Annotated in this window: 103 protein-coding genes, 1 tRNA gene, 10 pseudogenes and 2 riboswitches (2 of these 116 running past the window's edge); of the genes and pseudogenes, 75 read left to right on the top strand and 39 right to left on the bottom strand. The window is 65.1% G+C overall.

The features are described from left to right. Both groL and DL544_RS18740 read left to right on the top strand, forming a co-directional pair. A protein-coding gene (gene groL, locus DL544_RS18745; RefSeq protein ID WP_005411226.1) for a chaperonin GroEL crosses the window boundary here: on the top strand, positions 1-1,561 show its 3' portion. The gene continues 89 nt to the left of window position 1, outside the view; the window shows 1,561 of its 1,650 coding nt (coding positions 90-1,650); its start codon lies off the left edge, out of view; its stop codon occupies positions 1,559-1,561. 138 nt (positions 1,562-1,699) lie between these two features. Further along, positions 1,700-2,311 (top strand): DUF6445 family protein, encoded by a 612-nt coding sequence (locus DL544_RS18740; protein ID WP_053497029.1) that lies wholly within the window; start codon positions 1,700-1,702, stop codon positions 2,309-2,311. 69 nt (positions 2,312-2,380) lie between these two features. Here DL544_RS18740 and DL544_RS18735 read toward each other — a convergent pair whose 3' ends face one another. Together DL544_RS18735 and DL544_RS18730 are read right to left on the bottom strand one after the other, a co-directional pair. Beyond that, on the bottom strand, positions 2,381-3,541 hold the full coding sequence (locus tag DL544_RS18735; RefSeq protein ID WP_139727800.1) for a serine hydrolase domain-containing protein: 1,161 nt from the start codon (positions 3,539-3,541) through the stop codon (positions 2,381-2,383). A gap of 68 nt (positions 3,542-3,609) precedes the next feature. Then, positions 3,610-4,533, bottom strand: coding sequence for an aspartyl protease family protein (locus DL544_RS18730; RefSeq protein ID WP_005419669.1), 924 nt, complete (start codon positions 4,531-4,533; stop codon positions 3,610-3,612). Positions 4,534-4,639: 106 nt separating this feature from the next. Here DL544_RS18730 and DL544_RS18725 point away from each other — a divergent pair, with 106 nt between their 5' ends. The 6 genes and pseudogenes from DL544_RS18725 (at position 4,640) to DL544_RS18700 (ending at position 9,798) form a co-directional block, all read left to right on the top strand. Continuing rightward, positions 4,640-5,347, top strand: a complete 708-nt coding sequence (locus tag DL544_RS18725) for a response regulator (RefSeq protein WP_139727797.1) — start codon at positions 4,640-4,642, stop codon at positions 5,345-5,347. 32 nt (positions 5,348-5,379) lie between these two features. Continuing rightward, a pseudogene (locus DL544_RS18720) lies at positions 5,380-6,677 on the top strand (sensor histidine kinase). Between the two features lie 71 nt (positions 6,678-6,748). Beyond that, positions 6,749-7,249, top strand: coding sequence for a MarR family winged helix-turn-helix transcriptional regulator (locus DL544_RS18715; protein WP_139727794.1), 501 nt, complete (start codon positions 6,749-6,751; stop codon positions 7,247-7,249). Then, a complete protein-coding gene (locus DL544_RS18710; protein ID WP_065178809.1) occupies positions 7,246-7,986 on the top strand; it encodes a DNA alkylation repair protein in 741 nt (246 codons plus the stop codon). Before DL544_RS18715 ends, DL544_RS18710 begins: the two co-directional genes overlap by 4 nt. Positions 7,987-8,171: 185 nt before the next feature. After that, complete coding sequence (locus DL544_RS18705) at positions 8,172-8,429, top strand: hypothetical protein (protein WP_139727793.1); 258 nt, start codon at positions 8,172-8,174, stop codon at positions 8,427-8,429. 295 nt (positions 8,430-8,724) lie between these two features. Then, positions 8,725-9,798 (top strand): 3-deoxy-7-phosphoheptulonate synthase, encoded by a 1,074-nt coding sequence (locus DL544_RS18700; RefSeq protein ID WP_065186318.1) that lies wholly within the window; start codon positions 8,725-8,727, stop codon positions 9,796-9,798. Positions 9,799-10,046: 248 nt separating this feature from the next. Here DL544_RS18700 and DL544_RS18695 read toward each other — a convergent pair whose 3' ends face one another. Beyond that, on the bottom strand, positions 10,047-10,664 hold the full coding sequence (locus DL544_RS18695) for a trimeric intracellular cation channel family protein (RefSeq protein ID WP_005419661.1): 618 nt from the start codon (positions 10,662-10,664) through the stop codon (positions 10,047-10,049). Positions 10,665-10,748: 84 nt separating this feature from the next. Next, a riboswitch (glycine riboswitch) is annotated at positions 10,749-10,852 on the bottom strand. A 13-nt stretch (positions 10,853-10,865) separates the two neighbouring features. Further along, positions 10,866-10,955: riboswitch (glycine riboswitch) on the bottom strand. A gap of 40 nt (positions 10,956-10,995) precedes the next feature. Between DL544_RS18695 and DL544_RS18690 the strand changes: the two are divergent. The 3 genes and pseudogenes from DL544_RS18690 to DL544_RS18680 all read left to right on the top strand — a co-directional run bounded on the left by DL544_RS18690 (position 10,996) and on the right by DL544_RS18680 (position 12,220). Beyond that, positions 10,996-11,261, top strand: a pseudogene (locus tag DL544_RS18690) (GIY-YIG nuclease family protein). 71 nt (positions 11,262-11,332) lie between these two features. Then, positions 11,333-11,764: a nuclear transport factor 2 family protein gene (locus tag DL544_RS18685; protein ID WP_032954574.1), complete on the top strand. Its 432-nt coding sequence runs from the start codon at positions 11,333-11,335 to the stop codon at positions 11,762-11,764. A 3-nt stretch (positions 11,765-11,767) separates the two neighbouring features. After that, a complete protein-coding gene (locus DL544_RS18680; protein WP_065178806.1) occupies positions 11,768-12,220 on the top strand; it encodes a hypothetical protein in 453 nt (150 codons plus the stop codon). Between the two features lie 80 nt (positions 12,221-12,300). On the opposite strand, the gene DL544_RS18675 is transcribed toward DL544_RS18680, so the two are convergent. Beyond that, complete coding sequence (locus tag DL544_RS18675) at positions 12,301-13,581, bottom strand: NAD(P)/FAD-dependent oxidoreductase (RefSeq protein WP_065178805.1); 1,281 nt, start codon at positions 13,579-13,581, stop codon at positions 12,301-12,303. A 123-nt stretch (positions 13,582-13,704) separates the two neighbouring features. Here DL544_RS18675 and DL544_RS18670 point away from each other — a divergent pair, with 123 nt between their 5' ends. Together DL544_RS18670 and DL544_RS18665 are read left to right on the top strand one after the other, a co-directional pair. Next, positions 13,705-14,484, top strand: coding sequence for an NYN domain-containing protein (locus tag DL544_RS18670; RefSeq protein WP_049470953.1), 780 nt, complete (start codon positions 13,705-13,707; stop codon positions 14,482-14,484). Between the two features lie 111 nt (positions 14,485-14,595). Next, positions 14,596-15,216: a glutathione S-transferase family protein gene (locus tag DL544_RS18665; protein WP_139727791.1), complete on the top strand. Its 621-nt coding sequence runs from the start codon at positions 14,596-14,598 to the stop codon at positions 15,214-15,216. Between the two features lie 96 nt (positions 15,217-15,312). Here the strand turns inward: DL544_RS18665 and DL544_RS18660 are convergent, their stop codons facing one another. Further along, on the bottom strand, positions 15,313-17,490 hold the full coding sequence (locus DL544_RS18660) for a primosomal protein N' (protein ID WP_139728157.1): 2,178 nt from the start codon (positions 17,488-17,490) through the stop codon (positions 15,313-15,315). Between the two features lie 407 nt (positions 17,491-17,897). Here DL544_RS18660 and DL544_RS18655 point away from each other — a divergent pair, with 407 nt between their 5' ends. The 4 genes from DL544_RS18655 (at position 17,898) to sppA (ending at position 23,085) form a co-directional block, all read left to right on the top strand. Then, complete coding sequence (locus tag DL544_RS18655; RefSeq protein WP_139727789.1) at positions 17,898-18,902, top strand: hypothetical protein; 1,005 nt, start codon at positions 17,898-17,900, stop codon at positions 18,900-18,902. Further along, positions 18,895-19,476, top strand: coding sequence for a DUF3106 domain-containing protein (locus DL544_RS18650; RefSeq protein WP_139727787.1), 582 nt, complete (start codon positions 18,895-18,897; stop codon positions 19,474-19,476). Before DL544_RS18655 ends, DL544_RS18650 begins: the two co-directional genes overlap by 8 nt. A 206-nt stretch (positions 19,477-19,682) precedes the next feature. Further along, the gene (locus tag DL544_RS18645) at positions 19,683-21,047 is read left to right on the top strand and encodes an MATE family efflux transporter (protein ID WP_005419642.1); all 1,365 of its coding nucleotides are present in this window, start codon (positions 19,683-19,685) and stop codon (positions 21,045-21,047) included. A gap of 115 nt (positions 21,048-21,162) precedes the next feature. Continuing rightward, entirely contained in the window at positions 21,163-23,085 is a 1,923-nt protein-coding gene (gene sppA, locus DL544_RS18640) for a signal peptide peptidase SppA (protein WP_139727785.1), read from the top strand. A 98-nt stretch (positions 23,086-23,183) separates the two neighbouring features. Here sppA and DL544_RS18635 read toward each other — a convergent pair whose 3' ends face one another. Further along, positions 23,184-23,396, bottom strand: a complete 213-nt coding sequence (locus DL544_RS18635; RefSeq protein ID WP_065178801.1) for a hypothetical protein — start codon at positions 23,394-23,396, stop codon at positions 23,184-23,186. Positions 23,397-23,508: 112 nt separating this feature from the next. On the opposite strand from DL544_RS18635, the gene DL544_RS18630 reads away from it, so the two are divergent. Continuing rightward, on the top strand, positions 23,509-24,285 hold the full coding sequence (locus tag DL544_RS18630) for an SDR family oxidoreductase (RefSeq protein ID WP_005419635.1): 777 nt from the start codon (positions 23,509-23,511) through the stop codon (positions 24,283-24,285). 93 nt (positions 24,286-24,378) lie between these two features. Here the strand turns inward: DL544_RS18630 and DL544_RS18625 are convergent, their stop codons facing one another. From DL544_RS18625 to DL544_RS18585, 9 genes and pseudogenes are all read right to left on the bottom strand, one after another. Next, positions 24,379-25,089 carry a hypothetical protein gene (locus DL544_RS18625; protein ID WP_065196880.1) on the bottom strand — a complete coding sequence of 237 codons (711 nt, stop codon included), beginning with the start codon at positions 25,087-25,089 and terminating at the stop codon, positions 24,379-24,381. A gap of 34 nt (positions 25,090-25,123) precedes the next feature. Continuing rightward, positions 25,124-25,812: pseudogene (locus DL544_RS18620) on the bottom strand (DUF4124 domain-containing protein). 43 nt (positions 25,813-25,855) lie between these two features. Next, positions 25,856-26,446: an L-threonylcarbamoyladenylate synthase type 1 TsaC gene (gene tsaC, locus DL544_RS18615; protein ID WP_081275815.1), complete on the bottom strand. Its 591-nt coding sequence runs from the start codon at positions 26,444-26,446 to the stop codon at positions 25,856-25,858. Between the two features lie 130 nt (positions 26,447-26,576). Further along, positions 26,577-29,060 carry a DNA topoisomerase I gene (locus DL544_RS18610; RefSeq protein WP_005419627.1) on the bottom strand — a complete coding sequence of 828 codons (2,484 nt, stop codon included), beginning with the start codon at positions 29,058-29,060 and terminating at the stop codon, positions 26,577-26,579. A 193-nt stretch (positions 29,061-29,253) separates the two neighbouring features. After that, positions 29,254-30,183: an RDD family protein gene (locus DL544_RS18605; protein WP_065178799.1), complete on the bottom strand. Its 930-nt coding sequence runs from the start codon at positions 30,181-30,183 to the stop codon at positions 29,254-29,256. 49 nt (positions 30,184-30,232) lie between these two features. Beyond that, positions 30,233-30,990, bottom strand: a pseudogene (locus DL544_RS18600) (pilin). 39 nt (positions 30,991-31,029) lie between these two features. Next, complete coding sequence (locus tag DL544_RS18595; RefSeq protein ID WP_005419622.1) at positions 31,030-31,503, bottom strand: DUF494 family protein; 474 nt, start codon at positions 31,501-31,503, stop codon at positions 31,030-31,032. A gap of 43 nt (positions 31,504-31,546) precedes the next feature. After that, positions 31,547-32,673: pseudogene (gene dprA, locus DL544_RS18590) on the bottom strand (DNA-processing protein DprA). Between the two features lie 110 nt (positions 32,674-32,783). Then, positions 32,784-33,914, bottom strand: coding sequence for a LysM peptidoglycan-binding domain-containing protein (locus tag DL544_RS18585; RefSeq protein WP_072167258.1), 1,131 nt, complete (start codon positions 33,912-33,914; stop codon positions 32,784-32,786). 126 nt (positions 33,915-34,040) lie between these two features. Here DL544_RS18585 and def point away from each other — a divergent pair, with 126 nt between their 5' ends. The 5 genes from def (at position 34,041) to DL544_RS18560 (ending at position 40,072) form a co-directional block, all read left to right on the top strand. Then, positions 34,041-34,553 (top strand): peptide deformylase, encoded by a 513-nt coding sequence (gene def / locus DL544_RS18580; protein ID WP_005419619.1) that lies wholly within the window; start codon positions 34,041-34,043, stop codon positions 34,551-34,553. A 120-nt stretch (positions 34,554-34,673) separates the two neighbouring features. Continuing rightward, positions 34,674-35,597 carry a methionyl-tRNA formyltransferase gene (gene fmt, locus DL544_RS18575; protein ID WP_053496981.1) on the top strand — a complete coding sequence of 308 codons (924 nt, stop codon included), beginning with the start codon at positions 34,674-34,676 and terminating at the stop codon, positions 35,595-35,597. A 3-nt stretch (positions 35,598-35,600) separates the two neighbouring features. Then, a complete protein-coding gene (gene rsmB, locus DL544_RS18570; RefSeq protein ID WP_065196856.1) occupies positions 35,601-36,932 on the top strand; it encodes a 16S rRNA (cytosine(967)-C(5))-methyltransferase RsmB in 1,332 nt (443 codons plus the stop codon). Between the two features lie 22 nt (positions 36,933-36,954). Then, entirely contained in the window at positions 36,955-38,664 is a 1,710-nt protein-coding gene (locus tag DL544_RS18565) for an ArnT family glycosyltransferase (RefSeq protein ID WP_065186324.1), read from the top strand. A gap of 208 nt (positions 38,665-38,872) precedes the next feature. Then, on the top strand, positions 38,873-40,072 hold the full coding sequence (locus DL544_RS18560; RefSeq protein WP_479692451.1) for an O-antigen ligase family protein: 1,200 nt from the start codon (positions 38,873-38,875) through the stop codon (positions 40,070-40,072). 30 nt (positions 40,073-40,102) lie between these two features. On the opposite strand, the gene DL544_RS18555 is transcribed toward DL544_RS18560, so the two are convergent. After that, positions 40,103-40,909: a glycosyltransferase family 2 protein gene (locus DL544_RS18555; RefSeq protein WP_061478126.1), complete on the bottom strand. Its 807-nt coding sequence runs from the start codon at positions 40,907-40,909 to the stop codon at positions 40,103-40,105. Between DL544_RS18555 and DL544_RS18550 the strand changes: the two are divergent. After that, positions 40,908-41,964, top strand: a pseudogene (locus DL544_RS18550) (CDP-glycerol glycerophosphotransferase family protein). The gene DL544_RS18555 and the pseudogene DL544_RS18550 overlap by 2 nt on opposite strands. A gap of 92 nt (positions 41,965-42,056) precedes the next feature. Here the strand turns inward: DL544_RS18550 and DL544_RS18545 are convergent. From DL544_RS18545 to DL544_RS18530, 4 genes are all read right to left on the bottom strand, one after another. Then, positions 42,057-43,595: a PH domain-containing protein gene (locus DL544_RS18545; protein ID WP_139727783.1), complete on the bottom strand. Its 1,539-nt coding sequence runs from the start codon at positions 43,593-43,595 to the stop codon at positions 42,057-42,059. Then, a complete protein-coding gene (locus DL544_RS18540; RefSeq protein ID WP_005419594.1) occupies positions 43,592-44,092 on the bottom strand; it encodes a PH domain-containing protein in 501 nt (166 codons plus the stop codon). Before DL544_RS18540 ends, DL544_RS18545 begins: the two co-directional genes overlap by 4 nt. Positions 44,093-44,164: 72 nt before the next feature. After that, the gene (gene ribA, locus DL544_RS18535) at positions 44,165-45,301 is read right to left on the bottom strand and encodes a GTP cyclohydrolase II RibA (RefSeq protein ID WP_053496995.1); all 1,137 of its coding nucleotides are present in this window, start codon (positions 45,299-45,301) and stop codon (positions 44,165-44,167) included. A gap of 87 nt (positions 45,302-45,388) precedes the next feature. Beyond that, complete coding sequence (locus DL544_RS18530) at positions 45,389-46,309, bottom strand: lauroyl acyltransferase (RefSeq protein ID WP_095378158.1); 921 nt, start codon at positions 46,307-46,309, stop codon at positions 45,389-45,391. Positions 46,310-46,370: 61 nt separating this feature from the next. Here DL544_RS18530 and dtd point away from each other — a divergent pair, with 61 nt between their 5' ends. From dtd to DL544_RS18450, 18 genes are all read left to right on the top strand, one after another. After that, entirely contained in the window at positions 46,371-46,811 is a 441-nt protein-coding gene (dtd, locus tag DL544_RS18525; RefSeq protein ID WP_005419588.1) for a D-aminoacyl-tRNA deacylase, read from the top strand. A gap of 90 nt (positions 46,812-46,901) precedes the next feature. Next, entirely contained in the window at positions 46,902-48,755 is a 1,854-nt protein-coding gene (rpoD, locus tag DL544_RS18520) for an RNA polymerase sigma factor RpoD (RefSeq protein ID WP_005419586.1), read from the top strand. Positions 48,756-49,019: 264 nt separating this feature from the next. Further along, positions 49,020-49,331 (top strand): hypothetical protein, encoded by a 312-nt coding sequence (locus DL544_RS18515; RefSeq protein WP_139727781.1) that lies wholly within the window; start codon positions 49,020-49,022, stop codon positions 49,329-49,331. Between the two features lie 40 nt (positions 49,332-49,371). After that, a tRNA-Ile gene (locus DL544_RS18510) sits at positions 49,372-49,447 on the top strand. Between the two features lie 176 nt (positions 49,448-49,623). Continuing rightward, entirely contained in the window at positions 49,624-50,838 is a 1,215-nt protein-coding gene (locus tag DL544_RS18505; RefSeq protein ID WP_139727779.1) for a tyrosine-type recombinase/integrase, read from the top strand. A 352-nt stretch (positions 50,839-51,190) separates the two neighbouring features. Next, a complete protein-coding gene (locus tag DL544_RS18500) occupies positions 51,191-51,448 on the top strand; it encodes a hypothetical protein (RefSeq protein WP_139727777.1) in 258 nt (85 codons plus the stop codon). Positions 51,449-51,462: 14 nt separating this feature from the next. Beyond that, positions 51,463-51,663 carry a hypothetical protein gene (locus DL544_RS18495; protein ID WP_139727774.1) on the top strand — a complete coding sequence of 67 codons (201 nt, stop codon included), beginning with the start codon at positions 51,463-51,465 and terminating at the stop codon, positions 51,661-51,663. A 65-nt stretch (positions 51,664-51,728) separates the two neighbouring features. Further along, a complete protein-coding gene (locus DL544_RS18490) occupies positions 51,729-52,061 on the top strand; it encodes a S24 family peptidase (RefSeq protein WP_139727772.1) in 333 nt (110 codons plus the stop codon). Between the two features lie 570 nt (positions 52,062-52,631). Then, positions 52,632-53,480 (top strand): DUF6387 family protein, encoded by an 849-nt coding sequence (locus DL544_RS18485; protein WP_139727770.1) that lies wholly within the window; start codon positions 52,632-52,634, stop codon positions 53,478-53,480. A 225-nt stretch (positions 53,481-53,705) separates the two neighbouring features. Further along, on the top strand, positions 53,706-53,906 hold the full coding sequence (locus DL544_RS22605) for a helix-turn-helix transcriptional regulator (RefSeq protein WP_019338908.1): 201 nt from the start codon (positions 53,706-53,708) through the stop codon (positions 53,904-53,906). Then, positions 53,903-54,157 (top strand): hypothetical protein, encoded by a 255-nt coding sequence (locus tag DL544_RS21355; protein ID WP_019338907.1) that lies wholly within the window; start codon positions 53,903-53,905, stop codon positions 54,155-54,157. Before DL544_RS22605 ends, DL544_RS21355 begins: the two co-directional genes overlap by 4 nt. Next, positions 54,154-54,384 (top strand): helix-turn-helix transcriptional regulator, encoded by a 231-nt coding sequence (locus DL544_RS22600; protein WP_139727768.1) that lies wholly within the window; start codon positions 54,154-54,156, stop codon positions 54,382-54,384. The genes DL544_RS21355 and DL544_RS22600 overlap by 4 nt, the downstream gene beginning before the upstream one ends. After that, the gene (locus DL544_RS18470; RefSeq protein WP_139727766.1) at positions 54,384-55,079 is read left to right on the top strand and encodes a phage antirepressor N-terminal domain-containing protein; all 696 of its coding nucleotides are present in this window, start codon (positions 54,384-54,386) and stop codon (positions 55,077-55,079) included. The genes DL544_RS22600 and DL544_RS18470 overlap by 1 nt, the downstream gene beginning before the upstream one ends. Next, positions 55,021-55,602 carry an HNH endonuclease signature motif containing protein gene (locus DL544_RS22595; RefSeq protein ID WP_479692424.1) on the top strand — a complete coding sequence of 194 codons (582 nt, stop codon included), beginning with the start codon at positions 55,021-55,023 and terminating at the stop codon, positions 55,600-55,602. Before DL544_RS18470 ends, DL544_RS22595 begins: the two co-directional genes overlap by 59 nt. A gap of 162 nt (positions 55,603-55,764) precedes the next feature. Next, positions 55,765-56,106: a hypothetical protein gene (locus DL544_RS18460; RefSeq protein ID WP_065428276.1), complete on the top strand. Its 342-nt coding sequence runs from the start codon at positions 55,765-55,767 to the stop codon at positions 56,104-56,106. Between the two features lie 326 nt (positions 56,107-56,432). Beyond that, on the top strand, positions 56,433-57,149 hold the full coding sequence (locus DL544_RS21345; RefSeq protein WP_176556934.1) for a hypothetical protein: 717 nt from the start codon (positions 56,433-56,435) through the stop codon (positions 57,147-57,149). 358 nt (positions 57,150-57,507) lie between these two features. Beyond that, positions 57,508-58,932: a hypothetical protein gene (locus tag DL544_RS22120; RefSeq protein ID WP_255312998.1), complete on the top strand. Its 1,425-nt coding sequence runs from the start codon at positions 57,508-57,510 to the stop codon at positions 58,930-58,932. 156 nt (positions 58,933-59,088) lie between these two features. Further along, positions 59,089-61,290 (top strand): hypothetical protein, encoded by a 2,202-nt coding sequence (locus DL544_RS18450; protein ID WP_176556933.1) that lies wholly within the window; start codon positions 59,089-59,091, stop codon positions 61,288-61,290. On the opposite strand, the gene DL544_RS18445 is transcribed toward DL544_RS18450, so the two are convergent. Then, positions 61,287-61,478 (bottom strand): hypothetical protein, encoded by a 192-nt coding sequence (locus tag DL544_RS18445; RefSeq protein ID WP_139727760.1) that lies wholly within the window; start codon positions 61,476-61,478, stop codon positions 61,287-61,289. The genes DL544_RS18450 and DL544_RS18445 overlap by 4 nt on opposite strands. A 571-nt stretch (positions 61,479-62,049) precedes the next feature. Between DL544_RS18445 and DL544_RS18440 the strand changes: the two genes are divergently transcribed. The 5 genes from DL544_RS18440 (at position 62,050) to DL544_RS18420 (ending at position 65,973) form a co-directional block, all read left to right on the top strand. After that, the gene (locus tag DL544_RS18440; protein WP_139727758.1) at positions 62,050-62,727 is read left to right on the top strand and encodes a hypothetical protein; all 678 of its coding nucleotides are present in this window, start codon (positions 62,050-62,052) and stop codon (positions 62,725-62,727) included. A 173-nt stretch (positions 62,728-62,900) separates the two neighbouring features. Beyond that, the gene (locus tag DL544_RS18435; protein ID WP_176556932.1) at positions 62,901-63,710 is read left to right on the top strand and encodes a hypothetical protein; all 810 of its coding nucleotides are present in this window, start codon (positions 62,901-62,903) and stop codon (positions 63,708-63,710) included. Positions 63,711-64,034: 324 nt separating this feature from the next. Beyond that, positions 64,035-64,244 carry a hypothetical protein gene (locus DL544_RS18430; RefSeq protein ID WP_139727754.1) on the top strand — a complete coding sequence of 70 codons (210 nt, stop codon included), beginning with the start codon at positions 64,035-64,037 and terminating at the stop codon, positions 64,242-64,244. 57 nt (positions 64,245-64,301) lie between these two features. Further along, complete coding sequence (locus DL544_RS18425) at positions 64,302-64,811, top strand: hypothetical protein (protein WP_139727752.1); 510 nt, start codon at positions 64,302-64,304, stop codon at positions 64,809-64,811. 241 nt (positions 64,812-65,052) lie between these two features. Further along, positions 65,053-65,973 (top strand): LAPAL motif-containing putative phage structural protein, encoded by a 921-nt coding sequence (locus tag DL544_RS18420; RefSeq protein ID WP_139727750.1) that lies wholly within the window; start codon positions 65,053-65,055, stop codon positions 65,971-65,973. Between the two features lie 720 nt (positions 65,974-66,693). Here DL544_RS18420 and DL544_RS18415 read toward each other — a convergent pair. Beyond that, positions 66,694-66,978, bottom strand: coding sequence for a hypothetical protein (locus DL544_RS18415; RefSeq protein WP_139728155.1), 285 nt, complete (start codon positions 66,976-66,978; stop codon positions 66,694-66,696). A gap of 63 nt (positions 66,979-67,041) precedes the next feature. Here DL544_RS18415 and DL544_RS18410 point away from each other — a divergent pair, with 63 nt between their 5' ends. The 4 genes from DL544_RS18410 to DL544_RS18380 all read left to right on the top strand — a co-directional run bounded on the left by DL544_RS18410 (position 67,042) and on the right by DL544_RS18380 (position 71,891). After that, complete coding sequence (locus DL544_RS18410) at positions 67,042-67,656, top strand: hypothetical protein (protein ID WP_139727748.1); 615 nt, start codon at positions 67,042-67,044, stop codon at positions 67,654-67,656. Positions 67,657-69,467: 1,811 nt separating this feature from the next. Next, complete coding sequence (locus DL544_RS18395; protein WP_139727742.1) at positions 69,468-69,953, top strand: hypothetical protein; 486 nt, start codon at positions 69,468-69,470, stop codon at positions 69,951-69,953. Positions 69,954-70,082: 129 nt separating this feature from the next. Beyond that, positions 70,083-70,406: a hypothetical protein gene (locus DL544_RS18390; protein ID WP_139727740.1), complete on the top strand. Its 324-nt coding sequence runs from the start codon at positions 70,083-70,085 to the stop codon at positions 70,404-70,406. Between the two features lie 1,059 nt (positions 70,407-71,465). Continuing rightward, positions 71,466-71,891 carry a hypothetical protein gene (locus tag DL544_RS18380; RefSeq protein ID WP_139727738.1) on the top strand — a complete coding sequence of 142 codons (426 nt, stop codon included), beginning with the start codon at positions 71,466-71,468 and terminating at the stop codon, positions 71,889-71,891. Positions 71,892-71,931: 40 nt separating this feature from the next. On the opposite strand, the gene DL544_RS18375 is transcribed toward DL544_RS18380, so the two are convergent. From DL544_RS18375 to DL544_RS18365, 4 genes and pseudogenes are all read right to left on the bottom strand, one after another. After that, a complete protein-coding gene (locus DL544_RS18375; protein WP_255312997.1) occupies positions 71,932-72,549 on the bottom strand; it encodes a site-specific integrase in 618 nt (205 codons plus the stop codon). Beyond that, on the bottom strand, positions 72,546-72,860 hold the full coding sequence (locus DL544_RS22115; RefSeq protein ID WP_255312996.1) for a hypothetical protein: 315 nt from the start codon (positions 72,858-72,860) through the stop codon (positions 72,546-72,548). The genes DL544_RS18375 and DL544_RS22115 overlap by 4 nt, the downstream gene beginning before the upstream one ends. A gap of 23 nt (positions 72,861-72,883) precedes the next feature. Beyond that, positions 72,884-73,030: pseudogene (locus tag DL544_RS22590) on the bottom strand (helix-turn-helix domain-containing protein); the annotation flags it as partial. A gap of 20 nt (positions 73,031-73,050) precedes the next feature. Then, entirely contained in the window at positions 73,051-73,413 is a 363-nt protein-coding gene (locus DL544_RS18365) for a hypothetical protein (RefSeq protein WP_139727736.1), read from the bottom strand. A gap of 493 nt (positions 73,414-73,906) precedes the next feature. Here DL544_RS18365 and DL544_RS18360 point away from each other — a divergent pair, with 493 nt between their 5' ends. Both DL544_RS18360 and DL544_RS18355 read left to right on the top strand, forming a co-directional pair. Next, positions 73,907-74,134, top strand: coding sequence for a helix-turn-helix transcriptional regulator (locus tag DL544_RS18360; protein WP_139727734.1), 228 nt, complete (start codon positions 73,907-73,909; stop codon positions 74,132-74,134). Between the two features lie 213 nt (positions 74,135-74,347). Continuing rightward, entirely contained in the window at positions 74,348-75,382 is a 1,035-nt protein-coding gene (locus DL544_RS18355) for a YagK/YfjJ domain-containing protein (RefSeq protein WP_176556931.1), read from the top strand. 43 nt (positions 75,383-75,425) lie between these two features. On the opposite strand, the gene DL544_RS18350 is transcribed toward DL544_RS18355, so the two are convergent. Next, positions 75,426-76,022 (bottom strand): hypothetical protein, encoded by a 597-nt coding sequence (locus tag DL544_RS18350; protein WP_139727731.1) that lies wholly within the window; start codon positions 76,020-76,022, stop codon positions 75,426-75,428. Positions 76,023-76,506: 484 nt separating this feature from the next. Between DL544_RS18350 and DL544_RS18345 the strand changes: the two genes are divergently transcribed. Further along, positions 76,507-77,304, top strand: a complete 798-nt coding sequence (locus DL544_RS18345; protein WP_255312995.1) for a phage terminase large subunit family protein — start codon at positions 76,507-76,509, stop codon at positions 77,302-77,304. Beyond that, positions 77,304-78,314 (top strand): phage portal protein, encoded by a 1,011-nt coding sequence (locus DL544_RS18340; protein ID WP_139727727.1) that lies wholly within the window; start codon positions 77,304-77,306, stop codon positions 78,312-78,314. Before DL544_RS18345 ends, DL544_RS18340 begins: the two co-directional genes overlap by 1 nt. 88 nt (positions 78,315-78,402) lie before the next feature. Here DL544_RS18340 and DL544_RS18335 read toward each other — a convergent pair whose 3' ends face one another. The 3 genes from DL544_RS18335 to DL544_RS18325 all read right to left on the bottom strand — a co-directional run bounded on the left by DL544_RS18335 (position 78,403) and on the right by DL544_RS18325 (position 81,205). Continuing rightward, positions 78,403-79,539 (bottom strand): XVIPCD domain-containing protein, encoded by a 1,137-nt coding sequence (locus DL544_RS18335; RefSeq protein WP_139727725.1) that lies wholly within the window; start codon positions 79,537-79,539, stop codon positions 78,403-78,405. Positions 79,540-79,566: 27 nt separating this feature from the next. Further along, complete coding sequence (locus tag DL544_RS18330; RefSeq protein WP_005419578.1) at positions 79,567-79,971, bottom strand: hypothetical protein; 405 nt, start codon at positions 79,969-79,971, stop codon at positions 79,567-79,569. A 451-nt stretch (positions 79,972-80,422) separates the two neighbouring features. After that, positions 80,423-81,205, bottom strand: a complete 783-nt coding sequence (locus DL544_RS18325; RefSeq protein WP_139727723.1) for a hypothetical protein — start codon at positions 81,203-81,205, stop codon at positions 80,423-80,425. A gap of 898 nt (positions 81,206-82,103) precedes the next feature. Here DL544_RS18325 and DL544_RS18320 point away from each other — a divergent pair. Together DL544_RS18320 and DL544_RS18315 are read left to right on the top strand one after the other, a co-directional pair. Further along, positions 82,104-82,745 (top strand): hypothetical protein, encoded by a 642-nt coding sequence (locus tag DL544_RS18320; protein ID WP_139727720.1) that lies wholly within the window; start codon positions 82,104-82,106, stop codon positions 82,743-82,745. 61 nt (positions 82,746-82,806) lie between these two features. Further along, positions 82,807-84,582: a serine hydrolase domain-containing protein gene (locus DL544_RS18315; RefSeq protein ID WP_255312994.1), complete on the top strand. Its 1,776-nt coding sequence runs from the start codon at positions 82,807-82,809 to the stop codon at positions 84,580-84,582. Between the two features lie 18 nt (positions 84,583-84,600). On the opposite strand, the gene DL544_RS18310 is transcribed toward DL544_RS18315, so the two are convergent. Beyond that, positions 84,601-84,993: a DoxX family protein gene (locus tag DL544_RS18310; protein ID WP_069139686.1), complete on the bottom strand. Its 393-nt coding sequence runs from the start codon at positions 84,991-84,993 to the stop codon at positions 84,601-84,603. Between the two features lie 118 nt (positions 84,994-85,111). Between DL544_RS18310 and DL544_RS18305 the strand changes: the two genes are divergently transcribed. Both DL544_RS18305 and DL544_RS18300 read left to right on the top strand, forming a co-directional pair. Then, positions 85,112-85,531 carry an H-NS histone family protein gene (locus DL544_RS18305; RefSeq protein ID WP_139728151.1) on the top strand — a complete coding sequence of 140 codons (420 nt, stop codon included), beginning with the start codon at positions 85,112-85,114 and terminating at the stop codon, positions 85,529-85,531. Between the two features lie 49 nt (positions 85,532-85,580). Further along, a complete protein-coding gene (locus DL544_RS18300) occupies positions 85,581-85,988 on the top strand; it encodes a hypothetical protein (RefSeq protein ID WP_139727718.1) in 408 nt (135 codons plus the stop codon). A 23-nt stretch (positions 85,989-86,011) separates the two neighbouring features. On the opposite strand, the gene DL544_RS18295 is transcribed toward DL544_RS18300, so the two are convergent. Next, positions 86,012-86,653, bottom strand: coding sequence for a glutathione S-transferase family protein (locus tag DL544_RS18295; RefSeq protein WP_065196871.1), 642 nt, complete (start codon positions 86,651-86,653; stop codon positions 86,012-86,014). A gap of 463 nt (positions 86,654-87,116) precedes the next feature. Here DL544_RS18295 and DL544_RS18285 point away from each other — a divergent pair, with 463 nt between their 5' ends. Continuing rightward, entirely contained in the window at positions 87,117-87,569 is a 453-nt protein-coding gene (locus tag DL544_RS18285) for a PA2169 family four-helix-bundle protein (protein ID WP_005419568.1), read from the top strand. A 252-nt stretch (positions 87,570-87,821) separates the two neighbouring features. Then, positions 87,822-89,009: a CmlA/FloR family chloramphenicol efflux MFS transporter gene (cml, locus tag DL544_RS18280; RefSeq protein ID WP_139727714.1), complete on the top strand. Its 1,188-nt coding sequence runs from the start codon at positions 87,822-87,824 to the stop codon at positions 89,007-89,009. Between the two features lie 70 nt (positions 89,010-89,079). On the opposite strand, the gene DL544_RS18275 is transcribed toward cml, so the two are convergent. Then, entirely contained in the window at positions 89,080-92,430 is a 3,351-nt protein-coding gene (locus DL544_RS18275; protein ID WP_139727711.1) for an autotransporter domain-containing protein, read from the bottom strand. Between the two features lie 174 nt (positions 92,431-92,604). On the opposite strand from DL544_RS18275, the gene DL544_RS18270 reads away from it, so the two are divergent. The 3 genes from DL544_RS18270 (at position 92,605) to DL544_RS18260 (ending at position 93,870) form a co-directional block, all read left to right on the top strand. Further along, positions 92,605-93,123 (top strand): SLOG cluster 4 domain-containing protein, encoded by a 519-nt coding sequence (locus DL544_RS18270; RefSeq protein WP_139727709.1) that lies wholly within the window; start codon positions 92,605-92,607, stop codon positions 93,121-93,123. Between the two features lie 91 nt (positions 93,124-93,214). After that, the gene (locus DL544_RS22585; RefSeq protein WP_005419561.1) at positions 93,215-93,415 is read left to right on the top strand and encodes a hypothetical protein; all 201 of its coding nucleotides are present in this window, start codon (positions 93,215-93,217) and stop codon (positions 93,413-93,415) included. 104 nt (positions 93,416-93,519) lie between these two features. Next, positions 93,520-93,870: a VOC family protein gene (locus DL544_RS18260; RefSeq protein ID WP_005419560.1), complete on the top strand. Its 351-nt coding sequence runs from the start codon at positions 93,520-93,522 to the stop codon at positions 93,868-93,870. A gap of 125 nt (positions 93,871-93,995) precedes the next feature. Here DL544_RS18260 and DL544_RS18255 read toward each other — a convergent pair whose 3' ends face one another. Continuing rightward, on the bottom strand, positions 93,996-94,298 hold the full coding sequence (locus DL544_RS18255) for a KGG domain-containing protein (RefSeq protein ID WP_065177995.1): 303 nt from the start codon (positions 94,296-94,298) through the stop codon (positions 93,996-93,998). 274 nt (positions 94,299-94,572) lie between these two features. Continuing rightward, entirely contained in the window at positions 94,573-95,037 is a 465-nt protein-coding gene (locus tag DL544_RS18250; protein WP_065177996.1) for a MarR family winged helix-turn-helix transcriptional regulator, read from the bottom strand. Positions 95,038-95,087: 50 nt separating this feature from the next. On the opposite strand from DL544_RS18250, the pseudogene DL544_RS22580 reads away from it, so the two are divergent. The 3 genes and pseudogenes from DL544_RS22580 (at position 95,088) to DL544_RS18235 (ending at position 99,492) form a co-directional block, all read left to right on the top strand. Next, positions 95,088-95,758: pseudogene (locus DL544_RS22580) on the top strand (S41 family peptidase). A gap of 98 nt (positions 95,759-95,856) precedes the next feature. Beyond that, complete coding sequence (locus tag DL544_RS18240; protein ID WP_065177998.1) at positions 95,857-96,750, top strand: NAD-dependent epimerase/dehydratase family protein; 894 nt, start codon at positions 95,857-95,859, stop codon at positions 96,748-96,750. 210 nt (positions 96,751-96,960) lie between these two features. Beyond that, positions 96,961-99,492 (top strand): methyl-accepting chemotaxis protein, encoded by a 2,532-nt coding sequence (locus tag DL544_RS18235; RefSeq protein WP_065177999.1) that lies wholly within the window; start codon positions 96,961-96,963, stop codon positions 99,490-99,492. A 77-nt stretch (positions 99,493-99,569) separates the two neighbouring features. Here the strand turns inward: DL544_RS18235 and DL544_RS18230 are convergent. Beyond that, a pseudogene (locus DL544_RS18230) lies at positions 99,570-99,955 on the bottom strand (DUF2628 domain-containing protein). A 214-nt stretch (positions 99,956-100,169) separates the two neighbouring features. Between DL544_RS18230 and DL544_RS21340 the strand changes: the two are divergent. After that, a complete protein-coding gene (locus tag DL544_RS21340) occupies positions 100,170-100,340 on the top strand; it encodes a hypothetical protein (protein WP_005419553.1) in 171 nt (56 codons plus the stop codon). Between the two features lie 60 nt (positions 100,341-100,400). Here the strand turns inward: DL544_RS21340 and DL544_RS18225 are convergent, their stop codons facing one another. Next, complete coding sequence (locus DL544_RS18225) at positions 100,401-102,467, bottom strand: TonB-dependent receptor domain-containing protein (RefSeq protein ID WP_139727707.1); 2,067 nt, start codon at positions 102,465-102,467, stop codon at positions 100,401-100,403. 497 nt (positions 102,468-102,964) lie between these two features. On the opposite strand from DL544_RS18225, the gene mdoH reads away from it, so the two are divergent. The 5 genes from mdoH (at position 102,965) to hemC (ending at position 108,869) form a co-directional block, all read left to right on the top strand. Beyond that, entirely contained in the window at positions 102,965-104,890 is a 1,926-nt protein-coding gene (gene mdoH / locus DL544_RS18215; protein ID WP_005419550.1) for a glucans biosynthesis glucosyltransferase MdoH, read from the top strand. Positions 104,891-104,940: 50 nt separating this feature from the next. After that, positions 104,941-105,600 carry an alpha/beta hydrolase gene (locus DL544_RS18210; RefSeq protein ID WP_005419549.1) on the top strand — a complete coding sequence of 220 codons (660 nt, stop codon included), beginning with the start codon at positions 104,941-104,943 and terminating at the stop codon, positions 105,598-105,600. 3 nt (positions 105,601-105,603) lie between these two features. Beyond that, positions 105,604-106,647: a sensor histidine kinase gene (locus DL544_RS18205; RefSeq protein ID WP_005419547.1), complete on the top strand. Its 1,044-nt coding sequence runs from the start codon at positions 105,604-105,606 to the stop codon at positions 106,645-106,647. Positions 106,648-106,657: 10 nt separating this feature from the next. Beyond that, complete coding sequence (locus tag DL544_RS18200; RefSeq protein WP_053497027.1) at positions 106,658-107,389, top strand: LytR/AlgR family response regulator transcription factor; 732 nt, start codon at positions 106,658-106,660, stop codon at positions 107,387-107,389. Between the two features lie 568 nt (positions 107,390-107,957). Then, positions 107,958-108,869, top strand: a complete 912-nt coding sequence (hemC, locus tag DL544_RS18195) for a hydroxymethylbilane synthase (protein ID WP_065196509.1) — start codon at positions 107,958-107,960, stop codon at positions 108,867-108,869. Positions 108,870-108,985: 116 nt separating this feature from the next. On the opposite strand, the pseudogene DL544_RS18190 reads toward hemC, so the two are convergent. Both DL544_RS18190 and DL544_RS18185 read right to left on the bottom strand, forming a co-directional pair. Further along, positions 108,986-109,761: pseudogene (locus DL544_RS18190) on the bottom strand (DUF481 domain-containing protein). A 106-nt stretch (positions 109,762-109,867) separates the two neighbouring features. Beyond that, positions 109,868-110,470, bottom strand: a complete 603-nt coding sequence (locus tag DL544_RS18185; protein WP_065178004.1) for a LolA-like protein — start codon at positions 110,468-110,470, stop codon at positions 109,868-109,870. Between the two features lie 80 nt (positions 110,471-110,550). Here DL544_RS18185 and DL544_RS18180 point away from each other — a divergent pair, with 80 nt between their 5' ends. Both DL544_RS18180 and DL544_RS18175 read left to right on the top strand, forming a co-directional pair. Further along, entirely contained in the window at positions 110,551-111,522 is a 972-nt protein-coding gene (locus DL544_RS18180) for a helix-turn-helix transcriptional regulator (protein ID WP_005419539.1), read from the top strand. 25 nt (positions 111,523-111,547) lie between these two features. Further along, positions 111,548-111,758, top strand: the 5' portion of a protein-coding gene (locus DL544_RS18175) for a MetQ/NlpA family ABC transporter substrate-binding protein (protein WP_065196508.1). Its footprint extends 584 nt past the window's final position; the window shows 211 of its 795 coding nt (coding positions 1-211); it begins with the start codon at positions 111,548-111,550; the stop codon falls past the right edge of the window.

Raw genomic sequence — 111,758 nt, 5'->3', positions numbered from 1 at the left:
CCTGGGCCCGAAGGGCCGCAACGTCGTGCTGGAAAAGAGCTTCGGCGCCCCGACCATCACCAAGGACGGCGTCTCCGTCGCCAAGGAAATCGAACTGGCTGACAAGTTCGAGAACATGGGCGCGCAGATGGTGAAGGAAGTTGCGTCGCGCACCAACGACGATGCCGGCGACGGCACCACCACCGCCACCGTGCTGGCCCAGGCCCTGATCCGCGAAGGCGCCAAGGCCGTTGCCGCCGGCATGAATCCGATGGACCTCAAGCGCGGTATCGACAAGGCCGTTTCGGCTGCCGTCGCCGAGCTGAAGAACATCTCCAAGCCGACCGCCGACGACAAGGCGATTGCCCAGGTCGGTACCATCTCGGCCAACTCGGACGAGTCGATCGGCCAGATCATCGCTGACGCGATGAAGGAAGTCGGCAAGGAAGGCGTCATCACCGTTGAAGAAGGCTCGGGCCTGGACAACGAGCTGGACGTGGTCAAGGGCATGCAGTTCGACCGCGGCTACCTGTCGCCGTACTTCATCAACAACCAGCAGTCGCAGACCGCTGACCTGGATGATCCGTTCATCCTGCTGCACGACAAGAAGATCTCCAACGTCCGTGACCTGCTGCCGGTACTGGAAGGCGTCGCCAAGGCCGGCAAGCCGCTGCTGATCGTCGCTGAAGAAGTCGAAGGCGAAGCGCTGGCGACCCTGGTGGTCAACACCATCCGTGGCATCGTCAAGGTCGTGGCCGTCAAGGCCCCGGGCTTCGGCGACCGCCGCAAGGCGATGCTGGAAGACATGGCCGTGCTGACCGGCGGCACCGTGATCTCCGAAGAAGTCGGCCTGTCGCTGGAAAAGGCCACCATCAAGGACCTGGGCCGCGCCAAGAAGGTGCAGGTCTCCAAGGAGAACACCACCATCATCGACGGCGTCGGCGACAAGGCCAACGTTGATGCACGCGTGGCGCAGATCAAGACCCAGATCCAGGACACCTCCTCGGATTACGATCGCGAGAAGCTGCAGGAACGCGTGGCCAAGCTGGCCGGCGGCGTTGCGGTGATCAAGGTCGGCGCCTCGACCGAAATCGAAATGAAGGAAAAGAAGGATCGCGTCGACGACGCCCTGCACGCCACCCGTGCAGCCGTTGAAGAAGGCGTGGTCCCGGGCGGCGGCGTTGCCCTGGTCCGCGCGATCACCGCGCTGGCCGGCCTGAAGGGTGCCAACGAAGACCAGAACCACGGCATCCAGATTGCCCTGCGTGCGATGGAAGCCCCGCTGCGCGAGATCGTGGCCAACGCCGGCGACGAGCCGTCGGTCATCATCAACAAGGTCAAGGAAGGCACCGGCAGCTTCGGCTACAACGCGGCCACCGGCGAGTTCGGCGACATGCTGCAGTTCGGCATCCTGGACCCGACCAAGGTGACCCGTTCGGCCCTGCAGAACGCGGCCTCGATCGCCGGCCTGATGATCACCACCGAAGCCATGGTTGCCGAAGCTCCGAAGAAGGACGAGCCGGCCATGGGCGGCGCTGGTGGCATGGGTGGCATGGGCGGCATGGGCGGCATGGACTTCTAAGTCCACGCCTCCGGCGGTCGTTGCCGGCCTCGGTCGGCACGCCTTCCCGATGTGATGTTAAAGAAGAACCCCGCCGCAAGGCGGGGTTTTTTGTTGCCCGGTTGCCGTCGCCGCAGTGCATCGCTACGCTCGGTGACCATGCCTACCTCGTTCATCGTCGTTGACGACTTCCTTTCTCCCGCCGATGCGCAGGGGTTGCGCCAGGCGGCACTGGGCCTGGACTATCCCGTCCAGGAGGGCGCATTCCCCGGCCGCAATTCACAGCAGCGGCTGGAGCTGGATGGCCTGTCCGGCGCGGTCTCGCGACTGGTCAACGAACCGCTGCGGCCGGTCAACCCGCTGCAGTCGCACGGCAAGTTCCGCCTTACCCTTGCCGGCGACATCGGCCGCGCCAAGGTACACGCCGACCACTCGCACTGGTCGGGCATTCTCTACCTGAGTGCACCGGAGCACTGCGAGGGCGGCACCGAGTTCTTCCGCCATCGCCGTACCGGCACCGAGCGCATGGCCCTGGACGCGGCGGAGCTGGCCGCATTGGGCTACGCCAACGGCGGCGACATGCATCGCGACATCATCGAGCGCGACAGCAACGACGACAGCCAGTGGGAAATGACCATGCGCATTCCGATGCGCTTCAACCGGCTGGTGCTGCTGCGGCCCTGGTTCTGGCACACCGCCGGGCCAGCGTTCGGTGATCGACCGGAGAATGGCCGGCTGGTGTACCTGATGTTCTTCGAGCAGGCGCGCTGAGGAGTGCCATCCACGCATGGCGTGGATGCTCCCCCTGGCCGCGTTCGCCATGCAGGCGTCATCGCACCCTCATTCGACGAATACCTTCGCCGCGCCATACTCCCACTGCCACGGCACGCCGGTATCGCCCAGTACGAATGCCACCAGTGCCGGGAACGCAGCTTCCGCCCGTACATCGTTGCCCAGGATCACCACGCAGCGTCTGTACCGTTCGATGCACACCAGCGTGTTGCCGACCGCATCGTCGTGGCCACCCTTGTAGAAGCCTGCGCCCTGCGGGCCGCGGAACGTCACCACGCCCAGGCCTGAGGCCAGATCCTTGCGTTGCTGCGCCACGGGCAGCTCCGGCTGCAACGTGGGGAACTGGCTGGCGGTGGTGATCGGCAGCTGCGGCCGCACCAGTTCCCTGCGCATTGCAGGCGACAGCCCATCGCCGCGGACATAGCCGGCAGCGAAGCGCGCCATGTCGGCGATGGTGGTATCCATCGAACCGGCCGCACGCACGCGGCTGCGTTCATCGTGCGGCTCGGCCGTGCCTTCCGCCGTCCAGCCATCGGCCAGGTTGGCGGCGAAATCCTCACGCCACATCATGCTGGTGCGGACCATGCCGAAGCGGTCGAATACCTGCCGCTGCATCAATGCACCCACGTCCTGGCCAAGCCGTCCACGCTCGATCACGAACTGCAACAGGATCAGCCCTTCGCCGGAATACCCATAACGACTGCCCGGATCGAAGTGGAACTTCAGGCGGCCATCGGGTTCCAGGAACCCGAAGTTGGCAAAGCCACTGGAATGGTTGAGCAGCAGGCGCGGAGTGAGCTGGCGCCAGCGCGCATCATCGGTCAGTACGCTGTAGTCGGCGTACTTCTTCGGCTCTGGCGGGTAGTCCGGCAGCGGCTTGTCCAGCGCCGTGGCGATGCTGGCGTCCAGCTCGATCCGTGCGTCCTGGGCAAGCTGTGCGACCAGGTGGCCGAACGCCATCTTGGTCAGCGAGGCGGCGTACATCACGGTATCGGTGCGCAGCGGCTCGCCTGCGGCGTTGCGTTCGCCGTAGGCGGCCACGTGTACCACCTTGCCGCCATCGATCACCGCCAGCGCCATCCCGCGCGCATGGGCCGCCTGCATCAGCCGCTGTGCTTCGGCATCGATGCGCGCGGGCGAGGGTAGCGGCGGCGCGGCCAGCACGGCCGGCGGGAGCAGCGTCAGCAACAGCAGGACAGCACGGCGCATGCGTGGAACTCCTGGCGGGACGTGGCGCGATGCTACGCCTGCCAGCTCCCGCCGTCATGCGCCAGACGTCAGCCGGGTCGGCGCAGGCAGATCCGCGCGGCACCCGCACCGATGTCCACCTGGCCACCGCGCATCGCGTCGGCACCGAGGATCAAGGCCGGTCGCGCCTCCAGGCCGATCGCCCTGAACACCGGCAGTTCGCTGATCCGGACCTCCATCGGCGGGTGCTGCCAGTTGCCGCCGGTCATGCCGGGCAGGGTGTACAGCCAGGTTGCCTGTGCACCGCCACCCAGCCCCTCGGTGCCCTCTTCACGTGCACGCACCCGAGCATCGCTGCCGTCGGTGCGCAGGCCCAGTGCGCGGGCTGCTTCGGCGTTGAGGACGGTCTGCGCGGCACCGGTGTCGACCACGGCGATGGCGTCCACGCCGGGCGTACCCAAGGCAAGCGTGATGAAGCCGAACTGGCGCAGGCCGTCATCGCGGCCGGGCAGCGCATTGGGTTGGCAACCCGGTCCTTCCAGGTCCAAGCCGCCGGGTGTCCACAGCGCCAGTTGATTGCGGCCGAAGTCCCAACGGGTGTCCCAGCGCCCGGTCAGGTCGTTGCCGATCAAGCCGTCAATGGCCGGATCATCGCCCTTCGCCAGCGATGACAGGTCGACCTGCATGCCGCTGGCCTTCAATTGCCAGCTGCCCAGCTGCCACGCTGTGCTGCGCATGCGCTGCAACCGCGCCGCCTTCGCGCTCGCGCCCTGGGCCTGCGACACTGCCGCTTCCGCATCCTGCAAACCGTAGCGCCGCACTACGCGTGCATCGACCAGGGTTGCCCCGGCGGCACTGTCGACCACGAAGCGCAGTGGCTCTGAACGCCCGTCCAGCGAGACGGCCACTGCCGGATGACCGCCCTGCATCCACATCGGCAGGACGTGCTCGGCGGCATCGGAGGCGAGCGCCGGCAAGGGGATGGCGAACAGGGGCAGCAGGAACAGGCGCAAGGGGAGACTCCGCAGTGATCGTGGGCGACCATTGGCGCGCAGCGGCGTATCACCGCGATATCGGCGTTGATACCGTCCTGATACACAGGTGCGGGATACTGGGCGAATGAACACTCCCATCCGCGTCATCGTCGTCGATGACGATGCCAGCATTCGTGACGCCATCGCCGACCACCTGCTGCTGCACGGCTACCAGGTGCGTGTGGCGGCGGATGCAACAGCGCTGGACGTGTTGCTGCAGGTTGAACGTCCTGACCTGATCATCCTCGACTGGATGATGCCCGGTGAGGACGGCCTGTCGGTATGCCGCCGGCTGCAGGCGCGGGCGATCCCGATCCTGATGCTGTCGGCGATGGGGGCCGCGCCGGATCGCGTGATCGGCCTGGAGATGGGCGCGGACGACTACCTGGCCAAGCCGTTTGACCCGTGCGAGCTGTTGGCGCGGGTTCGCGCGCTGATGCGCAGGCAGGACAAGCTGCGCGCACAGGTGGCCAGCGAGCTGCGGTTTGATGGCTGGCGATTGCTGCCTGACCAGCGTCGCCTGTTCGCGCCGGATGGCGCCGAACTGGTGCTGAGCCGCGGTGAATTCTCCCTGCTGCTGGCACTGGCTGAACGTCCCGGGCGGGTGCTGGCGCGCGAACAGCTGCTGCAGTTGAGTCGCGGAGAAGCCAGTGACAGCGTGGACCGTGCCGTCGACCTTGCGATCAGCCGCCTGCGCCGCAAGCTCGGGCAGGCCGCGTCCGGCGCTGAAGCCCTTGTGCAGACACTGCGTGGCGAAGGGTACCGCTTCAACGCGGAGGTAGGGGTGTTGTGAGCAGCCGGTGGTCAACCACCCGCTGGATCGCGATGCTGGCCTTGGCCAGCCTGCTGCTGGCAACCCTGGTCAGCGTGGCGGTAGTGGGGTGGATGCCCCGGCCCGCGCCGCCACCGATGCGGCTGGACCATGCGATGCAGGTGCTGCGTGGGGAACAGGCGCCGGCGCCACTGGGATTGCATATGTCGACGCAGGACGCGCCACCCCGGGGCAGCGCCAGTGACTGGCTCACCCAGTTGGCGGCGCTGCAGATGGACCTGCCGGCCAGGAATGTACGCCTGGTGTGGACGGGGCAGGGCAGGGCGCCCGATGTGCAGGTCATCGAGGGTGGCGCGGTACTGGACGCCTCCGCTCGTGCTGGCGTGCTGAAATCGCAGGCCGCGTTGCTGACCGCCATGCAGTGGCCGCCGTTCGAACTGGGGATGCGGCAAGCCGATGGCCGATGGCGGGTGGTCGGCAGCGACCACAGTGAACTGGCGGCCTGGCGCCGCCAGGTGATGCTCGCCCTGCTGGGCGGTGCGATCCTGCTGGCCCTCTGGCGGCGTGGGCGTCGATCCGGTTGGGGCGCCCGCTGCGACGCCTGGCTGAAGCCAGCGCACGGGTCGACCTGCAGGCCGAAACGCCATTGCCTGATGACGGTCCACGCGAAGTGCAGGTACTGGCCACAGCGATCAGCACCGGTCGCGAACGTCTGCGCGCCCAGGCACGGGACATGACCCATATGCTGGCGGCCGTGGCGCATGACCTGCGCACGCCCCTGACCGGCCTGCGCCTGCGCGCGGAGTTCGCTCCCGCGCCACAGGCCGCCAGGATGGTGGCAGACATCGAGCGCATGGATACGATGATCGAGCAGGTGCTCGACTACGCACGCGGTGAGCTGCAGCCGTTGCAGATGCGGATGCTGGATCTTTCAGCGCTGCTGGAGGACTGCGTGCAGGCGGCGCTGCTGCGCGGGGTCGACATTTCCCTTCAGGGCCCGGATACGTTGCCGTGGCATGGCGATGCGCTGCTGCTCCGGCGCGCGGTCGACAATCTCATCGACAACGCCGAGCGCTACGCGGGCGCCGTGGAGCTGTGGGTCGCCATGGCGGGGGATGGAGTGCAGCTGGACGTGATGGACCGCGGCCCTGGCATCGCCGAGATCGATCGCGCACGCCTGCTGCAACCGTTCCAGCGCAGCGAGGGCTCGCGTAGCCGCGCCACCGGGGGCGCCGGACTTGGACTGGCCGTGGCTGCCAACGTGGCGAAGCGCCACGCGGGCGAACTTCAGCTGTTGCACCGCGAGGGCGGGGGGCTGATCGCGCGGCTGCTGCTGGGACGCACTTCCTGAGTCAACTCCGATTTGCTTCCACTGGCCACTCCTCCATATGATTAGGTGCCTAATCATTCAGTGAGGAAAGGATGATCGAAGCCAAGCATCAGGCGTTGCTGGAGGAAGCGCAGCGGCGCGGCCACGCCAACATCGCGCAGCTGCGCCTGTGCTTCCAGCTGCTCTCGTTGTCCTCGTCGATCGATCGCGACTGCGCTGCACGGTTGGCACCGCACGGGCTCAGCGAGGGTCGCTTCATCTTGCTGTTCCTGCTGCACGGGGCCGGCGGCGCACTGGCGCCGCACGCGCTGGCCGAGCGCGCTGGCGTGACCCGGGCCACCATCAGCGGCCTGCTCGATGGCCTGCAGCGCGAAGGCCTGCTGCAGCGTCGCAGCGATGACGAGGATGGCCGTCGTCTGCAGATCGTGTTGACCGCACCGGGCAAGCGTTTGGCCGAGTCGCTGTTCGAGCGGCACACACAATGGATCAGCGGCCTGTTCAACGGCCTGGATGCTGATGAACGGCAGCAGCTGTCACAACTGCTGCACAAGGTCTGGCAGCACACGGACACCGGGCGGGAAGCCTCCGCATGAGCACGCCCATTCCCGCGGAACGGCTGCGTGCACTCAACAGCGGTGGTGCCGCTGCCACGCATCTGGCCGAATGCCTGGCAGTGGATTTCGCCGCGCTGTTGCAGGGGGTGGCACCTGTGCTCGAGCCGGAAGCGCTGCAATGTATGCGCGACGCCTCCGGCAAGGGCATCACCCAGCGCATGGCGCTGGCGGCGCGGTTGCTGCACGAATCCGGGCAGGGTGATCCCGCGCACTGGCAGGCACACGCATCAGACACCGTGCGTGGCTGGGCCTGCTACCTGATTGGCAGCGATGCCGGCGCGGCGCTGCCGGCCAAGCTGCGGGCGATGCGTCCGCTGGCTGACGACCCGCACTTCGGCGTGCGCGAATGGGCATGGCTGGCGCTGCGCAGCGACATCGTTGCCGCACCGTTGCAGGCGCTTGAGTACCTGCAGGTGTGGACGCAGGAAGCATCGCCTTACCTGCGCCGCTTCGCCTGCGAAGCGCTGCGCCCACGAGGCGTGTGGTCCACGCATATCGCGCTGTTCAAGCAGCATCCAGAACTCGCGTTGCCGATGCTGGAAGCAATGGCCAACGACCCGGAGCGCTACGTGCAGGACTCGGTCGGGAACTGGCTCAACGATGCCGGCAAGACTCGCCCGCAGTGGCTGCGTGAGCTGTGCGCACGATGGCAACAGCAGCACCCTGGCGATGCCAATGCCTACATCCGCAAACGCGCCATGCGCTCGTTGCGGTAGTGCCGGCCGCTGGCCGGCAACCTCATCAACCTCAAGGAAGGCCTTCCATGTCCTACACCCTCATCGAGCTCTACACCGCTCTGGCCACCTTGTAACAGCGCCTCCGGAGGCGCATGGCACATGCGTCTGTCACCCGGACGCGGTAAACAGGACATTGCCCATGTCCATCCGCAGGGAAGTTGATCATGCAGAGCACGCTCCAGGTAACGCTGTACGGCCCGCAGGGCGATACGCCGGCACTGCAGCTGCCGCAGATGGAAGGGCCCTCGGTGGCCATCCCGGAAGCGGTACTGCGCCGGCTGGTGTCCGATCTCTACACCACCCGTTCCCTGCTCAATCCCGAGCAGCTGGACGAGGCCCGGCAGGAGCTGGACCGCGTGCTGGAGCGCTTGGCCGACATCCACGAAGGCCTGCTGCTGGACGTGGAAGTGCATGGCAGATGAGCGACGTTGCACAGCGGCCACCACGTGCGCTGCGCAGTCAGGCGCATCACTGAACCGCGCCCCCAGTTGCGGATGAAACATTTTGCACTGCGCAAAAGCTGTGCTATCAATAGATCCCATGAACGCAGCCGCTACCCGCTTTTACTGGTATTACTTTCCGAAGCCACTGGCGGAGGAAGGACTGCGCTCACCCTGAAGAAAGCTTCAGACGCATTCCCGAAAGCCGCCAGCGAACCTGGCGGCTTTTTTCATGCCGCCACGCTGGGGACCCCCAACGTTCCGGAGATCTCCTGCAATGCCCCCGCACACCGACGACCTGCGTATCCGCACCATCGAACCGCTGACACCGCCCGCCCAGCTGCTGGCGATGCTGCCCTGTGACGATGAGGCTTCCGACACCGTCAGCGCCTCGCGCGCGGCCCTGCACCAGATCCTGCACGGCCGTGACGACCGCCTGGCGGTGGTGGTGGGCCCGTGCTCGATCCACGACCCGAAGGCCGCCATCGAGTACGCCCAGCGCCTGAAGCCGCTGCGCGACGCGCTGGCTGGCGAGCTGGAAATCGTCATGCGCGTGTACTTCGAGAAGCCGCGCACCACGGTGGGCTGGAAGGGCCTGATCAACGACCCGGACCTGGACGGCAGCTTCAGGATCGACAAGGGCCTGCGCATCGCCCGTGGCCTCCTGCGCGACATCAACAAGCTCGGCCTGCCGGCCGGTGTTGAATTCCTCGATGTGATCTCGCCGCAGTACATCGCCGACCTGGTGGCATGGGGCGCGATCGGCGCACGCACCACCGAAAGCCAGGTGCATCGCGAGCTGGCTTCGGGGCTGTCGTGCCCCGTCGGCTTCAAGAACGGCACCGATGGCAACGTGAAGATCGCCGCCGACGCGGTGGGTGCGGCATCCAACCCGCATCATTTCCTGTCGGTCACCAAGCAGGGTGGCACTGCCATCGTGTCGACCACCGGCAACCCGGATTGCCATGTGATCCTGCGCGGTGGCAAGCAACCGAACTACGACGCTGGCAGCGTGGCTGAGGCCTGCCAGGTGCTGGCCAAGGCCAAGCTGCCGGCGCGCCTGATGATCGATGCCAGCCATGCCAACAGCCTGAAGAACCCCGAGAACCAGCCGAAGGTGATCGACGACATCGCCGCTCAGATGGAAGACGGCGAACAGCGCATCGTGGGCGTGATGATCGAGAGCCATCTGGTCGGGGGCCGCCAGGAACTGGTGGAAGGCCAGCCGCTGGTCTACGGGCAGAGCATCACCGATGGCTGCATCGACTGGGACACCACCGTGACGGTGCTGGAGCGACTGGCTGCGGCCGTGCGCGCCCGTCGCGACGTGAAGGTGTCCGAAGCCGCCTGAGTGCGGCACGTGTGTGGATGGCGGCCAGCGCCTGCGGGGGTGCGGCCGCGATCAGGGCCGGCCGGAGTTGGAGACCGGCCCATCTGCACCGGCGATGCGCCTGGCGCTGCGCATGAGCGACAGCGCCAGGTACATCGCCGGGGTGGTGATGCCGATATTTGTAGCGTCGAGCCATGCTCGACGTGCGCGCGACGCGCGTTGGCGTCCTGCAAAGCGCAGTCGAGCATGGCTCGACGCTACGAAGAGGCTCAATGCACTTCGTCGTGGTACACGAACTTCGGCATTTCCCAGCGATAGTGGATCGCCAGCAGGCGCAGCGCGAAGCCGCCGCCCAGGCAGCACAGGATCGCGGTGGCGTCGGCCACGCCCCAGTGCAGCAGCAACAGATACGCCGCGCCGGTCAGCAGCGCGATGATCGCGTACAGCTCCTTCTGGAAGATCAGCGGCACCTCGTTGCAGAGGATGTCGCGCAGCACGCCGCCGAACGCGCCGGTCAGCATGCCGGCGATCAGCACGATCGGCATCGCATGGCCGGCCTCGCGCGCGATCGAGCAGCCGATCAGGGTGAAGGCGATCAGGCCCAGGCCATCGAGCACCAGGAAGGTGCGCCGGAAGTGGTGCATCCAGCGCGCCACCCAGGTGGCGATCAGCGCCGCGCACACGGTGAAACCCAGGTACTCGGGATGCTTCACCCAGCCCAGCGGATAGTGGCCGAGCAGGATGTCGCGCAGCGAGCCGCCCCCGAGGGCGGTGACGCAGGCGATCATGACCACACCGAACAGGTCCATGCGGCGGCGGCCGGCAGACAGTGCACCGGTCATGGCTTCGGCGGAAATGGCAACCAGGTAGATGATGGACAGCAGCATGGAACAGGCTCCGGGCGCGGTGGGGCCGGCCATGCGCAACTGCCACCACTGCCTGCGCAATGACGGGATGACGATGACCGGTGCCGCTCCCGCTGTCCTTTTGCCTGAGAGTTCAGCGGCGTTGGCCGCGTGCCCCTTCGGCGGATCGTCCCGGGCGTGCCCGGTGACCTCTCTCCAGCTCGGCGAGTCGAATGCATGGTTGGTGGGATTCCAGCCCACCGGCCTGAGCGATCATGGGAGCCTGCGCCTTCGGCGGGCGCCAGCGCGGCGCCACTCTCCTGCATTCGGGCGCCAGTATATCCGCTGCAGTGCAGCACGGCATAATCCGGGCATGGCCCCGTCCCTCCGCCCGTGGTTCCTGTACCTGCTCGAATGCCGCGATGGCAGCTATTACGCCGGCATCAGCACCGACGTGGATGCGCGTTTCGCCGCCCACCAGGCCGGCAAGGGCGCGCGCTACACCCGGGCCGGCCACCGCTGCGCGTGCTGGCCGTGCGCGAATACCCGGACCGGGCCGCCGCCTCGCGGGCCGAGTGGCAACTCAAGCAGCAGCCGCGCGAACGCAAGCTGGCCTGGCTGCAGGCGCCGGTCCTGTAGATCCACGCCACGCGTGGATGGGCTACCCGGCCCATGCGATGATCGCCCCGCGCCCAGAGCTGGAGACCCGGATGTCCACGATCGCCCTGCTGTTTGCTCTTTCCGCAGCAACGAGCCCTGCCCCCGACCCGGCCACGATCGCGGCCATCGAAGCCACCTGCCATGACTACGTCGATGGCCAGCTGGAGGCGGACCCACAGCGCGTCGCCCGCTCCCTGCATCCGGACCTGGCCAAGCGCGCTGTGCTCGGCGATACACCCGACGAACGCCTGGGCCTGCGCCGGATGTCGAAGGAAGAACTGGTCTCGCTGACGAAGCAGGGCGCGTTGAAGACCCCGAAGGATCAATGGGATCGTCGCTGCACGGTGCTGGACGTGACCGGCAACGCGGCCTCGGTGCGGCTGGAGACCCCGTGGTTCGTCGATTACTTCCACATGGGGCGCTTCGACCAGCGCTGGGTCATCGTCAACGCGTTGTGGTATCCAAAGCCGAAGGCACAGTGAGCGATGCGTGCCGCCGGCAAAGCATGGATCTCCGTCGTCGTGCTGGTCGCCGGCATCGCGCTGCTGCCTGGCCTGCTGTACCTGCTCGGGCTGGCATTGGCAGGCGGTCGGCCGACGCCGGCCGACCGTGCGCCCAGTGGTGTGGCTGCGTGTAGCAGCGAGCCACGGGCGGGATACCAGCCGATGAACCCCTGGCGCTTTACCGCCCAGTTCTTCGACAAGGACGCGATGAAGAAGGTGCCTGAAGTGGAGCGGGAGGCCTTCTGGATTGCCCGGCGCTACCTGTGGCGGCAACCGCAGCGCGGCATGCTGCGCTGGCATCTCAGCAGTACCGCACTGACGATCTGGATCACCCGGCATTGGAGTGCCGCGCAGATTGCCGACACCGCGAGGAAGGAGGACTTCTGCCGGACCTGGTCGAAACGGCGGGTGCCCGGTGGCCCGATGAACCAGTAGATCCACGCCATGCGTGGAGGGTGTTGACCGGGTCAGAGCCCTTTCCTGTGGAAAGGGATCCGACCCCGTTGCGTGCAGCCCTACCGCCTCGGCCGCCGGTCATCCTGGTCATCACCGAAGATGATCCGCGCACTGCGCTGGTAGCTCCAGTACGCGACTGCCCAGTTCAGCAGCACCACGATGCGGTTGCGGAAGCCGATCAGGAAGAACACGTGCGCGGCCAGCCAGAACCACCAGGCCAGCACGCCGGAAAGCTGCAGCCGGCCCAGGTGCACGATCGCGGCCATGCGGCCGATGGTGGCCAGGTTGCCGTAGTCGGCGTACTTGAACGGGCCGGGCTCGGGCTTGCCGTGCAGGCGCGCGCGGATCACCTCGGCCACGTACTTGCCCATCTGCTTGGCGGCCGGTGCCACCCCGGGTACCGGCTTGCCGTCGGCCTGGCTCAGTGCGGCCAGGTCGCCGGCCACGAACAGCTCCGGGTGACCGGGCAGGGTCAGGTCCGGTTGCACCGGCACGCGTCCGGCGCGGTCCAGTGGCACGTCCAGCGTGCGCGCCAGCGGTGAAGCGGCCACGCCGGCGGCCCAGACCACGGTGCGCGCCGGTACGAACTGTTCGCCGAGCTTGAAGCCCTGGCTGTCGATGTCGCTCACCGGGGTACCGGTCAGCACTTCCACGCCCAGCTTTTCCAGTTGGCGGCGCGCCTTCAGCGAAAGCACATCCGGGAACGAGGACAGCACGCGGGGCCCAGCCTCGACCAGCCGCACCCTGGCGCTGGCCGGGTCGATGTGGCGGAATTCGTTGCGCAGCGTGTGGCGCGCGATCTCGGCCAGGGTGCCGGCCAGTTCGACGCCGGTGGGACCACCGCCGACGATGGCGAAACTCAGCCACGCCGCCTTCTTCGCCGGGTCCGGTTCGGCCTCGGCGCGTTCGAACGCCAGCAGCAGCTTGCGGCGCAGCGCGATGGCATCGTCCAGCGTCTTCAGGCCGGGCGCATCATCGGCCCACTGATCGTTGCCGAAGTAGGCGTGGGTGGCGCCGGTGGCCAGCAGCAGGCTGTCGTAGTCCAGCGTGCTGCCATCGGCCATGCGGATCTGCCGCGCCCGCTTGTCGATGGCCACCACTTCGCCGAGGCGGACTTCCACATTGCGCTGGTGGCCGAGGATGTGGCGCAGCGGTGCGGCGATATCCGGCGCGGACAGGCCGGCGGTGGCCACCTGGTACAGCAGCGGCTGGAACAGGTGATGGTTGCGGCGATCGACCAGGGTGATGCGTATGCGCTCGCGGGCCAGGGCACGGGTGGCCCAGAGACCGGCAAAACCGCCGCCGACAACGACCAGGTGGGGAACGCGCTCGCGACTCATCGACTCACTCCAGTGGGGGCATCGGGGGAAGCGCCTGGCATCTTCGCACGGCGGCCACCTGTCACGTCAGCGCCTGCCCGGATCGGCGATACTCGGGTTCAGGCAACGGCCCGTGAGGAGCCCATGAGCGAACCGGAAAAGCGCATCGCCCTGTTGATCGACGCCGACAATGCGCCGGCCTCGAAGATCGACGAGGTCCTGGCGGAAGTCGCCCGCTACGGCGTGGCCAACGTGCGCCGTGCCTACGGCAACTGGAAGAGCCCGCGACTGAAAGGGTGGGAAGCGGTGCTGCATGAGTATGCGATCCGACCGATCCAGCAGTTCGCCTACAGCAAGGGCAAGAACGCTTCGGACATGGCGATGGTGATCGATGCCATGGACCTGCTGTACGCGCGCAACCTTGATGGCTTCGCCATCGTCTCCAGCGATGCGGACTTCACCCCGATGGTGATGCGCCTGCTGACCGATGGCGTGAAGGTATATGGCTTCGGCGAGAAGAAGACGCCCGAGCCATTCGTCAATGCGTGCTCGAAGTTCACCTACCTGGAGGCACTGGGGCAGACCCATGCCAGCGTGCCCGATGCCGAACAGGCGTCCAGCGAGCAGGCCTCGAACGAGCCGGTGGCCAACGACGATGCGCGTCCACGCAAGAGCGGTGCGGAAATGCGCAGTGACACCCGGCTGGTGAAGATGCTGCGCCGTGCGGTGTCCGCGGCCGAGGGTGAGGATGGCTGGTCGCACCTCGGCCCGGTCGGCAGCCAGATCGGCAACCAGGCCTCGTTCGATCCGCGCAACTATGGCTACGGCAAGCTCAGCGACCTGCTGGCGGCGATCGGCCTGTTCGAGCTGAAGAAGGACGGCAAGTCGTCCTACGTGCGCGCGCTGCCAAAAAAGAACAGGTAGTGCCTGCTGCTGGCCGGCAATGCCCGGATGCCAGATCCCGCATCCGGCACGCACATCTCCACCCGATCAGGCGTATCGTTGCCGCTCGCATTGCCAGCAAGGAAAACCCGCATGTTGAAGATCTGGGGCCGCCGCAATTCCAGCAACGTCCGCAAGGTACTGTGGTGCGCCGAGGAAATCAGCCTGCCGTACGAATCCATCGAAGTCGGTGGCAGCCATGGTGGTACGCAGACCCCGGAGTACCAGGCGATGAATCCCAACGGCCTGGTGCCGGTGATCGAAGACCACGGCTTGCCGCTGTGGGAATCGAACACCATCGTGCGCTACCTGAGCGCCCGCTATGCACTGGGCACCCTGTACGCTGAGGACCCGATGGAACGCGCCCAGGCCGAGAAGTGGATGGACTGGAGCACGTCGCGGATGGCGCCGCTGTACAGCGACCTGGTCTGGGGCATCATGCGCACCGCGCCGGCCGACCGCGATGAAGCGCGGATCAATGCCGCCATCGTGCGCGCCGGTGACTACCTGGCGATGGCCGACGCTACCCTGGCCAGGCAGCCGTGGCTGTCGGGCGAGAAGTTCGCGATGGGCGACATCCCGCTGGGCTCGCTGGTCTACGCCTGGTACGAGCTGCCGATCCAGCGACCGGAGCTGCCGCATCTGGCTGACTGGTATGCGCGGCTGCGTGAGCGCCCGGCCTACCAGCGCGGCGTGATGTCGCCGCTGACGTAAGCGAAGGCGTCCGGGGTCAGAGCCCTTTTCTGCGAAAAGGGATCCGACCCCAGGGCATCGGGGTCGGATCCCACCCGACGGGTGGGCTCTGACCCCTCAATACAGGTCCGTTGGATCCACATCCAGCGACCAGCGCACCTTGCGTGCTTCCGGCAGCGCATACAGCTGCGGAACCAGCTGCGCGAGCACGCCATGCAAGGGTGGCCGCTGCGGCGCCGACAGCAGCAGCTGTGTGCGCTGGTAGCCCGCGCGCCGCGGCATCGGCGCCGGCATCGGGCCGTACGCCTCCACCACGTTCTGCTCGCCCAGCAACTGCCGCGCAGCCAGCAGGAACGCATTGGCGTGCTCGACCTGCTGCGCTTCGGCGCGCATCAGCGCCAGGTGCGCGAACGGGGGGAACCCTGCGGCTTGCCGCTGGTTCAACTCGGCCTGCGCGAACGGGTGGTAGCCACCGCTCACCAGGGTTTCCAGCAGCGGGTGACCAGGGTGATGGGTCTGCAGCCAGACCTCGCCGGGGTCACGCGCACGTCCTGCACGACCGGCCACCTGGATCAGCTGCTGCGCCAGCTTCTCGCTGGCGCGGAAGTCGGCGGAGAACAGGCCTTCGTCGATGCCGACCACCACCACCAGGGTCAGCTTCGGCAGGTCGTGGCCCTTGGCCAGGATCTGCGTGCCGACCAGGATGCCGGGCTGGTCGCCCAGTTTCGCCAGCTGCTGCTCCAGCGCATCGCGGCGTGAGGTGGTGCCACGGTCGATGCGCACCACCGGGAAATCGGCGAAGGCGGCGGTGAGGTGTTCTTCCAGGCGTTCGGTGCCGATGCCCTGCGGCTGGAGCGCCAGGCTGCCGCAGGCCGGGCATGCCAACGGCGCCGGTTGGCGCGCGCCACAGTGGTGGCATTGCAGGCGTCGGCCGCCGCCATGCACGGTCATCGGCGCATCGCAGCGCTGGCACGGCGCGGTCCACCCGCAGTCGTGGCACAGCAGCACCGGTGCGTAGCCACGGCGGTTCTTGAACACCAGCACCTGCTGGCCACGCTGCAGGTGTTCGCCGATGCCAGCCAGCACATCGGCCGAGAGGCCATCGTGCAGCGGCCGCTTGCGTACATCGAGGATGCGCACGCGCGGTGGCCGCGCATCGCCGGCGCGCTGCTTCAGGCGCAGGTGCGTGTAGCGCCCGGCGTAGGCGTTGTGCAGCGTTTCCAGTGAAGGGGTGGCGCTGCCGAGCAGCACCGGAATGCCCAGCGCCTTGGCGCGCACCAGAGCGAAATCGCGCGCGTGGTAACGGATGCCGTCCTGCTGCTTGTAGCTGCCGTCGTGTTCCTCGTCGACGATCAGCAGGCCGGCCTGCGGCAATGGCGTGAAAACCGCCGAGCGGGTGCCGACGATGACCCGCGCTTCGCCTCGGGAGGCGGCCGCCCAGACGCGCGCGCGCTCGTTGTCGTTCAACCCCGAATGCAAGGCGTGCACGGCGATGCCCAGGCGGCCGCGGAAACGTGCCAGGGTCTGCGGGGTCAGGCCGATTTCCGGTACCAGCACCAGCGCCTGCCTGCCCTGCGCCAGGCAATGGATGATCGCCTGCAGGTAGACCTCGGTCTTGCCGCTGCCGGTCACGCCGTCCAGCAGGAACGGCTGGAAGCCGTCGGCAGCGTTGATCGCAGCCACCGCCCCGGCCTGGTCCGGGTTGAGCGTGGGGCCGGGCAGCGGCTGCGCATGCTGCGGTGCCACCGTCATCGCCACGCGCTCGGCCAGCTCGCGCTTGGCCAGGCTGCGTGCAGCGGTGCGCCAGTCGGCCATGCGTTCGCCGAGCACGTCCTCATCCACGATCGCTCCTGCCAGCAGCTCGGCCAGCTGCCGCGGACGGCTTCCGGCGCGCAGCTTTTCGCGCTGGGCGTGGCCTTCGGTGGTCAGCTGCCAACCCCAGTGGTGGGTGTCGGGCAGGGCCTCGCCATGGCGCAGCGGGCCGGGCAGGGCGGTGCTCAGCACCTCGCCCAGTGGCGCATGGGTGTAGCGCGCCAGCCACTGCAGGCTCTGCCAGAGTTCGCCCTGCAGCAGCGGCTGCCGGTCGCACCAGGCCAGCACCTGGCGCAGTCCCTGGCCGTCGTCGGTCTGGCCGTGGCCGGCCACCACGCCGACCAGCTCGCGGTTGCCGAACGGCACCTTCAGGCGGCAGCCGACCGCGGCCGTGGGGCCATCGCCCTCCGGCGACAGGTAGTCGAACAGGCGGGGCAGGGGGACGGGCAGGGCGACCTGCAGGGTCGGAATGGGTGAAAGCATCGGGCCAGTGTAACGGGCCATGCACGCGCGAATGGCAGGGGGCAGACGGGCGACGACCGTTGAATCATAAATGTCACCTAAATATCGGTGTCCATTGGAGATTCAGTCTTATCCACATGTTCTGTGGATAACGTTGTGCGTTACCGGTCGACGGGAACGCAGGAGGCCGATGGCGACGAGCTCACCCTTGGGTTGGTCAAAAAATCGCCACACTTGAAAGGCGTTCAAAATCAACAACTTGAGTGTGAAACATTGCTGAAACAGAGTGAATTCAGCGGCATGCCGCAATTTCCCGCGCGGGGAGCGTGGTGCTGTGCACAACCTGCAGCACGAAGTGCCTGTGGGCGCAAGTCCTACGGGTGCCGATGGGCTGCCGCTATCATGCCGGCAGACCTTTGGAGTGACCGATGACGGCTGTGCCCGCCCCTGTTTCCTCGACCGCGGCCGGCGCGCTGTCGGCGTTCCTGCGTGGCGTCGAACGCCGCGCCCTGGTGGTGGCTGAACTGCAGTGCGGCGATGCAGCCCGTGCCGAGCAGACCCTGGTGGCAGTGATGCGCGCGTTTGCGGCGGTCGCCAGCGACCTGCCGATGGCGCAATGGCCGACCCGCTTCTGGACCCTGCTGGGCCAGCGCCAGGCGCTGCGCGAGCCGGCGGGCGGGCAGTGGGCGCCGTCGTTGGCCGCGTTGGGCGCGATGCCGCCACTTCCACGACTGGCGCTGCTGCTGCGGGTGGGCGGCAGCCTGGACGAGGGCATCGCCATGCGCGTGCTCGACCAGGACGAGGCCGGTTACCAGCACCTGCTGGCCGATGCCTGCCCGCGTGATGCCCAGGGCCGGCCCGATGCCGTGGCCTGGCGCCAGTTGGCCGAGCAGGTACAGGCGCGTGTCCGTGACCTGCCGGCCACGCGCCTGCAGCAACTGCAGCAGCCGGCCGCACCCACCACCCACAATGAAGCACCGGCCTCCAGCTGGCGCGCACCGCAGCGGGACGAGCGTGCGGCCGCCAACGGCAAGCGCCGCCGCGCGAATGCCAGGCCGCGCTGGCGCGGTCCGCTGATCCTGCTGGTGACGGTGGCGGTACTGCTGGCCGCCGCGCTGGGGTGGCGCCACCTGCAGGGACATTCGTTCGGCAGCGATGCACCCTTGCCGGAGGGCGTGGTGGGCGAAGCCGGTCCGGTGACCGTGGAAGCCCTGCCACCGAGCAAGGTGGACGCCATACCGGACGCGGGCCAGGCGCAAGCCAATGATGACGCAGCGATGCTGGCAGATCGCGACTACCCGCTGGTCGCCGATGCCGACCTGTACGCGTGGACTGCCGCGGGCGGCCCGCTGCCGGTGGATGAATCGCAAGCCAAGCCGAGCCGGCCGGAGCCGGCCAGTGCCACGCTGGAAACGGCTGCCGCCGATGAATAAGTCCGTGCTCGCCAGCCTGCTGCTGACCCTGCCGCTGTCGCTGTCCGCCGCACCGCAGCCGTTGAGCGTGCCGTTGCCGCCACCGGTTCCGGGCAGTTCGCCGGCCACGCCGGCGTCGGCCGCTGCAACAGCACCTGCCGAATTCGCTCAGCTGGATACGCAGCAGCAGCGACAGCGCCGTGCCGACTACGCCGCCTGGCGCGCATTGCCGGAAGCAGAGCGCGAGCGAATCCGTCAGGCGGCTGCGCGCTTCAATTCGCTGCCGGCCGATCAACAGCAGCGCATGCGGCAGCAATTCCAGGCGCAGGATCAGGCGTTCCGCGCCGGATGGCGGCTGGGCCCGCAGCTGGGCCTTGAATTCCCCAAGCTGCACGGACTGTTCGGATTCGTGCCACCGGAGCAACGCGAGACCGCGCTGGCCGTGCTGCGCCAGCTCAACCCGGCGCAGCTGGCCCAGCTGGCCCTGGTCGCGCAGCGCACGCCGCCGCAGGAACGCGACACGGTACGCAGCGCCTTCCTCGCCGTGCCCGCCGCCGAGCGCGACAGCTGGCTAAAGCGCCAGGCCGGCCAGTAGAAAAGGGGACGGAGGGGATTAAGTCGTATCAGGCCAGTCAGTGCCGAATGCGACTTAATCCCCTCCGTCCCCTTTTTGCTTGGGGCGGCTGAAACCCAGCATTCACGCCATGTCATGGGAATGCAGGCGCCGCCCGCGTAAGATGGGCGCCCGCAACCCGGTGCCTGTGCCCTTCGCGCGCAACCGCAGTTCGCGTCAAGCACCTTATGTCTACTGCAACCTCCACGCCGCGCTTCAGCAAGGAAGTCGGCGCCACCGGTCTGCTCGCCCTGCCGCTCGTGCTGGGCCATGTGTCCACCGGTCTGATCTCCTTCGTCGACAACGTGATTGCCGGCCACCACGCTACGGCGACCCTTGCCGCAGTCACCATCGGTACGGCGTTGTTGTGGCTGCCGATGCTGATTCCGATCGGCACCCTGATCTCGCTCACCGCTTCGGTGTCGCAGCTGCACGGCGCCGGCCGCGAGCGCGAGATCGGCCCGCTGTTCCGCCAGGCACTGTGGCTGGCGCTGGGGCTGGGGCTGATCATGTTCACCTTCCTCACCGTGGTGCCGCCGCTGCTGCCGGCCTTCGGCATCGCGCCGGACATCGTGCCGGGGGCGACTGCGTTCCTGCATGCGGTGCGCTGGGGTGGCCCGGCGCTGACCCTGTACTTCTGCATGCGTTATCTCAGCGAGGGCATGCACTGGACGCTGCCGACCATGCTGCTCGGCTTCGGTGGCCTGCTGGTGCTGGCGCCGATGGGCTACGTGCTGGCCAATGGCAAGCTCGGCTTCCCGGAGTTGGGGGCCGAGGGCCTGGGCATCGCTTCGGCGGTGATGATGTGGCTGCAGGCGACCGCATTCGCCCTGTATCTGTGGCGGACCAAGCGCTTTGCCCATCTGCAGCTGTTCTCCCACTTCGAGGGACCGCGCTGGAAGGCGATCTGGGAGCTGCTGCGCACCGGCCTGCCGATCGGCATCACCGTGCTGATGGAAGGCGGCCTGTTCATCGTCACCGCCTTGCTGATCGGCCGCCTGGGTGCCAATGAAGCGGCGGCACACCAGATCGCGATCAACGTCGCGCAGCTGTGCTTCATGATCCCGATGGGCGTGGCCGAGGCCACCACCGTGCGCGTCGGCCATGCGGTCGGCCGTGGTGACGGCTTCGGCGTACGGCGTGCGGCGTGGGCCGGTTACGCGATCATCATGGGCACGCAGACGTTGTCAGCGGCGGTGCTGCTGTTCGGCCACGATGCCATCGTCGGTGTGTACACCAACGACCTGGCAGTGGCCGGCCTGGCCTCGACCCTGCTGCTGTACGCGGCCACCTTCCAGTTCCCGGACGGCATCCAGGTGCTGTCGGCGGGTGCGCTACGCGGCCTCAAGGACACCCGCGTGCCGATGTTCATCGCCATGTTCGCGTACTGGGGCCTGGGCATGCCGCTCGGCGCCGGGCTTGGCCTGGGGCTGGGCATGGGCCCGCAGGGCATGTGGATCGGCCTGATCGTCGGCCTGACCGCCGCTGCCATCCTGATGGGCTGGCGCCTGCGCCGCAGCAGCCAGCGCATCGGGCAGTCCGCGCTGTCCTGATCGTCCTGCCCGCCATGCCGACCCATGGCGGGCGATCCCCTGACTTGTGTCCGATGCCGCATCACGCGGCACCGGCTATGCTGGTACCACGGCAAGAAGCCATCCGGAGCGTTCCATGAATCAACCCGTGCCCCCGCTGCCCCCGGCGCGTCGCAACCCCGTCGCCAGTTTCTTCATCGGGCTGTGGGACGTCATGAACTTCACCCGCCGGTTGATCCTCAACCTGGTGTTCTTCGGCCTGCTGTTCCTGTTGCTGGTGATGTTCGTCATCGCCGCCGGCATGGGTGCCGGTGCCAGCAAGTCGCTGCAGGACCGCACGACGCTCGTGATCGCGCCGGAAGGCCGCCTGGTCGAGCAGTTCAGTGCCGATCCGGTCAGCCGCGCACTGGCCAAGGCCGTGGGTGACAACGGTGCCGAAGAGATCCAGCTGCGCGACCTGCTGCGGGTGATCGAGTCGGCCAAGGAAGACAAGAAGATCGAGCGCGTGGTGCTGGAGCTGGACAAGCTGCAGCCGTCGGGCTTCGCCTCGCTGCGTGAAGTCGCCGCCGCGCTGCAGGACCTGCGCGCTTCCGGCAAGCAGCTGGTGGCCTACAGCGAGAGCATGGGCCAGTCGCAGTACCTGCTGGCTGCACAGGCCGACGAGGTCTACCTGGACCCGATGGGTTCGGTCGTGCTCGAAGGCCTCGGCCGCTACCGCCAGTACTTCCGCACCGGCCTGCAGGACAAGCTGGGCGTGGACGTGCACCTGTTCAAGGTGGGCGAGTACAAGTCCGCGGCCGAACCGTACGTGCTTGACGCCGCGTCGCCGGCCTCCAAGGAAGCCGACCTGTTCTGGATGAACGATGTGTGGCAGCGCTACCTGGGCGACATCGCCAAGGCGCGCCGCCTGGATCCGGCACAGCTGGCTGCCGGCATCGACACGCTGCCGGAAGGCATTGCCGCCGCCGGTGGCGACCTGGCCAAGTTCGCGCTGCAGCAGAAGCTGGTGACCGCGCTGAAGACCCGCGAGGAATTCGAGGATCTGATGATCGAGCGCGGCGTGGCCGACGAAGACGCCGACGGTGGTTTCCGCAACGTCGACTTCGGCCGTTACCTGGCCCTGCTCGACGCCCGCCGCAACCCGGTGGACTCGCGTCCGCAGGTGGCCGTGGTGGTGGCTGCCGGCGAGATCAGCGGTGGCGACCTGCCGGCCGGCCGCATCGGCGGCGAGTCGACCTCAGCGCTGTTGCGCGCCGCGCGCGACGACGACAACGTGAAGGCCGTGGTGCTGCGCGTCGATTCGCCGGGCGGTGAGGTGTTCGCCTCCGAGCAGATCCGCCGTGAAGTGGTGGCGCTGCAGGCCGCTGGCAAGCCGGTGGTGGTGTCGATGGGCGACCTGGCTGCCTCCGGTGGCTACTGGATCAGCATGAATGCCGATCGCATCTACGCCGATCCGTCGACCATCACTGGTTCGATCGGCATCTTCGGCATGGTACCGAACTTCAGCCGCGCGCTGGACAAGATCGGCGTGCACACTGACGGTGTCGGCACCACCCGTTTTGCGGGTGCATTCGATGTCACCCGCCCGATGGATCCGGCCGTGGGACAGGTCATCCAGTCGGTGATCAACAAAGGCTACGCCGACTTCACAGGTCGCGTCGCCGACGCGCGCAAGAAGCCGGTCGAGGCCGTGGACGAGGTGGCCCGCGGCCGCGTGTGGAGCGGTGCACAGGCCAAGGAACGCGGCCTGGTCGATGCCTTCGGTGGCCTGAGGGATGCGGTGGCCGATGCGGCCAGCCGCGCCAAGCTGGGCAAGTCCGATGCCTATCGCGTGCGCTACATCGAGAAGGCAGCCACGCCGTTCGCGCAGTTCGTCAGCGGTTTCGCCGGCAGTCATGCCGGTGCCTGGATGCTGTCCGATTCGGGCATGGCGCGGATGATGCTGGCACGCACGATGCCGGAAGTGGACACGCAGCTGCGCTTCGTCGAGAACGCGGCCCGCGAAAAGGGCAACGGCGCACCGGTGAAGGCGCTGGCGTACTGCTTCTGCGGGTTCTGACCGGCAACGCTATCGAATGAAAACGCCCGGCTCAGGCCGGGCGTTTTCGTTCATGGGGGCGGATCCCTTGGCTTCGCAAAGGGCTCTGACCCCACCGGTCATTGCGCCGCGTCGGCCTCGGCCTTGCGCTCACGCGCGGCAGCCTCATCGACGGTTTTCTGCACGTCCTTGGCGCGGTCCAGCGGCTCGTTGATCGCACGCGACATCGCTCGTGGCACCGGTGGCTTCTCCGGGTTCGGCGTGGGCGGACGCTGGCAGGCCGCCAGCAGCAGGCTGGCCAGCAGCGACGTGGACAGGATCAGGATGCGCATGGCGGCTCTCCGCGGTGGGCGTATGGGCAAGTGTCGCATCCCCGGCCGAGCGCCGCCGTGAGCGCGTATCCTTGCGGCATCGAAACACAGCGGGCGCGGCCCCGGAGGACACATGACCCAGCAACGGTGGCGCCTGGACGGCCAGACTGCCCTGATTACGGGCGCCAGCGCCGGCATCGGCCTGGCCATCGCGCACGAACTGGCCGGCCTCGGTGCCGACCTGATGATCGTGGGCCGTGACATCGATATGCTGGAGACGGCGCGCGACGAACTGCTGGACGTGTATCCGCAGCACCAGGTGCACGCGCTGGCTGCCGATGTCTCCGATGACGAGGACCGCCGGCAGATCCTGGACTGGGTGGAAGACCACAGCGATGGCCTGCACATCCTGGTCAACAACGCCGGTGGCAACGTCACCAAGGCGGCCACGGAGTATTCCGAGGACGAATGGCGCAAGATCTTCGAGACCAACCTGTTCTCGGCCTTCGAGCTGTCGCGCTACGCGCATCCGCTGTTGGCGCGGCATGCGTCGTCGTCCATCGTCAACGTCGGCAGCGTGTCCGGCCTGACCCACGTGCGCAGTGGCGTGGTCTATGGCATGACCAAGGCCGCGATGCACCAGATGACGCGCAACCTGGCCGTCGAGTGGGCGGAGGATGGCATCCGGGTCAACGCGGTGGCGCCCTGGTACATCCGCACGCGGCGCACGTCCGGTCCATTGTCGGACCCGGACTACTACGAGGAAGTGGTCAACCGCACGCCGATGCGCCGCATCGGTGAACCGGAGGAAGTGGCCGCAGCCGTGGGCTTCCTGTGCCTGCCGGCGGCCAGCTATGTCACCGGCGAATGCATCGCAGTGGATGGCGGTTTCCTGCGCTACGGGTTCTGATCATGCGGTGGTAGTGCCGGCCGCTGGCCGGCAACCACGGGATCTTCAGGTGATTGCAGTTGCCGGCCGGCGGCCGGCACTACCGCATGGCAGTCACCCCGGTACCGGGCAGTTGCTGGCCTCCAGCACGCCCTGCAACCGTTCGCGTTCCCCGCGGGCCTTGTCGCGGTTCTCCGGCGAGGCGAACCGCTCGCGGCCACGTGCGTCGCGGAAGCGTTGCTGCCAGCTGCTGCAGCGCTGCGCTTCCGGCAGTTCCTCGCAGCGGTCGCGCACCACTTCGCAGCCTGCAGCATTGACCGGTGTGGCGCCGCCCAGGCCCTGCACGGTCATCAGTTCGCAGCGGCCGGGGGCAGCTTCGTATTCGTGCAGGTAGCCACCGCCCTGGCTGTCGGTGCACTGGAAGATGGGCGGCAGCGGCGGCTTCGGCGGCGCATTGCTGTCCGGCGCGGCATCAGCCTGGCGTGGCAGCGATGCACTGTCGAGTATCAGATCGCCGCCTTCGCGTTCGACCATGCCGGCTTCCATGATCGTGCGTCCTTCGCCGGGGCGGCGGGGGCTGGGCGCGGAAGCCGGCGGCATACCCGCCGCCGCCGGTTCGGGTGGCGACGGCACAGGGGTCGGCGTGGGCGACGCACTGGCAGCGGCCGGAATCCGCACCACCTGCTGCTTGCTGCCGGCAGGGCAGGGCGTACGTTGCAGGGTGGGCACATCGCTGTTGCTGGAGGTGCAGCGGTAGATCACCCCGTCGTCGGCCACTGCGTTGCCGGCGAACAGGCCCAGGGCCAGCCAGATCAGGTTCTTCATGCGCACAGCGTACATGCCACGGCAGGTGCTGCGCTCAGCGGTCGCAGTCCCGCGACAGGCGTGCGTCGATGCCACGCTGTTCGTTGCTGATGGCAGTACGCTCGCTCTGCAGCGCACTGTTGTAGCGGCGGTCCAGTTCCCAGCGGCGGTCGCGCAGGCGCGCGCAGACTTCCTGCGGCGGCAGCGCATGGCAGCTGTCGCGGACCAGCACGCTGCCGGCCGGAACCTGCACACCGACACCCACCGCGGGCGGCCGGTAGCCGGTTCCTTCACCGATGGGGGGCCGACCGGCGTGCCGAAGGCCGGGCGTGGGCCGGGATGGACCGGGCCGTGGTGCCCGTGCGGAAGCCAGACGCTGGTCCACAACGGTACCCAGCGCGGATTGCCCTCGTTGTTGTCGCTGGTATAGCGGCGACCGTCGTCGCTCACGCATTCGTACAACGGCTGTGGCGGCTGGATGTAGACGTGGCGGACTTCGCGATCGCGCATCACCGGAACCTCGTCGGGAGGCGCGGGCGTCGCATCGCTGCGCACCACCCGTGGCGTCGGGTCGCGCGGGCGCTGCAGGTCGCGCACTTCCTGCCGGCCGCTGCTGCAGGGCCTGTCCTGCAGGGCCACGGCGCCATTGCTGGCGACGCAGCGATAGACGCGCACGTCCTCTGCGGCCGGTGCGGTCCATGGCAGCAGCAGGCACAGGCCCAAGGCGGTGCGCAGCAGGTTCATGGCGGCAGGGTGCGTGATTGTGCGTGGCAGTGCAATCGTCCGCTCAGGAGCGCAGCACGTTGCCGCTGAGCGCGTCGCGGATCGGGGTCGGTTGGGCCAGGCCACCGGTCTCGCCATCGAGCAGGCCATCGAGCAGGCGCAGCAGGCGCGGATCCAGCTCGGCGCGACTGCGTGCCGGCGGTTCACCTGCCAGGTTGGCGCTGGTGGAGACCAGCGGCCCGCCCCAGGCGCGGCACAGGGCGGCGACCAGTGGGTGGGCGCTGATGCGTACGGCGATGCCGCTGTGTTCACCGGTGACCCACGGTTGGGCGCGCGGACCGGCCGGCAGGATCCAGGTGTTGGCGCCCGGCCAGCTGGCCAGAACCGCACGCTGGCGGGCGTCGGGCAGCGCCTGCAGGCGGACCCAGCCCTCCAGCTGCGACAGTTCGGCGGCGACCAGGATCATGCCCTTCTCGATCGGGCGCTGTTTCAGCCGCAGCACCGCGTGCACCGCGGCTTCATGTGACGGATCGCAGCCCAGGCCCCAGACCGCTTCGGTCGGATAGGCGATCACGCCACCGGCGCGGAGCGTGGCGACAGCAGAGTTCAGGGTGAGTTCTTTCATGACGGCGACCGGCCCGGCGTGGGCCTCCATTATCCCCCGCTGCGTGCAGAAGGGGTGGAACGCGCCCGCTCGGTAGTGCCGGCCGCTGGCCGGCATCCGAGGCTTCCAGGTGTTGCCGGCCAGCGACCGGCACTACCCCTCATCCGCGCATGGCGTGGATCTACTTCTTTGCAGCGGTCTTCTTGACGGCCTTCTTCGCCGGTGCCTTCTTTGCGGCAGCTTTCTTCACAGCCTTCTTGGCCGGCGCTTTCTTGGCCGCGGCCTTCTTCGGCGCTGCTTCCTTCTTCACCGCAGCCTTCTTGGCCGGTGCCTTCTTCGCAGCGGCCTTCTTGGCGCCGAAGCCCTTGCGCACCGGCTTGCCGGTTTCTTCCATCAGCTGCTGCACTTCAGCCAGGGTCAGCGATGACGGCTCGCGATCCTTGGGGATCTTGCCGTTCATCCTGCCATCGCTGATGTACGGGCCGAAGCGGCCGTTCAGCACCTGGATGTCGCTGCCCTCGAACTCCTTGATGATCCGGTTGCGCGCGATCTCTTCCTTCTCTTCGATCAGGAATACGGCGCGGGCCAGGTCGATGGTGTACGGGTCGTCTTCCTTCTTCAGTGAGGCGTAGGTGCTGCCGCGCTTGGCGAACGGGCCGAAGCGGCCGATGCCGACGCTGACCGGCTCACCATTGTCCTCGCCCAGCGCGCGCGGCATCAGGAACAGTTCCAGCGCGTCTTCCAACGAGATGGTGTGCATCGACTGGCCGGGGCGCAACGAGGCGAACTTCGGCTTTTCCTCGGCGTCCTCGGCGGTGCTGCCGATGGCGGCATACGGCCCGAAACGACCCAGCCGCACGCTGACCGGCTTGCCGGTCTTGGGGTCGGTGCCGAGCTCGCGCGCGCCACTGGCCTCGGCGCGGTCGACCGATTCCTTCTTGTCTTCGACCAGTTCCTTGAACGGCTCCCAGAAACGGGCCATCAGCGGGATCCATTCTTCCTCACCGCGCGAGACGGCATCGAGCTCGTCCTCAAGCCTGGCGGTGAAGTCGTAATCCACGTACTGGGTGAAGTGGCTGGACAGGAACTTGGACACCGCGCGGCCCACGTCGGACGGGCGGAAGCTACGGCCTTCCATTTCCACATACTTGCGGAACAGCAGGGTCTGGATGATCGAAGCGTAGGTCGAGGGACGGCCGATGCCGTACTCTTCCAGCGCCTTCACCAGCGCCGCTTCGGTGTAGCGCGGCGGTGGCTGGGTGAAATGCTGTTCGGCCAGGATGCGTTCCAGCGGGATGCGGTCGCCCGGCTTCATCGCGGGCAGCTTGCGGCCCTCATCTTCGTCCTCGGCGCTCTTGTTGTCCTTGCCTTCCTCGTACACGGCCAGGAAGCCGGGCACGACCACGGTGGTGCCGCTGGCGCGGAACACGTGTTCGCTGCCGGCCGACAGGTCGACGCTGACGGTGTTGAGCGTGGCCGGGATCATCTGGCAGGCCACCGCACGCTTCCAGATCAGCTCGTACAGGCGCCGCTCGTCGTCGGTAAGGAACCGGGCGACCTGCGACGGGGTGCGCAGGGCCGAGGTCGGGCGTACGGCTTCGTGCGCTTCCTGGGCGTTCTTCGACTTGGTCTGGTAGGTGTTGGGCTGGTCCGGCAGCGAGGCGATGCCGTAGTCGCGGGCGATCACGTCGCGGATTTCCGCCAGCGCGTCCTGCGACAGGTTCACCGAGTCCGTACGCATGTACGAAATCAGGCCGACGGTGCCTTCGTCGCCGATGGCCACGCCTTCATACAGCTTCTGCGCCACCTGCATGGTCTTGCGGGTGGTGAAGCCGAGCTTGCGCGAGGCTTCCTGCTGCAGGGTGGAGGTGGTGAACGGCGGCGCCGGGCGGCGCTTGCGCTCCTTGCTGGCCACGTCGGTGACGTGCAGCGAACCCTGCGCGGCCTGCTGGATGCGCATGCGCGCCGCTTCAGCGGTGTCGCCATCGGTGACGGTGAACTGCTCGAACTTCTGCCCGTCCAGCTTGACCAGCTTGGCATTGAAGTGCTGGGACGGGTGCGCGCACTCGGCAGCGATCGACCAGTACTCGCGGGCGATGAAGGCTTCGATCTCTTCCTCGCGCTCGACGATCATGCGCAGCGCCGGGCTCTGCACGCGGCCGGCAGACAGGCCGCGCTGCACCTTGCGCCACAGCACCGGCGACAGGTTGAAGCCGACCAGGTAGTCAAGTGCGCGGCGGGCCTGCTGGGCGTCGACGAGGTCGCTGGCGATCGCACGCGGCTGGCTGATCGCTTCCTTGATGGCGCGCGGGGTGATCTCGGTGAACACCACGCGCTGCATCGGCTTGTCCTTGACCAGCCCGCGTTCCTTCAGGATCTCGGCGATATGCCAGCTGATCGCTTCACCCTCGCGATCCGGGTCGGTTGCCAGCAGGATGTCGTCGGCGCCCTTGGCGGCCTTGGCGATCGCATCGACATGCTTTTCGTTCTTGTCGATCACGTCGTAGTGCATGGCGAACCCGTTGTCCGGGTCGACCGCGCCTTCCTTCGGAATCAGGTCACGCACATGCCCATACGAGGCCAGGACGGTGTAGTCCTTGCCGAGGTATTTGTTGATCGTCTTGGCCTTGGCCGGCGATTCGACGATGAGCAGGTGCTTGGGCATGGCAGCAGTGTCTGTGGGGCGAGCCGCAGGGAAGGGGCCGCTAGGGTGGAGCAAACGGCCGCATTAGTGAAGCGGCCACGGACAAATCAATACGCTGAACGCCCGGTAGTGTGCCGGGCGTTCAGGTTTCACCTTATTAGAGGAATCACGCCCGGCCAGCCCCTGTCAAGCAGCCAGACGTGAGGATGGCCGTTCATGAGGCCATCTTGGCGATGAAGCCGACCGCAGCCACCAGCAGCACCAGGCCCGCCACCGTCAGCAGGCCGGTCAGTACCAGGATCACGATGGTGACCGTACCCAGCTCATGGCGCTGCAGCTGCGGCTGGTCGGTGTAGGCCCAGCGGTCGACCACCAGGGTGTCGCAGATCATGTCGTGCAGGCCCTGCTTGCGCTCGGTGAAGGCGGCCATCAGGAAGCCGATCCCCAGGGTGAAGCTGCTCAGCAGCATGGCCCAGTAGCGACCGAAGGCGCGGCCACGGGTCAGGCGGTCACCATTGCTGCGCACGACCTTGATGCCGACCGCCATCTTGCCCAGCGTGGCGCCGCCCTGGGAGGAATGGAACCAGGTGTAGTAGGCCACGCCGATGACCATGTTGATCAGCGCGCTGGCCAGCTGCGCGACGATTTCGATGGAGGTCTCGCCACTGCCCACCGCGCCCATGCTGGCGCCAAGCACCACGCCGATGATGGCGCCGATGATGCCGCCCGGCACGGCCAGCACGAAGTAGTCGATCATGTAGGCCGCGACGCGCTTCCAGAAGCCGGCGTAGACCACCTCGCCGCCGATCACCGGCCGCGCGCCACCGGCAGCGGCGGCGGCCGGTGCGTTGTAGGGTGAGCTGCTGAGCGCGCCCGTGCCAGGCAGCGGCGCAGTGCCGTTGTCGATGGCGGCGTAGTCGCTGCGCAGGTCGAAGCCGCCACTGGCAGTGGCGGTGCTGGCGTCGGCCAGCGTCTGCAGGCCCAGTTCATCGACCACCTGGCGCAGTGCAGCCCACTGGGCCATGCCTTCGCGCCAGACCAGGGTGTCCAGGTTCAGTTCGCCGCGCTGGAAGCGCTGGCGGATCTCCTGGACCGACAGCGGGCCCTGGCGTTGCTGTCCTACGGCGTAGTACCACTCAGTCATTGCATGTTCCCTGTTGGATCGTCCTTGGAGGTGCTGCCGTGCGCGTGGCTCAGCCGCGGCACGACGGCGGCAGGTACTTGTCGTCGCTTTCACCGCTGCATTCCCAGCGGCCGCTGTCGCGATCATATTCCAGCCACAGCAGGTCGCCATCGAGGCTCTTGCCGGGCACGGCCAGCGTTGCTTCGATGCCACAGTGGCCGTTGTTGAAGCGGCCGATGTTCACCGCCGACAGGCCGGCCTGGCTGAAGTCCCCGGGGCCGGGAAACCGGCATCGTTGGCGCCGGGGCAGCGGCCTTCATCGTCGGCGAAGTGCTGCACCTGCTGTTTCAGCGGCTGCAGGGCATTGACCGCGGTCGCGATCCTGGCACGCACGGTGTAGTCCTTGTATGCGGGCAGGGCGATCGCCGCGAGGATGGCCATGATCGGTACCAGTACCAGCAGCAGGCCGCCGCCGATGATCGCGGTCAGGGCGCAACCGGAGAGCTTCTTCTTCGGCGGCGGCAGGACCCCAGCCGCCGCCTGGGTGGCATAGGGCGTGGACGGCGGCAGTACAGGCGGCTGCGGCGGAGGCGGGGCCACCGGTTCCGGTTCCGGCTCGGGTTGCTGGGCCGGCGCAGCAACGTCCAGCGCCGGCACGATCAGGCCCAGCTCGTCGACAACGGTGCGCAAGGGCTGCCATTGCGGCAGGCCGTCGCGCCAGACCAGGGTGTCCAGGGAGATCTGGTTGTTTCGGAACAACTCGACCAACTGTTCCGCCGGCAGCGGGCCTTGCTGCCGGTTGCCTTCTGCATGGAACCACTCGCTCACGGGGACGCTCCTGAATGCGCTATGCCCCCAAGTGTACGGTCAGTGAAGGGGTTCTGGCTCGTCCATGAACATCTGCGTCTCCATCCAGGCATAGGCCGCTTCGGAGCCGGGCTGGTTGAACAGCACCATCAGCACGACCCATTTCAGGTCGTCCAGGTCCAGTTCGTCCTGGTCCAGGGCCATCGCCCGGTCCAGCACCAGCTCGCGCTGGTCGGCGTCGAGGATGCCGTGCTGTTCCAGGTACAGCAGGAAGCCGCGGCATTCCACATCCAGCTTGTCCAGCTCGGGACCATGGTAGATGCGCACGGGGCCATCGACCCGCGCCTGGGCCACGCTCGGCCGCTGCGCGGCCAGGGCATCGAGCCAGTCGAACGCCTTGTTGATCTCGGTGGGGCTGAAACCGGCCTGGATCAGGCCGTTCTGCAGCGAATCGCGGTCACGGATCAGGTCCGCATCTTCGCTGAAATAGTGTTCAAACAGGTACAGCAGTACATCCAGGATGCTCTCTTTCATTGCCCCTCGGCCTGCGTCGCGCGACGCTGTGGAGGTGAAGAAACTAGGGAGTTCGACAGTAGCGGCCGTGTACGCACACCACGATTCCCGCCAGTTCCATGGCCAGCAGCATGGAGGACACCTGGGGCGCCGTCAATCCACAGCGCGTGATCAGTGAATCCATACCGCTTGGGTTGTGGTCCAGGGCTCGCCACAAGCACTGGTAGTCAGGGTCGTCGGCCCAGCGCGCCGGCAGGAGGGCCGGCAGTGCCTGTTCAGTGGGGGTGGACAGCCGCGATTGCAAGCCCGGCAGCTGCAGGCGAAGGGCAGGGGCGAGCAGTTCCAGAACCTCCTCGGGGCGCTCGACCAGCGCCGCGCCCTCGCGGATCAGGCGGTGGCAGCCCGCCGCGCGCGGGTTGAGCACCGATCCGGGCAGGGCACAGACCTCGCGGCCTGCCTCGGCGGCCAGGCGCGCGGTGATCAGCGCGCCCGAACGCTGCGCGGCCTCGACCACCACGGTGGCCAGCGCCAGCCCGGCTACCAGCCGGTTGCGCGCGGGGAAGTGGCCTGGGCGGGCCGCCGTACCCGGCAGGTACTCACTGAGCACCACGCCCTCGGCGGCGATGCGCGCCTGCAGCCGGGCGTGGCTGTCCGGATAGGCGCGGTCAGGGCCCGTGCCGATCACCGCCACGGTGCAGCCACCGGCCTCCAGCGTGGCCTGGTGCGCAGCGGCATCGATGCCTGCGGCCAGGCCGCTGGTCACCGCCAGGCCCGCCTCGACGAAACAGCCGGCAAAACGCGCGGCCAGTGCGCGCCCGCCCGGGGTGGGGAACGGCTGCCGACCAGCGCCACCGACGGGCGCCAGGCCAGGCTGGGGTCTCCGGCGACGAACAGCGCCAGCGGCGGGTTGGGCACCTCCAGCAACGAGGGTGGAAAGGCCGGATCGGTGCAGGGCAGCAGGTGATGGTTGTCCTGTTCCAGCCAGCGCAGGGCGGATGCACACGCCCGGGCGTCGGGACGTTCCAGCGCGGCGCATTGCTCCGGCGTGCAGCCGTGCGCGCGCCAGTTCGCCGGGCCTTGCGCGATGGCGGCTTGCGCACCGCCTGCGGCCTGCAGCAGGGCCCGTCGTGGCGCCAGTGCGCCTCCCGCCATCAACAGGCGCAGCAGCGCCTCATATGCATGCGTGGTCATCCCCCACTATCGGCCGCACGCAACAAAGGCGCCCTAGGGCGCCTTCGCATGTGATCGTCAGGTTTTCCCGCAGACGCCTGCCGGGCAGCGGCCGGCACGCCCGGCAACGGTTACTTTGCGTCCGGGTGCAGCGCGTTGTAACCCACCTGCACCGGCTTCACGCCCTGCATCACCAGCGCGTAGCTGACGTTGTCGAAGGTACGGAACACCATCGCGTGCGCGGCATACTCGTCCGGCAGCGAGACCCGGCCCGCGCCGGTGCTGAGCGAGTCGTCCATGCGCGAGGAGCCCGGGTACTTCATGCGGTGCGCCACATGGCGGCCCGGGCGCCACAGCGAGAACACGGTACCGTTGTCCACGCCCTGGGCACGGCCGGCCGAGATCGCGATCACGTCGCGCGGGCCACCGGCATTGAACATGTCGGTGACGGCCAGCACGCGCACGTCCACACCCTCGACACCGGCAGCGGGTACATGAGGGATGAACTGCAGGTCGTACGGCTTGGCTTCGACCGGCACCAGGCGGTCACCGGCGCGCACTTCGCGGCCGCCGTCGTTCTTGTCCAGCACCAGCGTGGAGGCCTCGACCTTGCCGCCGGCAATCTGGGTGATGGTGCCGGTAGCGACCTGGGCCAGCTCGTAGCCGAGCACGCCACGGCGGGCGTTGGGCGCGTTGTAGGCCTTCCACAGGTTGCCGCTGCCCGGGGTCACGTCGCCATTGGCGGTCAGGTCTTCGGTCGGCTTGGGCTGGGCGTACCGTACGGTCGGGCGTACCACGGCCCAGCGCTGGCCCACCTGGGCATCGGCCAGGCGCACGTAGACGGTGTCACCGCCGGACACGCGCAGGCGGCTGTCCTCCAGGCCGACCACGTAGGGCAGCTGCTTGATGCTGTCGACAACGCTCAGCTGCTTCAGGAACGGCTCGACCTGGGCCAGCGGAATGGCGTCGATCGGGGCCTCCTGGCGCGGGCCGGCCTGGGACACGGTCACCCGGTCCAGGTAGGCAAGGCTCAGCACGTCACCTGGATAGATCAGGTGCGGGTTGGCGATCTGCGGATTGGCTTGCCAGATCTCCGGCCACAGCCAAGGCTTCTGCAGGAAACGTGCGGCGATATCCCACAACGTATCCCCTTTTCGGACCACATAGGTGTCCGGGTGCCCGCCATTCACTTCCACGGCGGTAGCATAGGCAGCCACGGTCAGCATCGCCGCGGCGACGACCGTACGAAAACGAAGCAACATAGGTGTGAAGCCCTGATTCCCCAACAGGTCCACGCACTATAGTCCAGAAACCGGGGCGCAAGGCAAGCGTTGGAGCTAGAATCTGCGACGTATGCCGGCGTGCCGGCCCCCTATCCGGAAACAGCCATGGCCCTTCTCCCCATTCTCGAGTTCCCCGATCCGCGCCTGCGTACCAAGGCTGCGTTGATCGACGCCGCCGAAGTCACCACGCCGGCCTTCCAGGAACTGATCGACAACATGTTCCAGACCATGTACGACGCCCCGGGCATCGGCCTGGCGGCCACCCAGGTGGACGTGCACAAGCGCTTCATGGTCATCGATGTCAGTGAAGAAAAGAATGAACCGCATGTGTTCATCAACCCGGAAATCGTCGCCAGGGACGGGGGCCGGGTGTACCAGGAGGGCTGCCTGTCGGTCCCGGGCATCTTCGCCGACGTCACCCGCGCCGACACCATCACCGTGAAGTACCTGGACCGCAACGGCCAGGAACAGCAGCTGGAGGCGGGTGAAGTACTGGCCACCTGCATCCAGCACGAGATGGACCACCTGGACGGCAAGCTGTTCATCGACTACCTGTCGCCGCTCAAGCGCGAGATGGTCCGCAAGAAGCTGGCCAAGCAGCGCAAGCACGTGGCGTGATCGCCCATCCGGGCCGCCCTTCGGGTGGCCCGTGCCTGCGCGACGCGCGCGGGCTGCACGGCGCCGGCCGACGGCGCCGTTTTGTTTCCTGCACGATTCCATCCTGCAAGTGGGGTAGCCATGAGGATTGTCTTTGCCGGTACGCCGGAATTCGCGGTGTCGTCGCTGCGCGCCGCGGCGCGCCACCACGAGGTCGTGGCCGTCTATACCCAGCCTGACCGGCCGGCCGGCCGTGGCCGTGGCCTGGCACCGTCGCCGGTCAAGCTCGAGGCCGTGGCCCGTGGCATTCCGGTCTACCAGCCTGAATCACTGAAGGACGAGGCTGCACAGCAGCAGCTGCGCGACCTGCAGCCGGACCTGATGGTGGTGGTGGCCTACGGCCTGATCCTGCCCAAGGCGGTACTGGCGATCCCGACCCACGGCTGCTGGAACGTGCATGCCTCGCTGCTGCCACGCTGGCGCGGGGCGGCGCCGATCCAGCGCGCGATCCAGGCCGGTGACGCAAAGACCGGTGTGTGCCTGATGCAGATGGAAGCGGGCCTGGATACCGGCCCGGTGCTGCTGCACCAGGAACTGCCGATCGCTGCCACCGATACCGGTGGCCAGCTGCATGACAAGCTGGCCGAGCTGGGTGCACAGGTCCTGTCCGACGGCCTGGGCCTGCTGCGGGCCGGCATCAAGCCGATCGCGCGGCCGCAGCCGGAGCAGGGCGTGACCTATGCGCACAAGCTGGACAAGGCCGAAGCCCGTCTGGACTGGGCGCAGGGCGCCGATGTGCTGGCGCGTACCGTGCGTGCCTTCAATCCGTGGCCGATCGCCGAAGCGACGCTGGCTGGCGAACGCGTGCGCATCCATGGCGCGGTGGCGCTGGAGGAGGCCCACGGCCAAGCGCCGGGCACGGTGCTGGCGGCCAGCCGCGATGGCATCGACATCGCCTGCGGCCAGGGCGCACTGCGCTTGCGTACGCTGCAGCGCGAAGGCGGCAAGGCGATCACCGCCGCCGACTACCTCAACGCCCGCCGTGATCTGCGCGTGGGAGCATAAGCGGTGTCGAAGCAGAACGATTTCTCCGTTGCCAAGGCGGCGCCGGGCGCGGCCACCCGCATGCTGGCCGCACGTGTGCTGGCACAGGTGTTCACCCGTGGCCGTTCATTGAAGGCCGAACTGGCCTGGGCGCTGCCGAAGCTGGCCGACAGCCGCGATCGTGCCTTGCTGGAAGCGCTGTGCTTTGCGGTGCTGCGTCGCCGCAGTACCTATGACGCTGCCTTGCAGTCGTGGATGCAGAAGCCGCTGTCGGCGCGCGACGCCGATCTGCGCACCCTGTTGATGGTGGGCTTCGCCCAGCTGGACGTTCTGGAACTGCCGGCGCATGCGGCGCTGTCGGCCACGGTCGATGCCGCGCGTGCGCTGGGCCGTGAGCGCCAGGCCGGCCTGGTCAATGCGATCCTGCGCCGCGCGCAGCGCGAAGGTTTCCCGGAGCAGCCGGCGCGCGATGCCTTCCCGGAATGGCTGGCCGATGCGGTGGAACGCGATTGGCCGGCACAGGCCGACGCGATCTTCAGCGCCAGCCTGCAACCGGCACCGTTGTGGCTGCGTGCCAACCGCCAGCACGGCGGCCGTGACAAGGCACTGGCGGCACTGGCCGAGGCGGGCATTGCCGCCGAACCCAGCGCGCTCTGCGCCGATGCACTGCGCCTGGCGGCCCCCGTTGCGGTGAACCAGCTGCCGGGTTTTGCCGACGGTGCACTGTCGGTACAGGACCTGTCGGCGCAATGCGCAGCCGACGCGCTGGCGCCCGCGACCGGCGCCCGCGTGCTGGACGCCTGTGCGGCACCCGGTGGCAAGTCGGCGCACCTGCTGGAACGTGACCCCAGTCTGCGCCTGCTGGCGCTCGATATCGATGCGCGTCGACTCGCGCGCGCCCGCGATACCTACACCCGCACCGGTGTGGGTGAGGGCGCGCAGACCCGGGTGGCCGATGCCAGCGATCCCGGGGCCTGGTGGGATGGCACGCCGTTCGACGCCATCCTGCTGGATGCCCCGTGCTCGGCCACCGGCGTGATCCGCCGCCAGCCGGACGTGATGTTCCACCGCCGCGCCGAGGACATCGATGCGCTGGTCGGCGTGCAGGCCCGCCTGCTGGAGGCCTGCTGGTCGATGCTGCGCCCGGGAGGCGTGCTGCTGTACGCCACCTGTTCGATCCTGCGCGCCGAGAACGTCGATCAGGTGCGAGCCTTCCTGAAGTGGCATCCGGACGCAGCGGCACAGCCTCTGGATGACACATTCGGCCTCGATTGCGAGGGGATTGCGCGCCAGCGCCTGCCGGGTGACAACGATGCTGACGGTTTCTTTTACGCGCGTCTGCTAAAAACAGCCTGACCCCGCTGACGTTCCGAGTCCCATGCTGAAATCCCGCGCGTCGCGCGAGACGTGGTTGTTCGTGGTGATGGCCCTGCTGGTGCTGGGGGCCGGGCTGGGCCTTCGTGATCCGTGGCCGTCGGACGAACCGCGCTTCGCGCTGGTGGCCAAGCAGATGTTCGACAGCGGGCAGTGGCTGTTCCCGCATCGCGGCACCGAGCTGTACTCGGACAAGCCGCCGATGCTGATGTGGTGGCAGGCCACGCTGTACGGCCTGGTCGGGCAGTGGCGCGTGGCCTTCCTGCTGCCGTCGCTGCTGGCGGCCCTGGGCACGCTGTGGTGCGTGGTCGACCTGGGGCGACGCCTGTGGACGCGGCGGGTGGGGCTGTACGCCGGCTGGGCGCTGCTGTTCGCGCTGCAGTTCACCTTCCAGGCGAAGAAGGCGCAGATCGACCCACTGCTGCTGCTGTTCATCACCCTGGCCAACTACGGCCTGCTGCGCCACCTTTTGCTGGGACCAAGCTGGCGCTGGTGGTGGCTGGGCTGGTTCTTTGCTGGCATCGGCGTGATCACCAAGGGCGTGGGGATGCTGGCGCTGCTGATGCTCGTGCCTGCGGCCATCGCCGCGGCGTTGCAGTGGCCACGGGTGGGACTGCATGCGCGCGACGCGCGTTTCTGGCTGGCGCCGCTGGCCTTCCTGCTGGCGGTGTCGTTGTGGCTGGCGCCGATGCTGCTGGCCGGCTTTGCCACCGGCTCGGACGAGTACCTGGCCTACATGGACGACATCCTGTTCCAGCAGACGGCGCGGCGCTACGCCCATTCCTGGGACCATCACCAGCCCGCCTGGTACTTCCTGGCGACGATGCCGCTGATGTGGATCCCGGCGTTCCTGGCCCTGCCCTGGGCGATTCCGGCGTGGCGCCGCCGGTTGCGCCGCCGCGACCCGCGCTACCTGCTGCCGCTGGCCTGGTGGCTGATGGTGGTGCTGTTCTTCTCGATTCCCGCCGGCAAGCGCGATGTGTACATCCTGCCGGCACTGCCGATGTTCTGCCTGGTGCTGGCGCCGCTGTTGCCTGGATTGCTGAGGCGGCGCGATGTGCAGGCCGTGGTGGGGGTGTTCACCGGCCTGCTGTCACTGGGCCTGGCCCTGGCCGGTGCGATGGCGGTGCTGGGCGAGCCGGCCTTCGAGCTGCGCCTGACCCACAGCCGCGGGCTGGCGCCCGGCGCCGTCGACGCACTGGCCTGGACGATCCTGGCGATGGGCGTGTGGGGCGGAGTGAGCCTGCTGGCCTGCGGCCGTCGCCGGCATCTGGCGCTGGTATCGACCCTGGCGATGGTCTGGGTGCTGTACAGCCTGGTCGGCTATCCGCTGCTGAACGATTCCAGTTCCGCCCGCGGCCTGATGCGCACGGTTGGTGACCGTCTGGGACCGGATGCCGAATTGGGGCTGGTGGCCTGGAAGGAGCAGCATCTGCTGTTGGCCGACCGCCCCGCAGCGACCTTCGGTTTCGAGACGGACTGGGACGAACAGCTGATTGCGGCCACGCGCTGGCAGCGGCTGGCGCCCGGACGCCGCTGGTTGCTGGTGCACGAATACGCGATGCTGTCGTGCGTCGACCGCAACCGTTCTGAACTGGCCGGCGTGGCCAACCGGCGGCGCTGGTGGCTGGTGCCGGCAGCAGCGGTGAAGGTGCCCTGCGTGGTCACTGCAGAGGAGCGCGAACGTGAACGGCGTTTGCAGGAACATGACTAGCCACCACGATTCCGGCTTGTCCAGTCTGCCCAAGCGGGCCCAAAGGCAGTAAAACAGCAGGCTGGGACGGCCTCCGTTGGTCCTTCCCGTTCTTCCCGCAGATTGCAGCGATACTTCCCGACGTGCCAGCTTCACCGGACAACCTGAACCCCATGGCCGACGACCCGCTGGGCGTTCCGCCGGTGGGCGCCATGGGGCCGCGCATGCGCTGGCCCAGCTGGGCCTGTTCTGCCTGCCGGCACTGGTGCTGACCGTGCCGATCAACCTGCTGCCGTATGGCCTGCTGCTGCTGCTCAGCACGCTGCTGGCGCCGGAGCTGCTGTGGCGCGCGCGCGGCATGGCCGGTCAGCCGGTGAAAGTGCTGGCCTGGCTGATGCTGGCGGTGCTGGCGCTCGGCGTACTGTCGGTGGTGTTGTTCGAGCAGGGCCTGCGTGACGTCGACAACCGCTCGCGATTCGTGGTGATCCCGTGGATCGCGCTCTGGGTCTGCGCGCTGCGTCCCAACCTGCGGTGGCTCTGGTACGGATCATTGACCGGCCTGCTCGCCACCTTCGCGATGTCGCTGTGGCAGGTGCTGGGTGGCGCCCCGCGCGCAGAGTTGTTCACCAACGCCATCGTGCTGGCCGACATCGTGATGGTGTTGATGGTGCTGCTGGTGTTCTGTCGCCCGTCGCGGCGCTGGTCGCTGGTGATCCTCGGCACGGCCGCCGGCTGCGGCACCATCGTGCTGACCGGCAGCCGCGGCGTGTTCGCCGCCCTGCTGGCGCTTCTGGTGGTGCTGGCACTGAGCCTGCGCTGGCGCACCGGTGCGGCGCGCCTGTCGGTGCTGGCCGGCATGCTGGCGATCGGCGCGACCCTGTTGCTGTCGGTGCCGGAGCTGCGTCACCAGGTGCGCCTGAGCGAGCTGCACAGCGACGTGCAGCGGATGGAGCAGGGCGACAGTGATTCTTCCGCCGGTGCCCGCGTGGAACGCCTGCAGGTGGCCTGGGAGACCTTCCTCGACCATCCGCTGGTGGGGGTGGGCATCGGTCATTTCGACAGCGCGATGCTGCGCGTGCCGGTCTGCCGTGAGAATCCGGAAGAGTTGCGTTGCCACCTGGGGCATGCACACAACGATGTTGCCGAATGGGCAGCGACCCAGGGCGTACCGGGCCTGCTGCTGTTGCTGGCGGTGTATGGCATCCCGCTAGGGTTGTTCGTGCGGCTTCATCGCCGCAGCGGACGGACGACCTTCCGGGGGCCGGCCGCAGCCGGCATCATGCTGGTGATCACCTATGCGCTGTGCGGCCTGACCCAGTCGATGTTCGCGCACCAGATGACGGCCAGTTTCTATGTGACCCTGGTCGGCCTGCTGACCGGCCTGTCGATCGTCGAAGGCGCGCGCCACCGGGCAGTCACCGGGGCGTGACGCATCGGCGCGCCGGGCAGGGCCCGGCGATCAGGGGTTCGGCGGGTCGGCCACGGCCTGGCCGTTGCCCAGCATCCACAGCATGATGGTCTTCTGGCGCACGTAGTTGGCGCGCACATAAGCGTAGACCAGGCCATGCCAGCCGTCGCGGAAGCCGCCACGGAACACGAAGCCGCGCCAGAACCGCCAGGCCGGTGCCAGCACCAGCTTGCCCAGCGTGGCCCGCTTGCCGCGCGCGAACTCGTGCTCGGCCATCATCCGCGCGTACTTCTCGGTCTTGGCCAGCTGCTGCTGCAAGGAGCGGTAGGGGTAGTGGACCAGGTCGCCGCGCAGGGTACCGACACTGCCATCGACGCTGGCGGCCTCGTGGATCTCGCGCTTGCCGCGCCAGCCGCCACGGCGGCGGTCGAACAGGCGCATCACCCGGTCCGGGTAGGCATTGCCATGGCGCAGGAACTTGCCGAAGTACTCCGACAGGCGTGCGAAGCGATAGCCGGCATGGCCAGCGAAGCCACCGTCGCGGGCCTGTTCGATGGCCTCACGCAGTTCCGGGCTGATCCGCTCATCGGCGTCCAGGCACAGCACCCAGTCGTGGCCGGCCTGCTCGACGCAGTACGCCTTCTGGCTGCGGAAGCCGTCGAACGGGCGCTGCAGCACGCGGGCGCCTGCGGCCTCGGCGATGGCCACGGTGGCATCGGTGGAGTAGGAGTCCACGACGACGATCTCATCGCAGAAGGCCAGCGAGGCCAGGCAGTCGCCGATGCGGCCGGCCTCGTTGAACGCGATAATGCAGGCCGAGATGCGAGGCCGTTCGATGGGAGCGGTCGTGGAGGACATGATGGCCGGGTACCTGTTGTTTGCGACGGAGCGCTATGCGCTGCCTATTCTCGCCCCGTTGGCGCAGGCCTTGCACGCCTCCGGGCAGGAGGTGGCAGCCTGGTTCGAGGGCGGCGCGGTCGGCAGCCAGCTGCCGGGAGTGCCCAACATCGGCCTCAAGCAGGCGCTGGCAATGCGGCCGCGGGCGGTGTTCAGCGCCGCCAACTGGGTGCCGACCTTCCTTTCGGGAGCCAAGGTGCAGCTGTTCCATGGCTTCAACGTGGAGAAGCGGGACAGTGCGCGCGGCCACTTCCGGGTGCGCGGCATGTTCGACCTGTACTGCACGCAGGGGCCGGCCACCACCGGGCCGTTCCGCGAGATCGCGGCCCTGCAGGGCCACTTCGCGGTGGCCGAGACCGGCTGGCCGAAGCTGGATCCGCTGTTCCGCGACGATGGTGGCGAGAGCGCCGCGCTGCGCGCCGCCGCTGGAGGACGCCCGGTGATCCTGTTCGGTTCGACCTTCACCGAACGCCTGAGCGCAGCCCCGCACCTGCATGCGCAGATTGCTGCCGACATCGCCGAGGGCAAGCGCTACTGGCTGCTGACCCTGCACCCGAAGTGCCCACCGGAATTGTTCGAACGCTACCGCGCGCTGGCCGGTGCCAATGCGCGCTTCGTCGAGCCGGAGCAGGTGATGGCTGCACAGCGCGCCGCCGATGTGCTGGTGTCCGATACGTCCTCGATCGTTTCGGAGTTCATCGTCCAGCACAAGCCGGTGGTGACCTTCCGCAACCGGGTGCCCAAGCCGCACATGATCGACTTCGACGACCCGGTGCAGCTGCCGGCGATGCTGCAGCGCGCGCTGCATCCCGACGCCGCGCTGCAGGCGGAGATCGTGCGCTACGCCGATGCCATCCATCCGTACCGCGATGGCCTGTCCAGCGAGCGCGTGATTGCGGCTACCGAGGATTTCCTGTCCGGCGAGATGGGCGTGCTGCGGCGCAAGCCGTTCGGGAGCTGGGTGCGCGACCTGCAGATCCGCAAGGACCTGGGTATTGGGGCCGTCGCAGCGGTAAGCCGAGCGTGGGCTCGGCTCTACAGTAGATCCACGCCATGCGTGGATGCGCGACCCCAGGCCGCGGTAGTGCCGGCCAGCGGCCGGCACTCCCTACCAGCGCAGCTTGCGCCGCGCCAGCGCGGCCGCCAGTTGATCCATCACCTGTTGCGCCTGCGCCTGCGGCAGGTAGTGCAGGATCAATGCCACATCGCCATGCGCGCCGGCGGTATCCAGCTGCAGGCTGCTGGTGCCCAGCAGCTTGTCCAGTGGCGAGCGCAGCAGGCGCAGGCCCTGCACCTTGTCCAGCTCGGCCCAGCGCCACCAGCGCTTCCACCAGCCGCCGCGCACGGCGACGTAGTGGTCATCCAGATACCAGCCCATGCGCGCCATCTGCCGGTGGGCCACCAGCAGCGCCAGCGGCAGCCAGGCCAGCACGATCAGGCCCCATGATCCCCAGCGCCAGTACGCGGCGGCGGCCAGCAGGGGAACCAGCAGCAGCGCGCCCAGGCACAGCCGCCACCAGCCACGCTGCGGAATGGACTGCCACTGCGCCGGTGGCCACTGCAGTTGTGGCAGCAGGTGCTGCACCAACTGCTCGCAGCGCATTGCCGCGGCCAGCGGTGCCAGCTCGCGCAGGGCGCGGTCCTGGTCCCGCGAAGGGCCGCCGGCGGCGCTGTCGATGCGCAGCTGGCGCAGGCCGAACCAGCGATGCAGGGTGGTTTCGTGCAGCGTCCAGGCCTGGATGCGGCGACGCGCGACACTGCTGCGGGTTCGGCTGACCAGGCCAGCCGAGACGGTCAGCCGGCGATCCTGCTCGCTGAGAGTGAAGCCGTGATAGCGCAGCAGGGTCAGCACCACCGACAACGCCCGCAGCGCCAGCCAGCCCAGCAGCAGGGCTGCGGCCAGCAGCAGGAAGGCGCCGGCCACGCCGGGATGCAGGTGGCTTGCGTAGCCGAAGGCCTCCCTGCCACCACGCTGGATGGCCGCGTCCATCACCGGCCGCGGCACGGTCTGGAACAGCACGCCGAAGGCGGCGATCGCCAGTGCCCATCCGCGGTTGGAGAGCAGGCCCATGCGCACCACGTCCCAGCTCGACAGGCGCAGCAGCACCTGTTCGGTGTCGGTCCCGGTGATCGAGGGCGTGGCGACGACGTCGGCGGGCTGCGGTGCCTGCCCACGCTGGCGCACCAGCCGTTCCAGCGCCAGCGCCTGGTCCAGCCTCAGTACCCGCATCTCGGCTTCCGGCCGCACGCCGCCGGCTGATTCCAGGCGCAGCTCGGCCACACCGAACAGCCGGTGCAGCGGGTTCTGCCGCACTTCCACGTTGTGGATGCGGGCGAACGGGATCTCGCGGCGGTTGCGCGCCAGCAGCCCGCTGCGCACGGTGATGGCATCGCTGCCGATGCGGTAGCGGTAGCTGAGGTACTGCAGCACCGAGACCAGCACCAGTGCCGCGATCGCCGACAGTGGAATCAACTGCGCCCACATCGGGTCGCGCTCGCCACGCTGGCCGAACACCAGCAGCGCGACCAGCGGCAGGAAGTAGTGGCGCAGCTGCATCAGCAGTACGAACAGCCACGACCACGGGTGCAGGCGATGGTCCTCGCCACCGGCAGGCAGCGATGCGGGCAGGGGCGGCGGCAGGCTCACAGGGCGTCGGCGTCCTGGTCGAGCTGGTGCGAGAGGGTGTCGCGCAGGCGCTCGGCGTCGGCTTCATCCAGGCCGTTGACGGTGACCGCGCTCATGCGGGTACCGGCAGTGTGCACGATCAGCGTGGCCAGGCCGGCGCGGCGCTCCAACGGGCCCCGGCGCAGGTCCAGGTGTTGTACGCGCGATATGGGAATGCGGGTTTCCAGCTGCCACATCAGGTCGCGGCGCAGGCCCAGGCCCTGGTCATCCAGGCGCCAGCGGGTGCGGGTCAGTCGCCGGCGGCCGAGCCAGGCGCCGAAGAGGATGCCGATCAGCAGCCCCAGGGCGGCAGTCCACAGGCCGCCGGGCAGATCGAAGAACCAGGCAGCTGCGGCCAGTGGCAGACCCGGCACGAACAGTCCGCCGAAGGCGCCTTCCAGTGCGGCCAGGCGGGCGGCACGTTGCGGTAGCGATTGCCAGGCTTCGGTGGTCGGGGCGATGGGGGCGACGTCGGTCACGCGGGCTCCGTCAGGTGGCAGGGCGAGCGGCGGCGGTGGCCGCACCGCGCAGACGGTAGCAGGTCGGCTGTGTTACTGGGCAGCCTGGATCAGCGCATCGACATCCAGCAGGTGGCCAGCACGATCGGCCTTGGTGCGCAGGTAGTGTTCGTTTTCGGCGGTGATCTCGCCGGTGACCGGAATGCAGTCCAGCACCTCGATGCCGGCATTGCGCAGGCGCTGTGCCTTGGTCGGGTTGTTGCTGAGCAGAGCCACGCGCGAAATGCCCAGGCCATGCAGCATCGCCACCGCACTGCCGTAGCGGCGTTCGTCGGCACCGAAGCCCAGCTGTGCATCGGCGTCGATGGTGTCCAGGCCGTCGTGCTGGTAGCCGTAGGCGCGCATCTTGGCGGCGATGCCGGTGCCGCGGCCTTCCTGGTCCAGGTACAGCAGCACGCCGCCGCCCAGTTCCTTCAGCTTGCGCAGCCCGCGCCGCAGCTGGTCGCCGCAGTCGCACTTGAGCGAGCCGAACAGGTCGCCGGTCAGGCACGAGGAGTGCACGCGTACCGGTACCACCGACGACAGGTCCGGTTCGCCGACGATGATCGCGACCTGGTCGCGCTGGGCCACGCCGCCGCGGAACACCGCGAAGGTGGTCATGCCGACGTCGCGCAGCGGTACCGGCGAACGCGCCACCAGTTCGTAGTCGTGGGCCGCATGTGCTGCGCCTTCGGCCAGGTCGCACAGGGCCACCTCGGCGGCACCGTCGAAAGTGTGGTCATCCACGTCCAGGCGCACCGCGACCATCGCCGGCAGCAGCAGGCCCAGGCGGGCCAGCTCGACCGCGCCGGCATCGAAGGCGTCGCCGGCTGCCCAGCCGTCGGGCATCGGGCCGGGCTCGCGCAGGTAACCCAGCGAGGGCAGGGTATCGAAGGCAATGCCAGCCAGCGGCAGGCGCGCGCCTTCCGGTGCTTCCACGCCGAGCACGCGGGCGCGGGTCGCGGTCAGGAACAGGTAGTGGCGCTCGCGCGCGGCACCGGCGAACGTGGCAAAGCTGCTGGCAGTGGCGCTGTCCAGTGCAATCACCGCCAGGCGCTGGCCCTGGCCATCGTGGAGCAGTACCGGGCGACCGGCACGCAGTTCGGCCACCGCGCGTTCGCAGCGGATCGCGGCGGGATCGCCGAACAGGGAAGAGGCAGCAGGCATGGCAGGACCGGGGGAGGCGGACATCGCAGTCTCTATGGGGGCGCCGGCGTCGTATTCAACGTGGTGCGGCCGCCGGTCGCAGGGGCCGGACGGGCCCGCGTGGTGCGACCGTCAGTGCGGATGCTCTTCGGTCGCGTACGGGTCTTCCTCGCCGCTGCCCGGTGGCCGCAGCGTATAGCGCTTGTAGGTCCATTGGTACTGCGTCGGGTCGCGGCGGGCGATGCGCTCGATGCCGGCGTTGAGCGCGGTGGCCGCCACCTGCGGGTCCGGGTCGGCCACGGCCGGGTCGGTCGGCTCGATGTGCAGGGCGAATTCCATGTCCGGCCCAACGCGCTCGCACCAGCCATACAGCACGGTGGCGCCGGTACGCTCGGCCAGCCGGTTGACCAGGGTCATGGTCAGTGCCTGCACGCCGAAGAACGGCACGAACACGCCGTCGCCGGCCTTGGGTTGCTGGTCGGGCAGGATGCCGGTGGCACCACCGTCCTTGAGCACCTTGAACAGCTGGCGCACGGCGGGACCCTCGGCGCGCACCTGCTGCACGTTCTGGCCGCCCCGCACCAGCTGCAGGAAGGCGTCGCTGGCCTCGTCCTCCGGTGGCTTGTAGACGATGGCGATGTGCCCGCGCGAGGCCAGCCACTGGTTCAGCAGCTCCCAGTTGCCGAAGTGGGGTGCGGCCACGATCACGCCCTTGCCGCTGGCCAGGGCCGCGTCGTACAGGGATTCGCCGTGGCGCTGCTTCAGGTGCAGGCGCAGGTTGTCGGCCGGCCTCTGGCTCCAGAGCCGCAGCGTCTCGATGGCCTGCAGGGCGGTGGAGCGCAGCAGCTCGCGGTGCAGGCGGTCGCGCGCCGGACCGTCCAGTTCCGGGTAGGCCAGTTCCAGGTTGCGCCGGGTGACGCGGCTCTCGCGAGCGTTGAGACGGACCCACGTCCACGCCAGGGCATGCGCGAACGCCCGCAACACTGGCCAGGGCAGGCGGGCGAACAGGGTGGTGGCGCGGTAGACCAGCCGGGCTTTGCGTTGCGGATTCATCGGCGCCAGTTTAGCCAAGGGCGCTGCTATCGTGGCCGGCCCTGTTCATTGGAAGCCCACGATGCTCGTCCTGATCCAGCGCGTCAGCCAGGCCGCCGTCCATGTCGACCAGGAAGTGGTGGGGCAGATCGGCCCCGGCCTGCTGGCCCTGGTCGGCATGGAACCGGGCGATACCGAGGCCCAGCTGCGACGGATGGCCGAGCGCCTGCTGGGCTACCGGGTGTTCGCCGACGAGGCCGGGAAGATGAACCGGTCGCTGCGCGACACCGGCGGCGGCCTGCTGCTGGTCAGCCAGTTCACCCTGGCCGCCGATACCCGTTCGGGCATGCGCCCCAGCTTCACGACGGCCGCACCGCCGGACGAGGCTGAACGCGGGTTCAATCGATTTGTCGAGATCTGTCGTGAAAATCACGCGCCGGGGGTGGAAACGGGCCGATTTGGCGCCCATATGGTCGTCAGCCTGGTCAATGACGGTCCCGTGACCTTCCTTCTCAGGCCCTGAGCCTGCGGGACCACCGCCCGGCAGGCGGGGCCCCGGGCTGGTATAATGCTACGTTCCCTATTTCTCCCTAGCCGGTGGCGCGAGCACTACATGGCCAACGAACGTCCTGCCCAATCCGAAATCAAGCAACTGATCAGCAAGGGCCTGGAACAGGGCTACCTGACCTACGCCGAAGTCAATGACCATCTGCCGGACGACATGGTCGACCCGGAACAGATCGAAGACATCATCGGCATGATCAACGGCATGGGCATCGATGTCCATGAAGTTGCGCCGGATGTGGAAACCCTGCTTCTCAACGATGGCAACACCGGCAACCGCGAAGTCGATGACACCGCGGCTGAAGAAGCTGCCGCCGCGCTGAGCGCGCTCGACACCGAAGGTGGCCGTACCACCGACCCGGTGCGCATGTACATGCGCGAAATGGGCACCGTCGAGCTGCTGACCCGCGAAGGCGAAATCGCCATCGCCAAGCGCATCGAGGAAGGCCTTTCGCAGGTCCAGGCGGCCCTGGGCCAGTTCCCGGTTTCGGTCGAGTCGCTGCTGAACGACTACGAAGCCCACAAGGAAGGCAAGAAGCGCCTGGCCGAAGTGATCGTCGGCTTCAACGACCTGGTCGACGAAGAGCCGGCACCGCCGGCGGTCGTTGCCGATGACAGCGCCGATGCGGACGCCGAAGGCGACGAGGACGAGGACGACGATGTCGACGGTGGCGATGAAGAAGCCGCACCGACCGGTCCGGATCCGGAGGAAGTCGCCGCGCGCATGCAGGCACTGAGCGATGCCTTCAACGCTTTCAAGAAGGCCGCAACCAAGGGCGACAAGAAGAACCTGCCGCGCCTGCGCGAAGAGATGTCGGCGGTGTTCGTCACCCTGAAGCTGCCGCTGCCGCTGACCGACGTGCTGACCAAGCAGCTGCGCGACACCATGGCCGACATCAAGTCGCATGAGCGCCGTGTGCTGAACCTGGCCACCGTCACCGCGCGCATGCCGCGCAAGGACTTCATCCGTTCCTGGGAAGGCAACCAGACCAACCTGGAGTGGGTGGAAGACGCACTGAAGCGCAAGCAGAAGTGGTCGTCGGCCCTGCGCGAAGTGAAGGACCAGATCATCGCCGAACAGCAGGCGACGATCGACATCGAGAAGCTGACCCAGCTGGACCTGGAAGAGCTGAAGGAAATCAGCCGTGCCATGGCCTACGGCGAAGCCAAGGCGCGCAAGGCCAAGAAGGAAATGGTCGAGGCCAACCTGCGCCTGGTGATCTCGATTGCCAAGAAGTACACCAACCGTGGCCTGCAGTTCCTCGACCTGATCCAGGAAGGCAACATCGGCCTGATGAAGGCCGTGGACAAGTTCGAGTACCGCCGCGGCTACAAGTTCTCGACCTACGCCACCTGGTGGATCCGCCAGGCGATCACCCGCTCGATCGCCGACCAGGCGCGCACCATCCGTATCCCGGTGCACATGATCGAGACGATCAACAAGTTGAACCGCATTTCCCGCCAGATGCTCCAGCAGTACGGCCGCGAGGCTACGCCGGAGGAGCTGGCCAAGGAAATGGACATGCCGGAAGACAAGATCCGCAAGGTGATGAAGATCGCCAAGGAGCCGATCTCGATGGAAACCCCGATCGGCGACGACGAGGATTCCCATCTGGGCGACTTCATCGAGGACACCAACGTGGAGTCCCCGATCGAGAACACCACCAACATCAACTTGTCCGAAACCGTTCGCGACGTGCTGGCCGGCCTCACCCCGAGGGAAGCCAAGGTGCTGCGCATGCGCTTCGGCATCGACATGAACACCGACCACACGCTGGAAGAGGTCGGCAAGCAGTTCGACGTGACCCGCGAGCGCATCCGCCAGATCGAAGCGAAGGCCCTGCGCAAGCTGCGTCACCCGAGCCGTTCGGAGCAGCTGCGCAGCTTCCTGGATATCGATTGATAGCCAGCGGCTGTTGAAGCGTTGAGAGAAACCCCGCCTGGTGCGGGGTTTTTCTTTGGTCGTCCCGGCCATGCCGGTCGGATCCTGACGATGTCACGTCTGCCATTTGATTACTTCCTGCGGTAGCCGCACGCTGACCGTGCAGATGCTCAACACATCGCGTAGGCAGGCCGGTCTCAATCGGCGCTGATGCAAGCGCGCAGCAGGTCACGTACATCACATACGGCCCGCTGCACTGATTCGTCATGCATTTGGAGTGAGGCCATGAATGATGTGGAGCACGATCTGTCTGATTCCCGGCAGACTGATTTTCCGTCGCTGCTTGATTGGGATGAGGTGATGCAGGATGAGCGTGAGGATCGGCTGGGGTTTGCCCGCCGCACGACGTATGCGTTGCTGACGCTGTCTGGTGCGGAACTGGTCGAGGGCTTTGACGGCGGCAACCATAAGGCACTGGAAGAGGCCAGAAGGACGGTGGCGCTGTTCCAGGCACACCTGCGGCGGCAGGCGTGGTTCGTGGAAGCGGCGGAGAAACGGTTGGGGCGTGTTGCTGAGGCTCTTGCTGCTGCCGGGTAGCCGATCGAGCGTGGCCTCCACTACACTGTGGCGCTGCGCAGGGCCTATAGCTCAACGGTTAGAGCAGGGGACTCATAATCCCTTGGTTCCAGGTTCGAATCCTGGTGGGCCCACCACATTGACGTCCAGCGAAGTCCGGAGACGTCCGCAAAGCCCTTCAGCTGCTTGATTTAAGCCCTGATAGGCGTCCATAACCGTCCAGCGACATCCACTTGCATCCACAAAAAAAGTGAGTCAGGCTGTGTGTCAGCGGGCTAGATGCCCCTAGACGACTCACAGGCGCTCGACTCACATGCTGACCGACACCAAGTTGCGCTCGCTCAAGCCGAAGGCCAGCTCCTTCCGTGTGGCTGATGCCAACGGCTTGTGCATCGAAGTGCGCCCATCGGGAGCCAAGGTCTGGCGTTACCGCTATCGCTACCTGGGAAAGGCCAGCATCGTCACACTTGATGAGTACCCCTCAATGTCGCTGCAAGCTGCTCGCGTCGAGCGCGACCGTCTGCGCTCATTGCTGCGCGGCGGGGCTAATCCCGCTCAAGTGGCCAGGGTCGAAAAGGCAGTCCAAGGAGAACGGGCCGCGAACACCTTCGGAGCCATCGGCTTGGAATTGCTCGCCAAGCGAACGAAGGAGGGCCTTTCCCCTGGATCGGTCGTGCGCGAGCGTCGGCTGATCGAGAAGGATCTGGCTGGGCTGGCTGATCTGCCTATTGGGGACATCACTGCTCCCGTGCTACTGGCTGCGCTGCGGAAGTTGGAACATCGCGGTGTCGTAGAAACCGCACATCGTGCCCGGGCGCACGCTGGACGAGTATTCCGCTATGCCATCGCTACGGGTCGCGCAGACCGAAATCCCGCTCAGGACCTCACAGGAGCGCTTGAGCAGCCTCAGACCAAGCACTTTGCCAGCGTGACTGATCCTGCTGTTATAGGAGGCCTCCTGCGCGCGCTGTGGGGCTACCAGGGGGCACTGGTCACACAGGCCGCGCTAAAGCTCGCTCCGATGGTATTTGTCCGTCCCGGGGAGCTGAGGCAGGCGAAGTGGGCTGACATCGACCTCGATGCTGCAGAGTGGCGCTACGTCACCAGCAAGACCAAGACTCCGCACATCGTTCCGCTCTCAAGCCAAGCCGTGGAAGTGCTGAGGGACCTGTATCCCTACACCAAACGCAGCGAGTTCGTGTTTCCGGGTGTCCGTAGTGCCCAAAAACCTATGAGCGAGAACACGCTGAACGCGGCGCTGCGAAACCTTGGCTTCGACTCAGACACGATGGTTGGCCATGGCTTCCGAGCGATGGCAAGAACCGTGCTGGACGAAGTGCTTGGCTATCGCCCGGACTACATCGAGCATCAGCTGGCGCATGCCGTAAAGGATCCGCTTGGGCGGGCCTACAACCGGGCAACCCACCTGCCGGAACGCCGGAAGATGATGCAGGCCTGGTCTGACTATCTCGACCAGCTGCGCGTTACAGAACCGAACGTGCTGGCCTTCAAAGCCAAGCGCGCCTAATCACCGGAGATAGGCCTTTGAGGAGGGCCGAACAAAGAAGCACAGCCGCATAAACAAAGCGGCCGAGAAAGGGGCGGGAACCCCTAGCTCGGCCTACCACAACCGACTATTGGAGAGTCGATCATGGATTGCAGCATTGTACTTGTTGCGCCTGAACGGGCGCGCTCGGCCAAAAAATGGCCATCAAACACCATCGTGGCAACTCGCCCAATCACGCTCGTCCGAGTCCACCGGTGGCTCGCCCTCAACGACGACGCGAACACATACAAGCTTTGCACGGCGCTATTTGTCGCCGCCTTGGCATTGGCCACTGCTTCCCCTACGTCAGTCGCTACATGCCTGGAGGTGATCTATGGCTGCTTCTGAGGTGACCATTGAGGCCACGTATGGCGGGATTCCAGTGCAGGACAACGCGCCCACGTACAAGATCTGCGCCGGCATCGACACATTGCACGCACTTGGTGACGCCAGCCTTTACGTCAGTTTTGTGCGTTCCTTCTTCAGAACTTGCATGGAGAACGAATCGGTTCCCTCGTTCGATGATCTTGCCGTTCTAGATCATCTCCTGGAGCAATCCCAAGCACTCCGCCGTGCATCGAGGGCCGACTAATGGACGCGACAGCGATGGAAGGGCGTCTCACTGAGCTGCGCCACGCGCTCAACGATGCAGTACAGGCTATATGGGATATCCAAGGTGTAACCGATCTGCTCCTCAACTCCGGCGAGATGGGAGAGTCAGCGATCCCTCCTGCGGTTCGGGCTGTGGTCAATTTGGTCAACGAGAGAGCCGCCTCTGCTGCCGAGAAGATCGAGGAGGTTCTGTGAGCCGGGCAATCAGCCAAGCTATGGCAAGCTGTAACGGAGGGGAGCTTGCGAGTCCGTCGAAGGCCATGAAGGCGGCCCCTGTGGTTGACTGCTCGGCCGGCGAGCGCACGGGAGCAAGTGTCGCCTACGTGTCGGTCAAGGATGATCTGAACGCTCCAGCCTTGGAGGCTGGCGACGTCCTGTTGGTCGATCTCGGTGTTACCCGATGGGGATATGACGGTGTTTACGTCGTAGATATCAACGGAGAGGCTGTTGTTCGCTTTGTACAGGACCGAGGCGGTGGAGGACTTTACGTGTACTGCCTGTCGCTCATGGATCAAGGGCAAGTGCTGCCGCGCGAGTCGGTGTCCATTCTGGCTGCAGTCAAAGCCGTTACGAAGATCAGGAGGGTCGCGTGAATAGATTGAGCACGCCTCGACATAGGCGCCCAGTCCGCTTCAACCGGACCCGTGCGAACCCCCTCCAGCGCCTCCCCTTCTATCGCCAGAGCCATGCAAAGGTGGGTGATTATTGGCGGATGCCGGAAGTCCATGGTCATCTGATGGGCAGGGAGCTGGGGAGGGTCTGCTGTATCGCCTTCCTTCAGGCGCTTAAGGCTGCTGCAGCAGACCCACGCACTAGCAAGAGCGCCCACCTGGCCGATATTGTCTGCTCGGCAGTTGAGGCCTACGGTGGGAGTCTGGACAGCGCTCAGCGAGGCGTTGTCGATGGATTCTTTGGGTCTGGATCACCGCTGAGGGAGGTTCTGATGCGAGGCCTTGAATCCAAGAGGGGGGCTGACTACACCATGGAGCAATTGGAGGATGCTCTCAGCGACTTGGCATCGGTCACCGTTGAGGAGTACGCCGGTAGACGCATGGTTCCAGCGCAATGTCTGATCCCTGATAGGTCCGACCATCCTGTTTTCGAATTGTCATCCCTGGACGCAAGGCCTCAGTAAGAGGCAGTTTCAATTGAGGAGGAACTACGTGGCCAGCACCAAATCCGCTAGCCGAATTCCCACTTGGTTCGATCTGAATGCTTACGACGATTTGACGGGCTTCGCTACTGAGAACTGGTTGAATCTCATAGTTGAACTCTCCATCGTGAGTGACGTCAGCGAGATCCTGCACTCTGTTGTAGAGGATGACGCTGAGCATCGAGTGGAGCTCGAAAAGATGTTCAGCACACTTCAGAAGAGCCTGGGTAGGCAGGGGCACGAGTGGTGGAAGGAAAAGTATGCCTCCAACCCAGAGATCTACGCCTTTGGGAGCGTTGCATCGATCACCAATTGGACGGTCGCGCAAATGGCAGCGCGTCTAGAAAAACTGGAGGGTTCCCAGGAATTGGTTGGTAGCTCTCGACGCGTCATCGAATGTGAGCTAAGTGCGGATTACGAAGCGTGGCTGGAAGCTAAGGAACAGGTCCGGACCTATGAGGAATTCGGTCGTATACCGTTCTTTGTCGCGCTCCGTGACTCCCCTGAGTTCGCTAAGTCAGCACTGCCTTTGACCAACAATAGGGCTGTCGCGATTGATCTAAGCGTTCCAGATGCAACCATTCGGCAGGACTTTGATAAGTGGCTGGCGGCGATGAGGCAGCTAGACAGTCATCGTGCGGCCAAGCGCCCGTTCTCTCGAGCGGACTATTCCCGCTGGATACAGAGTGGCTACGTGCCACTGCTTGTACTGGATCACTGGCGTCGACTCACGGGGACAAGATCACTTACGGGGACATGTGCGACGCGGCGTTTCCAGCCGGGCGTAGAGTCGAGGTTGATGACATCCGAAAGACTCTGCTGCCGAACGCTCGAGCCTGGGCTTCCAAGGAAAATATAGAGGCTTTGGCAGTTCAGGCTGCGAATGAGGATGCGGCGCAGATGCAGGAGAATTCAGGGGGGGAGAAATCTTCCGGAAAGTAGAAGTGTCGCAATACGGACGGAACAAAATGAGGGCCTCATTTGGCCCTTCTAGTGCAGATGCTGTGTGCTTAGTTTTACATCCGCCCGGACACATCCGGGCGGGTGCGGACGCCGGTTCGTACCCATCTAACAGGTACGGACAATGGTCATTTCCACGAACGCTCTCGACCCCCTGCTCCACCGAATCCCCGACGCCTGCCGCCGGCTCAGCGTCAGTCGGACGACCCTCTACGAGTTGATCAAAGCGGGCGAGATCCGCTCGGTCAAAATTGGAACTCGATCCCTGATCCCTGAGGTCGATCTCCAGCGAGTGCTGTCCTCCAGACTGGAGGCCGTGCGATGAGCGGATTCGACTTCTCCGATCTGAGCCCAGATCAGCGACGTCTGCTGGACCTCGGTGGCTGGACCGCAGATCACCCCCATGCCGAGACCAAGCCGGGCCGTAAGGATGCCTGGGGCTTGATCGAGCGTGGGCTCCTTCTCGCTGTCAGCGTTCGGAGGCGTGACAGCTACGGCTCTTACTCCCTCACTGAATACCGGGTGCCGGACACGGCCCGCCGGGCTTGGGCTCAGCATAAGGAGACCTCGGTATGACCTCCGATGCTATCCGGCTTGGGCGCGTCGCCGCTCAGGGCCGAACTCTAATGCGCATGCCCGAGGTGATCGCCGCTTGCGGCATGTCCCGCTCTCTCATCTACAAGATGGCGAAGGAAGGCCGGTTTCCCCGACCGATCCGAGTGGCTGCCCGCTTGTCTGCCTGGGACTCGGAGGCGGTGCGGTGCTGGATCGACTCCCGCTGCGAAGAGGGGAGGGCTGCCTAATGGCAACTGGAATCGTCCACGTCGAGTTCCACGGTGCCGAACTCATCGGCCGTCTCCACCAAGGACAACCCTTTGTCGCCATGCGGCCCATCGTGGAAGGCATGGGGCTGGATTGGTCCAAGCAGCTCGAGAAGCTGAAATCTCACCCCGTGTTGGCCCGGCAACTGTCTACCTTAAGGGGGATGGTTGCCGGTGATGGCAAAGGTCGCCAGATGCAGGCATTGCCCCTGTCTAGGCTCCCGTTCTGGCTGGCCACAGTGAACCCTAACAAGGTGAAGGCTGCCATCAGGGAGCGAGTGATTCTGTTCCAGGAGCAGGCGGCCGACGTTCTCGCGGCGGCATTCCTCTCGAATGGCACTAGGCAGGATGCGGCAATGGCAAAGCGCGTTGCAGGCACCGTGATGTGCCGGATCCTGCACGACACGCTGGTCGGGCTGGGCCGGGACCCGAAGGGTTACGACTACGCCACCGAGCATCGACTCGTGAATCACTGCATCACTGGGGTCTTTGGCGGTATCTGCGAGGACTCGCTTTCTACAGACCAGCTCAAGCTGCAGCAAGAGCTCAGGATGCAGAACGCGGTGTGGATCGGGCAGGGGATGGCATACCGTGAGCGCAAGCCTCTCCTTGAGCAGCATGCAGTCACTTGGTGCCGCACTCAGGAAATCGGTTGGGAGGCCCCCAATGCTTCCTAGCGCGACTGACAGGCTACAGCACTGCGCCAGCGGCCTCCTTGTCTCGCCGAGTACTGGGGAGCTATGGAGCGCCTGCGGACGGGCAGTAGGCCGGAGAAGCCGTGACGGGTACATCAGGGTCATTCAACGCCGAGCAGGTGGATCCTGCACAACCTGGTACGCCCATAGGCTCGTGTGGGAGGCCGTCCACGGTCCTGTAGCCAACGGGATGGAGGTGGACCATCTCGATGGTGATTCGTCGAACAACAGGCTGGACAACCTGCAATTGGTGACTGGTTCGGAGAATCGCCGACTTCAACGTGCACGGAACATAGCCAAGTTCGGCAGCCCCTCCTCCCAGTGCAAGCTCAGCGTTGCAGAGGTTGAAGCCGTCCTGCGCACGGTAGGAATCGTTCCAACCAAGGTTTGGGCACGCCGCTACGGCGTAAATAGCTCAACCATCAGGTGTATTCGCAAGAAGAAGACCTGGCATCACGTCGATGCAGGGACGACCTGTAGAGCCAAACGTCCCAAACGCGGCTGACGCCGTGTTCCTAGCCCTTGGGGGCACATGCACAGTACAAGCCAGGACCGCGCCCAGCGGTCTCCAGAGGGTGGCGCCAGCCATGGCCAGGCGCCACCTAAGAAAAACACTGAAAGGCGACGGCAGAAGCTCGTAGGGCGGTCGAAGGGCGCGCCATTCCTGATGCTCGAGCACAGGATTTCCGACTCGCCGGAGTTTGGTCAACTGTCCGGTAATGCCGTCAAGCTGTTGCTGGAGCTGGCCCGCCAATACCGACCAGGCAAGAACGGCGATTTGAGCATCCCGTGGTCGATGCTTTCGACCCGTGGCTGGAGGAGTAAGGCGACGGTGCACGGCGCCAAGCTGGAACTTCTTGCCGCAGGTTGGATCATCGAAACGCGCAAAGGTGGCAAGAACATGTGCAGCCTGTACGCGCTGACCTATTACGCCGTCGATGAGTCCGAAAAGCACCTTGAGCCACCGACCGTAACTCCACTGAACCTGTGGAGGAATCGAAATGGGTAGTCGCTATGTAGGCCAACTAGGTCGCGATGCAGGCCAATCCCGCTATGAGTTGGCCCGCATAGAGACCTACGAGGTCGCAATGCAGGCCAGTCAGGCGGTTATCCACACCCCTTCGAGGTCGCTATGTGTACACCCTTCTAGATATATACCAAGCGGAGCGTGCTCTTCCTGCTTCAAAGCATTGGCTTTAGGGCTTCAAGCCACGGCGGTCGTTTCGGGACTCCTCCATGGAGAAGCGCGAACCGGTTCGCCAGGCGGAGTAGTCCGTCTGCCGGACGGGTCGCGCTGGGAGGCCGCCCATGGCATCTCGAGACCATGAGCGGTACTTGGAGATGGTGCTGCTGGAGAACGAGGCAGTCGACTTGGTTGTGAGGAGCATCGCCGGCGCGTTTGGCTTCGGGGCGCCAACACGGCCCGCAATCCGGCATGCGACGAGGCGGAGCTCCAGCGAGGAGTGCTGCCCGGATGACGGTGCGTACCTGCCAATCCATCGCGTGCACTCGATTGAGCAGGCCGCATCCAAGTACCTACCAACGCAGGTGGCGGCTCGTAAGCAAGCGCTGGATAGGTTCAGCTCGAAGGATCGCCAAGCAGTGCTGGATTTTGACCAGATGGCGGTGATGCGCGCGCCGGCCGCGGCTGATCGTACTCGCCAGCTACGGAGCTGGAAGACACAGGGATCGCTTACGGCCGCGCCTGTCAGGGGGCCGGGCAGGCTGGTGCTGCATGCTCTGACTGACGCGCAACTGGACGGTCCACTTGCTGCCTGGCTGATGCTGTATGCCATCGGTGACGAGAGACGCTGGCCGTTGGTCTGTATGTACATGACCGCTTGCGGCCATCCGGAGTGGGCTGCGTTGGAGGCGGCGCGGAGATTGCTGGTGAGTCGGCCTCAGCGGTCCTATCGGGAGTCGGCGAAAGACCAGGCCCTCCAAGAACAACGGTTTCGTACCGAGGTCCAGTCGGCTGAGAGGCGCCTGCTTGAATGGCTGAGTCGCGCCAGCCGGAGAGTCGCCGCTGCCATGGGGAGCGCTTGCGAGTGAGGCACAGAAGCGCCGCAGCGTTGTCTTGAGGGCCTACGACAGACTGGATCGCGATAGGGAGTTCAACCGACGCAATATTGCGTCCGTTACCTACATCGACGCTAAGGGCGAGGTGAGGCGAGCAATCCAAATGACCAAGGTCGAATTCATTCGTGAATGGACGGCTTTAGACCTAGGTGGACGCGGGAGTCACAAGCACCCAAATCCCGACCTATCTAGTAGGACCCCATGTTCCCCCAAGGGCGGGTCCAGGCGGCAGCCCCCGAGAGCTGCCGCCTTCTTTTTTTGCCGATGAAGGCGCGCCAGGCGCTCCTTCCAACTCGCAGCCAGGCGACTACCGACGGAGTACCCGAATCCAATGGCCACCTTCTATGATTCTTTCGCTCAAGGCATGCAGAACGGTCTTGAGCGCCAAAAGGCAGTCACGCAGCGCAACATGCTGGCAGAGTTGCAGCAGCTGGCACCCAAGGTCATCGCGGGAGATTTGCCCGCTACCGATCGGGCGTTTGCCCTTGATCCGAAGACCGCGCAGTCCTATCAGGCCGAAGGAGATCGACAGCAAAACAAGCTCGTTGGCTTGGCGAAGTCGCTCACCAAGTTCGCTGGCAATCCGCAGATGCAAGCTGGTATCTACCGCAGCGCCGTTCCGTACTTGAAGCGAAATTTTGGCGCTGAGATCCCTGACGACTTCGACGCGGCCACGGTCATGCCGATTGTCGATCAGGTACTGGCTGTCGCTGCTGGTCAACCAACAGCCCAGGGCGAGCAGTTCACCCTTTCGCCGGGATCCAAGCGATTCGATGCAACGGGCAAGGTGTTGGCTGAAGTGCCGTTTGCGCCGGCCAACGCCAACATGGTCGATATGCCTGATGGAATGGGCGGGAGCGTGAAGATGATTTGGGACCCTCGCGAGCGAAAGCTGAGCGATCTCCCTGGCTCGGGGCAACAGCCGGTGATGTCGCCCACTGGAGTAGGCCCAGCGGGCAACCGCTACAGTCTCGGGTCGGATTTGAATCCGGACGAGCTCGCCGCTGCACAGGCGGATATCGCCGCTGGCGGAACGTTGGACAACGTAACTCTGCCTGACAGGCAAGTGGCCACCGCCGGAAGGATGGGGTACACCCCGCCCAAGCAGCGTGAGGCGCCTCAAGGGTACGTCTATCAGGGGAATGCGTTGGCGCCCATCCCCGGAGGTCCGGCCGACAACTCATCCCCGCAGGCCATTGCTACGGGCGAGCAGAGCCTCCGCAAAGAGGTGACCCAGAACCTCAAGGAGGATCAGGGCGTCCTGTCAATGTATCGAAACGTCCAGGCGGCTGCCGGCCAGCCAAGTGCAGCAGGCGACCTGAGCCTGATCTTCGCGTTCATGAAGATGCTGGATCCAGGCTCAGTAGTCCGCGAGCAGGAATTTGCCAACGCGCAGAACGCTGCAGGCGTCCCAGATCAGGTGCGCAATGCCTACAACAAGGCCATCAGTGGCCAGCGGTTGAATCCCACGCAGCGCCAGGACTTCCTCAACCAAGCCGCTCAGCTCGCGACCAACGCAGAACGGCGGATCACCGGGACAGCCCGGAAGTACCAAGACATCGCACGCCAATACGGATACGACCCGGTGCGTGGCACAGGCATGGCCGACTTTTCTGGGGTCACAAGCAGCGTCAGTGGTGGCCCCGAGTCATCCGCTGGCCCTGCTCGTCCTCAGACGGATGCTGACTTCAAGGCTCTTCCCAGCGGCTCTCTCTACATCGACCCGGACGATGGTCGAACCTACCGAAAGAGGTAAGCAATGGCCCGTTTCGATGGAATCCCGGTTGATGAGCCGGCTAACAGCAAGCCACGATTCTCTGGGGAGCTTGTGGAGCCTGCGAGCTCCACTCCGGCCCCGACGTCGACCGCCCAGCGCAGCCAGGTTGCACCGGATGGATGGAAGCATGGGGCTGTGCGCGACACCATGTTTGGTGCTCGGTCTGTCCTGCAAAGCGCTGGCGGTCTCCTGGGGGCGGTCGGCGGTGACGCCTTCAACAACTACGTGGTCAATCCGATTGCGCGTGCTGTGGGTGCTCAGGAAGCCCGGCCGTACCGGGAGGAGGCTGCGGCTCTCGCCGACTCCCTGGGCCTACCCAAGGCGCAGACGGCGGGAGACCGCGTGCTGGGTGACGTCGGTGAGGCCGTTGCGGGCACTGGCTTGACGCTTGGCATCGGCAGCGGCATCAATGCGCTCGCCGCAATGGTCCCCCGCGCCGCGCAAGCAGGAGTCGCCCCTGCACTCCGTAGCACGGCGCCAGTGGCACAGAACCGCCTAGCCAACTTCTTGACCGCGCAGCCGGGCCTGCAGACTGCGTCTGCGATTACGGGTAGCGCTGCGGCATCAGGAACCAAAGAGGCTGGTGGCTCTCAGCGCAACCAGCTGCTGGCCGGTCTGGCTGGCGGATTTGCACCTGGCGCCCTGAGCGGACTTGCTAGTCTCGCCACGGCTGGTCGAATCAGCGCCACTGGCGCAGTGCCAACGGCTGCAGCTGGCGCCGCGCGCCGGGCGGCGAGGGGGAATGATGCCTCGGGCGTACAGAGCATGATTGACGACTTCGCAGCTTCTGGCACCTCGCCCAGTGTCGGGCAAGCCACTGGCAATCGTAGTGCTAGTGCCCTTGAAACCTACCTCGGCAATACTCCAGGTGGCTCGGGCCAGATTGCCCGGCGCGCGGCTGATCAGGCGGCTGCGGCGCGTAACGCCACAGATGACCTGTCCAACAGGATATCGGCCGGTGGCGCGGACCTGACTCCAACTCAGGTCGGAACGAACGTGCAACAGGGAATCTACGGGCCGGGTGGCTTTGTCGATCGAACCCAGTCGGTTTCGGATCGGTTGTATAGCGAACTGGATCGCCATCTCCCTGCCGGTGAAATGGTTCCCGTCTCCAATGCCCGAGGCGCGCTCCAGGAAATCAACGCTGCGATCAATGGAGCACCCGAGCTTTCCCACCTGTTCGATCAGGCGGCGCTCAAGCAGATTGAGCGCGCGCTGGTCAGCGATACCACCGGTGGTGCATCAGTCCTCAGCCGCCCAGGGATGCGTGAGAATGCGGCCGCCTACAGACAGTACTTAGAGCGACAAGCTCAGGAGGCTGCGGAGAGGAATGCGCGCAGGCAGTCGTTGGGAATGACTGTGATGGAGCCGGTGCCGAGCCGAGCTGACATTGAGCAGAACCTGAGCACCACCTTGGGCAACATGGCAGACGGGACGCTGCCGTATCAGGCCCTTAAGGAACTGCGCTCGAAGGTTGGCAAGCAAGTCGGGGCGACGTACCTGACCCGTGACGCGGCCCATGCTGAGTGGAAAAAGCTGTATGGGGCTCTCTCCCGAGATATGGAGGCTGCCGCCACGACGCCGGAGGCCAAGAAGGCGTTTGCCAGAGCCAACAACTATTACCGGCTCAGGGAGCAGCGTTTGGACGCTATCGGCAAGATCGTCCAGAAGGAAGGGGGCCCGGAGGCTGCCTACCAAGCCATGTTCACTGGTGCGCGGAATGGCGCCACTCCCCTGAAGCGTGTGATGGACTCGCTCCCTGCACAGGTGCGCGCTGACGTCAGTGCATCCTTCTTGCAGCGGATGGGACGTGCTAGCAAGGCCAACCAGAACGCTGCCGGCGATGCCTTCTCGATGGAGACGTTCTTGAGCAACTGGGCGGACATCAGTCCCGAAGCTAAGAAACAGCTATTCAGCAATGCGCGGTTCGGGACGGACTACGTCCAGAACGTAAATAAGCTGGCTAGGATGGCCGACTCCATTCGCAGCGGCAGCAAGGTGTTCGCTAACCCGCCGGGCACAGCCAAACAGACCGCCCTCGGCGTGACACTTGGCGGCACAGGACTTATCGCTGGACAGAATGCGTTGCAGGGAAATCTGGGCCAGGCCGCAATCACCGTCGCGTCGACTCTAGCCCTGGCAGGTGCCAACAACCTTCTCGCCAGAATGATGACCAACCCCAAGGCGGTCCGCTGGCTTGCTCGGAACACCGAGCGGGACAGCGGCGACATTGCCGGTCAGATCAATGCGCTGCTGCAGATTGGCAGGGAAGAGGATGACGACGAGGTGGTGGAGCTGGCACAGCGTCTGAAGGCTGAGACGGCCGGAGGCCGTTAGCCGCCGAAGAAGGTCAGAACCGAGTACACCAGCCCAGCGACTGCAGCGAGACCCAGGGGGACGGCAACGATGGCCAAGGCGATGGATCTGCCGCCAGCCTTCCCCTCTGGGTAGCGCTGGTTGAAGGCCTCGCTCTTCATGGCGTCCCAGCTCTTCTGGGGATCGTAGTTGTTGGTCTTCCAGTCCATAGCGATGCCTCAGTTGGTCTTGGCGCCGTTGCGCTTGGTCTTGGATGTCACATAGGCCATGCAACCTTCCACGAACGACTTGGAGCTCCCTCGACAGTTCTGCACCGAGGATGTGCCTTGCTCTGAGGCCCAAGCATAGCCTGCCCTGTGCCCGCTGCAGTGTGAGGAGCACTTGTAGCCCATAAAGGTGCCAGGCGGATCAGGCTGTACAGAGCGCTTGTCTACCCAGCGGTACTTGATGGTCCGGCATGCACTATCAGTGGGCAGGGGCGTAGCAGTGTACGTCCGTAACCCATCTCGAACGCAGGCATACAGGACTCCCTCCTTTCCCTCATACGTCTGGGCGAAGGTGACACAGGACATCGTTAAGAGGGCCATAAAGGCGAGCGCGGTCGGGAACACTCTGTCCATGAGTCCTCCCCCTGTTTGGGCGGATCGTACACCAGGGGGCTGGTGCGGGCCGTAGGCCGACTATCACCGATTTTGAGACCAGTACGCGCGCGTTGGACCGTCCAGCGGCGTCCACATAGTTCCAGCAGTCTGGACCAGACAACTGAGGGGGAAGTACCCGATGGACCCAAGCATCGCCGAGCTGAAGATCACCCGCCGCCCTGGCCAATCGGACGAGGAGCTCCATGCCGAGCAACTGGCTGAAGGGGTCAACAGCAACGCGTTCTTAGCCCTCCTGTTCGCTCAGCATTCCGGATTTGCCAAGGGCTCGGAGATAGGCGAACTGGTTGGGGCTACCCAACAGGCCGTGGAGCGAGCTAAGCGGGGAGGAACCGAGCAGGCGGACTCACTTCTCACCAGTCAGGCCATAGCCCTCAACGCGGTGTTTCTGGAGATGAGTCGGCGAGCGGCCCTCAACATGGGTAGCCACCTAAGGGCGACCGAGACGTATATGCGGCTTGCCTTGAAGGCTCAGTCCCAGTGTCGCTCGACCCTCGAGTCCCTGGCGGAGATCCGGAACCCCAGGACGGTGGCCTTCGTGAAGCAGGCCAACATCGCTAGTGGGCACCAGCAGGTAAACAACGGCCCGGAAAGTCCGGCGCAAGCCTCGGAAAGGCCGGGCCAGGATCGGTCGCTCGGGCGAGAAAATGTGCAGAACGTACTATTGGAGGAGAAAGCGAATGGCCAATGGTTGGACCCCCGAACGTCGACAGCGCCAGGCGCAGGCAATCCGAACTTGGCGTCCGTGGGAGCACTCGACAGGTCCGAGGACCGAGGCAGGGAAGGCCGTGACGGCTAGGAATGCTTGGAAGGGAGGAGAGCGTACAGTTCTGCGAGATCTGGCCCGTGTGCTTGCGGCAATTCAGACAAGTCTAGTTTAGAAATCTTGGCGCTTCGTGATGGAAAAGCAGTGACCGCACTCCATATCAATCCGCTAGCATCGGGCCTCGACAATTTTAGGAATGTGGAGTGATGTGGGCACACCCGGTTGCCAAGGATGAGTTCCTGGCCGGCAGCAAGATCGCTGCCAAACTGCTGCTGGATGCAATAGCAGAGAAGCAAGAGATTGCGACTACGAAGACATTCAAAGCACTCGCGCAGTCGAAAATCTCTCGGGATGACCTTGCGGAAGCCAGTGCTGAACAGGCTGCCTGCGAGATGCTGGCAGGATCACTGATTGTGTTGTCTCACAAGATCATCGATCTGTACGGAGTGCAGCAGGAGAAGGGAGAAGGTGCTCTTCACTTTGAGAACGAGATAAACCGAATCGTCAGCGAGAATCCAGGTTCTCGAATCAAGAATAATTTTGAGATGCCTTTGAAATTCTGCCTCGGCAGGGATGTTGGAGATCTTCCGCTTGGTATCATCGTGTATGGGGCTAGAAATCAGTACTGCCATTTCGGTGAAGAACGCCGGTTAAATCCCATAAATGAGTTGGTTTTCAATCATCTTCAACAACTTTACGAAGATGCAGGCTGGCTGAATTTCGATGCGAAAGATGGCGGCCGGATTCTATCGTCAACGGCAACCGCCGCACTGCACTGGACTGCTAGGGGGCGGACGGAAGCACGGGGTTCGAGAGGTTCTGTGAGGACATGGCAGACGTTACAGGACAACCCTACTGATCTAATTGATAGGGGACGAGGTTTGGACACAACCAGACGCGCGATGTTCTCTTTTTTTTCTGGAGCTCCGCAACGGTGGCGCCATGTTCACCAGTTGAGGTGTCTGCAGTTTGTTTGTGGAGTCCCTAAAAAGGAGCGGTCCCATGTTGCTATGTGATGTCCCCCAAGTCCTTCCAGCAGAGGGCGAGCTGGACTACGTGGACCTGATTACACGCGCTGGGCTGGCCAAGGACCTCATTCGTAGGATTGATCGGCACTACCTCCTCCATGAGGATGGTTGTCCCGGGGAGGGCGAATGCTCCTGCGGCCTAGTAGTCGCTTTTGTAGGCCCTACGGCGGTGGTCATGGTGGACAGCCACTATGCCTACAGGACCGATCCAATCAACTGAGTTTTGTCAGGCTCTAAAGGTCGGAGGGGGACATGGGCCCTGATAGGATGTCTTGAGGCCCTGGATTGGCCAGGGCGGCCAAGGAGATGGTGATGAGCAATGCGAGCCAACCCGACCATGCTTTAATCGCCCACATCTATGCGGCGGCGGCAGCGCAAGCGATTTCCCGGCAGGAGGGACCTTCTTTCGAGGAGATCCTGGCTCAGTCTATTGAGGCTGCAAGAGTCTTCGCGCACGAGATGGCGGGGCGAGACAGCAAACAGTTCAACAACTGGCTTGGGGCACTGCCCGGCATGAAGTGATGACTGGCCCGGCCGCTCAGTAGGCCGTTGCTGCCATCCGCCCATTGAGGAGACGGTATGGGTAAGTCCGATTGGCTAGCCGCCCAAGCCGAGCGCGAGAAGAACAACCGGCTCTATGGCGGTAAGCCGCCGCGTGGGGCGCTGTGGCGTGCACTGCTACCTGCACTGGCGTGGTCCATTGGCTCTGTTGTCGCCTTATCTGCAGCTCTCGGCCTCGCCGGCTTCCTTCTGGCTCGGTATGGTTCTGATGAGTACGTGCTGGTCTGCGAAGGGAAAATCTCTGCAGACGGTGGGGATGATGTGCCCGCGACCATGTATGCCGAGTTGCGAGAGTTCGGGCAGATCATCCGGCTCTGGAGCAAGGATGCGGGGACAGCGAGGTTGGAGATCCCCAATGACTTCTACGATGCAGGCCAGCTTCGCTCTGCCGGGAGTCTGATGTCCATTTCCACTTACACCGGGCTCTCTGGGCACTATTCAGCCCTGAGTGGTGCCCTGACCATGCGGATGGGGAAAGGTAGAGAGTTCCAAGCGCAGTGCGCGGGTCGTGGCCGGCCGACCATTTAGCCCGATAGGCGGCCTCTCTTGCCAAGGCTAGAAGTATGGCCTAGGTCTGGAGCTTGATCTGGTGCCCCGTTGACCGAATTTTGTCAGGCCTTCCGGCATTCGGGTCGATGCGGACGACCGCAATAGTGAAGAAGCGGAGCAGGATTGCTGGCCTGCTGGCCTGCTGGCCTGTTGCCCGGTAGCATCTGCTGATTGGCAGATGGGCTGACTGAATCAACTGTTGAGAACGGAAGGCGGTAGCATGGAAGGCATGACAGATTTTCGAGTCACCTACGACGGCCGGGCACTTGCGTCCCATCAAATGGACGCGCGTGATCTTGCGCCTGCTCTGATGGCCATGGCAGATCTTCTCGATGCGAGTGTAAAGGCACTGCATGGGGATAAAGCCAAGGCAAAGGTCAATGTCCGGGGCTCTTTCCAAACGGGAAGCTTCAACATTGACTTTGTCACTGCGATAGATCTTATAAAGGCTATAAGGGACATCTTTGCTGGCGAGAACGCCACCGCAATAGCGAACACGCTTGCGATACTGGGCGCACTAGGGTTTGTCTATGCAAAGGGCCGTAGCAGCTTAGCGTCTACGCTGAAGTGGATCAGAGGCAGATCCGTATCACAGGTGACGATGACGGAAGAGGGTCGTGCCGTCATTAAGTGTGACGACGAGTATCTTGAAGTAGAACAGGATGTACTCATTCTGTTGCGTGATAGAAATGTTCGCCGCGCACTTGATAAAGTTCTAGCTCCTCTTGACCAAGATGGAATAGAGGTCTTCGCTGTTGGCATCAATCAAGACATAGATCTCATAGTGCTCGACTCAGAGCGGATGTATTTCGCTACTCCCTCTGGGGAGGACATCCTATTGATTGAGGACGTCCGCACTATGGCATTCTCAATTGTCTCTCTTGCGTTCAAAGAGGAGAATAAGTGGAGGTTGTCAGACGGTTCGTCCACCATCAGTGCCAGAATCCTTGATCAAGCTTTCTTGGCCGGAGTCAATACCAATGACATCTCTTTCTCTAAGGGCGACGTTCTGATCTGTGAAGTTAAGGTCACCCAGTGGCAGACCGATAGCGGGGCCAAGACTGACTATGACGTCATCAAAGTCCTAGACCACAGGCGCGCCTTAACTCAGATCCCTCTGCCTGGGCTAGATCAGGAGTAAGAAATTCCCGCTCCGGCGGGGTTTTACATTTCACAAAAATCCTTTCTGGCCCCGCGCTTTTGCGGAGGTAGCCCTTGTGTGGTAGAAATCGCCGGCAGGCGGTGCAACGCCGTCTGTTTCCACAGGGGGAATCATATGAAGCTACCAAGCTTGATAGTGGTTGCCGTGGCTCTATGCGCGGGTTGCGCAACCACTGAAGGTGTTCAGTTTCGTTCTTTGGGTGTGCCGAGGAACAAGTCCATCACGCAGGAAGATCGTGCGAAGCTCTTGGATGAAGCCACCGCAGATGTGCTCAAGCACTGCAAGGCGCAGTTGGAGACAATGGAAGCTCGGGCGGTCCGGCAGCGCAGAACGTCGTTCTGGGTCTACGGTGCTGGTCTAATCGCTGGTTCTGTCATAGCGCCCGCACTCACTGCCGCAAACGCGGCTAAGCACGCAGGCGCAATTGCGGGCCTAAGTGGGATGGCTGGTGCGGCTGGATTGGCGGGAAAGGCCCTGGAAGACACGGGATTCAGCGGTAGCTCTACAGTCTCGGAGAGGGCCAAGATCGCCGAGACCATCCGCATACAGCTTCCTACAGCGTCCAACATCACTGAGCCTGACGAAAAGAGGTACGCAGCATTGGGAATCATGCAAGCCGCGTGCATTGCTTACGACCTTACGGTGCCTAAGGGGCCTGGTACTAAGACGGAGTAGGATCACTAGCGATTAGGAGCTAGATCAACTGCGGTCAAGATTTCTCGATGCTTCATCGATTTGCTCGGTCAACAACATCAATACCTGTGTGATGGCGGCTGCGAATACCGGGCCGCCATCATCGGTGTGCTTCTCCGCAATTCCTGGAAGCAACGCGCCCCAGGTGCGAGACAATTCGCTTGGATCGGGATGGGAGATCACAGTTGCTCGAAGGCCATATTCCAGCGCCTTCAAATAGCCACGCTGTGCCTCAAGTTGTGCCTCGCACTCCAGCAGGCGCTCAAGGATGTTCTCTGTTGTTGTCGTCATAGTGGATGATGGACAGGTGCGAAGGAGCAATCCATAGTCTGCGCAGTCCAACGGACTTGTCCAATGAGCATCCTCAACGTCCTCCTTACTCGTGACCATCTCGTCGTTGCGGTGGATACCCTGGCCGAGGATGCCCTAACCGGTGCCCATTCCGCCGGGGCGAAGCTCTTGCTTGTCCCTCAGCACAACCTGATGCTGGCTACGCGAGGCTCTACCCAGTTTTTCCTGCGCATCTACGAGCTGACCCTGCAGGCCAGCTTCCGGGCGGACTTTACGATGGAGCAGCTATCTGCCGAGTTGGGGTTGGTAGTGGACCAACTTTGGCCGAACTACGAGAAGGCGGCGGCCGAGGCCGGCTTGCCGCTCGATCAGCTCGGGACCGAGCTGGTGCTGGGCGGCTGGTCGCCGAAGAATGGCCGGATGATGGCCACCGCGTATGCCAAGAGCGACAGTCAACGCCCTTGCGTGGTCCAGCCGATCAGTGGCCAGCTGGCGGCGCCAGGCGAGCCCCTCCAGGCTGTGACGCCGAGCATGGCCCAGACGGAACTGGTGGTCCATTCAAGGCTGCAGGCCAGCTACCTCAACGAGCAGATGGGCCGGAAGGTGGCCGGTGGACGCGTCTTGGCGGGGTTCCTGCAGAAGGGGCAGGCGGTCGTGAAGGACCTGGGGCCGATCTGACGATTAGGGGCCCGGTAGATAGGCGAAGCGGCCGCATATGGCCGGAGGGCGGCCCGGTCGGACGTGCCCGGGGCGTGTAGGGGCAGCTCCACCCGACAGGGCGAAGTTGCCCGATGGTGTCGGCCGGGCAGGGCGGGCATTCTGACGGTGCCGGATCCGGAGCCGAAGGCAGCTCAACCCGGGTGGCGCGTGAGCAGCGCCGCGCCGGCATCGTACGCTAAGGCGCTCGATCAGCTTGGCGTACGTGTTGCCACCCGCAAAGGGAGTCAGCAGTGTTGAGATCGAGCCTTGATTGGGTCACGTTGGGCGGATGAGCATCCGCCAACTCGACATAGGTTCGGTCGCTGCACAGATTACTGGGGAAAACGGCGATGCACGCTGAGCCAGGTTGCTTGCTGGAGCGATACAACACACCTTCGTAGCCAGCCCACTTTAGAAGTAATCCGAAGCGCTGGCTGGGGGAAGGCAAGCCAAACTGAGCTGGCCACGCTCGCCAGTTCACGTCCTGAAGGTTGGTCTGCAGGCGGGACGGCGTGCGAATCAGTAGCTCCTCTGGCTTGCCCAATTTTAGCGATCTGGCGAGAGTCGCTAGTTCGCGCGGGACCGTGAACTTCGCGAGAACTTTGGCAACGGGCTTGAGGTTGTCGAGATTTCTAATGTCGAACACTCGCTCAATGTGCCCGTTCATTCGCACGGATGCATCACTTCGTCGGAGACTCATCTCTGCTGGGGTGAGCCCGGTGGCATGCATCTTCTCGGAGGCCATCTGATAGCACTCTCGGAAAGCTGTCTCGTGCGAATCTCCTATGTAGAGCGCAGGAAACACAGCTGCAGCCCCTGATTCGTCACAGTCATTACCGATGCTGAACCTTCCGCCGACAGATCGAACACTTCCGGCGGCAGAGAGTGGGTCGTGGGAATAGCTGTACTGCACCATCCTCACCCAGTTTTCGAAATCAAAGGGAGGGGCCGGGCGCGAGTTTAGCGCCTCGACAAGTTGCTCTCTTCTTCGGGTTCGCTCTGGTTCTAGGCCGTGGTAAAGCTCATCGTGAAGCGCGTCTAGCTCACGAGACCTCTTCTTCCACACTTCCAGATCAGATTCGGTGAATCTGTCGAGGACGTGGATGTTCGCGGGGAAGTCGTTGGGAATGCCGTGTAGAGGAACGGGCTGCTGAGGCCTCCTTGGCATGCGCTACCTAACCTGATCCTCTTGGATGGCAGTAACGATAAATCGACGCAAACGGTCATGTCTACCTAGGCGGACCATATCCCTAGGGGCGATATCCCCTAGAAGAGGGTTCTTGGTTCGAAACCAGAGAGCAGTCTTGGCCGCATCTCCTTCGAAGATGTCCGCGACCATATTCGCGATTGCTCCGATTTCCTCCAGGCGCTCCCTCACAGCTTTGGGAGCGTTTTCATCCCACCGAACAGAAGCGGATGAAACCGAGGCAATTTTGGAGACCGCATTGCGGTCCAAGTGCATGAACTCGGCAACCTTCTTAGGTTCGAAATAGTCGCCTTTTCCGAACTGCAAAGAGTCCCTCTGAGGGACGCTAAGGAAGAGCGGGGCAGTTTGCATTGGGTAGCCGGACGGGCGGGGTGGAGGCGAGTATTGCATATCTTTTTTCTGGCTGCACCATTTGAAGCCCAAATTTCAACCAACTTTTAGACATCATAAAAAACATACAAAACAATAACATAGGTAAAATTATGGTCATCACCAGCCTTAACGCGGGTGCCCCGGCCGGTGCCATCCGGGTGGCGGCGATCATGTCGCAGCCCTTGCGACGCCCAAGCGTATCCTTCCAGTCATGCTTCCCTCGCACGGCTACCAAGGCTTCCGCACTGCCCCCATTCCCTCTGGCTGGGTCCAGATGGGGGAGAGCTGGGTGTTGTGGTGGAGCGGTCGACAGATCGCCAACATCAGACGCGGCAAGGATGGCAATGTGTGCGCGCGTCTAGATGCCCGGAAGATGTGGCAGATCAAGGAAGTTCCGGTCGCCAGCATCGCCCAAGGCAAGCGCTACGCCGAGCGCTGGTGCGCCGCCAGGCTGTATCCCGAGCTGCCTTTGCGCGAGGCCGTTGCCCGCCTGACCGACAGCACACCGATTCAGCCGGCACCGCCACCACTGGGCCTGCCGCCGACCCGCGAGCAGCAGCAACAGGCCCGGCGTCTGGCCGAGGCAACGGCCACCGCTACGGCGAGGGTCAGGGAAGCGTTGGGGCCGCGTAACCTTTCGGCCAAGACCAAGCCAGGAGCGCCCCGAATCGGACGAAGGTCCGGCTACGAAACGTAGGTGTGCTGCGCCAGCCTGATGAGGGAAGCGGCGTCCGGTTCCATGAGGGAGGGCGAGTGAGGTTCAATGGCACATCCTTGGAAGAGCCGTCTAAACTCACTTCTAGAGCGTAGTTTGGGGGAGGGAAAGGTGCTGAAGCGTTGGATCATGTGGCCGTTGATCGGACTAGCAATCCAGTGCGCCACTATCGCTTTGGTCATCGGGCTGACCCTGATCTTCGGTGACAAGTGTTGGGCGCCCCGAGTCGGCGGATTGTTTGTTGGATTTGCTGTTTTCGCCCAAGGGTATGTTTTCGCAAATCAGGACCGCTTCCAGAGGCGTCTTCGTTCTGGGATAACCGTTGAGCAGCGTGTTATGCACGTGGTCTATGTCGCAAGTGTTCTAGGCACTTTTCTCTGGGCACTTGGGGATCTCGTGCCGGAGATGTGGGGTGTCGAGGTCTGCAAACCATGATCAGAACCTTCTAGAACTCAATTGGCATGGAGCCAGATGAAGGAGTAGCATCCCGCCAAAACAGCCCCAATGGGGTTGCAGGATGTCCATTACGGACGACGCTTGGGAGTGAGCGCGATGAAAGGATTTCTGATGCTCTGTCTGGGGCTGGCATTGGTGTGGGCAAGCCACGCTGACGCGCGGGGCGTGCGGGTCAGCGGTTACGTCAAGAAGGACGGGACCTATGTAGCCCCGCACTATAGAAGCGCTCCGAACCGGTCGACGTTGGACAACTACTCAACCCGGGGGAACTACAACCCCTATACGGGCCAGGCTGGCAAGAAGGATCCATATGCTCTACCTCCACCGAGTGGAGGATACGGCTCCGGATACGTGCCCAGTGTCCCGGCGTCGGCCTATACCCAACCTGTCTATCGTAGCCCTTCGGTTCCGACAGAACCGACTGCATATCGCTTGGCAGGCTCCAGCGGCAGCTGGCCTAGGTTCAACGCGCCGGCCACGGAGAGCCCCCAGGATGTGAACGATGTGGAACGCTACGGTAGCGCCCGCGCTAACTACCTGGCGTCGGCGGCCGGTAGTCTCTGCAACGAGTTCTTGCTAGCCGCTGATGAGATGGCCAGGTCGGCGGAGACACTGGCGAAGTGCGCATCGCGGATGGACCCCAGGCAGACCTGCGCAGTCGAGGCCGACGACGCCATGCAGTCATCAATTCGATACCAAGTCAGTGCCAGCAAGGCACAAAGCTACTGTCGCAGGCCGTAGTAAGACGAAATAGGAGGTCACCATGTCCGATGATGGTAGCGGCGTCCCTTGGGAGCTACGTGCAATTGGAGTCGCTGACGTTGGAATTCTCTTGGGACTGTCCCCGCGCACTGTTCTTGAAACAGTGGCCTGTCGCCCAGACTTCCCGGTTCGCCTGACCATGCGCCCAGCGACATGGGTGGCCTGGGAGGTGTTGAAGTGGCGGGATGAGAACAGATTTGGACAGCGAAGACGAGCTCGCAGCCGGATTCAACCATCGGGCTAACTCCACTCTATGGCTTTAGGAGCTGTCGCCAGATGAGGCCGATCTTTCTACTTCCCATCTTATCCGTAGCTGGATTTCTGCTTACGGCATGCACAGGTGAACCCCAGGAGCACGCGAGTCTGTCTAGGAACTCAACTGCGGAGCAATTCGAGGATCGCGAAGTCGTGGATGACGTAACTGTAGCCGAGAGCGTAGAGCCATCCGAAGCTCTTTCTGAGCATCCTCCTGTCGATGCAGAGGACTGGGATGCCATAGGCAAGCCGTGCACTGAGGACTGCGCTGGACATGACGCTGGCTACCAGTGGGCAGAGGATAAGGGGATTGCTCACCCTGATGACTGCGGCGGCAATTCACAGTCGTTCATTGAGGGCTGCGAAGCATACGCCGAGGGCGTGCAGCGAGAGAGCATTTCGGGCGCCGAGTGCGAGGATCTGGACGGCGACGGATTGTGCGACTGATCGCGCAATACGTCCGTTGTTGCGCCCGTATTGCTCTGAGCTACTGGATCTTGCAGATTGCATCCGTCAGGTGCTCCGGCGACAGGTGAGCATAGCGCCGGGTCATGGACAGGTTGCTATGCCCTAGCACCTCCGCGACTACATTCAATGGAACTCCCGCTTGGACCAGCCACGAAGCACACGTGTGCCTCAGGTCGTGCCAGCGGACGTGCTGCAGGCCACACGCCTCGCGTGCCTTGGCCCACGAATCCCGGACCTGATCGTCTGAGGCGCCCAGTGGGAGTCGTGCCGCAATCCCTGCCACCTTGGGGTGCAGCGGCACCAGTTGCAGTGTCCGCGTCTTGCTGGTGCGGTCCAGGTGGATGAACCCTCCGCGCACGTCGTGGGCCGTCAGGCGGAGCAGATGCCCGCGCCGAATGCCCGTGTACGCCGCCAGCCGCACATAGTCGCCAACGGCAGGATTCGGGCAAGCCCTCGCCAGCGCCTCGACCTGATCGAGCGTCAGGAACGTCTCGCGGGGCTTCTCCGGCAGCAGCCCGATAGCAGCTGGTCGCTCCAGCCACCCCCACTCGCGCCACGCCATCCGGCTGATCTGCCGAAGGATGCGCCCTTTGTGGTTGACCGTGGCCGGAGCCTTCCCGATCTCTGCAGCCTTCACTTCTGCCCACACCTGGGCAATCTCCCCAGTTTCCGGCCAGCGATGTAGGGCAGCAGCGCCCGGACGTGGGCCTTCGTCTTGGTAGCCGAGCGCAGGCGCGGCACATGGTCCGTCAGCCAGCGTTCGACCGCCTCAGCAATCACTCGTTCCGGTTCTCTACCGGCCGCAATGTCCTTGAGCGCGGAGATGTACCTGCGTTCGTACTCTTTCGCGTCTTTGTACGACCAGTGTCGAGAAGTCTTGCGATGCGTTCCTCCGCCGTGTCCGACGGTAACTTGATAGTGACCATTGGCACGCTTGGTGATGGGCATAGCGTTTTGGCCCTGCACTTATCCAGCCATGCGGCTAGGTCTACGGGGTGGATGCGGTCTGACTTCGGGCCTTGCCCCAACCGGCATGCGGCCAGCTCGCCTATGTCTATGGCGCGGCGAAGGGTTCGGGGATGGCAGGCGCAATGTTCAGCGGCTTGAGCCAGCGTCATTAGCTTGCCATCCGGATCCATCAACGCTTCCCTTTACGCTGGTCAAAGCGCCGTAGCCGGGCAAGAGCTTCCTTCATCTCAGGGGAGGTTGCAGCTAGGGTTGGTGCGGAAGTTATCGATGGACGCGACCAAGCCTTCGCGCCGTAGATCGCCTGGTAGAGAGCCGCCTTCGCATAGAGCTTCTTCCCCATGAACTTGCGCGGATCAAGATCGTATTCGTGGGCCCGGGCATTGAACTGGCTAACTGACACGCCGCAGTAGTGGGCGGCCTCGTCTGCGGTTAGCCAGTCCTTTCCTGACAGATCGACGCATAGCACCGCTATTTGCTGTCGAAGTGCCTTGATCTCGTCCTGCAGGGAGACGTCGGATTCGGAGGTGTCCATCGGGATCTGATCCTGCGTGCCTACCCGCACCCTGCCACATTGAAGGCCAGGCCGGAACCCCGGAGATCACTCAACCGGATTTCAAACCTATAACACGATAGAGAGAGGCCACAGCCTCTCATTTTTATGCCGGCGCAATGCCGGTTCCCTACTGACTAGGAGCCTATCGTGTTCATCGAACGATCCAATTCCCCCCTTGAGTACCTGGCCGCCTTCGCCGTCGTCTTCATGGCAGGCGTGCTTAGCGCCCATTTGCCGCGCTGACCACTGTTCCCAGGACGCCTGCACCGCCTCGGGAGCAGGCGTCCCACCGAAGCCCAATCGTTCCAACGGAACCAACTTCCCCTGCAGGCAGAACCAACTCGGACGCAGGCCGCACGAGTTGGGGTACGTAGTCATTGGATAGTTAACGTACCTAGGTAGCTTAAGTAATCGACACTTGCTGAAACCGTTCATACCTTGGGTGTCCCTTTCGCAACGAGGTGACAACCACATGGACTCTGCTCAGAACATCCGCTTCATTCGCCGACAGGAGGTGGAGCGCCGGACCGGTAAAGGTCGTTCCACGATCTATGCGTCGCTGCAGCACTCCAACAAGCGCTTCGATCCGAGCTTCCCGCGACCCGTTCGCATCGGCCCGGGCTCGGTGGCCTGGGTCGAAAGTGAGATCGAAGACTGGATCAAGCTCCGCATTGCTGAGCGCGGCGCGAGCCCCGTCTAGTCACCAACTCGACAGGACTCAATCGCCGTCCTACCCCAGGAAACCTTGGGGGTAGGAGGCGCACCGACCCATCAATTAAAGGGTGGGAAGGGTAGGGGCAGTTCCGGAACTTATATCTTTGCCATTGGACGCAAGTCTCCAATGCATGAGTGGAGTCGGTCCGCTCCTACCTCTCTCCCTATCTGGGCGGCCATTCGGCCGCGACGGAGAGATATGTACAAGAAGGAAGAGAACATCGTCGGCCAATGGGCTGACCGGATGATTGAGCACGAGGGTAGTGCCTGGATCGTCCGTCCCTCGAAAGACTACCCAGCACAGGTCGTGCAGGTTGATCGAGTGATGCGCGCTCTTGTGAAGTCAAAGGCTGAAATGTTCTGGAGCCGCCGTGTTGTTGGACTGACACGGACGGCTGTACACCCGGTCGCGCGGGCTCTCCGCCAGTGCGTCAACATGGACTATGGAGGCATAAAGAGTCATTTCTCCAAGCAGAAGCTGAGCCCCTATTTTGAGCTGCTGGCGGAAGAATTCCTTAGCCACCGAGCGGATGCTATCGAAGGCCTGAGTCCGGACGTGGCAGAGGCAAACGCATGGGTCGAACGCATCCGAGCGATCGCGCGGAGCAGCGAATTCACTCAATTGGTGGCCACACAGGAGCGCAGTGCCCGGAAGAATGCCAAGGCAGCCTTGGACTACCTGCAGGCCCTGTATCGGCAGCACTCTCGTCTCTGCGTCGTTCGTTTGGACGTAGGTTACAGCGCAGCCCATCGCGAACTGCTGTCAGGTCGTAACGTGGATCCCGTGCGTATCAAGCGCGACTTGGCCACTTGCTTGCGCAAGCTGCGCCGAAGCTACCCAGCCTTGGTCGGGTACGTCTGGAAGTTGGAGTTCGGACCGAGCAAGTCCTACCACGTTCACCTGATGGCATTCCTCAATGGGCATCTGGTTCGCCAGGATGTGAGGATTGCGCAGGCGATTGGTGAGTTCTGGCAGGACGAAGTGACGCATTCCGATGGGAGCTATTGGAACTGCAATGCCCGGAAGGAGTTCTATGAACGAACCAATTCCCTGGGCATAGGGATGGTTGAGTACGATGATGAGGCCAAGCGGCGGCGGCTTGAGTACAGCCTGCTCTACCTGACCAAGGCGGATTACTACGTCCGCCTAAGCGAGCCTGGCTTGGGCCGGACCTTTGGCAAGGGACAGGCTGGGGGCGACTCGCTCAAAAAGCTCGGGAGGCCCAGGATGTAGTCGAAATGAGGGGGAGGGGGGATATTCCCCTCCCTTTCTGCTCTTAACGAACCTTGCGACGGGCCCGAGTGTTGAGGCTTCCCTCTACTACTCGCGCGAACTGGGGATGGACCGCCGGGTCATGGTTGGTCCAACGCTGCAGTAGCTGGCGCGGATTGGTGCTTCTAGCCTGATGATCCTTCCCGAACTTCTGCATGGCCGGCAGGATCTCCGCCCACAGATCTTGCTTTGTGGCACGGGAGTTGTCGGGCATCGCCTTCAGCATCTCCACTACCATGTTCCTCAATGGCACGATTCGACTGCCAGTGATCCGCCCGCCCAGAGCAGTCAGCTCAAGCTGGGTCGCGTGCGAGCTGCAGGTCCCGAGGTAGTAGTTACACCTCACAAGCGCGGCCCAAGCGCGGCCAGCATCGTGGGCATCGTGAGCAATCTGGGCCTCGAGAAGGAACAGCATCGCCGCTTCAATCAGCTCGTGAACCTCAGGCACCACATTCATGGACCTCAGCAGTTGGATCTCGTTGTCCAACTTCGTCGCAAGGTGTCGATCCTCCTCAACCCGGTCGAGCAGATCGTTCCAGACTTCTGCGTAGGTGCCTACCCGATTCAGTGGCAGCACCCGAAGGCTGAACTCAACCTCCATGTCAAAGCCAGCCCTCCTGATACAGTCATACAGCCAAGGCCGCTCTCTGTCAGTTGCGAACGTTCCTGCCGAGCTCCAGGGCGGAGGCGCTTCCGGGTCAAAATCTGGCAAGTCCACAAATGATCCTAGGTGAGTAGGCGCTATCTGGAGGGGGATCCGAGGAGGCGGCCTGTAGGCGGACCGGGGAGCATACCAGTTGCTTTAGTGAGTCGTTTTGTGAGTCTAAAGTAGATAAAAGTAGATTGAATATTAATCAAATCAATCACTTGTACTTTCTTTGTGGTTGCTGGTGGGCCATAAAAAAACAGGCACTTAGGCTTACGCCCAAGTGCCTTTTTTGTGCCGGCGGGAAAATTCGCGGGAAAACTCAACGCTTGCGAGGTGGTTTCACGACTGGCAAGTCGTGATCGTAGCGGCCCGTAGTGGTGGGCGATTGTGCCCGGCCGCATCCTGCTTGTCGCCACGGTTGCCCTCGGTGTTGGACGTGAGCCATGCGCGCCTGATGGGTGGCAGGCCCTGCGAGGACGCCATCTGGCGCCAGATCGTGACCGTGCTGGACGCGGCGGACCGTGGCTGTGACCTGTTCGATATCGAGGAACTGCGCCGTGACTACAGCGCCGAGGAGTTCGCCAACCTGCTGATGTGCGAGTTCGTGGACGACAGCGCCAGTGTGTTCCCGCTCACGATGCTGCAGCCCTGCCAGGTCGATTACAAGCCGTTTGCCGTCCGGCCCTACGGCGACCGCGCCGTGTGGATCGGCTACGACCCGGCTGAGACCGGCGACAGCGCGGGCATCGTGGTTGTGGCCCCGCCGCTGGTGCCTGGGGGCAAGTTCCGCGTGCTGGAACGCCACCAGTTCAAGGGCATGGAGTTCAAAGACCAGGCGGCGTTCATCGAGCAGATCACCAAGCGCTATTGGGTGACCTACATCGGCGTGGATGCGACCGGCATGGGCACCTGCGTTGCTCAGCTGGTGCGCCAGTTCTTACCCGGCGTGACTGTCTTCAACTATTCGCCCGAGGTGAAAACGCGGCTGGTGCTGAAAGCCTATGACGTAATCAATGACGAACGGCAGGAATACGACGCCGGCTGGATCGACCTCACGCAGTCACTGCTGGCGATCCAGAAAACCATCACCCCGAGCGGGCGCCAGGTGACCTACACCGCCGGGCGCTCGCGTACCACCGGCCATGCTGACTTGGCTTGGGCACTCACGCACGCGCTGCAGAGCGAGCCGCTGGAAGGCGGACGGGCTGCGCGCGGCACCATGGAGATTTTCTGATGACCGACACCGACCAGAGCGCCATCGCCGCGCCGCCGGTGAGTATCGAAGCCTTCACCTTTGGCGAGGCCAGCCCTGTGCTGGAATCACGCGGCTTCCTCGACTACCTCGAATGCTGGCGCAATGGCCGCTACTTCGAGCCACCGGTGGATCTGCAAGGGCTGTCGCGCACAACGCGCTCCAACCCGTACCTGCACAGCGGCCTGACATTCAAACGCAACATGCTGGTGCGCACGTTCCGACCGCACCGGCTGCTGAGCCGTGAGGCGTTCTCGCAGCTGGCGCTGGACTACACCACCTTCGGCATGGGGTATGTCGAGCGTCGCCGCCCCATGTCAGGAGCCGCGCACAGTCTGGCGGTGCCGCTGGCGCAGTACGTGCGCCGTGGCGTGCAGCCCGGTGAGTTCTTCCCGGTGCGTGCCGCACGGGTAGAGCATGAGTTTCCCGCCGGTGAGGTGTTCCAGCTGCGAGAGGCAGATGCTGATCAGGAGATCTACGGCCTGCCGGAGTGGATGCCAGCCGTAGAGGCCGCGCTGCTGAACGAGTCGGCCACGCTGTTCCGCCGGAAGTATTACAACAACGGTTCGCACGCCGGCTACATTCTCTACATGACCGACCCCCAACCCGAGGGCTTGGACGTGGACGCGTTGCGCGACGCGCTGCGGCAGTCGCGCGGGCCGGGCAATTTCAAGAACCTGTTCGTGCACTCGCCCAATGGGAAGAAGGACGGCTTGCAGGTGACCCCGGTCAGTGAGGTGGCGGTCCGAGATGAGTTCACCGGGATCAAGAGTGTGACCCGCGATGACATGTTGGCGGTGCTCCGGGTGCCACCGCAGCTTCTGGGTATCGTGCCGCAGAACAGTGGCGGGTTTGGGTCGATCCGCGACGCGGCGGGCGTGTGGGCGGCGATGGAACTGGCGCCGCTGCAGACGCACATGGCAGCTATTAACGAGTGGCTGGGCCAGGACGTGATCCGCTTCGAACCCTTCGAACTGGAGGCGACCGCATGATGATTCGAGAGCGCCCGAGCTGCAGCGTGGGCGCTCACTTGTGGGCCAAGGCGGTGGAATGAATGGCGCCGATAGCACAGTGACGGCTTTATCTCGAGAACGATGGCCCGTCTTGCGTATGCGCCTGCTGTGCCGGTTGTTGTTCAAGGCTCGCTGCTTGTGATTGGCTCAACGCATCAGCGCGATGGAGCGATTCCGCCTCCGGTGCGCGAAGCGCATCCATCGTACTCATATGGCCTCGACGATGGGCGGGATCGTCCATTGCTCCCTCGACTATGAAGACCCTCTCACCTCGAGCTAGGTTCTCTGTCGGATTGTTCAAGACAACATGGTCAACCCGTGAAAGGCTCTGCTCCTTCGCCAGTACCAGCAAGCTTGCAGACATGCGCTGACTCGACTCGTCCCAAGGTTTCCCATGCTCTGCGTCCAGGCGTTCCACACCTGCCCTAATCTGCATGTAGAGAGAGCGGTCAGCATCGCCGAGTTCAGGGGCTGAGGAGGATGCTCGCTGCCGTGAGGGCGAGTCGTCGCTGTCCGAACCGACTATTTCCGCAACCGCAATGCGCTCGGCGTCAAATTCTGGATCTGGCCTACGCCGCCGTTGCGTGGGTGCTATTTCCCGGTCGTAGTAGTCGCCATAGTAGAGTTCGTATGTCGCATGAGGACCAACAGACGGAGCCTCTGTCTTGAACACCTCAGCGATCTGCCCAAGTGCTTGGTTACGGTTGATCCGTCCGGCCTGGAGTTCCGCCGCAATGGTTCCGTATTGTTGTGGACGATTACCTGTGCCGGAAACGCCAATATCTGGACCGCCAGCTGCAACGATCTCACGCTGGACCTGGACATTGCTGAGAGTCGCGGCGGCTTCTCCTCGCAGCTCGCTGTTCACATAGGCTTGCTTAGAAGTTCGATTTTCGGGTTCGGTGAAGAGATGGTGCCCAACTTCGTGAGCAAGAGAACTTGCGATCCTTGAGCCTTGCCCAATCGCATTCTCGTCAATAACGATCTTGACGCCGGGTATAAGATAAGTGCCTTCACCGGCTGCCCCCCATTGGATAACGATACCTTCACGCCTCGCCTGGGTGAGGCCCGCCTGAAGTGTTGGGGATTTTGCTAGAAGCGGCGCCAAGGAGGGGTCGTCCAATGGCGATGCAGGACGCCGTGTGGCTCCTGGGCGGCCTCCCTCCTGCGGCTGCGGCAGTCCAGATTCTTCAGTACGCTCCATGCTCCGGCTCCTTCGCAATAACAGGGATCAGCGCTGACTGATCGATATGTAGGTCAGCGTCACGTTATCGGAATCGAGTCCGAGCACGACCTTTGCATCGTTCACCTGCGCAGACCAGTAAGGGCGAGAGCCAGGCGCGTCAGGCCGAGATGGATGTTTGGTCGAGTTTTCCCAGATGATTTCCTCGAGCGCAATGCTTGGTGGTGCGATCTCAAAGATCAGGTTCGCGAGCGCAGGATCGTCAGCAGCACTTCTCAGCCTGATGTTCCGGACCTCAAGGTCGCCCAACATTCCGTGTTCTGCGATCCGTTCGTCAATCACGTCCTGGCGTGTCGGCTCTCCCAGATGCGTGTGGAGCTGTTCATTTAACGCGTCGACATCATCAAAACGTACACTAGACAGGCGCTCGATGTCGTTCTTGAATCGCTCCATACCAATTTCACTCCCTGATTTGACGGACTGTCTTTGATTAGATTTATGCGATGGGGTTGGTGAGGCACCGCTCGAACACGCTGACAGTATCAACGCTGAAACGGCTATTGAGAGGCAGCGATACGCTGCAAGCCGGAGGTGACTCCGATCTCCGCGCCTTGATGAAGTAGCGCATTTGTCGAGCCATGCATCCATGAAGGTACCTCTCGCGCCAGGAACACTGTCCCGAATCTAGCACAACGTCTTGTGATGCACGGGTCGGAACCCCCACCGGATAGCGATTTTGGGAGATTTCGCGCAGTGTTAGATTATTCGTTTAGTTGGAAGGGGCGAGCTATGGGTGGGCAAGAGGAAGCAATCGCGACAACTAGGGAGGTTGCAATCAACCATTTCTTCGAAATCACTGCTTTCATCGTGCGCCATGTTGGGTGAGTAGGAAACTTCTGTTGGGTTACAAGCAGCAGGATCTGTATATGGCCTCAGACATCTCGTTGGATCGCTCTATCTGGTTGGGCTGCAACAGTTTGGAGAGTCTCGCAATGGATGCCGCTGATTGGCTATTGGGGTGCGCGCGCTGATATGCGAGCCAGTATGCAAGGCTCTTTTCAGGGGATTTGTCGGCAATGATCCCTCGGTCATGGATGTCAGCAAGGGCTTCAATCGAGTCGACGCTTCCCTGTGATACCGACTCATTTAGATAATCAATCGCATCCCTTCGATAATTGGCTATCCGTTCCGGATCCTTGAGCGCTTCAGTCAAGTTTCCAATGATGGCTTTCGGGTCTTTGGCGAAAATCAGTCTCGCTTCGACCGACCCTTGGGCGGCAGCAAGAGAGAGCCAATTCTCATCTCCGAGTTCCGTTCGCCCTATCAGCCCTTGGCAGTGGCCAATCTCCTGGCCGATTTCCACTGATGCGTAGGCCTTGTACTCATCGGCATCACCTGAGTTAAGCGCCCGCTTGCAACTGGCAATGCGGTTATGGATCTCATAGCTCGACTGGGCATCGCCGGCCCGTGCAGCCGCGATGCGCCTGTCAATGTATTCCGAGGCGTCGCCTTCGTAGTGAGGTGTTTCGATCTTGAGCAGAAATGCCTTGCCACCCAAAGCCACTGTTGATTCGATGGATTGGTGTGGCGAACGCAAGGATTGATGAATGCTTGATTCAGATGCGATATCCGTTGACGAAGTGCTTTTCTCACTGAGAGGAACCTCATCTCCTTTGCTTTCTGACATCGGATGGTCTGCAGGCCAACCAGGAAATGGTTGCGACTACGCCGATGACGAACATTCCATATATGAGAATTCTACTGATCTTCAATTGATTCCTTTTCCCTTGTCGTCGCGGAGCTTTGCGATGGACTGACCTCGGGCCGTGGTGATAGCTGATTTCGGCGCTGATCCCCTGCCTCTCGATTCCCGGGATTTCATATTGCGGGGTGATATTCACTGTCAACCAGAAATTCGTTGCAGCGGGCTACGCTTTGCTCTTGCGTGTTCTCAGTCACGCATCGGTGGACGTAAAGCGACAAATACCCTTCCTCGGAACGCGAGCGCATGAATGGCAAAATGGCCATTCCGTGCCGCGGTAGCAATTGGCTTGTTCTCTCGCTAGCCCGACGGCGGCCGCCGCAGTTGCGATCTCATCGCGAAGGTTGCGCCCTCCCTCCTGGTGCGGCCGCGACGCGATCGCGTTGACCGTTGGCCTTGGTGTATCTGTAGCGGAACCTGAGCCCACCGCCGGCGAGCTTCCGCACATCCGGGCAGCCCACACCATGCGACGCTGGATCCGAGGCCCGTTGGCCGATCGGCAAGGTGGCCAGTCCGTTCTCTCCGAGCATTCCCTTCATTGCGCCCATTGGCGACCGCTCGGCGACCTTTTGTCAGCGGAAGGAGGTGCACAAAGATGAGCGAAGATGGTCGCGGGGCCTGGGAATCAGCCGCGTGGTTTACGGCTGGAAGGTCTGTGGAGGCGCGTGGAAGCGCTGTGGAGGCCCCGTAATCCGTCGATTCCAGATTCGAATCGTGATGGGCCCCCACGCGACCTCGCACGACCTGTTGCAGATCTCATTGCTCCCGCGCCCCGCGCGCCCTGCAGCGTCGGTACCATCTGATCCGCACACAGGGATCGACCATGCCCAACACCGATACACCGGTGGAAGACTTCACCACCGAAATCGAAGACAGCCGGCACCTGTTCGCCTGGTGTCTGGTCCACCATGGCCAGGTGCCCGAGGCGCAGGCGCTCGAACAGGCACGGAAGCGCTATCCCGACCAGAGCCCCGGCCGCGAATACGAATACGCGCTGATCTTCCACGACGAGCCCTGGCACTGGGCGATGCTGCACATGAAGGGCGAAAGGTATTGGCAGCAGCACCCGGAACTGGCGCGGCCGTCGCTGGACTACGAAGCCGAATCGGACGCACTGTGCCTGGCCCGCGGTGAGCAGGTGCCACTGCTGGATGAGGACGAGTACCTGGGCGCGCTCGCGCATGCACGCCACATGCGTGCATGGACGCTGGTCCATCAGGCGGGTCGTTGGCCGGATGAAGCGCGCCAGGAGGCGCTTGGTCACTACGCGTATCATCCGCGCCATCATCGCGGGCGATTTCAGGTTCACGATCCGCGTGACGGCTGGTGCCATGTGATGAGCGCATTGCATGGCAACGACTACTGGGCGCGACCAGAGCTGCGGGAACCGCCACAGGCCTATTGGAGCGAGTCCCGCGCCTTTGTTTCGGCGCAGGGAATCCGCTTGCCGGACCCTCCGGGCTGAGGTCTGCTCAGCCAGCGAAGGCGCAGCGCCATCGATCACCGCACTCTGTGCCGAATGACACATGCCCTGCCATTTCTGCTGGCGGGAAGATGGCGGCATCCTGAAGTGGAGTGATCTGATGCCTGGTACGCTCAGTCGTCGCACCTTCCTGGCCAATGCCGCGGCTGTTCCGGCGGCCACGCTCATGCCCACCGGTGTTGCCACCCCGGCGCGGCCAAGCGTCACCACCGCGAGCCTGATCGACGCGGAACGCGGCGTGATCCGCTCGGCCATGGACGGCAGCGGCATCGGTGCCGCTGCCGTCTGCCTGGTCGAAGGCGGGCAGGTGCGCTGGACTGAAGGCTTCGGTCACGTATCAGGCCAGGGCAGCGTGCCCGTAGACGCCAGCACGATGTTCAGCATCCAGTCCACCTCGAAGAACTTCGCGGCGGTGGCGGTGCTGTTGGCCGTGCAGGACGGCATCCTTGATCTGGACGCGCCCATTACCCGCTATCTGCCGTCGTTCACGGTGCGCAGCCGCTTCGAGCATGCTCCACAGGAGCGCATCAGCCTGCGCCTGCTGCTTGCCAATCGCGCGGGATTCACGCACGAGGCGCCACTGGGCAACAACTACGAACCGGCGTCGCCGGGCTTTGATGCGCACGTCCGCAGCATCTCGCAGACATGGCTGCGCTTTCCGGTGGGTACGCGCTATCGCTACTCCAACCTGGGCTTCGACCTTGCCGGTCATGTCCTTGAGCAGGTTGCGGGCATCAGCTATCCGGCCTGGCTGCAGCGCCGGATCTTCGAGCCGCTGGGAATGCACGACAGTACGGCCGATGCGTCGGTCTACCTGGCAAGCAAGGTGCGGGCACTGGGAACCCAGGAAGGCCATACGCAGGTACCGCCGGTGACGCCGCTGGTGGTGTCGGGAGGCGTGTGGACCAGTGCCGCCGACATGGCGAAGTATCTTGGCTTCCTGCTCGGTGGCGGCCGATCCGGTGCGCAGCAACTGCTTGAGCCCCGTCTCTGGGACGAGATGCATGGTTTCGGCCTGGGCGGCGACTACGGGCTCGGTGTCATGCGCAGCGAACGCCTCTACGGCAGTACACCGGTGCGGCTGCTGCACCACCGCGGCGGGGGCTTCGGATTCGGGTGCGTGTTCACCTACTGCAGGCAGGCAAACGCTGGATTTGCCGCGATGTTCAATCGCGCGACGTCTGCGGGGTACGGCATCGGCGAGCGTCTGCTCGATCAGCTGTTGTCGGCGCGTTTCGGGCCCCGTCAGCCGCGTGTGCCCCTATCAAGCCTGGCGCCGATCAGGTTGACCCAGGACCAGATGCAGCAGATGGCGGGAAGCTGGATCGGGCGCAGCGGCAAGGCGAAGATCGGGGTTGCCGGAAACGGGGAGCTGCAACTGCATCGAGGGGCGCACGCCGAGGGTACCCGCTTTGCGGCCATCGACGGCGATCAACTTTTCACTGTGGACACCGATGGAGAGGTTGCGACGTACCGTTACCATGCGGCGACGGACATGCTGCCGGCGTACCTGGAATGCAGCAACGGCGAGGATGGCCTGGACCAGAACGATCCCATCGATGGGCCCACCGGGCCGCAGGCGCCCCATTGGCAACCCTGGCTGGGACGCTATCGCGTTGACCAATGGGGCAAACCATCGATGTTCGTTGTGCTGGAGCAACGACACGGCTGGCTGTACATCGATGGCATCCGCCTGGTTGCTGAGGTGGAGCCAGGATTGTTGTTCACCAGCGATGGCGAAGCGGTGGATTTTCGCGGCTCCCAGCCGACATGGCGCAACCTGCGCCTGCAGCGCGTCGCGCCCGTGGACCAGGGGTGATGGCGGCATGCCGCGTGCTCATCCGCGCCGCTCACGCCCATCGATGCTGTAGCGTCCCGCCCCGGTGCAGGCCAGCAGCAGGAAGCCGCCGGCGAGGCCCAGGTTCTTCAGGAACATGATCTGCTGGGTCTGGTCGGCGAAGTTGTGGTGGAAGATGAAAGCGGTGACCAGGCTGAAGCCTGCGAGCACGACCGCCACCAGCCGGGTCTGGAAGCCGAGCAGGATGCACAGGCCGCTGCCGATTTCGAACGCGATGGTCGGCCAGAGCAGGATGCCGGGTACTCCCATCGCCTCCATGTAGCCCTGGGTACCGCTGAGATCGCCGAGCTTGCCCAGCCCGGAGACCAGGAACAGGGCCATCAGCAGGATGCGTGCAAGCAGGTAGGCGAGCGAATGCGATGAAGTGCTCACGTCGATGTCCTCGGATATGGCCGATGCAGGCGATCGGAGCCCACCGGCGGTGAAGCCCGTGTCTACGCGCCGGGCCAGGCGCCTTGACAGCTGCCGCGCTGCAGTAGACCTTTCCCGCATGATGATCGATATTGAATCGCTCAGCCTTCGCGAGCTGGGTGCCCTGGTGGTTGCCGCTGAACAGCGGAAACAGCTGATTTCCAGCCGCCGTCCGGCCAGTGCGGTGCGGCGGATGCTGAAGGCCGCCGCCGCCGAAGCTGGCTACACCCTTGAAGAACTCTTTGGCGGCCAAGCCTCGGAAACACCTGCGCCCGCCCGCAAACCCGCCCGCCGTAAATCCGGCAAAGTCGCGCCCAAGTATCGCGACCCGGAATACAAGCGCCTGACCTGGACCGGTCGCGGGCGCATGCCGCGCTGGTTGGCGTCCAAGGTGTCGATGGGCCACAAGGTCACCGATTTCCTGATTCCTGGCTTGGCCAGGCCGACCGCTGGCAAGACCAGCACCATCGGCAAGCGGACCGTCATCAAGAAGGGATGAGGCTGCAGCACTGCTACCCTGCCCGGGTCTTTCAACCAAGGAGCACGGGATGGCACACGAGAGTGGCATGACGATCACGCCGAAAGTCCTGCACGCCGCCGCAGTGGCGGGCATGTTGGTCAGCCTGCTGGCCTGGGCGGTGGAATGGAGCGGGATGGCCTATGTCTGCCCGTACTGCCGCGTGCAGCGCACGGTCATCGGCGTGCTCGGCCTGCTGACGCTGTTCGCGCGCCCGGGGAGCCTCATCGTGCCCTGGTTGTCGTACACAGCGGGTGGCTTCGCCTTCGTGGTCGCAGCGATGCAGCACTTCAACGGTTGGAAGCGCATTTCCGCAGGCGACTTCAGTTTCAATGAGCAGTGGTACATCAACCCTTGGCTGTTGTCGGGCTGCGCGATGCTGATCCTGGTGGCGCAGCTGATGCTGGTGCAGGCCGCCTGCCGGCGCAGCTTGCGCTGAGTGTTTCCACGCATGGCGTGGAACTACCCGTTCTGGAATACCGCCAGCTGCGCGGCGAAGGCGCGCTGGTAGGCGGGCCGCTGCGTCGCGCGGGCCACATAGGCGGCCACCGTCGGATACTCGTCGAGCAGCCCGCTGCTCTTCAGGCGCAGCAGCACCGAGACCATCATCAGGTCGCCCACGCTGAAATCACCATCCAGCCACGGCGCCTTGGCCAGCCATGTCGACAGTTGCGCCAGTCGCGCCCGAACCCGCTCATCCAGCATCGGCAGCCGCTGTGCGTACCACGGCTGCTCGCGCTCCAGCACCCAGGCCATGGAGCGCTCAACGATGGGGGGTTCCACCGTGTTCAGCGCAGCGAACACCCACATGATCGCGCGCATGTGGGCGTCCGGATCGCGCGGCAGCAGGCCGGGGTGCTGTTCGGCCAGATGCAGGACGATGGCGCCGGATTCGAACAGGGTCCGGTCGCCCTCCTGCCAGGTGGGAATCTGCCCGAACGGATTGCGTGCCAGGTGTACGGGCTGCTTCATCTCGGTGAAGGTGAGCAGTTGTACGTCATAGGCTACCGACAGTTCCTCCAGTGCCCAGCGCACGCGCATGTCACGGGCCAGGCCCTGGCCACGGTCGGGGGAGGTGGCGAAGGCGGTGAGGATGGGAGGCATGGGGTCCGCAATCAAGGAGGGCTTTGATGATCTGACGAGCGAGTGTGCCGGAAATCGACATGGGTGTCGGTGCTCTGCACGTCGCCTGCACGTGTCCTGCACGCACGTACCGTCGCCGATCCATCAGTCTGCCGGGGTCATCCGCAGAGACAGGTAACAGGCATGAATACCCCGGAAAACCCAAGCCCAGTTGGCGCCAGAGAAACGTGCTGATGGGAGCACTCGTTGCGGTCCTGGTGATCGTGCTGATCATCCTCTTTGTTCCTTGGTGACCCTGCCCAGGATCGCTCGATGTGATCCACGCGCCACCGCCGCGTGAAAAAGTCAGTGCGGGTTGGGTGAAGTGATGTGCGTATCAATCGCTGCTCACCCGGGAACCACACAAGCATGTCCACAGTGGATACGCAGGCAGCGCAGTCGAAGCTGCTTTTCTCCCCTGAAACGAAGATACAGGAGCAACGCCATGAGCACCCAGTCCACCATCGAACATCGCCTCAACGACCTGATCGAGATCGCTCGTGACGGCAAGTCGTTCTATGAAGAAGCGGCGACCAAGGTGAAGGATGCCGAGCTGTCGGCCTTGTTCACCCGCATCGCCGGCGTCAAGGGCCGCATCGTCGCGGCGCTGAGTGGTTCGGTGGCTGCCAGCGGCGGCAAGCCGGCCGAGCATGGCACCGTGGTGGGTTCGATGCAGCAGTTCTACGGCAAGGTGCGTGCAGCCTTCGGTGACACCAACTATGGCTATGTGGCCGAGCTAGAAGAGTCGGAGGACCGCCTGCTGGGCGCGTTCAAGGACGTGCTGAAGGACAACGAGCTGCCGCCGGCGGTACGCCAGGAAGTCACCCAGCTGTTGCCGGAAGTGCAGGAATGCCACAACGTGATGCGCGCGCGCAAGCATGCGATGAAGGCGGCCTGACGATCAGCGGCGTCCCACTCCCAGGGACGCCGCGGCCGGGGCGGCACCGCTGCCCCGGCCACCCTGAATCGGTCGCTGCTACACTCTTGCCGGTTCCGCACTGCCAACAATGAGCACCATGAACAACGGGAACGGTCCGCAGACAGTTCGCTGAGCCGCAACAACGACGCAGACGTTGTTGCGGTGAACATCCCTGCGATGCATGCGAAGTGGATGGATCACCGCCGGACTCACTCTGGGCGGAGACTCCCCATGTTCAATCGACAGGCCGCGCGTTGGGCCCATACTCTGCCATCGGCCATTGCGCTGATGGCGCCGTTCGACCTCCTGGCCTCGCTGGCCATGGATATCTATCTGCCTGTAGTGCCCTTGATGCCCGGCGCGTTGGGAACATCGCCTGCGCGGGTGCAATTGACGCTGAGCATCTACCTGCTGGTGCTCGGCGTCGGCCAACTGTTGTTCGGCCCGTTGTCCGACCGGATCGGGCGCCGCCCCGTGCTGTTGCTGGGGGCGCTGCTGTTCACCGTTGCCTCGTTCGCGCTGGCGCTGTCCAGCAATAGCGGGTTCTTCCTGGCCTGGCGCACAGTGCAGGCGATTGGCGCGTCGGCAGCGCTGGTAGCGACATTTGCCACGGTCCGCGACGTATACGCGGATACACCGCAGGGGGTGTCCTTGTATGGACTGTTCGCTTCGATGCTGGCCTTCGTACCGGCGCTGGGGCCGATGCTGGGTTCACTGGTGGCTGCGGCAGCAGGCTGGCGTGCGATCTTCGTGCTGCTGGGTGTGCTTGGCCTGGTCGCCGTCCTGCGTGCGCAACGCCTGTGGCAGGAAACCCGACCCGCAGGGCGCAGGGACGCTGGACCGGCACTGCAGAAAATTCTTCGCAGTGGTGCCTTCTGGGTCTACACGCTGGGATTCAGTGCCGCGATGGGCACGTTCTTCGTGTTCTTCTCGATCGCACCGCGCGTGCTGGTCGAGCGCATGCAGTACTCCCAGATCACGTTCAGCCTGGCGTTCGCGACGGTGGCACTGGTGATGATCCTCATGTCGCGCATGGCGAAGACGTTCATCGCGCGCTGGGCGGTGCCTGGCACATTCGTGCGTGGCCTGTGCGTGATGGTGGCGGGCGTGTTGTTGATGGCGCTCGCTGCGGAGTTGCCACTGTCATTCGCCAGCGTCGTGCTGCCCATGTGGGGCATCGCGGTGGGGCTGGTGATGGTGGTTTCGGTGGCTGCCAACGGCGCGTTGAGTGAGTTTGCCGATGCGTCGGGTATGGCGGTGGCGCTCTACTACGCGATGCAGAGCCTGATCGTGGCCTGCTTCGGAACACTGGCTACGGTGCTGCTGCCGGGCGATACGGTATGGCCGCTGGTGGCCTATGGGCTGTTGCTGCCAGTGGCCAGCCTGGTCGCCGCGGCGATGTTGCGCGGCTGCCGCTAGCCTCGGCCGGTGATAAAAAAAGGGCGGCCATCAGGCCGCCCCAATCCTTCATGAGAACACGTGACGGGAACTAGAAGCGCACCGACCAGCGCACATTCGCACTGTGGTCGCGGCTTTCACTGCCGTACTGGCCGCTGTAGCCCAGTTCCAGCTGCTGGCGCTCGGTCAGCCAGGCCGACAGGCCCAGTTCGGCCACCACCGCGTTGTCGGCGATCGGCGCGCCGTTGACCGCAAACGTTGTGCTTCCGTTGGCGAAGGCCAGGTTGGCGACCTGGCTGCGATCACCGGAAGCGCGGCGATAGCCGACGCCACCGCGCAGGTGCAGCCAGCTCTCCTGCTGGAACGAAGCCTTCAGTCCCTTGTCGAAGCGCAGGCCGGCAGTGGCAATCGTGGTTCCGGTATCGTCCACCTTGCCCTGCAGTGCCGCTGCTCCACCGCGTTCGTTGACGCGCTTGAGGTCCACTTCGACACGTGCGACCTGCAGGTAGGGCTCCAGCCCGGCTTCCGGGCCACCGAAGCGGTAGCCGGCTTCGATGAAGGCCTGGCGGGTGCGGGCGTCGTAGCGCGCGCTCAGGCTGTCGCTGAAGCCTGCGAAGGCGACATCACGCGTACTCTTCACCTCGTGCTTGCTCCACGCCACACCACCGCGCAGGCCGAAACCGCCCCAGTTGTGGCTGGCGTAGGCACCGAAGTGGGTGTTGTCGATCTTCGACTTGGCGCGACGCTCCTGCTGCTTCACGTCGGTGCGGCCCGTGCCGGCCAACACGCCGACCTGCCAGCCGGAGAACTCGCGGTCGATGCCGACCAGCAGGCCGTTGCTGTTGGCTTCGGTGCGGGCAGTGTTGACGTCACCGTCCAGCTTGCTGTTGCCACCGATGGCCTGCACCCATGCACCCGTCGCGTCACCCACGTCGCTACCGGGCGCGGCGGCGCCGGCACGGCGTGACAACGCGGCATCGCGCACGTAGCGGCTGCCCTCGACCAGGGCGATGGCCGTGGCCGGATGCAGCTCGCCGCTGAGGCCGTCGAGCACGCCTCCGACCTGCTGCGGGAACAGCTGCGTCAGCGGTTTGGGCAGACCCTGGGCGATCGGCAGCAGGTCGGCGGCGGCCGCCACGGCACGCTGGTTGGGCGTGTGCGCGGCGGTGGTCAGCGATGCACCACGGGCCACATCGATGCGCGTGCCGTTGGTGCCGTAGGCCAGGCTGAACTGCAGGAACGGGGAGAACGCGCTGAAGTCGGTCTTGGCGAACTGGCCGTTGATGCCTCCGTCGGCACGCAGGAAGTTGAACTGCTCGCCGAGGTAGTACACACCCGGCTCCGGCAGCGCGACCAGCGTGCCGCCAAGGGTGGCGGTGCCGGTCACGTGCAACTGGTCACTGCGGCCACCCGGGGCCAGCTCGGCGGCATAGACGCCAGTGGCGCCCTGCACGTAGTTGCCGTTGATGGTCAGCGTGCCGATCGAGTTGCCCGGCGCGATGATGCCGTCCACGCGGGTATTGCCGAGCGTGCCGACGCCCTTCAGCAGGCCATTGGCGCCGACCGTGGTGGTGCCGCCGGTCTGCGTGCCGTTGAAGGACACCACGCCGCCGTTGATCACCAGGTTGCTGTTGTTCAGCACGCCGCTGGCGCTGACCGTGCTCACGCCACCGGTAGTGGTCAGTGCGGTGGAGACCAGGCTGCCGTTGAGCAGCAACTGGCCACCCTGTACTTCGACTGCCGAGGTGAGGGTGTTGGTGCCGTTCAATTCCAGCGTACCGTCCTGCAGTACCGCGCCGTTGAAGCTGTTGTTGCCGCTCAGGCGCAGCCAGCCGATACCGGATTTGGTCAGCTTGCCAGGGCCACCGATGTCGTTGGTCCAGTTGTCCCAGGCATCGCCTTCCCAGACTTTCAGGCCGCCGGCCTTCTGGTTCATCACCACGTTGGTGTCCACGCGCAGCGAGCCATAGCCTTCGATGGCCTTCTTCAGATCCACCATGCCCCAGCCGTAGATCGGATCGATGCCCGCTGCACCCAGGTCGCGTGCGGTGGTCAGCAGCACGTCGCGGACCTGGGCGTTGTCCAGATAGGGGAAGCGCTCCATCAGCAGGCCGAGCGCGCCGGTGATGTGCGGCGCCGCCATCGATGTGCCCGTCTTGGTGCCATAGACATACTGGGTGTTCTCGCTGTCGATGATCAGCCGCACGTAGGCGGAGGTGTTTTCGATGCGGCCCTGGATATCCCCGGAAACGATGGTGCTGACGATGTCGGTGCCGGGTGCCGAGATGCACCAGTTGGCGGCAACGCCACAGATGCTGGAACTTCCATCGATCACGTAGTCCGTTTCGCCCGCAGCGGCGTTGGGCCGGCGGACGTTGGCCACGGCCAGCCAGTACGGTTCCAGTTCGGGCTTCCAGCGCGGCATGGCGGCCGTGATGCCGGCGACGGCGCCGCTGCCGTTGCCAGCCGACCAGACCTGGATGAGGGTGGAGCCCGGGGTATCGCCATTGCTGGCGTAGATGCTGCCGTACACGCCGTAGTCGGCACCGATGTTGGCGTACTGCTGGTCCAGCGCGGCGGCGGTCATGTTGCGCGTGGAGATGCCCCAGCTGTGGTTGATGGCACGCACGCCCTGCGCCTGGATCTGTGCATACATGTCCAGCGTGGCGGCGTCATCCGGATCGGTGCGGTAGACCGCGCGCGGGCGATAGTAGTTGTCCGGATCCAGGCGCCACTCATAGTAGGTGTCGCCGAACACGCGGGCGGCGGTGAGATCCGCACCAAAGGCCACGCCATGCATGCCGGTGCCATTGCGGTTTGCGCCGATGGTGCCAAGCACATGCGTTCCGTGGTCGGCGTAGCTGAAGCCATAGGGCTGGCCGGCCGCGATCAGGCGTGCCGCGAGTGCGGCCGGAACGCCGGCACCGAGGCCATAGTAGTTGTAGCCGGGCTGTTCGCCGCGGGTCTGCCCGCAGGCACCGGTCCCCGCGACCACACCCGGCGTCGGGCAGTCGGCACCGATGGTGATGCTGGAGGTATTGCGTCCTGCAAACTCCGGATGCGCCAGTGCGGACCCCGAGTCGAACAGCGCCAGGCGCACACCCTTGCCGGTCAGGCCGCGTGCATAGGCGTAGTCCGCGCCCATCGCACCCAGGCCCCAATCGGCGTTGAACTCATCGCTGCGCCAGCTGGCCGGATCGCCCGGGTTGCCAAGAACGGCGGTGCTGCTGGCGGCAGGTGCAGCGGCCGTCGCTGCGGGTGCAGCGTTGGCAGCAGGCTGCGCCCATGCAGCCTGCATCTGGCGCTGCTGCTGCCAGGCCTCGAGTGATTCGCTGGCCATGGCCGGCAGTGCAGCGGCCAGCAGCAGCGAGCTGGCGACGGCAAGCGCCAGCGGGCGGTGCGACAGGGAGCGGGACGAACGGCCGTACAGCGGGTGATTCATCGGACAACTTCCTTGGTTGACGGACATCAAGGCCGTTAACGCAACGGCATGGCGATATCCCCCAGTAATGTGAAGGGATTTTTATGAACGTGTTAATGTTTTGTGATCGGTGCACGACGTGGCTCCGCCGGGCCGGGCACCGCGACCTTTCTTGCCGAGGCCTTGGAGCCGTCCATGCGTAACGCATTGCGTAAACCACAGTTGGCGATATTGGGTAGTGCCGATCCTGGCAGCGACGCGTTCGAGCGCGCAGCTGAAGCAGGGCGTTTCCTGGCCGTGCAGGGCATCACGCTGGTCAGCGGCTGTGGCAGTGCCGCTACGCGGGTAGCTGCCGAGCAGGCAGTAGCCGCCGGTGGCCAGGTGCTCAGCGTGATCCCGGAAAGCGGCATGCCGGCAGCCGATTGGCCCGCCACGGTGGTGGTGCCCTGTGGCATGGCCGATGCGCGCAACCTGATCATGGCCCTGGCCGGTGATGCCTGCATCGTGATCGGCGGGCGCGCCGGTACGATCTCGGAGGTTTGCCTGGCCTGGCTGCACAAGCGGCCGCTGCTGCCGCTGGTGGGGGCCGGTGGCTGGTCCGATGCGCTGCCGGACAACCCGCCGGACGAGCGCGGCAATTCGCCGATCCTGCCGTGGCGCAACATTGATGAGCTGGCCGGACAGCTGCGTGTGCTGGGGTTACTGCACCGCTGAGTCGAGCGGCATCGGCCTTCACCCAGCGTCCCGTGTGCAGCGCTAAGGTGGCCCGGCCTGGGCTCACCAGGCTAATCAAGGAGCGATGTCGATGCGCACTTTCAGGAAAGTGATCGCCGGTGTTGTGTTCGCGTTGGCCTGCAGCGGCTCGGTGGCCGTGGCCGGACCAGTCCAGCCCTGCGATCTGCCCTGCTGGAAGGCTTACCAGGCATGTGTGTCCGGTGGTGGTGATGCCATGGAATGCCAGTACGAATACGATCGATGTGTCATGGAGCGCTGCGGCGCGGTGTAAGCCCAGCCATGCTCGGCTGAAGACGGGCCTCGTCCGTGGCGGGGCTCTTCTGTTCGTGCGCAAGGTCGGGCAGTCTCGACACGTTCTTCTTGGTGGAGTGGAACATGGCCGTCAAGCGTGTCGTCGCCAACATCGCCACGTCCGATCCCTCACGTGCCGCTGCGTTCTATGGCGAGCTGCTCGGCATGCCGGTGGTGATGGACCATGGCTGGATCGTCACCCATGGCGGGCAGAGCAGTGCGCTGGCGCAGGTCAGCTTCGCCAGTGAAGGAGGCTCGGGCACGCCGGTGCCGGACCTGTCGATCGAAGTGGACAATCTGCAGGACGTGCTGCAGCGCATGCGCGCGGCCGGCATCGCGCTGGAATATGGCCCGGCCGACGAACCCTGGGGCGTGCGGCGCTTCTTCGTCCGCGATCCGTTCGGTCGGCTGTTGAACATCCTTGCCCACGCCTGAGCGGTGGATGGTGCCTCGCCACGCCTGACGGTGCGCGCGGGACGATGACCGTCTACCGGCGTGCTGGCCCTGCTCGCGGCATCCGGGCTGCTCCGGCAACCCAGGCGCGCCTGGACGCGCCGCGGTCAGCTCTGCTGGCGTTGTGGACCGTCCCTCGTTGGCGTCGCTTCGGCCGCTTGCCGCTGCTGCCGTGCATTGGCGTGGCGAGCGTGCCCGCCTTCGCGGCCGATCGCTGCCATGTGCTGGCGGTTGCGGCTGATCGCCTCGCCGCCCTTGCGGCCGGCCACGCGTGCCTCGGCCGGGCTGAACTCGTGTGCATTGCCGGACGCATGCGCGGCGCGTCCTCCCTTTGCGGCGATCGCGCGCTGCTTGTCCTGGTCCATCGAGGCGAAGCCACGATGGGAAGTGCCGTGGTGCTGGCCGGCCATGGGAAGGCTCCCGTTGCATGGAAGGGAAGCTCATCCTTGCCGGTGCCCGGCTAACGGAGTGTCCGCACCGGTGCGGCTGCCTTCACGCCGCACCGTACTGCTTTTCACGGCGCAGGTACGCTGCTGCGCGCGCCGCCCTGCGTGGCCAGGACGAACTGCACCCTTCACCTAGGCCGGACAGCCGGCCGCGCAGTGCGCACGTTGGAGCTGCGCCTGGGCAACGGCGGCTGGACCTTCCTCAGCGAAATCGAAATGGCCGCAGAGCAGTAAGGCTTCAGGGCTGGCGGGCGTCCTGCAGGCGCTGCGCGAAGGGCCGCTGTGCGAGCGCTGCAAGGGCGTCGCGTAGTACCTGCTCCAGCGGCTGCCCCAGATCGGCATCGAGGCTGCGCGCCGCACGCGCGGTGGCCTGCCATTGCGCCTGCAGCGCAGGCATCGCGCGCTGTGCGCGGGGGCTCAACTGCAGGATGCGTTCACGCCCATCGTCGCCGCTGGACGCGTGCAGCCAACCATCGCGCACCATCGCCGCCACGGTCTGGCTGAGCGCCGAATGGCTGAGCCCGCAGGCCGATGCCAGGTCCTTGATCCGGCAGGGGCCCTGCGCCATCAGCGTGCGCAGCACCGGTGTGTAGCGGGGCCGGTAGTCCAGTTGCAGGTCCCGGTAGGCGTGCTCGACCGCCGGGTCCAGCTGGTCGAGCAGGGCGCGCAGCAATGTGCCGAGCGTGGCGTGTTGGAGATCCATGACCAGGATGATATATAAGCGCTTATATATCTTCAACGCGGAGGTGGTTGATGGCCGTGTCCTGGATGCTCGTTGCGTTGCTGGCAGGGGCCTGCCCGGCGCAGGACGGAGTGCTGCGCGCGGCGGCCACCGCCGTGCAGGCGCAGTACCTTGACGAGGCGGAGGGCGCCCGTATCGCCGATGCCCTACGCACCTGGTCGGTGCAGCAGCGCTATGCGGACAGCTGTTCGGATCCGGTTGCGTTCAGCGCACGCCTGAACCAGGACCTGGACATGTTCGATGGCCACTTCCACGTTGAACGCGTGGACGCAGCGGCCGGCCAGGACGACTGGTTGATGGCCTGGCGCGCCGATGCCCGCAGCAATGGTGCCGGCGCACGCCGGTACTGCTGCCGCGTGCCAGCCTGCCTGCGTACCTGAAACCGCTGGTGGTGCTGATCGACCGCCGCACCGGTTCGGCGGCCGAGTTCGTCGCCTATTCGCTTCAGGCACTGGGCCGCGCGCGGATTGTCGGCACGCGCAGTGGCGGTGCCGCGCATATGTTTGGTGATCCTGTGCTGCTGCCCGATGGCTATCAGATCAGTATTCCCGACCGGCAACCCATCAATCTGCGCACCGGTGGAAACTGGGAACGTACTGGCGTGAGGCCTGATGTGGCCGGCGGCGACGATCCGCTGTTCATCGCGCGGCAACTGCTGGCGTCTGCGAAGTCGTCAAGATGAACGCACGATTGCATGGCTGTCCTATCGCGGATGCGCGATTGCATGCCTAGAATCGAAGCATCCCGGTAGTTCCCGGGCGCTTCGAGTGAATGGACTCAATGAAGATTCTGTTGACCGGCAGTTCCGGCCGCATCGGGCGCGCGATCTTCGGTGCGTTGGCGGCCGCCCACGAAGTGGTGGGGCTGGACCGCAGTCCGTTTGCCACCACGCGCATCATTGCCGATGTCAGCGATCGGCAGGCCGTCGCGCGCGCGGTGCAGGGCGTGGATGCGGTCATCCATACCGCGGCCCTGCATGCCCCGCATGTCGGCCTGGTGCCGGATGCGGTGTTCCAGCAGATCAACGTGGAGGCCACCGCACACCTGCTGCAGGCGGCACGCGAAGCCGGTGCACGGCGCTTCGTGCTGACCAGCACCACTGCGTTGTATGGCCATGCCGTGGTGGCCGGTGGCTGCCGTTGGATCGACGAAGACACCGAGCCGCTGCCGCGCACGATCTACCACCGTACCAAGCTGCAGGCAGAGACCCTGGCCGAAGCCGCCGCCACGCCGGGCTTCAGCGTTCGCGTGCTGCGCATGGGCCGGTGTTTCCCGGAACCGCCCGAACGGATGGCGATGTTCCGCCTGCATCGCGGCATCGACGCCCGCGATGTGGCCAGCGCACATGCTGCACTGCTGCTCGACGAAGGCGCCCGGTTCGCGCGCTATCTCGCCTGCGCACCGACGCCGTTCCGGCGCGAGGACTGCCTGGAACTGGCCACCCACCCGCGCAGCGTGCTGGCCCGTCGCGCGCCGCAGCTGCTGGCCGAGTTCGAACGCCGTGGTTGGCCGCTGCCATTGAGCATCGACCGTGTCTATGACAGTGCCCGCCTGCGCAGCGAGCTGGGCTGGCAACCGTGCTTCGGGCCGGACGACGTACTGCAGCAGTATGCCGTCGGCAGCATCGAGGTACTGCCGCGGGCACAGTGGATCAAGGACCGCGTGGCCGAGTGAGGGCATCGCGAGGGGGGAACGCTGAGCCGACCCTGAGCGGATTCAGGAATGTGCAGGCCGACCGCCTCAACCTCGTTGGCGGGCGGCCGCTAACCCAGTGCGCTTCCAGCGCCGGGCGCGCCCCGGCTGCCGGTGGCCTGCGCGACGGATCGCGCGCCTGCGCGGTGCCCTCGTGGTGCCGGTCATCCTGAACTGCTTGCGGACCCTCCCATGTCTTCTTCCCGCTCTGCCACTGCCCAACGCCCGGGCAGCATCGCCCACAAGTTGATGCTGGGCACCGCCGTGATCGCGCTGCTGTGCTTCGGCCTGACCGCCTTCCTGATCTACCGGCAGGCCAGCGCCAGTCTGATCAGCGCCTCGCGCCAGACCATGACCAGCGAGGCCAACGCTGAGGCGCGCCAGGTGGCGGCTGATCTGGGCACCGCTTTCGCCAGCAATGACGCCATGGTCGAGGCCGTGCTGGCCCAGCGTGCCCGTGGTGACATACCCGACCGCGCCAGCCTGGCGGCGGTGCTCGGCGAACAGCTGCGTGCTCATCCTCAATGGCTGGGCAAGAGCACCATGTGGGAGGCCGATGCCTTCGACGGCAAGGATGCGGAGTTCGTCAATACCGAAGCACACGATGCCACCGGCCGCTACATGAGCTACTGGGCCTGGCAAGACGGCAAACCGCAGCAGTCGGTGATGACCGACTACACCGAGACTGCCAGCGGTTCCGGTGACTGGTACATGGTGCCCAGCCGCGACAAGCTGCCCAAGGTCAGCGAACCTTACGCCTATGACATCGCCGGCCAGAAGGTGCTGATGAGCACCCTGAGCACGCCGATCATCGAGAACGGCAGATTCCTGGGCGTGTTCACCGTCGACTTCTCGCTGGCAGCGCTGCAGAAGCACCTGGCAACGCTGAAGCCGATGGGGGCTGGCCGCGTCGAACTGCTGTCGCCCAAGGGCGTGGTGCTGGCCTCGGCCAATGCCGCCGAGATCGGCAAGCCGCGCAACGATGCCCTGACCCGCAGCATGCTGGCCGACATCGCCGCCGACCGTCCGTTCGAGGCCTTCAGCCCCGACGCGGCCGGCAACGTACGCGTGTATGTGCCGCTGCGCGTGGGCGACGCCCCGCAACGCTTCGCGCTGGGCGTGGTGATGCCGCATGCGGTGATCGTGTCTGAGGCACGCCAGCTGCTGTGGCTGACCCTGCTGGTCGGCGTGATCGCCGCGCTGACCCTCAGCGCCGGCGTCTACGTGCTGCTGCGCCGCCTGGCGATCCGCCCGTTGGCCGAAGCGGTACGCGTGGCCGGTGATGTCGCCGCCGGCAAGCTGGACAGCACGCTGCCGGCGCGCAGCAACGACGAAGTGGGGCGCCTGCTGGACGCAATGCAGGGCATGCGTGGGCAGTTGCAGTCGGTGATGGCTGCGCAGGCCGAAATGGCGCGCCGCCACGATGCCGGTGAACTCAGCTATCGCATGGATGCTGCGGCCTTCCCGGGCGAGTACGGCCGCATGGTGGCCGACAGCAACCAGCTGGTGGCCTCCAGCAATGCGGTCACCCAGCGCCTGGTTGAAGTGATGCAGCGCTATGCCGTGGGCGACCTCAGCGTGGACATGGAAGCGCTGCCGGGCGAAAAGGCGGTGTTCACTGCCGCAATGGCGACCACCAAGCGCAACCTGGCTGCGATCAACGAGCAGATCCAGCAGCTGGCCGCCGCCGCCGCCGCCGGTGACTTCGCCGTGCGCGGTGATGCACTGCGCTTCGACCATGATTTCCGCCGCATGGTGGAGACGCTGAACACAATGATGCAGGTCAGCGACCACAACCTGGCGGCACTGTCGACGCTGCTGCGCGCGATCGCCGCCGGTGACCTCAGTGCCCGCATGCAGGGCGACTTCCACGGCGTGTTTGCGGTGATGCGCGACGATGCCAACAGCACCGTGCAGCAGCTGACCCAGATCGTCGGCCAGATCCAGCAGTCGGCGGCCAGCATCCGCCTGGCCGCCGGTGAGATCGCCGCCGGCAACAGCGACCTGTCGCGCCGCACCGAACAGCAGGCCGCCAACCTGGAAGAAACCGCCGCGTCGATGGAAGAACTGACCTCCACCGTGCGCCAGAATGCCGACCATGCGCTGCAGGCCAACACGCTGGCCGGTTCCGCAGCGGGTGTGGCCAGCGAAGGCGGCCAGGTGGTCAGCCAGGTGGTGCACACCATGGAGCAGATCGAGGCGTCTTCGCAGCGTATCGCCGAGATCATCTCGGTGATCGATGGCATCGCGTTCCAGACCAACATCCTGGCGCTGAACGCGGCAGTGGAAGCGGCGCGCGCCGGTGAACAGGGCCGTGGCTTCGCAGTGGTGGCCAGTGAAGTGCGGGCGCTGGCGCAGCGCTCGGCGGGTGCTGCAAAGGAGATCAAGGAGCTGATCGACGCCTCGGTGGCCCAGGTCGGTGCCGGTGCGCAGCTGGTGCACGGTGCGGGGCGCACCATGCAGGACATCGTCGGTCAGGTCGGCCGGGTCAACGAAATCATGGCCGAGATCTCGGCCGCGTCGCGCGAACAGTCGGCCGGCATCGAGCAGGTCAACCAGACCGTGGTGCAGATGGACGAAACCACTCAGCAGAACGCCGCGCTGGTGGAGGAAGCCAGTGCCGCCGCCCGTGCGATGGAGGAGCAGGCCGAGCAGCTGGCGGTGGCGGTGTCGCGCTTCCGCCTGCAGGCCGAGCCGGAGGGCATGGCCCGCCGCGCGGCCTGATGCCGGAAACGAAGACGCCCGGCGGGTGCCGGGCGTCGGTTGCATCCTTGCCGCGCATCCTGCGCAGGTCTGATGGCTCAGAACATTCCTTCAAACGGGTTCCAGCTGGCGCGTCCTTCCACCTTCTCCAGGTAGTAGCTGTAGTTGGTGCTGGAGGCGACCAGCAGGTTCATGGCGATGAACAGCATGCGCCCGACGACATCCGGCAGGAACATGGTGACGATGGCCAGCGCGATGTTGATGCCGATCACCACCAGTGCCTTGCGCCACATGCCGAGAATCAGCAGGTAGATGGCACCGAAGAACAACGCGAAGAAGTTCAGGTTGATCTTCAGGCGGTCACCAAAGGACAGTGCCTTCCAGGCCTGCTTGAAGCCGGGGTTCTTGGGGCGCCGTGCTGGCGGAAGAAGTTGAAGCGGAACTGCCACTTCGGGCTGAACTGGGACAGGTCAGTGGTATTCATTGGGAAACATCCCTGTGAGAAAACGTTTTCATGATAGGACAAGTCCTATTCAGGATCCAAGCGCTAGCGTCAAGAATGTGACGCCTGCCTTGTTCGCGCGCCTGCGGCCAAGCGCCGCGCCGTCACCCGCCCGCCTTGTTTTTAGGATAGGGTGCGCAGTTCCGCTGCCGCACCGGCTGAACCCGTGCGGCGGCGGGATGTCCATGGAGGTTGCATGACCACACCTGCTACACCGGAAAACGCACCGGGACCGGTGCTCCTGCCGACACCTGAAGTGGTGCAGGCACAACAACTGCTCGCACGCCAGCAACTGGCGGTGGCGATGGACCGTGCGCGCACGGCCGCCACGCGGGATGCGGCACCGGCCGCGCTGGAAAGCGAGTAACCCGCAACACCGTCGATCGCGCTGGCATGTCGCCAGCGCGATCACGGCGCGTGCCGCCGGTCAGAACCGCGCGGTCATGCTCAGGAAGTAGCTGCGCCCGGCGACGAAGTAGTCGGTGGAGCCTTCCGCATACAGCTTCTTGTCGGCCAGGTTGCTGACGCCACCGCGCAGGGTCAGCACTTCGTTGACGTTCCATGCCGCGGTCAGGTCATACAGCGTATAGGCCTTGAGGAAGGTCGTGGCGGTGCCGGTCTGCCTGCCGGTGTACTGCGCCGACAGGCTGCCGGAAAACACCGTGCTGGGCGCCCAGTCCAGCGACGAATAGCCGGAGAACTCCGGCCTATCGATCAGGTTGCGGCCGGTGGTCAGGTTCCTGGCTTCCTTCATCCAGGTCGCCGAGGTGCGCCAGCGCCACTGCTCGCCGAAGCGGACGTTGAGGTTGCCTTCCATGCCGCGGGTGCGCGCGCGCTGTACGTTGTTCATGCGCGTCCACCAGATGCCGTTGAACCGGCCCAGCGGTGCGTACTCGATCTTGTTCCGGAAGTCGGTGTGGAAATAGGTCACGCCGACATCGATCAGGTCATTGTCGAAGCTGATGCCGATCTCGCGGTTGGTGCTGGTCTCCGGATCCAGGTCCGGGTTGCCGGCCATGTAGCACCCGCCACGGGTGTAGCCCAGCGGAATCAGCGAGGTGCAGCCGCGGCCCCCGGACTGGGTAGCGGCACTGGCCGAGTTCTCGGTCAGGCTGGGCGCACGGAAGCCCTTGGAGACGCCACCGCGGATCGTCCACTGTTCGGCAGGGTGCCAGACCAGGTACGCACGCGGGCTGACGTGGCCGCCGAACTGCTCGTGATGGTCCAGGCGCGCGCCCACGGTCAGGGCCAGGGTGCGGTGCAGTTTCAGCTCGTCCTCGGCAAACAGCGCCCAGGTGTCCACGTCCAGAGTGGAGCCGCTGACCGCGTTGCCGGCATAGTCGATCGGCGCGCGGCCGATGGTGTCGGTGTTGGTCAGCTCCTGCCGCTTCCATTGGCCGCCTACGGCGAACTGGTGTTCAACGCCGAGGGTGAACGGCGTGGTCAGGCTGCCCTCGATGATCGTATCGGTGGCTTCGGAACGGCCGGCAGCACCGATGCCGTTCCTGTACTCGGTCCAGTACGCACTGATCTTCGAATTGCCGAAGCGCCACTTGCCATCGTGGTTGAGCGCCAGCGAGCTGCGCTTGAGCTCACTGGCACCCCAGGCACCTTCGTCCTGCTTTTCCAGCGACGCATCGATGAAGGCCTGCTGCACGCCGTGCCCGGCTTCCAGCGACAGTTCCTGTGCGTCGCTCAGCTTCCACTGCAGCAACGCATCGACATTGCGGTCCTTTTCGCCCGCGTAGGCATTGCCGGAGACACCGCCGTTGGAGCGGTCCGAATCGCGGCGCATGCTGTTGGCACCGATGCGCAGGCCGAAGCGTTCGCCCAGCGGCCCGGAGAACGTGGCGCCGATCTGCTGGGTATCGCCGCGCTTGCCGTCAGCCGGGCGGGTGTAGCTGTGGGTGGCGCTGCCGTTCCATTCGTCGCCGATGCGCCGGGTGATGATGTTGATCACCCCGCCCATCGCATCGGAGCCATACAGCGACGACATCGGCCCGCGCACCACTTCGATGCGCTCGATCTGGTCCGGCGAGATCCAGTTCAGGTCCTGGCGGCCGAGGTCGGGGCGATAGTTGGTCGAGGCCGAGCTGCCCATGCGCTTGCCGTCCACCAGCACCAGCGTGTAGTTGGACGGCATGCCACGCAGCTTGATCTTGGACTGCTCGCCGACGGCGCTGAGGCCGCCGGTCACGCCCGGTACGCGGCTGAGCAGGGCGGCCAGGTCCGGTACCGGCTGGCGCTCGATGTCCTCACGACTGATCACGCTGATGCTGGCCGGGGCATCCTTGATCCACTGCTGGCTGCCTGAAGCCGTGACCACCACGGTATCCAGGTCCTTGGTGGAGGCATCGGCGGCGGCCTCTGCGGCGGCCAGGCCGGGCAGGGCCAGCAGGCAGGCGGCGGCCAGGCCGGGCAGCGCCAGCAGGCAGGCGGTGGCCAGGCGGGTGCGCGGCAGGCGCGCGGAACGGGAACGGGACGACAGGGACATGACGGCTTCCATGAGAGGTGGGGTGACCCGGTGGAAGCAGCAGGCGCAGGCAGACAGCAGGCAGCCCCCCCCTTCCGTGGGTCGTCGGGTGCGCGGTCAGGACCGGCGCAGCTGGGTGGGTCGCGGCCGCGCGGAAGACGGTGACCTGCCTGGTTGATTAAATGATAACCGTTCGCGTTTGTTACGATCCAGTACCGGGGGCGATGCAGTGACATCTGGCCATGCCCTGGCGTGATCGCCTGCTATTTGCTGAATGGGGACAAATCCCGGTGTAGACCTTCGCACCCGGCTTACATTCTGGGCCCTAGACTGGGCCGCATTTTCGATTCCGCCCCGTTGGAGATCGTGTGGGTTCCGGTAGTGACAGACATCGACTGTGCGGCGCGAGGCCGACACAGCCAGGACAAGTGCGGGCGCCGGGAAAGCGCGCCGGGAACCTTGGTGCATGCAGCCCGGCCGGGATGGCCGGCCGTGCCGACGGCGCGGAGTAAGCGACGATGGGGGTGCAGACCATCCATGCGGAAGCAGGAACGCCCCGGCTCGATGCCGGCTGGGCGCTGCTTCCCGCTGAATCGCCGTTGCCGATGCCCGAACAGACCCTGCGCGAAGGCGCACTGAAGGTCCGGCGGCATCGCACCTCGCCGCGCCTGATCGGCCTGCGCCGGCTGTACCTGTTTGGTGGCACGCTCGGCATGACCGCCGTGGCTACGCGGATGATGTGGCGGGTGCTGTCGGCCAATGGCATCAGCGTGCTCGAAGCCTGCCTGCTGGTGCTGTTCGTCGGCCTGTTTGCCTGGATCGCGCTCTCCTTTGCCAGCGCCCTGGCCGGCTTCCTGACTGCTGTGTTCGACCGGGGCTATCGGCTCGGCATCGACCCGGACAAGCCGTTGCCGGCCGTGCACAGCCGTACTGCGCTGTTGATGCCGACCTACAACGAAGACCCGCGCCGCCTGCTGGCGGGCCTGCAGGCGATCTACGAGTCGGTGGCGGCCACCGGCCAGCTCGACCGCTTCGACTTCTTCGTGCTCAGCGACACCCGCCGCGAGGACATCGCCGCTGCCGAGGAACAGGTGTTCGCCGAGCTGCGCGAGCGTGTGCCGGAGGGGCAGACGCGCCTGTTCTATCGTCGCCGTGGTGACAACAGCGGGCGCAAGGCCGGCAACATCGCTGACTGGGTCCGCCGCTTCGGCGGTGCCTATCCGCAGATGCTGATCCTTGATGCCGACAGCCTGATGACCGGCGACAGCATCGTGCGCCTGGTGGCCGGCATGGAACACAACGCCGACGTCGGACTGATCCAGACCCTGCCGTCGGTGATCGGCGGCCGCACGCTGTTCGCGCGCATGCAGCAGTTCGGTGGCCGCGTGTACGGGCCGGTGATCGCCCGCGGCGTGGCCTGGTGGCACGGCGCCGAGAGCAACTACTGGGGCCACAACGCCATCATCCGTACCCGTGCCTTCGCCGACCACGCCGGCCTGCCGGCGCTGCCGGGGCGCAAGCCGTTCGGCGGCCACGTGCTCAGCCACGATTTCGTCGAAGCGGCGCTGATGCGTCGTGGCGGCTGGGCCGCGCACATGGTGCCCTACCTCGGTGGCAGTTACGAGGAAGGCCCGCCGACGCTGACCGACCTGCTGGTGCGCGACCGCCGCTGGTGCCAGGGCAACCTGCAGCACGGCAAGGTGGTCGGCAGCCGCGGGCTGCACTGGATCAGCCGCACGCACATGCTGATCGGCATCGGCCACTATTTCACCGCACCGATGTGGGCGATGCTGATGCTGATCGGCATCGCCATCCCGCTGTTCCAGGAAGGCATCGATTTCAACGCCCTGCTGCACCTGTCGCCCAGCGTGTACTGGCGCGCACAGGATGAAGAGCAGGTGGTGCGCCTGTTCGCCGCCACCATGGCGGTGCTGCTGCTGCCCAAGGTGCTCGGCTACCTGGCAATGCTGCTGGACCCGGTCGACCGCCGCGGTTGTGGCGGTCCGATCCGTGCCTTCGTATCGATGCTGGTGGAAACCGTGCTCGCCGCGCTGATGGCGCCGGTGGTGATGTACGTGCAGTCACGCGGCGTGGCCGAAGTGTTGTCCGGGCGCGATTCCGGCTGGGACGCGCAGCAGCGTGACGACGGCGGCATCTCGTGGATGGCGTTGATCCGTGGCTACGGTGGCCTGGGTGTGTTCGGCGCCTTCATGGGCGTGCTGGCCTGGGCGGTATCGCCGTCGCTGGCGGCCTGGATGGCGCCGGTGGTGATCGGCATGGTTCTGGCCGTTCCGGTGGTGGCGCTGACCTCCTCGCGCGGCCCCGGTGCTTTCCTGCATCGCCTCGGCCTGCTCGATATCCCCGAAGAGAACATCCCGCCACCGGTGCTGGTACGCGCCGCGCAGCTGCGGCGGGAAGCGGCCGAGCAACCGCCGCTGTACTGATTGCCCCGCGCCAGCGGCATAATGCGGCTCGAACTTGAAGGAGCCGCATCATGCTGCAAACGGTGGAACAGGAAACCGGCGCCTCGCCGCAGTGGTCGGTGATCTGGTTGCACGGCCTCGGCGCCGACGGCCATGATTTCGCGCCGATCGTGCCGGAACTGGTGCGGCCGCACTGGCCGGCGCTGCGCTTCGTGTTCCCGCACGCACCCGTGCGGCCGATCACGATCAACAACGGCGTGCCGATGCGCGGCTGGTACGACATCGTGGGCATGGACTTCCGTTCGCGCGCCGACATGGCCGGCGTGCAGGAATCGGTGGTGCAGCTGGACGCACTGATCGCGCGCGAGATCGAGCGCGGCATCGCGCCGGAGAAGATCTTCCTGGCAGGCTTCTCGCAGGGTGGGGCGATCATCCTGACAGCCGCGCTCTCGCGTACCGCGCCGCTGGCCGGCCTGATCGCGCTGTCCACCTATCTGCCCGAAGCCGACAGCGCCACGCGTGTTGACGGCGCGGTGCAGGTGCCGGTGTTCATGGCCCATGGCAGTGGCGACCCGGTGATCCCGCAGGCCGTCGCAGCGCACAGCGCGCAGGCGCTGCGTACGCTGGGCCTGGATGTGGCGTGGCACAGTTACCCGATGGCCCACCAGGTCTGTGCCGAGGAGATCCAGGCACTGGGTGACTGGCTGCAGGAACGCCTGGGCGCCGCCTGAGCCATGTCGCCGGCCAGCACACCGCCGTGGATGCCGGAACTGTGCCGCCTGCCACGGCTGGCGGCGATGCTCGGCCTGGCCGAGCTGGTGGTGGTGGTACTGGCGCTGGCGCCGGACGGCAGCCGTCACTGGACCTTCGGCGAACTGCTGTCGGCCAGCGGATTCGCGCTGTGGCTGGCGCTGGCGGTGACCGCCAGCCTGTGCCTGCTGCGGCAGACCCTGTCGCGGCTGCCGCCGGTGCTGGGCGCCATTGCGGCGACCGTGCTGGCAACCCTGATCGCGGTGGTCTGCGCTGGCATCGTGCACGCGCTGTACGCGGTGCTGGGCGACAGCTTCGCCAGCGGCATCAGCTTCTGGCGTTTCACCCTCGGCAGCGCGGCAACCACGGCGCTGATCGCCGCGCTGGCGCTGCGCTACTTCTACGTAAGCGATCGCTGGGCCGCGCAGGTGCAGGCCAACGCGCGCGCGCAGGCCGACGCGCTGCAGGCGCGTATCCGCCCGCATTTCCTGTTCAACAGCATGAACCTGATCGCCAGCCTGCTGCATCGTGACCCGGCAGTCGCCGAGCGCGCGGTGCTGGACCTGTCCGATCTGTTCCGTGCCGCGCTGGGGGCGGGCGAGGGCGATTCCACCCTTCGCGACGAATGCGAGCTGGCCGAGCGCTACCTGTCGATCGAATCGCTGCGCCTGGGTGAACGCCTGCAGGTGCGTTGGCAGCGCGACGAGCCGCTGCCATGGGACCTGCCCTTGCCAAGGCTGGTACTGCAGCCGCTGGTGGAAAATGCCGTGCTGCATGGCATCTCGCGCCTGCCCGACGGCGGCACCATCGAACTGCAGCTGGCGCGCGAGGGCAATGAACTGCAGATCCGCGTACGCAACCCGGCACCCGATCCGCAGGCGCCGGGGCTGGCGCTGGCACGCGGCGCCGGCCATGCCCAGCACAGCATCGGCCATCGGCTGGCCTGGCGCTTCGGCAGCACCGCGCGGATGACGGCTGGCTGGAGCGAGGGCTACTATGCCTGCCAGGTGACAGTGCCGATCCAGTGAGGGAACGATCGTGAGGGTAGTCATCGCCGACGACGAACCGCTGGCGCGCGAGCGCCTGCGCAGCCTGTTGGCGGCACAGGACGGCGTGGACGTGGTGGCCGAGGCCGGCAACGGTGAGCAGGCCCTGCACGCGTGCGCGGAGCTGCAGCCGGACCTGGTCCTGCTGGATATCGCGATGCCCGGGCTGGATGGCCTGGAAGCGGCCCGCCACCTGGCCAGCTTCGAACCCCGGCCAGCGGTGGTGTTCTGCACCGCCTACGATGCGCATGCGCTGTCGGCGTTCGAGGCCGCAGCGATCGACTACCTGATGAAGCCAGTGCGTGCCGAACGGTTGGCGGCGGCGATCGCACGTGCGCGCACGTTCCTGGCCGGCCGCGATGGCCGGCCGCAGGAGCACAGCGGGCAGCAGGCACGCAGCGTGCTGTGCGCACGCCTGCGCGGCAGCCTGCGCCTGATTCCGCTGGACGATATCCACTACCTGCAGGCCGAGGAGAAGTACGTGGTGGTGCACCACGCACGCGGCGAGGACCTGATCGAGGAATCGCTGAAGTCGCTGGAAGAAGAGTTCGCCAGCCGTTTCATCCGCATCCATCGCAACTGCCTGGTGGCGCGCCACGAGCTGGTGGAGCTGCGTCGGGGCTCGGGCGGGCAGGTGCAGGCGGTGTTGCGGCATGGCAAGCAGCCGCTGGAAGTCAGCCGCCGGTGCGTGGCGACGCTGAAGCAGGAACTGCGGCATCTGTGAGTGGTCCCGCGCGGCCTGCGGCCGCGACTGCTTACGAGCAACGTCTGGAGCAACGGCAACTGCAACTGCAACGGCGGTTGGTCGGCGCGTTGGTGCTACGTACTGGGTCGGGCCGGGGTGGGGTGGCGGGACACGCTGCAAGTACATCCCTGTAAGCTCGATGGCGCCATCCATGGCGCCAACGGTCCCGCCACCCCACCCCGGCCCAACCCTCTCGTTTTTCCCGCGTCGGACGGCAAAGGCATTGTTGTTATCAGGTGGGGAAAGAGGGGTCAGATCCCTTTTCCTGCGGAAAAGGGATCTGACCCCGGAAGCAATCGGCTTTTGATTCTTTCTTTTGATCTTCCGTGGCTGGCGCACACGGAAACTGTCAGAGGCCGGGCGGGATGGGCTGCGCAGGGGCGTGAGCCGCATGGATGCGGCGACCGAGCTACATGGACGTACTTGCAGCGGCCCCTGCGCAGTCCATCCCGCCCGGCCAAGCACGGCTGTTGCTTTCACGCCCCCAGCCAGCCACGAGGGGCTCCGCCGTTGGCCGTATCCGCGCCGAAGGCGCGATAATGACCGTATGGAAACTGTCCGCATCGCTACCCGCAAGAGCCCGCTCGCCCTCTGGCAGAGCGAACACGTCGCCGACCGCCTGCGCCAGGCCCACCCCGGCCTGCACGTGGAACTGGTGCCGATGAGCACCCGCGGTGACGAGGTGCTGGACCGCTCGCTGGCCGCCATCGGTGGCAAGGGCCTGTTCCTGAAGGAACTGGAGCTGGCCATGCTGCGGGGTGAGGCCGACTGCGCCGTGCACTCGCTGAAGGATGTGCCGATGGAACTGGACGCGCCCTTCGCGCTGCCGGCGATGCTGACCCGGCACGACCCGGCCGATGGTTTCGTCTCCAACCTGTACGCCTCGCTGGACGCGCTGCCGATCGGCGCGCGGGTCGGCACCTCGTCGCTGCGCCGCCAGGCCCAGCTGCGCGCGCTGCGCCCGGACCTGGAGCTGCTGGACCTGCGTGGCAACGTCAACACCCGCCTGGCCAAGCTCGACAACGGTGGCTACGACGCCATCGTGCTGGCGGTGGCCGGCCTCGAGCGCCTGGGCCTGGGCGAGCGCATCGTCGCGCGCCTGCAACCGCCGCAGTGGCTGCCGGCGCCAGCGCAGGGCGCGGTGGCGGTAGAGTGCGACGGAGGCAACACGCGCCTGATGGCGCTGTTCGCCACGCTTGATGACGCCGCCACGCGCGCCTGCGTGGAAGCCGAGCGGGCCATGAACCGCGCGCTGCATGGCAGCTGCCACGTGCCGGTGGCGGCGATCGCGCAGTGGCAGGGCGACGACCTGCACCTGCAGGGCCTGGTCGGCAGCGCCAGTGATGGCCGCGCCGTGCGTGCCGAAGCGGTGGGCCCGGCCCGTGATCCGGAAGCGCTGGGCCAGCGGGTGGCGAAGATGCTGCTGGATGCCGGTGCCGGCGAACTGCTGAACGTCTGAGGCACCGCAGGTAGTACCGGCCGCTGGCCGGCAACCTCATGCCGCCGATTGAACGCTGTTGCCGGCCAGCGGCCGGCACTACCGAAATGAAGAACGGGCGCCTTGGCGCCCGTTTCTTATTTGAACTTGTAGACCACGTTCATCGTGGTCAGCGTATCGGTCTTGCGCTTGTCGACAGCGACGTCGCTGTTGTAACGCGCCTGCCAGCCGGCCTTCAGCGCCAGGTGCTCGTTCATGCTCACCGAGACGCCGAAGTCGTTCTGGCCGAAGGTGTTGTACGAACCGGATTCGACCAGCAGCGTGTTCACCAGGTCGGTGTTGTCGGTCAGCGAGTATTTCAGGTCGAACTGGCCGCGGCCGATCATGCCGGTACGGGTGCGGTCATCCTCGGTGCTGTGGGTACGGCGCACGCCGGGCCGATCTGCGCGTCGAAATAGAAGCGCTCGGTGTTCCACAGGCGGGTGCCGTAACCCAGACCGAACGAGCTCTGGCGGTCGTAGGTGGCGAAGTCGTCGCGCTCGGTACGCACCGTGGCCGTCAGCTGGCGGTGCTCGCCCAGCTGCAGCGCGCTGCCCGCACTGCCGGTGTAGCGGTTGGCAGTGGTGTTGCTGCGGCGGGTGGTGGTGCCGTCGTCGTTGGTCTCGGTCACCTTGGAGCTGGAGCGCAGGCCGAACAGGTCCATGCTGTGCACCCAGTCGCCGTCGGTGTAGCGCAGACGCAGGCGGCCGTTGAAGCTCTCGGTGCTGCTGTTGCCGCGTGCCGAGGCAAAGCCGAGCTCGCCGCCGCTGCCGCTCCACGGCGAGGACATCGCCGCCAGTTCGGAGGCATCCTGCGCGTATGCGAGCGGCGCACACAGCAGCAGGGGGATCAGCAGGGACACGCGCAGGGACATCGAGGCTTCTCCGGAACGGTTAACAGCCGGTGATGATACTGGAAGCGTGATGGCGGTCCGAATCGATCCAAAGCGTGCTTCAGCAAACGTTGCCGCGATCGCCTATTCAGGGCAGATCGACACGCAATGCGGGGTCGTTGAAGCGCGAATAGCGCAGGCGCAGCTGGAAGCTGCGGCCATTGCTGCTGCCGTTGCGCACGATCTGGCGTGGCAGGCCCTGGGCATCCACCCAGTACTCCAGGCGTTCGCCGGGCTGGTTGCCGCGCAGCCGGTAGTGACGGGTCTCGACCCCGTCCAGCGCCTGGCTGCCGAGATCTTCGGCCTTCAGGTCGGCGGGCAGGGCGTCGGCCGGCAGCGGGTTGCGCCACTGCTCGAGCAGGCCGGGCGGGGCCGGCACCTGGCGGATCGCACCGTCGGCCTGCAGGAACAGGGTGTCGCCGATGATGGTCTGCGGCCCGGCCGGGGTCTCCACCCGGAAACGGTCGGGTGCAACGAAGTCCATGGCGCTGCGTATCCGCTGCGGCGCGCCCAGCACTTCCAGTTCGGCGTGGAAGCTGCGCAGGGCGGCGAAACGCTGGCTGGCGCCCAGCACCGCCTGTGCCGGATCGGCGGCAGGTACCGGGGCCTCGGTGCCCGCCGGCGCCGGCGCGCGATCGCAGGCGGCCAGCAGCAGGCAGGCCAGCAGGGACAGGGCAGGCAACCGGCGCATCGGGCATTCCATGGGGTGGGGGCGACCACGATAGCCCAAACGTCCCACACAAGACCCGCGACTCGGACATAATCGGGGGTATGGACCGATACGAACGCATCACCGCCCTGCATCGTCTGCTCAAGTCCGCGCGCTATCCGGTGACGGTGGCGACCCTGCAGGACAAGCTCGGTTGTTCCCGTGCCACCGTCTACCGCGACCTGGCCTTCCTGCGCGATGCGCTGATGGCACCGATCGAGGGCGACGGCGAGGCCGGCTTCCGCTACCAAGCCGACGAGAGCGATCGCTTCGAGCTGCCCGGCCTTTGGCTCAGCTCGGAGGAGCTGCATGCCCTGCTGGCCTCGCAGCACCTGCTGGCGCGTACCGGCGGCGGCGTGCTGTCGTCGGTGCTGGCCCCGCTGCAGCAGCGCATCGAGAGCCTGTTGGCAGCCCAGGCCGGTGTCTCCAGCTGGCCGGTCGACCGCGTGCGGGTGATTCCGCACCGTGGCCGCAAGTTCGATGAAGGCAGCTTCCGCAGCGTGGCCTCGGCGGTGCTGGAGCGCCGTCAGCTGGCGTTCGAGTACCGCGCCCGCTCCACCGACGAGCCGACCAAGCGCACCGTCTCGCCGCAGCGCCTGACCCATTATCGCGACAACTGGTACCTGGATGCCTGGGACCATGACCGCGAGGCGCTGCGCAGTTTCGCGGTGGACCGCATCCACAAGGCACGGGTAATCGACAGTGCCGCCCGCGATGTCGCCGACAGCGAGCTGGACGAGCAGCTCGGCGCCAGCTATGGCATTTTTTCGGGTGCGCCGAAGGGCTGGGCGACCATCCTGTTCAGCGCCAAGGCTGCGCGCTGGGTGGCCGACGAGCACTGGCATTCCAAGCAGCAGGGTCGTTTCCTGGCCGATGGCCGCTACGAACTGAAGGTGCCGTACAGCGTCTCGCGAGAGTTGCTGATGGACGTGCTGCACTATGGTTCGGATGCAGAGATCATCGAGCCGATCATGCTGCGCGAGCAGGCCAAGGCGCTGCTTGAGCTGGCCCTGAGCAACTACGAAAAATCCTGACACTCCCCCGAGAACCCCGTCCCCCATGAAGAAGACCCTGTTGCTGTCCCTGCTCGCCGCTGCGCTGGCCCTGACCGCCTGCGGCAAGTCCGGCGAGCCCTCGCAGAAGCTGGTGGTGGCCGCCACGGCCGTGCCGCATGCCGAGATCCTCGAGGTGGTCAAGCCGATCCTCAAGCAGGAAGGCGTGGACCTGGACGTGCGCGTATTCAACGACTACGTGCAGCCCAACGACCAGC

This window comes from Stenotrophomonas sp. pho (assembly GCF_006228405.1).
Classification (GTDB): domain Bacteria; phylum Pseudomonadota; class Gammaproteobacteria; order Xanthomonadales; family Xanthomonadaceae; genus Stenotrophomonas; species Stenotrophomonas sepilia.
Note: the sequence above shows the minus strand (reverse complement) of the source record. Positions and strands in the feature narration are given on the sequence as shown.

What these genes read in the sequence shown, in the direction of transcription:
- DL544_RS22595 (WP_479692424.1), top strand. Translation starts at nt 55,021, where the DNA reads ATGCAGTCACTTGGTGCCGCACTCAGGAAATCGGTTGGGAGGCCCCCA.
- DL544_RS18365 (WP_139727736.1), bottom strand. Translation starts at nt 73,413, where the DNA reads ATGGACACCTCCGAATCCGACGTCTCCCTGCAGGACGAGATCAAGGCA.
- mdoH (WP_005419550.1), top strand. Translation starts at nt 102,965, where the DNA reads ATGGGGGTGCAGACCATCCATGCGGAAGCAGGAACGCCCCGGCTCGAT.
- DL544_RS21355 (WP_019338907.1), top strand. Translation starts at nt 53,903, where the DNA reads ATGAGCGGATTCGACTTCTCCGATCTGAGCCCAGATCAGCGACGTCTG.
- DL544_RS18340 (WP_139727727.1), top strand. Translation starts at nt 77,304, where the DNA reads ATGACCGACACCGACCAGAGCGCCATCGCCGCGCCGCCGGTGAGTATC.
- DL544_RS18250 (WP_065177996.1), bottom strand. Translation starts at nt 95,037, where the DNA reads ATGGATCTCCAACACGCCACGCTCGGCACATTGCTGCGCGCCCTGCTC.
- DL544_RS18650 (WP_139727787.1), top strand. Translation starts at nt 18,895, where the DNA reads ATGAATAAGTCCGTGCTCGCCAGCCTGCTGCTGACCCTGCCGCTGTCG.
- DL544_RS18725 (WP_139727797.1), top strand. Translation starts at nt 4,640, where the DNA reads ATGAACACTCCCATCCGCGTCATCGTCGTCGATGACGATGCCAGCATT.
- DL544_RS18605 (WP_065178799.1), bottom strand. Translation starts at nt 30,183, where the DNA reads ATGACTGAGTGGTACTACGCCGTAGGACAGCAACGCCAGGGCCCGCTG.
- DL544_RS18500 (WP_139727777.1), top strand. Translation starts at nt 51,191, where the DNA reads ATGGCTGCTTCTGAGGTGACCATTGAGGCCACGTATGGCGGGATTCCA.
- DL544_RS18555 (WP_061478126.1), bottom strand. Translation starts at nt 40,909, where the DNA reads ATGTCCTCCACGACCGCTCCCATCGAACGGCCTCGCATCTCGGCCTGC.
- DL544_RS18675 (WP_065178805.1), bottom strand. Translation starts at nt 13,581, where the DNA reads ATGAGTCGCGAGCGCGTTCCCCACCTGGTCGTTGTCGGCGGCGGTTTT.
- dtd (WP_005419588.1), top strand. Translation starts at nt 46,371, where the DNA reads ATGCTCGTCCTGATCCAGCGCGTCAGCCAGGCCGCCGTCCATGTCGAC.
- cml (WP_139727714.1), top strand. Translation starts at nt 87,822, where the DNA reads ATGTTCAATCGACAGGCCGCGCGTTGGGCCCATACTCTGCCATCGGCC.
- DL544_RS18445 (WP_139727760.1), bottom strand. Translation starts at nt 61,478, where the DNA reads ATGGACTGGAAGACCAACAACTACGATCCCCAGAAGAGCTGGGACGCC.
- DL544_RS18495 (WP_139727774.1), top strand. Translation starts at nt 51,463, where the DNA reads ATGGAAGGGCGTCTCACTGAGCTGCGCCACGCGCTCAACGATGCAGTA.
- DL544_RS18565 (WP_065186324.1), top strand. Translation starts at nt 36,955, where the DNA reads ATGCTGAAATCCCGCGCGTCGCGCGAGACGTGGTTGTTCGTGGTGATG.
- DL544_RS22115 (WP_255312996.1), bottom strand. Translation starts at nt 72,860, where the DNA reads ATGCCCATCACCAAGCGTGCCAATGGTCACTATCAAGTTACCGTCGGA.
- DL544_RS18410 (WP_139727748.1), top strand. Translation starts at nt 67,042, where the DNA reads ATGAGCATCCTCAACGTCCTCCTTACTCGTGACCATCTCGTCGTTGCG.
- DL544_RS18505 (WP_139727779.1), top strand. Translation starts at nt 49,624, where the DNA reads ATGCTGACCGACACCAAGTTGCGCTCGCTCAAGCCGAAGGCCAGCTCC.
- DL544_RS18715 (WP_139727794.1), top strand. Translation starts at nt 6,749, where the DNA reads ATGATCGAAGCCAAGCATCAGGCGTTGCTGGAGGAAGCGCAGCGGCGC.
- DL544_RS18595 (WP_005419622.1), bottom strand. Translation starts at nt 31,503, where the DNA reads ATGAAAGAGAGCATCCTGGATGTACTGCTGTACCTGTTTGAACACTAT.
- DL544_RS22600 (WP_139727768.1), top strand. Translation starts at nt 54,154, where the DNA reads ATGACCTCCGATGCTATCCGGCTTGGGCGCGTCGCCGCTCAGGGCCGA.
- hemC (WP_065196509.1), top strand. Translation starts at nt 107,958, where the DNA reads ATGGAAACTGTCCGCATCGCTACCCGCAAGAGCCCGCTCGCCCTCTGG.
- DL544_RS18420 (WP_139727750.1), top strand. Translation starts at nt 65,053, where the DNA reads ATGGAAGGCATGACAGATTTTCGAGTCACCTACGACGGCCGGGCACTT.
- DL544_RS18425 (WP_139727752.1), top strand. Translation starts at nt 64,302, where the DNA reads ATGGGTAAGTCCGATTGGCTAGCCGCCCAAGCCGAGCGCGAGAAGAAC.
- DL544_RS18180 (WP_005419539.1), top strand. Translation starts at nt 110,551, where the DNA reads ATGGACCGATACGAACGCATCACCGCCCTGCATCGTCTGCTCAAGTCC.
- DL544_RS18360 (WP_139727734.1), top strand. Translation starts at nt 73,907, where the DNA reads ATGGACTCTGCTCAGAACATCCGCTTCATTCGCCGACAGGAGGTGGAG.
- DL544_RS18315 (WP_255312994.1), top strand. Translation starts at nt 82,807, where the DNA reads ATGCCCTGCCATTTCTGCTGGCGGGAAGATGGCGGCATCCTGAAGTGG.
- DL544_RS18435 (WP_176556932.1), top strand. Translation starts at nt 62,901, where the DNA reads ATGTGGGCACACCCGGTTGCCAAGGATGAGTTCCTGGCCGGCAGCAAG.
- DL544_RS18350 (WP_139727731.1), bottom strand. Translation starts at nt 76,022, where the DNA reads ATGGAGGTTGAGTTCAGCCTTCGGGTGCTGCCACTGAATCGGGTAGGC.
- DL544_RS22585 (WP_005419561.1), top strand. Translation starts at nt 93,215, where the DNA reads ATGCGCACTTTCAGGAAAGTGATCGCCGGTGTTGTGTTCGCGTTGGCC.
- DL544_RS18695 (WP_005419661.1), bottom strand. Translation starts at nt 10,664, where the DNA reads ATGCTGCTGTCCATCATCTACCTGGTTGCCATTTCCGCCGAAGCCATG.
- DL544_RS18295 (WP_065196871.1), bottom strand. Translation starts at nt 86,653, where the DNA reads ATGCCTCCCATCCTCACCGCCTTCGCCACCTCCCCCGACCGTGGCCAG.
- DL544_RS18685 (WP_032954574.1), top strand. Translation starts at nt 11,333, where the DNA reads ATGTCCACGATCGCCCTGCTGTTTGCTCTTTCCGCAGCAACGAGCCCT.
- DL544_RS18320 (WP_139727720.1), top strand. Translation starts at nt 82,104, where the DNA reads ATGCCCAACACCGATACACCGGTGGAAGACTTCACCACCGAAATCGAA.
- DL544_RS18670 (WP_049470953.1), top strand. Translation starts at nt 13,705, where the DNA reads ATGAGCGAACCGGAAAAGCGCATCGCCCTGTTGATCGACGCCGACAAT.
- DL544_RS22120 (WP_255312998.1), top strand. Translation starts at nt 57,508, where the DNA reads ATGGCCACCTTCTATGATTCTTTCGCTCAAGGCATGCAGAACGGTCTT.
- DL544_RS18330 (WP_005419578.1), bottom strand. Translation starts at nt 79,971, where the DNA reads ATGGAGCGATTCAAGAACGACATCGAGCGCCTGTCTAGTGTACGTTTT.
- DL544_RS18680 (WP_065178806.1), top strand. Translation starts at nt 11,768, where the DNA reads ATGCGTGCCGCCGGCAAAGCATGGATCTCCGTCGTCGTGCTGGTCGCC.
- DL544_RS18665 (WP_139727791.1), top strand. Translation starts at nt 14,596, where the DNA reads ATGTTGAAGATCTGGGGCCGCCGCAATTCCAGCAACGTCCGCAAGGTA.
- DL544_RS18430 (WP_139727754.1), top strand. Translation starts at nt 64,035, where the DNA reads ATGAGCAATGCGAGCCAACCCGACCATGCTTTAATCGCCCACATCTAT.
- rpoD (WP_005419586.1), top strand. Translation starts at nt 46,902, where the DNA reads ATGGCCAACGAACGTCCTGCCCAATCCGAAATCAAGCAACTGATCAGC.
- DL544_RS18335 (WP_139727725.1), bottom strand. Translation starts at nt 79,539, where the DNA reads ATGGAGCGTACTGAAGAATCTGGACTGCCGCAGCCGCAGGAGGGAGGC.
- DL544_RS18415 (WP_139728155.1), bottom strand. Translation starts at nt 66,978, where the DNA reads ATGACGACAACAACAGAGAACATCCTTGAGCGCCTGCTGGAGTGCGAG.
- DL544_RS18645 (WP_005419642.1), top strand. Translation starts at nt 19,683, where the DNA reads ATGTCTACTGCAACCTCCACGCCGCGCTTCAGCAAGGAAGTCGGCGCC.
- DL544_RS22605 (WP_019338908.1), top strand. Translation starts at nt 53,706, where the DNA reads ATGGTCATTTCCACGAACGCTCTCGACCCCCTGCTCCACCGAATCCCC.
- DL544_RS18515 (WP_139727781.1), top strand. Translation starts at nt 49,020, where the DNA reads ATGAATGATGTGGAGCACGATCTGTCTGATTCCCGGCAGACTGATTTT.
- DL544_RS18380 (WP_139727738.1), top strand. Translation starts at nt 71,466, where the DNA reads ATGAGGCCGATCTTTCTACTTCCCATCTTATCCGTAGCTGGATTTCTG.
- DL544_RS18735 (WP_139727800.1), bottom strand. Translation starts at nt 3,541, where the DNA reads ATGCGCCGTGCTGTCCTGCTGTTGCTGACGCTGCTCCCGCCGGCCGTG.
- DL544_RS18460 (WP_065428276.1), top strand. Translation starts at nt 55,765, where the DNA reads ATGCTCGAGCACAGGATTTCCGACTCGCCGGAGTTTGGTCAACTGTCC.
- DL544_RS18240 (WP_065177998.1), top strand. Translation starts at nt 95,857, where the DNA reads ATGAAGATTCTGTTGACCGGCAGTTCCGGCCGCATCGGGCGCGCGATC.
- DL544_RS21340 (WP_005419553.1), top strand. Translation starts at nt 100,170, where the DNA reads ATGACCACACCTGCTACACCGGAAAACGCACCGGGACCGGTGCTCCTG.
- DL544_RS18635 (WP_065178801.1), bottom strand. Translation starts at nt 23,396, where the DNA reads ATGCGCATCCTGATCCTGTCCACGTCGCTGCTGGCCAGCCTGCTGCTG.
- DL544_RS18660 (WP_139728157.1), bottom strand. Translation starts at nt 17,490, where the DNA reads ATGCTTTCACCCATTCCGACCCTGCAGGTCGCCCTGCCCGTCCCCCTG.
- DL544_RS18210 (WP_005419549.1), top strand. Translation starts at nt 104,941, where the DNA reads ATGCTGCAAACGGTGGAACAGGAAACCGGCGCCTCGCCGCAGTGGTCG.
- DL544_RS18440 (WP_139727758.1), top strand. Translation starts at nt 62,050, where the DNA reads ATGGACCCAAGCATCGCCGAGCTGAAGATCACCCGCCGCCCTGGCCAA.
- DL544_RS18260 (WP_005419560.1), top strand. Translation starts at nt 93,520, where the DNA reads ATGGCCGTCAAGCGTGTCGTCGCCAACATCGCCACGTCCGATCCCTCA.
- DL544_RS18700 (WP_065186318.1), top strand. Translation starts at nt 8,725, where the DNA reads ATGCCCCCGCACACCGACGACCTGCGTATCCGCACCATCGAACCGCTG.
- DL544_RS18300 (WP_139727718.1), top strand. Translation starts at nt 85,581, where the DNA reads ATGGCACACGAGAGTGGCATGACGATCACGCCGAAAGTCCTGCACGCC.
- DL544_RS18275 (WP_139727711.1), bottom strand. Translation starts at nt 92,430, where the DNA reads ATGAATCACCCGCTGTACGGCCGTTCGTCCCGCTCCCTGTCGCACCGC.
- DL544_RS18705 (WP_139727793.1), top strand. Translation starts at nt 8,172, where the DNA reads ATGCAGAGCACGCTCCAGGTAACGCTGTACGGCCCGCAGGGCGATACG.
- DL544_RS18470 (WP_139727766.1), top strand. Translation starts at nt 54,384, where the DNA reads ATGGCAACTGGAATCGTCCACGTCGAGTTCCACGGTGCCGAACTCATC.
- def (WP_005419619.1), top strand. Translation starts at nt 34,041, where the DNA reads ATGGCCCTTCTCCCCATTCTCGAGTTCCCCGATCCGCGCCTGCGTACC.
- DL544_RS18530 (WP_095378158.1), bottom strand. Translation starts at nt 46,309, where the DNA reads ATGAATCCGCAACGCAAAGCCCGGCTGGTCTACCGCGCCACCACCCTG.
- ribA (WP_053496995.1), bottom strand. Translation starts at nt 45,301, where the DNA reads ATGTCCGCCTCCCCCGGTCCTGCCATGCCTGCTGCCTCTTCCCTGTTC.
- DL544_RS18710 (WP_065178809.1), top strand. Translation starts at nt 7,246, where the DNA reads ATGAGCACGCCCATTCCCGCGGAACGGCTGCGTGCACTCAACAGCGGT.
- DL544_RS18325 (WP_139727723.1), bottom strand. Translation starts at nt 81,205, where the DNA reads ATGTCAGAAAGCAAAGGAGATGAGGTTCCTCTCAGTGAGAAAAGCACT.
- DL544_RS18285 (WP_005419568.1), top strand. Translation starts at nt 87,117, where the DNA reads ATGAGCACCCAGTCCACCATCGAACATCGCCTCAACGACCTGATCGAG.
- DL544_RS18235 (WP_065177999.1), top strand. Translation starts at nt 96,961, where the DNA reads ATGTCTTCTTCCCGCTCTGCCACTGCCCAACGCCCGGGCAGCATCGCC.
- DL544_RS18585 (WP_072167258.1), bottom strand. Translation starts at nt 33,914, where the DNA reads ATGTTGCTTCGTTTTCGTACGGTCGTCGCCGCGGCGATGCTGACCGTG.
- DL544_RS18655 (WP_139727789.1), top strand. Translation starts at nt 17,898, where the DNA reads ATGACGGCTGTGCCCGCCCCTGTTTCCTCGACCGCGGCCGGCGCGCTG.
- DL544_RS18205 (WP_005419547.1), top strand. Translation starts at nt 105,604, where the DNA reads ATGTCGCCGGCCAGCACACCGCCGTGGATGCCGGAACTGTGCCGCCTG.
- sppA (WP_139727785.1), top strand. Translation starts at nt 21,163, where the DNA reads ATGAATCAACCCGTGCCCCCGCTGCCCCCGGCGCGTCGCAACCCCGTC.
- DL544_RS18395 (WP_139727742.1), top strand. Translation starts at nt 69,468, where the DNA reads ATGCTTCCCTCGCACGGCTACCAAGGCTTCCGCACTGCCCCCATTCCC.
- DL544_RS18305 (WP_139728151.1), top strand. Translation starts at nt 85,112, where the DNA reads ATGATGATCGATATTGAATCGCTCAGCCTTCGCGAGCTGGGTGCCCTG.
- tsaC (WP_081275815.1), bottom strand. Translation starts at nt 26,446, where the DNA reads ATGGAGGCCCACGCCGGGCCGGTCGCCGTCATGAAAGAACTCACCCTG.
- DL544_RS18355 (WP_176556931.1), top strand. Translation starts at nt 74,348, where the DNA reads ATGTACAAGAAGGAAGAGAACATCGTCGGCCAATGGGCTGACCGGATG.
- DL544_RS18630 (WP_005419635.1), top strand. Translation starts at nt 23,509, where the DNA reads ATGACCCAGCAACGGTGGCGCCTGGACGGCCAGACTGCCCTGATTACG.
- DL544_RS18490 (WP_139727772.1), top strand. Translation starts at nt 51,729, where the DNA reads ATGAAGGCGGCCCCTGTGGTTGACTGCTCGGCCGGCGAGCGCACGGGA.
- DL544_RS18270 (WP_139727709.1), top strand. Translation starts at nt 92,605, where the DNA reads ATGCGTAACGCATTGCGTAAACCACAGTTGGCGATATTGGGTAGTGCC.
- DL544_RS18625 (WP_065196880.1), bottom strand. Translation starts at nt 25,089, where the DNA reads ATGAAGAACCTGATCTGGCTGGCCCTGGGCCTGTTCGCCGGCAACGCA.
- DL544_RS18255 (WP_065177995.1), bottom strand. Translation starts at nt 94,298, where the DNA reads ATGGCCGGCCAGCACCACGGCACTTCCCATCGTGGCTTCGCCTCGATG.
- DL544_RS18610 (WP_005419627.1), bottom strand. Translation starts at nt 29,060, where the DNA reads ATGCCCAAGCACCTGCTCATCGTCGAATCGCCGGCCAAGGCCAAGACG.
- fmt (WP_053496981.1), top strand. Translation starts at nt 34,674, where the DNA reads ATGAGGATTGTCTTTGCCGGTACGCCGGAATTCGCGGTGTCGTCGCTG.
- DL544_RS18225 (WP_139727707.1), bottom strand. Translation starts at nt 102,467, where the DNA reads ATGTCCCTGTCGTCCCGTTCCCGTTCCGCGCGCCTGCCGCGCACCCGC.
- DL544_RS18740 (WP_053497029.1), top strand. Translation starts at nt 1,700, where the DNA reads ATGCCTACCTCGTTCATCGTCGTTGACGACTTCCTTTCTCCCGCCGAT.
- DL544_RS18185 (WP_065178004.1), bottom strand. Translation starts at nt 110,470, where the DNA reads ATGCGCCGGTTGCCTGCCCTGTCCCTGCTGGCCTGCCTGCTGCTGGCC.